The organism is Arcobacter sp., from assembly GCF_050300555.1.
GTDB lineage: Bacteria > Campylobacterota > Campylobacteria > Campylobacterales > Arcobacteraceae > Arcobacter.
Map to the genome: position 1 here is coordinate 1 of NZ_JBNKXY010000010.1, position 115,343 is coordinate 115,343.

The 115,343-nt window shown below is 28.5% G+C and carries 113 protein-coding genes and 2 pseudogenes (1 of these 115 running past the window's edge); 77 read left to right on the forward strand and 38 right to left on the reverse strand.

The annotated features are described in order from the left end of the window. The 4 genes from ACQY5W_RS08615 to ACQY5W_RS08630 form a co-directional block, all read left to right on the forward strand. A partial coding sequence (locus tag ACQY5W_RS08615) for a hypothetical protein (protein WP_428024553.1) occupies nt 1–835 on the forward strand: 835 nt, incomplete at its 5' end. Next, complete coding sequence (locus tag ACQY5W_RS08620) at nt 832–1,272, forward strand: hypothetical protein (RefSeq protein ID WP_428024554.1); 441 nt, start codon at nt 832–834, stop codon at nt 1,270–1,272. The genes ACQY5W_RS08615 and ACQY5W_RS08620, both read left to right, overlap by 4 nt. Before the next feature lie 130 nt (nt 1,273–1,402). Continuing rightward, nucleotides 1,403–2,230, forward strand: coding sequence for a transposase (locus ACQY5W_RS08625; protein WP_428024555.1), 828 nt, complete (start codon nt 1,403–1,405; stop codon nt 2,228–2,230). Nucleotides 2,231–2,461: 231 nt separating this feature from the next. Beyond that, the gene (locus ACQY5W_RS08630; protein WP_428024556.1) at nt 2,462–2,755 is read left to right on the forward strand and encodes a hypothetical protein; all 294 of its coding nucleotides are present in this window, start codon (nt 2,462–2,464) and stop codon (nt 2,753–2,755) included. Between the two features lie 76 nt (nt 2,756–2,831). Here the strand turns inward: ACQY5W_RS08630 and ACQY5W_RS08635 are convergent, their stop codons facing one another. Beyond that, nucleotides 2,832–4,169: an IS4 family transposase gene (locus ACQY5W_RS08635; RefSeq protein WP_428024557.1), complete on the reverse strand. Its 1,338-nt coding sequence runs from the start codon at nt 4,167–4,169 to the stop codon at nt 2,832–2,834. Between the two features lie 487 nt (nt 4,170–4,656). Between ACQY5W_RS08635 and ispG the strand changes: the two genes are divergently transcribed. The 14 genes from ispG (at nt 4,657) to ACQY5W_RS08705 (ending at nt 17,654) form a co-directional block, all read left to right on the forward strand. Further along, nucleotides 4,657–5,721: a flavodoxin-dependent (E)-4-hydroxy-3-methylbut-2-enyl-diphosphate synthase gene (gene ispG / locus ACQY5W_RS08640; protein ID WP_428024558.1), complete on the forward strand. Its 1,065-nt coding sequence runs from the start codon at nt 4,657–4,659 to the stop codon at nt 5,719–5,721. Nucleotides 5,722–5,778: 57 nt separating this feature from the next. Continuing rightward, nucleotides 5,779–7,218 (forward strand): replicative DNA helicase, encoded by a 1,440-nt coding sequence (locus tag ACQY5W_RS08645; RefSeq protein ID WP_428024559.1) that lies wholly within the window; start codon nt 5,779–5,781, stop codon nt 7,216–7,218. A 9-nt stretch (nt 7,219–7,227) separates the two neighbouring features. Beyond that, entirely contained in the window at nt 7,228–7,977 is a 750-nt protein-coding gene (gene cysQ, locus ACQY5W_RS08650) for a 3'(2'),5'-bisphosphate nucleotidase CysQ (RefSeq protein WP_428024560.1), read from the forward strand. Nucleotides 7,978–8,012: 35 nt separating this feature from the next. Further along, the gene (locus tag ACQY5W_RS08655; protein ID WP_428024561.1) at nt 8,013–8,735 is read left to right on the forward strand and encodes a hypothetical protein; all 723 of its coding nucleotides are present in this window, start codon (nt 8,013–8,015) and stop codon (nt 8,733–8,735) included. A gap of 53 nt (nt 8,736–8,788) precedes the next feature. Continuing rightward, nucleotides 8,789–9,184: a prepilin-type N-terminal cleavage/methylation domain-containing protein gene (locus tag ACQY5W_RS08660; RefSeq protein WP_428024562.1), complete on the forward strand. Its 396-nt coding sequence runs from the start codon at nt 8,789–8,791 to the stop codon at nt 9,182–9,184. Nucleotides 9,185–9,193: 9 nt separating this feature from the next. Continuing rightward, a complete protein-coding gene (gene gmhB / locus ACQY5W_RS08665; protein ID WP_428024563.1) occupies nt 9,194–9,724 on the forward strand; it encodes a D-glycero-beta-D-manno-heptose 1,7-bisphosphate 7-phosphatase in 531 nt (176 codons plus the stop codon). Nucleotides 9,725–9,790: 66 nt separating this feature from the next. Continuing rightward, nucleotides 9,791–10,801: an ADP-glyceromanno-heptose 6-epimerase gene (gene rfaD, locus ACQY5W_RS08670; RefSeq protein WP_428024564.1), complete on the forward strand. Its 1,011-nt coding sequence runs from the start codon at nt 9,791–9,793 to the stop codon at nt 10,799–10,801. After that, on the forward strand, nt 10,801–12,231 hold the full coding sequence (gene rfaE1, locus ACQY5W_RS08675) for a D-glycero-beta-D-manno-heptose-7-phosphate kinase (protein WP_428024565.1): 1,431 nt from the start codon (nt 10,801–10,803) through the stop codon (nt 12,229–12,231). Before rfaD ends, rfaE1 begins: the two co-directional genes overlap by 1 nt. A 1-nt stretch (nt 12,232) precedes the next feature. Then, nucleotides 12,233–12,802, forward strand: a complete 570-nt coding sequence (gene gmhA, locus ACQY5W_RS08680; RefSeq protein WP_428024566.1) for a D-sedoheptulose 7-phosphate isomerase — start codon at nt 12,233–12,235, stop codon at nt 12,800–12,802. 2 nt (nt 12,803–12,804) lie between these two features. After that, entirely contained in the window at nt 12,805–13,347 is a 543-nt protein-coding gene (locus ACQY5W_RS08685) for an adenine phosphoribosyltransferase (protein ID WP_428024567.1), read from the forward strand. Continuing rightward, nucleotides 13,347–14,558 carry a tryptophan synthase subunit beta gene (gene trpB, locus ACQY5W_RS08690; RefSeq protein WP_428024568.1) on the forward strand — a complete coding sequence of 404 codons (1,212 nt, stop codon included), beginning with the start codon at nt 13,347–13,349 and terminating at the stop codon, nt 14,556–14,558. Before ACQY5W_RS08685 ends, trpB begins: the two co-directional genes overlap by 1 nt. Before the next feature lie 8 nt (nt 14,559–14,566). Continuing rightward, nucleotides 14,567–15,262: a DedA family protein gene (locus tag ACQY5W_RS08695; protein WP_428024569.1), complete on the forward strand. Its 696-nt coding sequence runs from the start codon at nt 14,567–14,569 to the stop codon at nt 15,260–15,262. Then, nucleotides 15,243–16,661 (forward strand): leucyl aminopeptidase, encoded by a 1,419-nt coding sequence (locus ACQY5W_RS08700; protein ID WP_428024570.1) that lies wholly within the window; start codon nt 15,243–15,245, stop codon nt 16,659–16,661. Before ACQY5W_RS08695 ends, ACQY5W_RS08700 begins: the two co-directional genes overlap by 20 nt. A 24-nt stretch (nt 16,662–16,685) precedes the next feature. Continuing rightward, nucleotides 16,686–17,654 carry an aldolase catalytic domain-containing protein gene (locus ACQY5W_RS08705; protein WP_428024571.1) on the forward strand — a complete coding sequence of 323 codons (969 nt, stop codon included), beginning with the start codon at nt 16,686–16,688 and terminating at the stop codon, nt 17,652–17,654. Between the two features lie 23 nt (nt 17,655–17,677). On the opposite strand, the gene alr is transcribed toward ACQY5W_RS08705, so the two are convergent. From alr to ACQY5W_RS08720, 3 genes are all read right to left on the reverse strand, one after another. Further along, entirely contained in the window at nt 17,678–18,847 is a 1,170-nt protein-coding gene (gene alr, locus ACQY5W_RS08710) for an alanine racemase (RefSeq protein ID WP_428024572.1), read from the reverse strand. Between the two features lie 143 nt (nt 18,848–18,990). After that, nucleotides 18,991–20,229: an NAD(P)/FAD-dependent oxidoreductase gene (locus tag ACQY5W_RS08715; RefSeq protein ID WP_428024573.1), complete on the reverse strand. Its 1,239-nt coding sequence runs from the start codon at nt 20,227–20,229 to the stop codon at nt 18,991–18,993. Between the two features lie 18 nt (nt 20,230–20,247). Then, nucleotides 20,248–20,622 (reverse strand): RidA family protein, encoded by a 375-nt coding sequence (locus tag ACQY5W_RS08720; protein ID WP_428024574.1) that lies wholly within the window; start codon nt 20,620–20,622, stop codon nt 20,248–20,250. Between the two features lie 180 nt (nt 20,623–20,802). Here ACQY5W_RS08720 and ACQY5W_RS08725 point away from each other — a divergent pair, with 180 nt between their 5' ends. Both ACQY5W_RS08725 and ACQY5W_RS08730 read left to right on the forward strand, forming a co-directional pair. Then, nucleotides 20,803–21,447, forward strand: a complete 645-nt coding sequence (locus tag ACQY5W_RS08725) for a helix-turn-helix transcriptional regulator (protein ID WP_428024575.1) — start codon at nt 20,803–20,805, stop codon at nt 21,445–21,447. A gap of 21 nt (nt 21,448–21,468) precedes the next feature. Continuing rightward, a complete protein-coding gene (locus ACQY5W_RS08730) occupies nt 21,469–22,017 on the forward strand; it encodes a pyridoxamine 5'-phosphate oxidase family protein (RefSeq protein WP_428024576.1) in 549 nt (182 codons plus the stop codon). 54 nt (nt 22,018–22,071) lie between these two features. Here the strand turns inward: ACQY5W_RS08730 and ACQY5W_RS08735 are convergent, their stop codons facing one another. From ACQY5W_RS08735 to ACQY5W_RS08820, 18 genes are all read right to left on the reverse strand, one after another. Then, nucleotides 22,072–24,066 (reverse strand): EAL domain-containing protein, encoded by a 1,995-nt coding sequence (locus ACQY5W_RS08735; protein ID WP_428024577.1) that lies wholly within the window; start codon nt 24,064–24,066, stop codon nt 22,072–22,074. Nucleotides 24,067–24,197: 131 nt separating this feature from the next. Then, the gene (locus tag ACQY5W_RS08740; RefSeq protein WP_428024578.1) at nt 24,198–24,641 is read right to left on the reverse strand and encodes a cache domain-containing protein; all 444 of its coding nucleotides are present in this window, start codon (nt 24,639–24,641) and stop codon (nt 24,198–24,200) included. 48 nt (nt 24,642–24,689) lie between these two features. Then, a complete protein-coding gene (locus tag ACQY5W_RS08745) occupies nt 24,690–25,133 on the reverse strand; it encodes a cache domain-containing protein (protein ID WP_428024579.1) in 444 nt (147 codons plus the stop codon). A gap of 63 nt (nt 25,134–25,196) precedes the next feature. After that, a complete protein-coding gene (locus ACQY5W_RS08750) occupies nt 25,197–25,388 on the reverse strand; it encodes a sodium-dependent tyrosine transporter (RefSeq protein ID WP_428024580.1) in 192 nt (63 codons plus the stop codon). 46 nt (nt 25,389–25,434) lie between these two features. After that, nucleotides 25,435–26,205: an ABC transporter permease gene (locus ACQY5W_RS08755; RefSeq protein WP_428024581.1), complete on the reverse strand. Its 771-nt coding sequence runs from the start codon at nt 26,203–26,205 to the stop codon at nt 25,435–25,437. Beyond that, the gene (locus ACQY5W_RS08760; RefSeq protein ID WP_428024582.1) at nt 26,202–27,188 is read right to left on the reverse strand and encodes an ABC transporter ATP-binding protein; all 987 of its coding nucleotides are present in this window, start codon (nt 27,186–27,188) and stop codon (nt 26,202–26,204) included. The genes ACQY5W_RS08755 and ACQY5W_RS08760 overlap by 4 nt, the downstream gene beginning before the upstream one ends. Beyond that, the gene (gene wtpA, locus ACQY5W_RS08765; RefSeq protein ID WP_428024583.1) at nt 27,188–28,147 is read right to left on the reverse strand and encodes a tungstate ABC transporter substrate-binding protein WtpA; all 960 of its coding nucleotides are present in this window, start codon (nt 28,145–28,147) and stop codon (nt 27,188–27,190) included. The genes ACQY5W_RS08760 and wtpA overlap by 1 nt, the downstream gene beginning before the upstream one ends. Before the next feature lie 9 nt (nt 28,148–28,156). Further along, on the reverse strand, nt 28,157–29,404 hold the full coding sequence (locus tag ACQY5W_RS08770; protein ID WP_428024584.1) for a molybdopterin molybdotransferase MoeA: 1,248 nt from the start codon (nt 29,402–29,404) through the stop codon (nt 28,157–28,159). Beyond that, nucleotides 29,405–30,394: a cysteine desulfurase gene (locus ACQY5W_RS08775; RefSeq protein WP_428024585.1), complete on the reverse strand. Its 990-nt coding sequence runs from the start codon at nt 30,392–30,394 to the stop codon at nt 29,405–29,407. Beyond that, nucleotides 30,387–30,761, reverse strand: a complete 375-nt coding sequence (locus ACQY5W_RS08780) for a winged helix-turn-helix domain-containing protein (RefSeq protein ID WP_428024586.1) — start codon at nt 30,759–30,761, stop codon at nt 30,387–30,389. Before ACQY5W_RS08780 ends, ACQY5W_RS08775 begins: the two co-directional genes overlap by 8 nt. Next, entirely contained in the window at nt 30,745–31,173 is a 429-nt protein-coding gene (locus ACQY5W_RS08785; protein WP_428024587.1) for a ModE family transcriptional regulator, read from the reverse strand. The genes ACQY5W_RS08780 and ACQY5W_RS08785 overlap by 17 nt, the downstream gene beginning before the upstream one ends. Further along, nucleotides 31,166–31,954 carry a formate dehydrogenase accessory sulfurtransferase FdhD gene (gene fdhD, locus ACQY5W_RS08790; protein ID WP_428024588.1) on the reverse strand — a complete coding sequence of 263 codons (789 nt, stop codon included), beginning with the start codon at nt 31,952–31,954 and terminating at the stop codon, nt 31,166–31,168. The genes ACQY5W_RS08785 and fdhD overlap by 8 nt, the downstream gene beginning before the upstream one ends. Before the next feature lie 80 nt (nt 31,955–32,034). Next, a complete protein-coding gene (locus tag ACQY5W_RS08795) occupies nt 32,035–32,997 on the reverse strand; it encodes a cytochrome b/b6 domain-containing protein (RefSeq protein WP_428024589.1) in 963 nt (320 codons plus the stop codon). Then, entirely contained in the window at nt 32,987–33,595 is a 609-nt protein-coding gene (fdh3B, locus tag ACQY5W_RS08800; protein WP_428024590.1) for a formate dehydrogenase FDH3 subunit beta, read from the reverse strand. The genes ACQY5W_RS08795 and fdh3B overlap by 11 nt, the downstream gene beginning before the upstream one ends. Before the next feature lie 9 nt (nt 33,596–33,604). Beyond that, entirely contained in the window at nt 33,605–36,427 is a 2,823-nt protein-coding gene (locus ACQY5W_RS08805) for a formate dehydrogenase subunit alpha (RefSeq protein ID WP_428024591.1), read from the reverse strand. Nucleotides 36,428–36,442: 15 nt separating this feature from the next. Then, nucleotides 36,443–36,655: a Tat pathway signal protein gene (locus ACQY5W_RS08810; protein ID WP_428024592.1), complete on the reverse strand. Its 213-nt coding sequence runs from the start codon at nt 36,653–36,655 to the stop codon at nt 36,443–36,445. A gap of 98 nt (nt 36,656–36,753) precedes the next feature. After that, complete coding sequence (locus ACQY5W_RS08815; protein ID WP_428024593.1) at nt 36,754–37,527, reverse strand: TorD/DmsD family molecular chaperone; 774 nt, start codon at nt 37,525–37,527, stop codon at nt 36,754–36,756. Next, a complete protein-coding gene (locus ACQY5W_RS08820) occupies nt 37,517–39,214 on the reverse strand; it encodes a 4Fe-4S binding protein (RefSeq protein WP_428024594.1) in 1,698 nt (565 codons plus the stop codon). Before ACQY5W_RS08820 ends, ACQY5W_RS08815 begins: the two co-directional genes overlap by 11 nt. Nucleotides 39,215–39,366: 152 nt before the next feature. Between ACQY5W_RS08820 and ACQY5W_RS08825 the strand changes: the two genes are divergently transcribed. The 3 genes from ACQY5W_RS08825 to ACQY5W_RS08835 are packed head-to-tail and all read left to right on the forward strand — an operon-like array spanning nt 39,367 to nt 42,741. Beyond that, nucleotides 39,367–40,512, forward strand: a complete 1,146-nt coding sequence (locus ACQY5W_RS08825; protein WP_428024595.1) for an ABC transporter substrate-binding protein — start codon at nt 39,367–39,369, stop codon at nt 40,510–40,512. Further along, nucleotides 40,512–42,095 (forward strand): sensor histidine kinase, encoded by a 1,584-nt coding sequence (locus tag ACQY5W_RS08830; RefSeq protein ID WP_428024596.1) that lies wholly within the window; start codon nt 40,512–40,514, stop codon nt 42,093–42,095. The genes ACQY5W_RS08825 and ACQY5W_RS08830 overlap by 1 nt, the downstream gene beginning before the upstream one ends. Next, the gene (locus ACQY5W_RS08835; protein ID WP_428024597.1) at nt 42,085–42,741 is read left to right on the forward strand and encodes a response regulator; all 657 of its coding nucleotides are present in this window, start codon (nt 42,085–42,087) and stop codon (nt 42,739–42,741) included. The genes ACQY5W_RS08830 and ACQY5W_RS08835 overlap by 11 nt, the downstream gene beginning before the upstream one ends. Nucleotides 42,742–42,756: 15 nt before the next feature. Here ACQY5W_RS08835 and ACQY5W_RS08840 read toward each other — a convergent pair. Together ACQY5W_RS08840 and ACQY5W_RS08845 are read right to left on the reverse strand one after the other, a co-directional pair. Beyond that, nucleotides 42,757–43,689, reverse strand: a pseudogene (locus tag ACQY5W_RS08840) (methyl-accepting chemotaxis protein); the annotation flags it as partial. Nucleotides 43,690–44,163: 474 nt separating this feature from the next. Next, nucleotides 44,164–44,811 (reverse strand): annotated as a pseudogene (locus ACQY5W_RS08845) (cache domain-containing protein); the annotation flags it as partial. Nucleotides 44,812–45,150: 339 nt separating this feature from the next. Between ACQY5W_RS08845 and ACQY5W_RS08850 the strand changes: the two are divergent. From ACQY5W_RS08850 to ACQY5W_RS08860, 3 genes are all read left to right on the forward strand, one after another. Next, the gene (locus ACQY5W_RS08850) at nt 45,151–45,771 is read left to right on the forward strand and encodes a class I SAM-dependent methyltransferase (protein ID WP_428024598.1); all 621 of its coding nucleotides are present in this window, start codon (nt 45,151–45,153) and stop codon (nt 45,769–45,771) included. Between the two features lie 953 nt (nt 45,772–46,724). Further along, a complete protein-coding gene (locus tag ACQY5W_RS08855; RefSeq protein WP_428024599.1) occupies nt 46,725–46,910 on the forward strand; it encodes a helix-turn-helix domain-containing protein in 186 nt (61 codons plus the stop codon). Continuing rightward, complete coding sequence (locus tag ACQY5W_RS08860; protein WP_428024600.1) at nt 46,903–47,445, forward strand: hypothetical protein; 543 nt, start codon at nt 46,903–46,905, stop codon at nt 47,443–47,445. Before ACQY5W_RS08855 ends, ACQY5W_RS08860 begins: the two co-directional genes overlap by 8 nt. On the opposite strand, the gene ACQY5W_RS08865 is transcribed toward ACQY5W_RS08860, so the two are convergent. After that, nucleotides 47,446–48,348, reverse strand: coding sequence for a DNA-methyltransferase (locus tag ACQY5W_RS08865; protein ID WP_428024601.1), 903 nt, complete (start codon nt 48,346–48,348; stop codon nt 47,446–47,448). A gap of 115 nt (nt 48,349–48,463) precedes the next feature. Here ACQY5W_RS08865 and ACQY5W_RS08870 point away from each other — a divergent pair, with 115 nt between their 5' ends. Beyond that, a complete protein-coding gene (locus ACQY5W_RS08870; protein WP_428024602.1) occupies nt 48,464–48,679 on the forward strand; it encodes a hypothetical protein in 216 nt (71 codons plus the stop codon). A gap of 274 nt (nt 48,680–48,953) precedes the next feature. On the opposite strand, the gene ACQY5W_RS08875 is transcribed toward ACQY5W_RS08870, so the two are convergent. After that, nucleotides 48,954–49,820 (reverse strand): AraC family transcriptional regulator, encoded by an 867-nt coding sequence (locus tag ACQY5W_RS08875; protein ID WP_428024603.1) that lies wholly within the window; start codon nt 49,818–49,820, stop codon nt 48,954–48,956. 133 nt (nt 49,821–49,953) lie between these two features. On the opposite strand from ACQY5W_RS08875, the gene ACQY5W_RS08880 reads away from it, so the two are divergent. Continuing rightward, a complete protein-coding gene (locus tag ACQY5W_RS08880; RefSeq protein ID WP_428024604.1) occupies nt 49,954–50,142 on the forward strand; it encodes a hypothetical protein in 189 nt (62 codons plus the stop codon). 3 nt (nt 50,143–50,145) lie between these two features. Here the strand turns inward: ACQY5W_RS08880 and ACQY5W_RS08885 are convergent, their stop codons facing one another. Both ACQY5W_RS08885 and ACQY5W_RS08890 read right to left on the reverse strand, forming a co-directional pair. Further along, complete coding sequence (locus ACQY5W_RS08885; RefSeq protein WP_428024605.1) at nt 50,146–50,544, reverse strand: DUF2721 domain-containing protein; 399 nt, start codon at nt 50,542–50,544, stop codon at nt 50,146–50,148. Between the two features lie 225 nt (nt 50,545–50,769). Next, complete coding sequence (locus ACQY5W_RS08890) at nt 50,770–52,716, reverse strand: sensor histidine kinase (protein ID WP_428024606.1); 1,947 nt, start codon at nt 52,714–52,716, stop codon at nt 50,770–50,772. 351 nt (nt 52,717–53,067) lie between these two features. On the opposite strand from ACQY5W_RS08890, the gene ACQY5W_RS08895 reads away from it, so the two are divergent. From ACQY5W_RS08895 to ACQY5W_RS08905, 3 genes are all read left to right on the forward strand, one after another. Further along, nucleotides 53,068–57,870: a RecQ family ATP-dependent DNA helicase gene (locus ACQY5W_RS08895; RefSeq protein ID WP_428024607.1), complete on the forward strand. Its 4,803-nt coding sequence runs from the start codon at nt 53,068–53,070 to the stop codon at nt 57,868–57,870. A gap of 124 nt (nt 57,871–57,994) precedes the next feature. Next, on the forward strand, nt 57,995–59,098 hold the full coding sequence (gene ychF, locus ACQY5W_RS08900; RefSeq protein WP_428024608.1) for a redox-regulated ATPase YchF: 1,104 nt from the start codon (nt 57,995–57,997) through the stop codon (nt 59,096–59,098). Nucleotides 59,099–59,296: 198 nt separating this feature from the next. Then, nucleotides 59,297–61,225, forward strand: a complete 1,929-nt coding sequence (locus ACQY5W_RS08905; RefSeq protein ID WP_428024609.1) for a sensor histidine kinase — start codon at nt 59,297–59,299, stop codon at nt 61,223–61,225. On the opposite strand, the gene recO is transcribed toward ACQY5W_RS08905, so the two are convergent. Continuing rightward, a complete protein-coding gene (gene recO / locus ACQY5W_RS08910) occupies nt 61,222–61,839 on the reverse strand; it encodes a recombination protein RecO (RefSeq protein ID WP_428024610.1) in 618 nt (205 codons plus the stop codon). The genes ACQY5W_RS08905 and recO overlap by 4 nt on opposite strands. Next, a complete protein-coding gene (locus ACQY5W_RS08915; protein ID WP_428024611.1) occupies nt 61,840–62,097 on the reverse strand; it encodes a hypothetical protein in 258 nt (85 codons plus the stop codon). It lies immediately after the preceding gene. Between the two features lie 112 nt (nt 62,098–62,209). Here ACQY5W_RS08915 and ACQY5W_RS08920 point away from each other — a divergent pair, with 112 nt between their 5' ends. Further along, the gene (locus ACQY5W_RS08920; protein WP_428024612.1) at nt 62,210–62,524 is read left to right on the forward strand and encodes a pyrimidine/purine nucleoside phosphorylase; all 315 of its coding nucleotides are present in this window, start codon (nt 62,210–62,212) and stop codon (nt 62,522–62,524) included. Nucleotides 62,525–62,635: 111 nt separating this feature from the next. On the opposite strand, the gene ACQY5W_RS08925 is transcribed toward ACQY5W_RS08920, so the two are convergent. Continuing rightward, on the reverse strand, nt 62,636–64,231 hold the full coding sequence (locus ACQY5W_RS08925) for an ATP-binding protein (RefSeq protein WP_428024613.1): 1,596 nt from the start codon (nt 64,229–64,231) through the stop codon (nt 62,636–62,638). Nucleotides 64,232–64,264: 33 nt separating this feature from the next. Beyond that, nucleotides 64,265–64,957, reverse strand: coding sequence for a response regulator transcription factor (locus ACQY5W_RS08930; protein WP_428024614.1), 693 nt, complete (start codon nt 64,955–64,957; stop codon nt 64,265–64,267). A gap of 170 nt (nt 64,958–65,127) precedes the next feature. Here ACQY5W_RS08930 and ACQY5W_RS08935 point away from each other — a divergent pair, with 170 nt between their 5' ends. Then, a complete protein-coding gene (locus ACQY5W_RS08935) occupies nt 65,128–68,616 on the forward strand; it encodes a filamentous hemagglutinin N-terminal domain-containing protein (RefSeq protein WP_428024615.1) in 3,489 nt (1,162 codons plus the stop codon). Between the two features lie 19 nt (nt 68,617–68,635). Further along, nucleotides 68,636–70,312, forward strand: a complete 1,677-nt coding sequence (locus ACQY5W_RS08940) for a ShlB/FhaC/HecB family hemolysin secretion/activation protein (RefSeq protein WP_428024616.1) — start codon at nt 68,636–68,638, stop codon at nt 70,310–70,312. A gap of 34 nt (nt 70,313–70,346) precedes the next feature. Here the strand turns inward: ACQY5W_RS08940 and ACQY5W_RS08945 are convergent, their stop codons facing one another. Both ACQY5W_RS08945 and ACQY5W_RS08950 read right to left on the reverse strand, forming a co-directional pair. After that, nucleotides 70,347–71,015, reverse strand: coding sequence for a response regulator transcription factor (locus ACQY5W_RS08945; RefSeq protein WP_428024617.1), 669 nt, complete (start codon nt 71,013–71,015; stop codon nt 70,347–70,349). Continuing rightward, nucleotides 71,016–72,059, reverse strand: a complete 1,044-nt coding sequence (locus tag ACQY5W_RS08950) for a hybrid sensor histidine kinase/response regulator (RefSeq protein WP_428024618.1) — start codon at nt 72,057–72,059, stop codon at nt 71,016–71,018. A 75-nt stretch (nt 72,060–72,134) separates the two neighbouring features. Between ACQY5W_RS08950 and ACQY5W_RS08955 the strand changes: the two genes are divergently transcribed. From ACQY5W_RS08955 to ACQY5W_RS09035, 17 genes are all read left to right on the forward strand, one after another. Then, nucleotides 72,135–74,432: a response regulator gene (locus tag ACQY5W_RS08955; RefSeq protein WP_428024619.1), complete on the forward strand. Its 2,298-nt coding sequence runs from the start codon at nt 72,135–72,137 to the stop codon at nt 74,430–74,432. A gap of 88 nt (nt 74,433–74,520) precedes the next feature. Continuing rightward, nucleotides 74,521–75,798, forward strand: coding sequence for an urea ABC transporter substrate-binding protein (gene urtA / locus ACQY5W_RS08960; RefSeq protein ID WP_428024620.1), 1,278 nt, complete (start codon nt 74,521–74,523; stop codon nt 75,796–75,798). 45 nt (nt 75,799–75,843) lie between these two features. Beyond that, nucleotides 75,844–77,439 carry an urea ABC transporter permease subunit UrtB gene (urtB, locus tag ACQY5W_RS08965; RefSeq protein WP_428024621.1) on the forward strand — a complete coding sequence of 532 codons (1,596 nt, stop codon included), beginning with the start codon at nt 75,844–75,846 and terminating at the stop codon, nt 77,437–77,439. 3 nt (nt 77,440–77,442) lie between these two features. Further along, the gene (urtC, locus tag ACQY5W_RS08970; protein ID WP_428024622.1) at nt 77,443–78,555 is read left to right on the forward strand and encodes an urea ABC transporter permease subunit UrtC; all 1,113 of its coding nucleotides are present in this window, start codon (nt 77,443–77,445) and stop codon (nt 78,553–78,555) included. Then, nucleotides 78,555–79,343 (forward strand): urea ABC transporter ATP-binding protein UrtD, encoded by a 789-nt coding sequence (gene urtD, locus ACQY5W_RS08975; protein WP_428024623.1) that lies wholly within the window; start codon nt 78,555–78,557, stop codon nt 79,341–79,343. Before urtC ends, urtD begins: the two co-directional genes overlap by 1 nt. Before the next feature lie 121 nt (nt 79,344–79,464). Beyond that, nucleotides 79,465–80,160: an urea ABC transporter ATP-binding subunit UrtE gene (urtE, locus tag ACQY5W_RS08980; protein ID WP_428024624.1), complete on the forward strand. Its 696-nt coding sequence runs from the start codon at nt 79,465–79,467 to the stop codon at nt 80,158–80,160. A gap of 12 nt (nt 80,161–80,172) precedes the next feature. Further along, nucleotides 80,173–80,925, forward strand: a complete 753-nt coding sequence (locus tag ACQY5W_RS08985) for an urease accessory protein UreD (RefSeq protein ID WP_428024625.1) — start codon at nt 80,173–80,175, stop codon at nt 80,923–80,925. Nucleotides 80,926–81,010: 85 nt separating this feature from the next. Next, nucleotides 81,011–81,883, forward strand: coding sequence for a virulence RhuM family protein (locus ACQY5W_RS08990; protein WP_428024626.1), 873 nt, complete (start codon nt 81,011–81,013; stop codon nt 81,881–81,883). After that, nucleotides 81,883–83,622 (forward strand): hypothetical protein, encoded by a 1,740-nt coding sequence (locus ACQY5W_RS08995; protein WP_428024627.1) that lies wholly within the window; start codon nt 81,883–81,885, stop codon nt 83,620–83,622. The genes ACQY5W_RS08990 and ACQY5W_RS08995 overlap by 1 nt, the downstream gene beginning before the upstream one ends. A 159-nt stretch (nt 83,623–83,781) precedes the next feature. Next, nucleotides 83,782–84,462 (forward strand): urease subunit gamma, encoded by a 681-nt coding sequence (locus tag ACQY5W_RS09000; RefSeq protein ID WP_428024628.1) that lies wholly within the window; start codon nt 83,782–83,784, stop codon nt 84,460–84,462. 1 nt (nt 84,463) lies between these two features. Beyond that, nucleotides 84,464–86,164: an urease subunit alpha gene (gene ureC, locus ACQY5W_RS09005; protein WP_428024629.1), complete on the forward strand. Its 1,701-nt coding sequence runs from the start codon at nt 84,464–84,466 to the stop codon at nt 86,162–86,164. 47 nt (nt 86,165–86,211) lie between these two features. Then, nucleotides 86,212–86,463 (forward strand): hypothetical protein, encoded by a 252-nt coding sequence (locus tag ACQY5W_RS09010; protein ID WP_428024630.1) that lies wholly within the window; start codon nt 86,212–86,214, stop codon nt 86,461–86,463. Beyond that, nucleotides 86,450–86,794, forward strand: a complete 345-nt coding sequence (locus ACQY5W_RS09015; protein WP_428024631.1) for a type II toxin-antitoxin system PemK/MazF family toxin — start codon at nt 86,450–86,452, stop codon at nt 86,792–86,794. Before ACQY5W_RS09010 ends, ACQY5W_RS09015 begins: the two co-directional genes overlap by 14 nt. Nucleotides 86,795–86,971: 177 nt before the next feature. After that, nucleotides 86,972–87,406: an urease accessory protein UreE gene (locus ACQY5W_RS09020; RefSeq protein WP_428024632.1), complete on the forward strand. Its 435-nt coding sequence runs from the start codon at nt 86,972–86,974 to the stop codon at nt 87,404–87,406. Next, nucleotides 87,381–88,079: an urease accessory protein UreF gene (locus tag ACQY5W_RS09025; RefSeq protein WP_428024633.1), complete on the forward strand. Its 699-nt coding sequence runs from the start codon at nt 87,381–87,383 to the stop codon at nt 88,077–88,079. Before ACQY5W_RS09020 ends, ACQY5W_RS09025 begins: the two co-directional genes overlap by 26 nt. Before the next feature lie 10 nt (nt 88,080–88,089). Continuing rightward, complete coding sequence (ureG, locus tag ACQY5W_RS09030; RefSeq protein WP_428024634.1) at nt 88,090–88,677, forward strand: urease accessory protein UreG; 588 nt, start codon at nt 88,090–88,092, stop codon at nt 88,675–88,677. 92 nt (nt 88,678–88,769) lie between these two features. Continuing rightward, complete coding sequence (locus ACQY5W_RS09035; protein WP_428024635.1) at nt 88,770–91,976, forward strand: transporter substrate-binding domain-containing protein; 3,207 nt, start codon at nt 88,770–88,772, stop codon at nt 91,974–91,976. Nucleotides 91,977–91,984: 8 nt separating this feature from the next. Here ACQY5W_RS09035 and ACQY5W_RS09040 read toward each other — a convergent pair whose 3' ends face one another. Then, nucleotides 91,985–93,448: a sensor domain-containing diguanylate cyclase gene (locus tag ACQY5W_RS09040; RefSeq protein WP_428024636.1), complete on the reverse strand. Its 1,464-nt coding sequence runs from the start codon at nt 93,446–93,448 to the stop codon at nt 91,985–91,987. 143 nt (nt 93,449–93,591) lie between these two features. Here ACQY5W_RS09040 and ACQY5W_RS09045 point away from each other — a divergent pair, with 143 nt between their 5' ends. The 3 genes from ACQY5W_RS09045 (at nt 93,592) to ACQY5W_RS09055 (ending at nt 95,936) form a co-directional block, all read left to right on the forward strand. Then, nucleotides 93,592–94,422, forward strand: coding sequence for a thiamine-phosphate kinase (locus ACQY5W_RS09045; RefSeq protein WP_428024637.1), 831 nt, complete (start codon nt 93,592–93,594; stop codon nt 94,420–94,422). Between the two features lie 9 nt (nt 94,423–94,431). Next, the gene (gene truD, locus ACQY5W_RS09050) at nt 94,432–95,520 is read left to right on the forward strand and encodes a tRNA pseudouridine(13) synthase TruD (protein ID WP_428024638.1); all 1,089 of its coding nucleotides are present in this window, start codon (nt 94,432–94,434) and stop codon (nt 95,518–95,520) included. Nucleotides 95,521–95,600: 80 nt separating this feature from the next. Then, a complete protein-coding gene (locus ACQY5W_RS09055) occupies nt 95,601–95,936 on the forward strand; it encodes a hypothetical protein (RefSeq protein ID WP_428024639.1) in 336 nt (111 codons plus the stop codon). A 14-nt stretch (nt 95,937–95,950) separates the two neighbouring features. Here the strand turns inward: ACQY5W_RS09055 and ACQY5W_RS09060 are convergent, their stop codons facing one another. Continuing rightward, nucleotides 95,951–98,137 (reverse strand): methyl-accepting chemotaxis protein, encoded by a 2,187-nt coding sequence (locus ACQY5W_RS09060; protein ID WP_428024640.1) that lies wholly within the window; start codon nt 98,135–98,137, stop codon nt 95,951–95,953. An 86-nt stretch (nt 98,138–98,223) separates the two neighbouring features. Between ACQY5W_RS09060 and ruvA the strand changes: the two genes are divergently transcribed. The 11 genes from ruvA to ACQY5W_RS09115 all read left to right on the forward strand — a co-directional run bounded on the left by ruvA (nt 98,224) and on the right by ACQY5W_RS09115 (nt 109,240). Further along, nucleotides 98,224–98,784, forward strand: a complete 561-nt coding sequence (gene ruvA / locus ACQY5W_RS09065) for a Holliday junction branch migration protein RuvA (protein ID WP_428024641.1) — start codon at nt 98,224–98,226, stop codon at nt 98,782–98,784. Nucleotides 98,785–98,803: 19 nt separating this feature from the next. Further along, on the forward strand, nt 98,804–99,838 hold the full coding sequence (locus tag ACQY5W_RS09070) for a D-alanine--D-alanine ligase (RefSeq protein ID WP_428024642.1): 1,035 nt from the start codon (nt 98,804–98,806) through the stop codon (nt 99,836–99,838). Nucleotides 99,839–99,841: 3 nt separating this feature from the next. Next, nucleotides 99,842–100,561 (forward strand): alpha/beta fold hydrolase, encoded by a 720-nt coding sequence (locus ACQY5W_RS09075; RefSeq protein ID WP_428024643.1) that lies wholly within the window; start codon nt 99,842–99,844, stop codon nt 100,559–100,561. After that, nucleotides 100,548–101,984 carry a Mur ligase family protein gene (locus ACQY5W_RS09080; RefSeq protein WP_428024644.1) on the forward strand — a complete coding sequence of 479 codons (1,437 nt, stop codon included), beginning with the start codon at nt 100,548–100,550 and terminating at the stop codon, nt 101,982–101,984. Before ACQY5W_RS09075 ends, ACQY5W_RS09080 begins: the two co-directional genes overlap by 14 nt. 44 nt (nt 101,985–102,028) lie before the next feature. After that, entirely contained in the window at nt 102,029–102,382 is a 354-nt protein-coding gene (locus ACQY5W_RS09085; protein WP_428024645.1) for a four helix bundle protein, read from the forward strand. A gap of 54 nt (nt 102,383–102,436) precedes the next feature. Continuing rightward, complete coding sequence (locus tag ACQY5W_RS09090) at nt 102,437–102,928, forward strand: HIT family protein (protein ID WP_428024646.1); 492 nt, start codon at nt 102,437–102,439, stop codon at nt 102,926–102,928. A gap of 35 nt (nt 102,929–102,963) precedes the next feature. Further along, nucleotides 102,964–103,275, forward strand: a complete 312-nt coding sequence (locus ACQY5W_RS09095) for an HNH endonuclease (RefSeq protein WP_428024647.1) — start codon at nt 102,964–102,966, stop codon at nt 103,273–103,275. A gap of 501 nt (nt 103,276–103,776) precedes the next feature. Then, nucleotides 103,777–104,127, forward strand: a complete 351-nt coding sequence (locus ACQY5W_RS09100; RefSeq protein ID WP_428024648.1) for a RidA family protein — start codon at nt 103,777–103,779, stop codon at nt 104,125–104,127. 81 nt (nt 104,128–104,208) lie between these two features. Continuing rightward, complete coding sequence (locus ACQY5W_RS09105) at nt 104,209–105,450, forward strand: NAD(P)/FAD-dependent oxidoreductase (RefSeq protein ID WP_428024649.1); 1,242 nt, start codon at nt 104,209–104,211, stop codon at nt 105,448–105,450. Nucleotides 105,451–105,466: 16 nt separating this feature from the next. Continuing rightward, complete coding sequence (locus ACQY5W_RS09110) at nt 105,467–106,798, forward strand: deoxyguanosinetriphosphate triphosphohydrolase (protein WP_428024650.1); 1,332 nt, start codon at nt 105,467–105,469, stop codon at nt 106,796–106,798. A gap of 231 nt (nt 106,799–107,029) precedes the next feature. Continuing rightward, nucleotides 107,030–109,240, forward strand: coding sequence for a methyl-accepting chemotaxis protein (locus ACQY5W_RS09115; protein WP_428024651.1), 2,211 nt, complete (start codon nt 107,030–107,032; stop codon nt 109,238–109,240). Between the two features lie 85 nt (nt 109,241–109,325). Here the strand turns inward: ACQY5W_RS09115 and ACQY5W_RS09120 are convergent, their stop codons facing one another. Continuing rightward, complete coding sequence (locus tag ACQY5W_RS09120; protein WP_428024652.1) at nt 109,326–109,589, reverse strand: hypothetical protein; 264 nt, start codon at nt 109,587–109,589, stop codon at nt 109,326–109,328. Nucleotides 109,590–109,620: 31 nt separating this feature from the next. After that, the gene (locus tag ACQY5W_RS09125; protein WP_428024653.1) at nt 109,621–110,037 is read right to left on the reverse strand and encodes a hypothetical protein; all 417 of its coding nucleotides are present in this window, start codon (nt 110,035–110,037) and stop codon (nt 109,621–109,623) included. A gap of 263 nt (nt 110,038–110,300) precedes the next feature. Between ACQY5W_RS09125 and rpsJ the strand changes: the two genes are divergently transcribed. The 12 genes in view from rpsJ to rplN are tightly spaced (at most 13 nt apart) and all read left to right on the forward strand, a layout consistent with a single transcriptional unit that may run on beyond the window. Further along, entirely contained in the window at nt 110,301–110,615 is a 315-nt protein-coding gene (gene rpsJ, locus ACQY5W_RS09130) for a 30S ribosomal protein S10 (RefSeq protein WP_013134908.1), read from the forward strand. A gap of 13 nt (nt 110,616–110,628) precedes the next feature. Then, nucleotides 110,629–111,204, forward strand: a complete 576-nt coding sequence (gene rplC, locus ACQY5W_RS09135; RefSeq protein ID WP_428024654.1) for a 50S ribosomal protein L3 — start codon at nt 110,629–110,631, stop codon at nt 111,202–111,204. After that, a complete protein-coding gene (gene rplD / locus ACQY5W_RS09140) occupies nt 111,201–111,788 on the forward strand; it encodes a 50S ribosomal protein L4 (RefSeq protein WP_428024655.1) in 588 nt (195 codons plus the stop codon). Before rplC ends, rplD begins: the two co-directional genes overlap by 4 nt. A 1-nt stretch (nt 111,789) precedes the next feature. Beyond that, the gene (locus ACQY5W_RS09145) at nt 111,790–112,071 is read left to right on the forward strand and encodes a 50S ribosomal protein L23 (RefSeq protein WP_428024656.1); all 282 of its coding nucleotides are present in this window, start codon (nt 111,790–111,792) and stop codon (nt 112,069–112,071) included. Between the two features lie 11 nt (nt 112,072–112,082). Next, nucleotides 112,083–112,910 (forward strand): 50S ribosomal protein L2, encoded by an 828-nt coding sequence (gene rplB, locus ACQY5W_RS09150; RefSeq protein WP_428024657.1) that lies wholly within the window; start codon nt 112,083–112,085, stop codon nt 112,908–112,910. A 9-nt stretch (nt 112,911–112,919) separates the two neighbouring features. Then, nucleotides 112,920–113,198 carry a 30S ribosomal protein S19 gene (gene rpsS / locus ACQY5W_RS09155; protein ID WP_428024658.1) on the forward strand — a complete coding sequence of 93 codons (279 nt, stop codon included), beginning with the start codon at nt 112,920–112,922 and terminating at the stop codon, nt 113,196–113,198. Nucleotide 113,199: 1 nt separating this feature from the next. Next, nucleotides 113,200–113,532 (forward strand): 50S ribosomal protein L22, encoded by a 333-nt coding sequence (gene rplV, locus ACQY5W_RS09160; RefSeq protein WP_428024659.1) that lies wholly within the window; start codon nt 113,200–113,202, stop codon nt 113,530–113,532. Further along, nucleotides 113,532–114,230 (forward strand): 30S ribosomal protein S3, encoded by a 699-nt coding sequence (gene rpsC, locus ACQY5W_RS09165; RefSeq protein WP_428024660.1) that lies wholly within the window; start codon nt 113,532–113,534, stop codon nt 114,228–114,230. The genes rplV and rpsC overlap by 1 nt, the downstream gene beginning before the upstream one ends. Before the next feature lie 2 nt (nt 114,231–114,232). Then, nucleotides 114,233–114,658, forward strand: coding sequence for a 50S ribosomal protein L16 (gene rplP, locus ACQY5W_RS09170; RefSeq protein WP_428024661.1), 426 nt, complete (start codon nt 114,233–114,235; stop codon nt 114,656–114,658). Then, the gene (gene rpmC, locus ACQY5W_RS09175) at nt 114,645–114,836 is read left to right on the forward strand and encodes a 50S ribosomal protein L29 (protein WP_428024662.1); all 192 of its coding nucleotides are present in this window, start codon (nt 114,645–114,647) and stop codon (nt 114,834–114,836) included. Before rplP ends, rpmC begins: the two co-directional genes overlap by 14 nt. Before the next feature lie 11 nt (nt 114,837–114,847). Continuing rightward, the gene (gene rpsQ, locus ACQY5W_RS09180) at nt 114,848–115,102 is read left to right on the forward strand and encodes a 30S ribosomal protein S17 (protein WP_428024663.1); all 255 of its coding nucleotides are present in this window, start codon (nt 114,848–114,850) and stop codon (nt 115,100–115,102) included. After that, nucleotides 115,102–115,343, forward strand: partial view of a 50S ribosomal protein L14 gene (gene rplN, locus ACQY5W_RS09185; RefSeq protein WP_428024664.1) — the 5' portion only. The gene runs 127 nt beyond the window's last position; only the first 242 of its 369 coding nucleotides appear in the window; its start codon is at nt 115,102–115,104; its stop codon lies off the right edge, out of view. The genes rpsQ and rplN overlap by 1 nt, the downstream gene beginning before the upstream one ends.

Consider the following 115,343-nt stretch of genomic DNA (forward strand, 5'->3'; position numbering starts at 1 on the left):
AGTAACATCTGTAAATTCAGTATTTAATGACCCTTTGATTACTGCTAATAATACTGAGTTTAGTGGGATTGATAAGAATAAAGGCGATAATAGAGCTTTAGGAAAAGAAGAGATAGCTTTAAATTATATGCAAGATGCAAAAGATTTAAAAGAAGCCTTAGCTGAAACATCTAATATGTCAAAAGAAAGTATTGATAATATATTTTTAACAACGCAAAAAGGAATGGTAAATTTCTTTGATAAATCTTTAATTGATTTACAATTAAATACAGTATATAAAGATAAAAAAGATGACATTCAGTTTGTAATAGATGAAGCTAAACAATATTTTACAGAAGCCTCAAAAGGACAAGTATATCTTGATAGAAATACAATGCAATTAGTTCCAATGATGGATATAAATAATTATAGAAATTCATTATATACTCCATCAAGTAATTCTAAAATAGTAAAAGATACTTTAGTATCACTTGGATTAACAGGAGCAGGATTAGTAAGTGCTCCAGAAGTATCTATACCTGCTTGGGTTATTGATACATATAGGAACTATAATAGTAATGGATTAGACCCTCAAAATACAATTGTACCTGCAGGGTTAGGAAATCCCTTATCACCTAGAATATTGCAACAAGCAGGAGCAGGATTAAGTATAATTAATACTGTGCAATCAATAGATAATTATGAAGATAAAATTAAACAATTAGAACAACAACGAGATAGTCAAAATAATCAAGAGTTACAAAATATATATAATAATAAAAATAATGTTAAAATCATAGATATACAATCAACTAATAATGTAACCAAAATGAAGTTTATAAAGGTAAATCCATGATAGTAAAAATTTGGAATTATTATATTAAGTGGTTGTTAAAATATTTAGATACAGATAGTGGATTGAATAAATATAAATTTACTTTAATGGAAATTTTGCATATTGGAATAGCATTTTGTATATGTTTTATAATTTTTTATTTTATAGTTGGTAGTAATTGGATATTAATGATTTTTGGAGTTTCAATAGGATATGGAAGAATATTTCTTGACCAAGTTTTAAAAAAATATGATAAAAATCATCCTTATGACAAACGATATACTCCATTTTTAAGATTTATTGCATATTCATCTATTTTATTTGTAACAATTGGAGGTACATATATACTTATAAAAGATGCATATGAAAATAATACAAACGTTCAAAAGTTTATTCAAAATGAAGTTTTACCTGAAGTACAAAAAGATATAGAAAGAGAAAAAAATGCCAATAATTAAAGTTTTATTACTGAGTTTTTTGATTTTTATGGTTATTAAAATAGGGGTCAGTAAAACAGTAAAATTAAAATAGGGGTCAGGTGATAACGATAACCTAAGTTACATAAATAATATTGCAAAATGTAATTAATTGAATTATAAAAAAATATCTGAGTTAAAATACTTTTATCTTATTGCAAAAGGTGTAAGTATGGCAAGAAGACCAAGAATAGAAATAGCAGGATATTACCATATTGTAAATAGAGGAGTAGAAAGAAGAGTTGTTTTTTATGATAAAGATGACTTTGAATATTTTCTAACCTTATTATCTGATGGCTGTGTAAAGTTTAATATAACTTTGCATAACTATTGCCTAATGAATAATCATTACCACCTTCTAATTGAACTAAAAGAAGAAAATCTTTCAAAATTTATGAGATATTTAAATTCTACATACGCAATATATTTTAATAAAAAGTATAAAAGAAGTGGACATTTGTGGCAAGGAAGATTTAAATCATGGTATGTGGCAAATGAAGCTTACCTTTATATTTTAATGAGATATATTGAACAAAATCCATTAAAAGCAAAAATAGTTGAAAGAATAGAATATTATCCTTATAGTTCTAGTTATCATTTTTTTAAAGAAGAAAAAGTTCCTACATATTTACAAAATTCTTGGATAGTAAAAATATATGGGCAAAATATTAATGAGATAGAAAACTTTTTTACTTTAGAGATAGATAGTGCAGACTTGAAAGAATTACTAAAAGCTTCAAGTTTAGTAGATGCACCAGATATTGAGAAAAAAGTAGATAAAGAAAAACTAAAAAAACTCTTTCATGAAGTTACGGATAATCAAACAAGAAATAAACATATATTAGAGGCATATAAACAAGGATATTCACAGTATGTAATTGCTAAAATTATTGGAATATCCCAGCCTGCAGTTAATAAGATAATTAGGAGAAGTACTTGATAAAGTTATCGTTATCACCTGACCCCCAATGGTCTGAATCTTGGTAAGGTTGCAGAACAACCTGTTGGTGTTGATAATCCAAAATATAGAGGTAATGCTGACCAAGTTTTATTACCTAGAGATTATTCACTAAACTGGGTAAAAAGTGTTAGAGATGGAAAAACAGGAAAAGTTTATACGATTGAAGAATTTAAGACACTGTTCCCTGAACAATTTAGAAAGTGATATAAAATGGCATATACTGAGAAAGAAAAAGAATTAATTACTACATTATTAGGGAAAATAGAGTTGATTGAAGAGATATTAACATCAAAAGGCATTAATGTTTCTGATAGTTATAAATATATAATTAAAGTGAAAAATATACTAAAAAATAAAGATGAGAAAGGTATGAAAAATGTTAAACAACATTTATTTATGGATTTTAGGCAAATGTTTGAATCATCAACATCTTTTGAAGAGTTGAATATATTAGTAGAAGAATCTTTTAGAATAGCAATTTTAAATTCAATTTTTAATAAATAAAAATCCAATAAAGGGGGTCAGGTGCAATGGCGTTAAGTTAAGCAATAAATCCTCTAAATAAGGTGTTTAACGACTACTAAAAAACACTTTTTTTCTTCCTTTTCTGATGATTAGCACTTTTAATACCTTTAGTATTTTTACCTATTTCTTTAGTAGGTCTTTCATATTTTCTATTTGGTCTTATAGCTATAGTATTTGTTAAAAATAGTTTACTCATCTCTTCAAATATTATCTCTATATCTTTGTTACTATAAAAGAGTTCAAAGCAGTAGTTTTTAACTGTATTAAAAGAGATAGATTTATTAATCTTTTGTTTAAATTTAATATTTGTTTTACTAGATAGCTTTTCATTACTATTGAAAGTAACTAAGGTTTCTAAATTACTTATAAATATTGTTGCATAAAAATCTTGTTTTATTGCAAGTGCTGATAATCCTGTAAAATTCTCTAAAGATAATCTATTTTTAATAATCTCATAAAAACTCTCTATTCCCCATCTTTTAAAGTATAACTCTTTAAAATCATCTGTTTTTAGTACCTTACTATTTAATACAGAAGTTCCTAGTACTTCAACCTCTCCATCATCTAAGATAACTTGTACAAATCTAACTTTTATATTTAAGGGTAAGTTTTGTTCTATTATCTCTTTATTGAGTTTTTTAGTTGTTGGTTTTAATGTTACGACAGTATCTTTTACTAAGCTGTTTTTATCAAATAAAAACTGAATATCTTTATACCAACTTTTCTTCATTCTAATTAAAAAGTCTGCATTATACTTTGTTGTTATAGTTGTAAATAATTCATAAGATGGATAAGCTCTATCTGCAATAACTAAATCATTCTTTTGAAGTTTTTTAAAATGATTATCTTTTGCAATTTTAATTTCACTTGTTTTAGAATCTATGATTATTGAATCAAGAGTTATATTATTTAAAACATCATATAAAACAGAAACTCTAGCTTGTACTATTATTTTAGATTTATCTTCATATTGATTAACAACATTAGTAGTACAAAACTCTTTTTTAACATCATCATTAAAAGGTAAAGTTACCATACTTCCATCTATTGCTAATAATTTAAATCCTTTATATGTTTTATAATCATAATCTCTATACATCATATCACTAGCATCATTTGCTAGTTCTTTAAAAGCTGTATAATTTAATTTATCTCTAGCTTGGGAATAAGCACTTTTAGAAACAGTTTCCAAATCTTCATCTAATAAGATACTTAAATGTTTTTGTGTTTCATTTAAGACATTTTGTATAGATTTAACACCTTTTCTGACAACTGTTAATAATACTTTTGAAAAGGGTAATTTTCTATTTCTTGTAAAATCTTCTTTATTCATCTTATTTTCACTTTTAAAACTATCAGATAGTATTTTATCTTTAAAAAACTCTAAATTCAATATTGTTTTTTTTTAGTTCAATTGACATAATTTACCTTTTAATAATATTTATTATTATATTGTAAAAGTGCTTATAAAGCCCATAAAAACAGGACTTTATATAGATTATTTTTGTAATACATTACTTGTTTTATGGTGAGTTTTTTATTTGTAAATCGTTATAGTTTATTTATAATTATTTGATGAATAAAAGAAGTTGAAATTTATATTTTAAGATAATTTGTTTTTAGTACTTTTTTAATGTTTTTGCTTAACTTAACGCCATTGGGGGTCAGGTGCAATGGCGTTAAGTTAAGCAATAAATCCTCTAAAAATAAAAATAGAAAAGGAATAGGGTCAGTTGCCACCTTCAAAGCCAATAAAAATTAACATATTTTAGACTCTTTTTGTTTAAAGCATTTATATTCATCAAATTTCTAATTTCTTATACAAAATATTAAAAAAAATATTTATTCAAAAATTTATTTTTTTTTGCTACAATCCCAGCATGATAAAAAGATACCCTACAAAAAAGATTTATGTTGGCAATGTTGCAATTGGTGGTGATGCTCCAATATCTGTACAGTCTATGACTTATAGTAAAACTTCCGATATCCAAGCTACGGTTGAGCAAATAAGACAGTTACATTTTGCTGGTGCAGATATTGTAAGAGTTGCAGTTCCTGATATGGAAGCAGCACTTGCTTTAAAAAGTATAAAAGAACAGACTTCCTTGCCACTTGTTGCTGATATTCATTTTAACCATAAATTAGCACTTATTGCTGCTGAAAGTGTGGATTGTATTAGATTAAATCCTGGAAATATTGGAAGTAAAGATAGAGTAAGAGAAGTTGTGAAAGCTTGTCAAAATAGAAATCTACCAATAAGAATCGGAGTTAATTGTGGCTCACTAGAAAAAGAGTTTGAAGATAAGTATGGACAAACAGCCGCTGGAATGGTTGCAAGTGCTGATTATAATATTAAATTTTTAGAAGATTTAGGTTTTACAGATATAAAAGTATCTTTAAAAGCTAGTGATGTTCAAAGAACAGTACAAGCTTATAGGGATTTGAGACCTATGAACAATTATCCATTTCACCTTGGAGTTACTGAAGCTGGAACTTTGTTTCACTCAACAATTAAATCATCTATTGCTTTAGGGAGTTTATTACTTGATGGTATTGGTGATACTATGCGTATTTCAATTACTGGTGAGTTAGAAAAAGAGATTGAAGTTGGACGTGCTATACTAAAAGATGCAGGACTAACAAAAGAGGGATTAAATATTATCTCTTGTCCAACTTGTGGAAGAATTGAAGCAGATTTAGTAACAGCCGTTGCTGAAGTTGAAGAGAGAACAAAACATATAAGAACACCACTAAATGTCTCTGTTATGGGTTGTGTTGTAAATGCTTTAGGTGAAGCAAAAAGTGCAGATGTTGCAATTGCCTATGGAAAAGGTAGTGGTTTGATTATAAAAAAAGGTGAAACTATTGCAAAACTGCCAACAGAAGAACTTCTTGAGAGATTTTTAGAAGAAGTGGAAAAAGAAGTAGAAAATCAAAAAGAGTAGATTAACAAAAGAATAATCTATTCTTGGCTAGAATAATATCCTTTAATTGGAGAAATAATGGATAGTATTTATAGTATAAACATAGAAAGGGCAGTTCTAAGCTCAATTTTATTTAATCCTGATGAGATAGAGGATGTTTTAGGTATCTTAAAACCTAAAGATTTTTATCTGCCAGCCCATCAAAAAATCTTTGCAGTTATGGAAAAACTTCATAATGATGATTTACCAATCGATGAAGAGTTTATTAGAAAAAGAGTAAATTCTAAAGATGTCGATGATGATATTCTTATTGAAATTCTATCAGCAAATCCAATTACAAATACATTAGCTTATACAAAAGAGATAAAAGATGGAAGCGTAAAAAGAGAGCTTTCAACACTTGCAACAACCATAAAAAAAGTAGCAATTGAAGACGATATTCCTGCTACACAAGCTGTGGATACTGTACAAAATGAACTTTATAAAATCACTACTGATTCAGCTTCTAGTGAATTAAAAGATATCCATACAATTACTGATGATACCTTAAGTTATATAAAAAGAATGAAAGAACTAGGTGGGAAACACCTTATTGGTGAAACAACTGGGTTTTATGATTTGGATAAAAGAACAACTGGATTTAATGAAGGGGATTTGATTATCATAGCAGCTCGTCCTGCTATGGGAAAAACGGCACTTGTTTTAAATATGGCACTTAAAAATGTTGAAGCAAATAAAGGGGTGATTTTCTTCTCACTAGAAATGCCAGCAGAACAGTTGATGCTTAGAATGTTAGCGGCTAAAACTTCAATTCCATTACAAAATCTTAGAAAAGGGGATTTAAATGATGAACAATGGTCAAATTTAAGTGCAGCCTTTGAAGATTTAAATAAAAAAAGACTTTTTGTTGATGATGGTGGAAGTGTAAATATTAACCAACTTCGAGCGAGAGTACGAAAACTAGCACAAAATAAAGATAATAATATTTCTATGGTAATTATCGATTATTTACAACTTATGCAAGGAACGGGAAATAAAGATAGACACCAAGAGGTTTCTGATATAAGTAGGGGACTTAAAATGCTTGCAAGGGAGATGAAAATCCCTATTATTGCACTTTCTCAGTTAAATAGGGGACTTGAAAATAGACCAGATAAAAGACCTATGCTTAGTGACTTAAGGGAGTCTGGAGCTATTGAGCAAGATGCTGATATTATCATGTTTGTATATAGGGATGATGTTTATAAAGAAAGAGAAGAAGCAAGAAAAGAGAAAGAGGCAAAAGATAAAGGTGAAGAGTATAAATCTAGTTTTATAAACAAACCTGTTGAAGAGGCTGAGGTAATTATTGGTAAACAAAGAAATGGACCAATAGGTACAGTTAAACTTGATTTTCATAAGGCATTAACAAAATTTGTAGATAAAGAACACAGAGGTGAAGCACCTATTGAAGTTGTTTTTGAAACAGTTGCAGATGTGCAAAAAGAGACAAATATTGATATCCCAAATATTTTATAAGGGCATTTATTGTTAGAAAAAATTGATTTAGAAGTTATAAAAAACATTGCTTTAGAAGCAAGTAAAGTAATAATTGAAATTTATAGAAAAGATTTCCAAGTTGAGTACAAAGATGATAAATCTCCTTTAACAGAGGCTGATTTAAAATCTAATGAAATTATTTGTAATAGTTTAAAAAAACTATATCCAAATATTCCTATTATGTCTGAAGAAAATAAACAAACAGATTATGAGGAAAGAAAAAACTGGGAGTATTATTGGTGTATTGATCCAATAGATGGAACAAAAGAGTTTATCAAAAAAAATGATGAATTTACAATCAATATTGCATTGATTCATAATCAAGAACCAGTGCTTGGTGTAGTTTATGCTCCAGCAATTGATATCATGTATAGTGCAAAAAAAGCTTTAGGTGCTTTTAAAAATAATGAAAAGTTACCTATCAAAAAAAATGATGATAAGTTTATTATTGTAGCAAGTAAATCTCATATGTCTAATGAAACTCAAGAGTATATAAATAATATAGAAACCACAAAAGAAAAAGAGTTGATTTCTATGGGAAGTTCTTTAAAACTATGTTTAGTAGCTGAGGGAAAGGCTAATTGTTATCCAAGAATTGCACCAACAATGGAGTGGGATACAGCTGCGGCTGATGCAATAGTAAGAATTGCAGGAAAAATGACATATAATTTTGAGACAAAAAAAGCATTAATTTATAATAAAAAAGATTTATTGAACCCTAATTTTGTGGTTGAATAATATATAATTAATAAAATCTATTTAAAAGAGTTTATATGGCATATGATTTTTGGAATAATTTTGATTTTGTTCCTTACGATTTGACATTGAAGTTTGATTACAGACTAGAAAAAGTTATTTATACCTTGGAAAATTTTTTTAAAAATGTAAAATTAGACTCATATGAAGATGAGCTTGTAGAGTTTTATTTAGCAGGTTCTTGTATAAAAGCTGACAGCTTTAGGGATATTGATATATTTTTAACTACTAAAGAGAGCTTAGAAAAAGTGTGTGCAAATTTAGATAGAAAGTATTTTTTATATGAAAATAATTCTAATACCTATCTTTATGATGAAGATTTAATCCAATTGGTTTATCGGGAAAGATTTTTAAATAAAGATTTAAAATTTATTGTAGATATATTTGATTTTTACTCTACAAAAATAGGTTTTAAATGTGTACTAAATACAAAAACTTTTAAAATAGAGGTAAATGAAGCTTATATAAGAGAAGAGTTTATTGAGTATGTACTTACTAAAAAAAATGGTTTAACAAGGGTAAATATTAATCCTTTTGTTACCCTTCAAAGGGCAATTCACTTTTTAAAAAGGGGAGATGATGTGCCTTTTTATGTATTTCTACAAATTTTTTCTAAAATTTCAGAGATTGATAAGGCTGAACCAATTGAAAAATATTTTGATAGATTGCAAGGTGATGAAGATAAGGTTAATGAAGTAAAAGAAGCTATTGCTAAATATTTGTCATTTAGTTCTAATTAAAAAGTAATTTAAAAATTTAATGATATAATTTTTTTATTATTAAAAGGTATAGCATGGGATCTAAAAAAGCTTTTTCATTACTAGAATTAATTTTTGCAATAGTTATAATAGGTATAATCTCTACAGTGGCAGTTCCTAAGTTATTAGATACAAAGGCAAATGCAGAAGCTGTTACTATCAAAAAAGATATAGTTACTATTGTCTCATCAGTTAGAGCATATTATTTAATAAATGACAATTTGGATGAATTTAGTAGTGCTTTAACTCTTAATCAAAATATATGGGATGTGGATGGTACAACTGCAACTTTTAAAGATAATCAATCAGATTGTATCTCAATTTCTATTGAAAATAGAAAACTAAATGTTACTGTAATAGATGAAAATAATGGAAAAATCTGTGAGAAGATAAAAGCTTCTGGAGTTTCATCTACAACATACGACTTATAATGGATAATCATGGAAAAAGCAATTTTTTTAGATAGGGATGGAGTTATAAATGTTGAAAAAAACTATTTATTCAAAGTTGAAGACTTTGAGTTTATAGATGGGGTTTTTGATACATTAAATTATCTTCAGAAACTTGGATTTAAACTTTTTATAATAACCAATCAATCAGGCATTGGTAGAGGTTATTATACACAAGATGATTTTAATAAACTAACTTCATGGATGGTAAAAGAGTTTGAAAAAAAAGATATTATTATATCTCAAGTTGAAGTTTGTCCTCATGCACCAAATGAAGAGTGTAATTGCAGAAAACCAAATACAGGTATGATAGATAATATTTTAAAAAATCATAAAATAAATTTAGAAAAATCATGGCTTATTGGAGATAAAGAATCTGATATCTTATGTGCAAAAAATAGTGGAATAAAAAATACTATTCAAGTAAAATCAGGACATGATTTTGATGAAAAAAGTAGCTTGGCAAATTTTGTATGTAATTCTATTAAAGAAGTAAAAAATATAATTATCCCTCTTTCTTAACTTTTATTATAAAACCGTAACTTAATTTTCGATAGAATAAAGCCCATTTATGTAAAGTAGGAAAATATGAAATATACAGAATATGATTTTAATGAAAAAACTATATTAATTACTGGTGCTGCTGGATTTATTGGTTCAAATTTATGCTTTTATTTTCAAAATAATTATCCAAAATCAAAGGTTATTGCATTAGATTTATTTAGAAGTGGTGAGACTTTAAGCAATGGTAATTTAAAGTCTTTTGGTCACTATAAAAATTTATTAGGTTTTAAAGGTATTGTTATAAGTGGCGATATCAATGATAAAAAGCTATTAAAACAAATTGATGAAGATTATGATTTTGATTTTATTTTCCATGAGGCTGCTATTTCAGATACGACCGCTAGTGAGCAAGACTTGATGATAAAAACAAATGTAAATGCCTATGAAGACTTATTAAAAATTGCAATTAAACACAATGCAAATATGATTTATGCAAGTAGTGCTGCAACTTATGGTGATGCTGCTTCTCCTCAAACAGTAGGAAATGAAAACCCTGGAAATGTTTATGGTTTTTCAAAACTTATGATGGATAATATTACTTATGATTATTTAAAACAAGATTTAGATATCTCTATTGTAGGGCTTAGATATTTCAATGTGTATGGTCCAAGGGAGTATTACAAAAATAAAACAGCTTCAACTATGATACAATTTGGTCACCAAATATTAGCTGGTAATACACCAAAATTATTTGAAGGAAGTGATAAAATTCTAAGGGATTTTATCTATATTGAAGATGTAATTCAAGCAAATATAAAAGCAGCAACTCCTAAAAAAAGTGGAGTTTACAATGTGGGAACTGGGAAAGCTAGATCTTTCCAAGATATTGCAGATATCTTACAAAAAGAGTTAGGGACTAATTTAGGGACAAATTATATTCCAAATCCATATATTGGTCAGTATCAATTTCATACTGAAGCAAATATAGAAGATACAAAAATTTATTTAAATTATATGCCAAGATATGAGATGGAAGATGGAATAAAAGATTATATTAGTGAGATTAAAAGAATATATGAAGTGGAGGTTAAATAATGGAAAGAATTTTACAAAATGAAAAAAAACCAAATATTTTAGTTATTGGTGATTTAATGGTTGACCACTACTTATGGGGAACTTGTGATAGAATTTCACCAGAAGCTCCTGTACAAATTGTAGATATTCAAAAAGAGACTTCAGTATTAGGAGGAGCAGGTAACGTAATAAGTAACCTTTTAAGTCTTGGTGCTGATGTTGGTGTTTTATCAGTTGTTGGGGATGATGGTGTTGCTGAAGAGGTAAAATATTTGATTGATGCAACTGATGCAAAAAGTTATTTAATACTTCAAAAGGGTCGTAAAACTTCTAAAAAATCAAGAATCATGGCATCAAAATCTCAAGTTGTAAGATATGACCACGAGAGCAAAAATAATATCTCTTTTGATTCTACTGATAAGCTTTATGCTAAATTACAACAAATAATCAATGGATATGATTTGGTGCTATTATCAGATTATGGTAAAGGTGTTTTAACAAATGATTTAACTCAAAGAATAATTAAAATAGCAAATTCATATAATAAAAAAGTAATAGTAGATCCAAAGGGTAAAAGTTACAAAAAATATGAGGGTGCATATTTTTTAACTCCAAATAAAAAAGAAGCAGAAATTGCAACTGGTATAAAAATTGATTCACCTGATAGTTTAAGGGATGCCCTAAAAGAGCTACAAAAAATAGCAAACTTAGAGATGTCAGTAATTACTTTAAGTGAAGATGGAATAGCAGTATTAAAAGATAAAGAAGTTACTATAAAACCTACAGTAGCAAGAGAAGTTTATGATGTAACAGGTGCTGGTGATACTGTTTTGGCATCACTTGGATATGCCTTATCTTTAACTGAAGATATATACGCATCTTTAGAGTTTGCAAATTTAGCTGCTGGTGTAGTTGTAGGGAAACTTGGAAGTGCAACAGTTACACTTGATGAGATAGAAGATTATAAAGCAACATTGCATAAAAGCTCTATTGAATTACACATAAAAACAGTAAAAGAGATAAAAAAAGTAGCAAAAAGACTTAGAAAACAAAATAAAAAAATCATCTTTACAAATGGATGTTTTGATATTTTACACAAAGGTCATGTATCTTATTTAAACAATGCAAAAGCTTTGGGTGATATCTTAATCGTTGGTGTAAATTCAGATGATAGTGTTAGAAGATTAAAAGGGGAAAATAGACCAATAAACAACCATGATGATAGAGCTTATATTTTATCTGCTTTAGAGTGTGTGGATTATGTGGTTATTTTTGATGAAGATACTCCTTATGAACTAATTGAGCGAGTTAAGCCAGATGTTTTAGTAAAAGGTGCTGATTACAAAGGTAAAGAAGTAGTTGGTTCAGATATTGCTAAAGAGACGGTTTTAATTGATTTTGTTGAGGGTAAAAGTACAACTTCAACTATTGAGAGAATTTTAGGTAAATAATATGAAAAAAACAATAGAAAATGAATTTTTATCACATTTAGAGACAATTCAAAAAGTAATAGAAACTATGGGAGAACCACTTGAAAAAGCTTCAAAATTAGCTGTTGAAACTTTAAAAGCTGGTAATAAAATTTTACTTTTTGGAAATGGTGGAAGTGCAGCAGATGCACAACATATAGCAGCTGAACTAACAGGAAGATACAAAACTGAAAGAAGAGGTCTTCCAGGAATTGCACTTACAACTGATACAAGTGCACTTACAGCTATTGGCAATGATTATGGTTATGATAGGGTTTTTGATAGACAAGTTGAGAGCTTAGCAAATAAAGGTGATTTGCTTATTGGTATATCAACTTCTGGAAACTCTAAAAATGTAATCAATGCTTTTCAAGTAGGGAAAGACTTAGGTTGTAAAATTATTGGATTTACTGGTCGTGATGGTGGAGAGATGGATAAATATTGTGATGTAAATTTAATCGTTCCATCAAATAATACTCCAAGAATACAAGAGATGCACATACTTTTTGGACATACAATTTGTCAACTAATTGATGAAGCATACGAAGGATAAAGATGAGTTTAACACAAGAACAAAAAGATTTGATTTTTAATTCAATAAGAGATGTAAAAGATTTTCCAAAAGAGGGAATTGTATTTAAAGATATTACAACACTTTTAAATAATAAAGAGGCTTTTCAAACATTGATGAATCACCTTGAAGAGAGATATAAATCTTATGATTTAGATTATATTGCCGGTATTGACTCAAGAGGGTTTATTTTTGGTGCAGCATTGGCTGATAGACTAGGTATTGGTTTTGTTCCTGTTAGAAAAAAAGGAAAGTTACCAAGTACAACAGTGTGCGAAAAATATGAATTAGAGTATGGTTTTGATGAGGTAGAGATTCATTTGGATGCTTTCCCTAAAAAAAATCCAAGAGTTTTATTAATTGATGATTTAATTGCTACGGGTGGAACTGCAAATGCAGCTGCCAAACTAATAAAACATGTTAATGCAAATTTGGTTGAAGTATGTTTTTTACTTAATCTTACTTTCCTTTCAGGTGATAAAAAAGTTAGTGAACATGCACCTGTTTATTCTGTATTGGATATTTAATGAGTGAAATTTATATACCTAAAAAAAGTAAATTTGATCCAGATGAAAATGGACATTTTGGAGAATTTGGTGGAAGATATGTTCCTGAAACTTTGATGCCTATTTTACTTGAATTGGAAGAAGAGTATAAAAAATATAGATTTAATCAAGAGTTTTGGGAAGAGGTAAATGAGTTATTAAGGGAGTATGTAGGTAGAGAAAATCCTTTATACCATGCTAAAAATATTTCAGAAGAGATTGGTGCAAAAGTATATTTAAAAAGAGAAGATTTAAATCATACAGGAGCTCATAAAGTAAATAATGTAATTGCACAAGGACTTTTAGCAAAAAAACTTGGCAAAACTAAAGTTATTGCTGAAACTGGTGCGGGACAACATGGTGTTGCAACAGCAACTATTGCTGCACTTTTAGGTTTAGAATGTACAGTATTTATGGGTGCAAAAGATGTGGCACGTCAAGAACTTAATGTATTTAGAATGAAACTTTTAGGTGCAAAAGTTGTAGCAGTTCAATCAGGAAGTAAAACTTTAAAAGATGCGATGAATGATGCCATTAGATATTGGGTTACAAATGCTAGAGATACTTTTTATATAATTGGAACTGTTGCAGGTCCTCATCCATATCCTATGATGGTAAGGGATTTCCAAGCAGTAATTGGTTGGGAAGCAAGACGTCAGATTTTACAAAAAGAGGGAAGATTACCTGATTATGTGGTAGCTTGTATTGGTGGAGGATCAAATGCCATTGGTATTTTTTCACACTTTTTAGAAGATAAAGAGGTAACTTGTATTGGTATTGAAGCTGGTGGATTAGGACTTGATACAAATAAACACGGATGTTCTTTAGAAAAAGGAAGTCCAGGTATTTTACACGGACAATGTTCTTATTTACTTCAAGATGAAGATGGGCAAGTTTTAGAAGCTCATTCTTTTTCAGCTGGACTTGATTATCCTGGAATTGGACCAGAACATGCTTTCCACAAAGATAATAAAATTGTTGATTATGATTCTGTAACAGATGAAGAAGCTTTGGATGCTTTTGTTTGGCTAAGTAGAAAAGAGGGGATTATTCCTGCTTTTGAAAGCTCTCATGCAATAGCATATTTGAAAAAAGCAAAAGATAAATTTCAAGGTAAAATGGTAATTGTAAACTTATCTGGTCGAGGTGACAAAGATATGGTTCAAGCAAAAGATTTATTAAATTTTGAATAGGAATATTTTTGAGAACTAAACTAAAAAATAACTCAGGTAAGATACTTTTCGTAGTTGTAGCAATCTTTTTTTCATTTATTGCTTACGAGTTATATCAAGCACCAGTTAGTGGTTTAGAAGATAAATTTTTATATTTATTAAAATCATATGGATATATTATACTTTTTGCATGGTCTATTTTAGAAGGTGAATTAGGTTTAATTATGGCTGGTCTTATGTCACATGATGGCTCTATGAATCTATATTTAGCTATTTTTGTAGCTGGAATTGGTGGTTTTGTTGGTGACCAAATCTATTTTTATATAGGAAGATTTAACAAAGCCTATGTTCATAGAAAATTTTCAGGACAGAGAAGAAAGTTCGCTTTAGCCCATCTTTTATTACAAAAGTATGGGTGGCCAATAATCTTTGCTCAAAGATACATGTATGGAATGAGAACCATTATTCCAATTTCAATTGGACTTACAAGATATAGTGCAAAAATGTTTGCATTTATAAATCTTCTAAGTGCATGGTGTTGGGCAGCACTTACAATTGTTCCTGTATGGTATTTTGGAGAAGAGATTTTAAAAGTGATTCATTGGGCAAAAGAGCACTGGTATTTTGCTGCTCCATTTGCAATAATTATTGGTGGAAGTATGATTTATTATTTCAGCCAAGCATCAAAAAGGAAGGAAAGAATCCATGAAGATAACATTAAGTAGTGAAAATATTAAAAAAATTGATACTGCTGTTGAGATTAAAATAGTTTTAGATTTAGAAGATGTATGTAAGTATGACAAAGATATATTAGATGATTTAAATTTTAAAGTAAAAGATGAAGAAGTAGTTTTTTTAGTTGAATCAAAGAAGATTTATGTTGGTTGTGAAGAAGAGTCTTATGATGCAATAGCAATTGCAATCTCTACAGCAATAAAAAAGTTTAATTCTACAAAATATAAAGATGCTAAAATAGAGATTTTTGGAGATGAAAGTTCAACTTTAAAAGCTTTAGTTGAAGGTGCGATTTTAGGTTCATATACTTTTGATAAATATAAAAGTAAAAAAGAAAAAGAGATTAAAAAAGAGTTAATAATTATTTGTAAAGCTACAAAAGAACTACAAAAAATAGTTGATGAGTCAACTCATATAGCAGATTCTGTAAATAAAGTTAGAAATTTTGTAAATACAACACCTCAAGATTTCTATCCAGAAATTATGGCAAAAGAAGCGAGAAAAGTTGCAAAAGATAATGGAATAATTTGTAAAATTCATGGTGAAGAGTTTTTAGAAAAAAACCAGATGAATGCAATGTTAAGTGTTGCAAGAGCAAGTATCCATGAACCAAAACTTATACATTTAGCATATAAACCAAAAAATGCAACTAAAAAAATTGTACTTGTAGGAAAAGGTTTAACTTATGATTCAGGTGGATTATCTTTAAAACCTGCTGATTTTATGGTTACTATGAAATCAGATAAAAGTGGTGGTTGTGCTGTAATTGGGATTCTAAATGCTGTTTCAAAATTAAATTTACCAATTGAAGTTCATGGAATCATTGGTGCAGTTGAAAATATGATTGGTGGAGATGCTTATAAACCTGATGATGTTTTAACAGCAAAAAATGGTAAAACTATTGAAGTGCGAAATACAGATGCAGAAGGAAGACTTGTACTTGCTGATTGTTTATGTTATGCACAAGATAAAATTAAAGACTTTGATTATATTTTTGATTTTGCAACATTAACTGGTGCTTGTGTGGTTGGTGTTGGAGAATATACAACAGGTATTATGGGAAATAATACAATACTAAAAAGAGATGCAGTTAGCTCTGCTTTAAACTCTGGAGAGTATGCTACGAGTTTACCATTTAACAGATTTTTGAAAAAAACTATCAAATCAGAAATTGCTGATATTTGTAATATTGCTAATACAAGATATGGTGGAGCAATTACAGCTGGACTGTTTTTAGATAATTTTATTTATGATGAAAACAAAGATAAATGGCTACATTTTGATATAGCAGGTCCTGCATTTGTTGAAAAAGCTTGGGGATATAATCCTCATGGTGCAAGTGGAGCAGGGGTTAGAATGACAGTTGAGTTTTTAAAAAACTTACTATAATAAATATGAAGGGATTATATAAGCATGATTGAAAAAAAAGGTTCGATATTATCTGTTAGAGAAGATGTAAAAGTTTTTGACTGTACTATTAGAGATGGTGGTTTAGTAAATAACTATCACTTCACAGATGAGTTTGTAAAAGCACACTATGAAACTTGTGTTGCTGCAGGTGTTGATTATATGGAAATAGGGAAAAATAACTCTCCTTCAATTATGAGTGAAGAAGAGTTTGGAGCTTGGAATTTCTGTAAAGAAGAGGATATTAGAAGAATTGTTGGTGAAAATAATACAAACATGAAAATAGCTGTTATGTCAGATATTGGTAGAACAGTTCCATCTGAATTATTACCGAAAAGTGAAAGCGTTGTTGATATGATAAGAATTGCAACATATATTCATCAACTTCCCGCAGCCATTGAGTTAATAGAAGAAGCTCATGCAAAAGGTTATGAAACAACTGTAAATATTATGGCTATATCAAAATCTTTTGATGATGAGTTAAATGAAGTATTAGAGCAATTAAGTAAAACAAATGTTGATATTATTTATATAGCTGATAGTTTTGGGTCTTTTTATCCAGAACAAATCAATAAACTTACAGAAAAGTATTTATCTTATGCTGAAAAAACTGGTAAAAAAATTGGTATCCATGCTCACAATAATTTACAACTTGCATATGCAAATACTATTGAAGCTATGATTTATGGAGCAAGTTTTCTTGATGTTACTATCTCTGGTCTAGGACGTGGAGCTGGAAACTGTCCACTTGAATTATTAATTGGTTTCCTAAAAAATCCAAAATATAAACTTATGCCAGTGCTAAAATTTATTGAAGAGTATATAGTTCCTTTAGAAAAAGAGCTTGATTGGGGATACTCTATTCCGTATATGCTAACTGGTCAATTAAATGAACACCCAAGAGCTGCAATGAAAGCAAGAGATGAGGGTGATACAAAGTATAGAGAGTTTTATAGAAATTTACTTGCAGAATAAGCTAGCTTTTAAAAGCTAGCTTTTTATTTATAAGTTAAAACATAATCTTTATAATTAACTTGTTTTCCATCTTTTATATAAACTCTTGGAACTCTTTTATCAACCATACAAACAATCTCATAATTTATAGTATTTAGTAAGTTCGCAACTTCATCTATATAAACACCATCATTCATATTTCCACCATATAAAATAACTTCATCACCCATATTAACATCTAAGTTTGTTACATCAATAATACATTGATCCATGCAAATAGTGCCGATAACTGGTACTTTTGTTTTGTTAACTAAAACTTTTGCTTTACCACTTAACATTCGTGTATAACCATCAGCATAACCTATAGGCAAAGTAGCGATTTTAGATTTTTTATCACTTTTATATTTTAAACCATAACTAACTCCACAGTTAGCTTCTAAATCTTTTACTTGTGAAATCTTAGCTTTTAAGCACATAACCTCTTTTAAATCAACTATGTCATGATTTACATTTTTTGATGGATATAAACCATATAACATAATACCAGCACGAACCATATCAAAATTAAACTCTGGCAAATCAATAATTGCTGCACTATTTGATACATGTTTAATAGGAATATGTAAACCTTTTGTTTCTAAGCTATTTATTATATGTGTAAACTTTTCAACTTGTTGTCTTGTGTACTGTTTATCTATTTCATCTGCAACAGCAAAGTGAGTAAAAATACCTTCAATAATCAAACCATTCAATTTACTAATATTTAATATTGATTCGATTGTTTCTTCTGAAAAAGACATACCTAGGCGATTCATTCCTGTATCAAGTTTGATATGTATTTTCATATTTTCATTCAAAGAAATAGCTATTTTAGAAAATTCATCTGCTTGTTTTGTTGTATATATTGTTTGAATAATATTATTTTCAATAATCTCTTTTGCAAGATGTTCAGGAGTATATCCCAAAACCAGAATTTCTACATTTGGGAAAGATGCTCTTAATTGTATAGCTTCAGATAATGTAGCAACAGCAAATCTATCAGCACCATTGTCTAATAAGGTTTTTCCAATTGCAACAGCGCCATGTCCATAACCATCTGCTTTAATTACTGCTGTTATCTTGGAGTTTTTATTGGTAATTCTTCTTGTTTCTCTCATATTATGAGCCAAATTATCCAAATTTATCTCTGCCCAAACTGGTCTTGACAATTCCACTTATATATCTCCTGTTAATGTATTATAATTATAGTCATTTATTCTTAGGAAGATAATAAGGAATAAGCTCAAAACCCTTATTACCTTCATAAAAATAAAAAAATCATAAGGAGAAATAACTCCTTATGATTTGTATTTAGATATTATCCTTGATAAAAAGCCGAAAATAATAAAATATCAACATTTGTAGTATTCTTTTTATCTATAGTTATAACATCATTTATAACTTTTCCGATTGCTGGTGCAAAAGTAATACCTAACCAACCTAAACCTGTAGCATGAACTAGATTGTCATAATTTTCATCAAATCCAATAATTGGAATATCATTTGGAGTTAATGGTCTAAATCCAGCCCATTCAACCATATCTCTTTTTTCAAAACTATTTGTATATAAAGAAAGATTTTTATGGATACTATCAATTTGTTTTCTTACAACATTAGGATCATTTGTTCCTAGTTCTAGTTTTGAAGTCATTCTAACTGTATTTCTTCTAGGTGTCATGGCAATAAATAAATCAGCAAATAGTGACGAAGTTTTTGGTTTCAATGAGTCATCCATTTTAAAAGTTATACTATAACCTTTTGCGGGTGTCATCATAAATTTATTTTTTGCTTGTTTAGCTAAAGTATCATCAGCTCCTGTTGATAAAACAAAAGTTTCAGCTTCATATGAACCTTTATTTGTATGGATTTTACTTACTTTTGAACCACTAAACTCTAATTTAGTTACTTCTTCATTTAGTAAAAATTCAACACCATTTTTTTCCAAAAATTTTTTAAGTTCAAGCATGAATTCACCTGGATCAACATGCCCATTTTCTTTTAATAAAATTGAACCAATAACTTTTTCATTTAATATTGGCATATACTCTTTTGTTCTCTCTTTTGAAAGAATCTCATAGGCATCTGGATTATTACAATGAGCTGCTTTTTCATCAAAAGTTTTTTGTTCTGTATATATCATCAAAAGACCATCTTTACAAAAATGGAAATCCATTTCATCTTCTTTTACCATACTTTCATACATGTCTAGACTAATTCGACCATATCTTTCAAATAGCGCAAGAGTTCTTTTTAATCTAGCTTCCGTTGTACTTGCTGCAAATTTTAAAAGCCATTTATATAAATGCAAATCAAAAGTAGGGTGTACACTTGCAGGTGATTCTCCTTTTAGCATCAACTTTAGTGTATCTTGTATAGCTCCTGGTGCACTTAATGGTGCTTTTTTAAATGCAGATAATAATCCTGCATTACCAAAAGATGTACCATTTGTTATGTCACCTTTTTCAATAACCGTTACACTTCTACCACTTTTCATCAAACAATAAGCAGACATAAGTCCGATACAACCACCACCAACGATTACGATGTCTTTTTTCATGATATTCTCCAGTTTATATTATTTTTTAGCTATTGATTCTATTTCAATCAACGCATCTTTTGGTAATCTTGCTACCTCATAAGTTGCACGTGCTGGATAAGGTGCAGTAAAAAATTGTCCATAAATTTCATTTACAACTGCAAAGTCTTCTATATTTTTTAAAAGAATTGTAGTTTTAATTATGTCTTTCATCTCTAATCCAGCTTCTTCTAAGATATATTTTGTATTTTCTAAAGATTGTTTTGCTTGAGCTTTAATATCTGCTCCTGCAAACTCTCCAGTTGTTTGGTCAATAGGTAATTGTCCTGATACATATACAAAGCCATCTTTTTCTACAGCTTGTGAGTATGGTCCTATTGCACTTGGTGCTTTTGTTGAATTAATCGCTTTCATTTAAATCCTTTTGTGATAATTTTTTATTTATTTTGGAAGTATATAATAAAATTTTATTATTGTAAATAGTTTTTATCATATTTTAATAAAAAATTATTACTATTTAAAAAAATTATTATTAATTGACAATTTTTTATTATTTAATTATAATAATTTGTATCTAGTCATATGAGGAAAGTTATGAATCCAAATGTTAAAAACTTTATTCCTATAGCAAACTTTTTAGGTGAAATATTAGGGGCAAATACTGAAATTATATTACATGATTTAACTAACTATAAACAATCTACTGTACATATTATAAATGGTCATATTAGCGGTAGAAAGATTGGTGACCCAACTACTGATTTGATGTTAGATTTTATATCAACAGAATCAAAAGGTGATAAACAGTATATTTGTAATTATAATTCAAAAACTGCAGATGGTAAACTTCTATATTCATCAACATTTTTTATTAGAAATGAAAAAAACAAAATTGTAGGAGCTTTAGGGTTAAATTCTGATTACCATGAATTTAAAAAATCTTTATCTTTTATTACTTCTTTACTGCCAAATTATATTGATGATAAAGTTAATACTTTAAATCATATAAAAGAGAATTTAAGTTCTGATCCTCAAGAGTTAACATTAAATAAAATAGATGCTATTATAAGTCAATTTGATGTTATTCCAAGCAGAATGACTGTTGATGAAAAAACAGAAGTAATGGCTGCTTTAAATGACTGTGGTGTATTTAATATAAGAGGTTCAGTTCAAGAGGTTGCAAAAAAATTAGAGATGTCAGAACCCTCTATTTATAGATATATTAAAAAAATAAAATAGATATTATATAAGGGATATTTTTTGGCAAATATAACAGATAAACTTAGTCCTATAGATATAGAATTTATAGAAAATCAAAAAATATTTTTTGTAACAACAGCACCAAAAAATGGGAAAATAAACCTTTCACCAAAGGGTTTAGACGATACTTTTAAAATAATAGATGAAAATAAAATCCTATGGCTAAATTATTTTGGAAGTGGTAATGAAACAGCAGCTCATTTATTGGAAGATAACAGAATGACCATAATGTTTTGTGCCTTTGAGGGAGAACCAAATATTTTAAGACTTTATTGTAAAGCAAAAGCAATACATGTAAGAGATGCTTTATGGGAAGAGTATATTTCATACTTTGAAGTTAAAAGAGCAGCAAGACAAGTTTTTGAAGTAACTATTGAGAATGTAAACAATTCATGTGGTATGGGAGTTCCTTTATATGACTTCATAGGTCAGCGAGATGATTTAACTAACTATTATGATAGAACGACTAAAGAGGAACATATTGCTTATATGAAGAAAAAAAATCAAATAAGTTTTGATGGGAAGGATACAAAACTTTTTGAGGATTAAAATTTAATCTTTTTTTAGACTTTTCAAGAGAAGAAATATTTATATCATTAATCTTTAATTCAAACTAAAATTTTTAGAAAATGATTCAACTTCATTAAAAGGAATTGCTTTAGAAAAATACCAACCTTGGATAAAATTAATATCCTTATTCATCAATCTTTCATATTCTTCTTTTGTCTCAACACCTTCTAAAACAATTTGTAAGTTTAAACTTATGCACAAGTGACAGATATTGTTGTACAAAACAAGTCCTTTAGTCGTATTTGTAAACTCTATAATTTTTTTATCAATTTTAACTATATCAAGAGGCATTTCATATAACATAGAGAAATTAGTAAAACCTATACCCAAATCATCTAATGAAATTTTAAAATTATTTTCTTTTAATAATTTAAGATTTTCAACTATTTTTTTATTTAATGATGAACGCCTTTCAATTATTTCAAAATGTACATTATATTTTTTTAACATTTTTATAATTTGATTAATATAATTTTTATCTTCAAGGGTATGAGGAAATAGATTTATAGAAACATCTGGATAAAAATTTCTTTCTGCCCAGAAATCCAAGTCTTTTTTAACTTCTTGACATACCCAAATATCAAGAATAGATGACATACCAGAGTTTTCAATATCTAGAATAAAATCAGGACCTTTTATATTTCCATATTTATCTCTTATTCGTAGTAGTGCTTCAAATTCATTACAATTATTTTTTTGTACATTTATTTTAGGTTGGTAATAAACAATTAAATTATTTTGATTGATTTTTTCTATAATTTTATTAATTTTATAATGGGACTTTACTAAAAAAGATTGAGCTTCATAGAATTTTATATTTTGTTTTGCTTCTATAGAAGTTGTAATATCAAATTTTCTAGCCAAATTTTCTAAAGAAAGTGTTGAACTTTGGCTTTTTGTATATTTTTTTACAAAAGGAATATAAATCAATGTTCCTAGTATGATAAGAAAAACTTGAAATAAAACAGCTAGAAGATTTCCATTGGTAGCTAAATAAATATTTAAAATAGCAGGAGTTGTCCAAGGAACAAATGTATCACTAAAAGTAATAAAATGTGTATATGATAATAAAAAATATGAAAGTATGAAGTTAATTACTGGAACAAAAATAAATGGAATCATTAAAGAAAAATTCATAAAAATAGGAATACCAAAGATTAATATCTCATTGATATTAAATATAACAAAAGGTAAAGACATCTTCCCTATAAAAGAAGTATGTTTGTCTTTAGATGCGATAAAAATAGCTATTACTAAAGAAAGACCTGAACCTATACCCCCAAAAATAACAAATAGATTAAAAAAATCATAGTAGTTAAAATTAGGGTACATAAAATTATTTAGACTTTTTACATTTACTATTGAATCAAAGAAATTAATACCATGTATTCCAAAAAACCACAAAAAACTTGAAACGATTGTTCTTATAAACAAAAGTAAACTCTCTTGAATCTCAAAAACAATACTACTTCCCATATTTAAATATATACCTAAGCCACTAAAGATAAAAGTTACAACAAAAAATATAAATGTAAATGGAATTATATACACAATCATGGTAGTGATATTTCGAGAGAGTACATTGTTTAATTTGTTCTGATATTCGTGCAGTATTTCAATAATTTTTGCAAGTAAATATGCTGATAATAAAGGTATTAGGATTGCTAAAATAATGGAATGTGGTGCATTATAACTATTGATATTTGTTTGATGAACAATTACTTCAACACTTAGGTAAATACTTAATGATAAGATAATTGTTAAAAATCTGCTAAGTGTCATATAGTAAATACTTGCCAAGTGATATGAAATACTAATATTAATCAATATAGGGATTAAAAAGGTAATAAGATCAACAATATTTTGTGCATCTTTTAATGTAAAAACAGAATTAAATGAATTAGTATTTTTTAATATTTCAATAGCTAATAGTAAAAATGAATATAAAATATAATAAGGTACTAAGGATATAAATGAAGCTCTTATTACATCAACTATTTGTAAAAATATAATTTTTATATTATTCATTTTTATCCTAAGGTTTTCAGAATTATAACTAATTTTTTAAATAAAGTAAAAAGAAAACCGTAATTTTCAGGGGAATTTTTATAGTTAGATTGAAGTATTGTAAAAAAGACCTTCTTATTGAAGGTCTTTTTTTATTTGTAATATCCAGTACCAATAAATAAGTTATCATTTATTTTTTTAACAAAAGATGTCTTATCCGCTATTTTTTTAGTTACAGGATGAGACCATTTATAATCAACCCAACCTTCACCACTTTTTGCAGTTTTTATTAATTCTTGGATAAGCATTTTTCCACCAGCACCTTTTAAATTAAAAAGGTTTTTTCCTACCATTTTTGGATTTGAACCAAGAGCTTTATTTGTACCTTTAAAGTCATATGCAAACATATAAAGTTCACCTTTAATGAATTCACCTTCTGTTTTATTGAATTCTGCTAAACATGCCTCAACACCTTTATCTGTACAAAGCTTTGCCCCTTTATCAACAAATGCTTTTACTTCTTCTTGTGAAGTAGCGAACCCAAGAGTAGTACAAAGTGCTAGCCCTAAACCTATTTTTACAATTTTTGAAATCATATTTTTATCCTTTTAAAATAATTTTAATGTATGAAATTAATATAAAGATTATTTGTAATATCCTGTACCAATAAGTAAGTCATCATTTATTTTTTTTACAAAAGATGTCTTATCCGCTATTTTTTTAGTTACAGGATGAGACCATTTATAATCAACCCAACCTTCACCACTTTTTGCAGTTTTTATTAATTCTTGGATAAGCATTTTACCACTACCATCCTTAAGATTGAAAAGGTTTTTCCCTACAAGTTTTGGATTTGCACCATGTGCCTTATTTACTCCTGCAAAATCATAAGCAAATATATAAAGTTCACCTTGAACAAATTCACCTTCTGTTTTACTAAATTCAGCTAAACATGTCTCAATACCTTTATCTGCACAAAGTTTTGCACCTTTATCAATAAATGCTTTTACTTCTTCTTGTGATGTAGCGAATCCAAGAGTAGTACAAAGTGCTAGCCCTAAACCTATTTTTACAATTTTTGAAATCATATTTTTATCCTTTTAATAAAATAAAAATAATTCTAATCTTATGATATGAAATTTGTATGATATTTATTTAACTATTTTTAATAAATCCTCAAGCCATTTACTTGCATCTTCTACAGTCTCAAATCTTTTTGATTTAGCAACTTGGTCTTTACCTTCATAAAATCTTACTCTAATACCATCTTCCACATGGTCAATTTTTGTTCTGGTGATTCTATCAAGATTTAAATGTACTCTTTCATTTAGTTTTATAAACATGTGTTTTCTCCTTATATTTACATCATTATAGCAATTTTTTACTTTTTTATTTTAATCGACCAGTTATAAATCTAACAACTAAAAATACTACAACAGAAAAGCCTATGATAACAGCTGCAACAGGTGCTGAAAAACTTAGTCCATAGGAGTTAAATCTATCGAAAATAAGAACAGGAGTTGTCATAGGATGATATACAAGTATAACAACAGCACCAAACTCACCCAAACCTCTACTCCACATCATAAGTGCACCATTTATGATATCTTTTTTTGCATTTGGGATGGTGATTCTAAAAAATACTGATACTGGATTTGCCCCAAGTGTTCTTGCAACTTTTTCTAGCTTTACATCTACTTTTCTAAAGCCATCTTTTGCAGAGTTTATCAAAAAAGGAGCCGATAAAAACATCATTGCAATCATGATTCCATACTCTGTCCCCACAAACTCTATTCCAAAAAATTTAAAAAAATCTCCTAAAATGGTATCTCCAAAGGTTGTCAAAAGTGCAATACCAGCTGCTGTATGAGGAATCATAATTGGAATATCAACAATTGATTCTAAAAGACTTCTTCCATAGAAGTTATATCTTGCAATTATATATGCCAAGGGAAGACCTGTAAAAAGTACAAAGGCCATAGCCCATGCTGATACTTTCATAGTAAGTAAAATAGAGTCAATAACTTCACCATCTTGAATAGTCTCTATTAACTTAGCACTTCCCACACCAACAAACATCTTAAGTATAGGAATTGATAGAAAAAAGATAATAATAAATCCCAAAGCAACTAAGGTAATAATAAATGATTTACTTTTCATATGAAACTTATATCCTTTTTATCAAATCCAATATTTATAATACTTCCACTATGGGCATAACATCCCTCATAATCTCTTTTTAAAATTTTTATAAAAAATTGATGTTTATTTACATTTACAAATATTTTATAATGGTCAACTATTCCCATACACTCTTCCAGTCTTCCTTTGAAAATATAATCACAAAAAAGTTCATCTTCCACTGATACTTTTATAGCATTTGGATCAACAGAAAAAAACTCATGTTCGGAATCACTATCAATAAAAGTTGCGGGGAAGATATTTTTAAAGCCTAAAAATTTAGCCACTTCAATATTTGCAGGATGATTTAAAACCTTTTCTGCAATTCCCACTTGTTCTATTTTACCATCCATGATAATTGCAATTTTATCTGCTAAATAAGAGGCTTCTCTAAAGTTATGTGTTACATGAATTGTTGTTAAGTCGTATCTTTTATGGATATCCTTAAGACTTTTCATAATAGAGTTTCTAAAAGTTGGGTCAATGGCACTTAAAGGTTCATCAAGAAGCAAAATTTTTGGTCTAGAAAACAAAGCTCTTGCTATGGCAACTCGCTGTTTTTCTCCACCACTTAACTTTTCAATCTCTCTTTTTAGTAATTTTTCAAGCTTTAAAAAACCTACTATATCATCAAATAACTCTTTTGCTTTTTCTATTTTTTTATATCTTGATGAAAATCTTATATTCTCTTCCACATTTAGATTAGGAAATAGGGCAAACTCTTGATATACAAAACCAACATCTCTTTTTTCTGGGGTGAAATTTACTATATTTATATTATGATGAAATATATTTCCAGAACTTTCATTTAACCCAGCAATAGTCTCTAGTAATCTAGTCTTTCCACTACCACTTTGTCCTAAAAGTACAAAATATTCATTTTTGTCTATGGTTAAATTAATATTATCAAGCAAGAAGTTCTCACACTTGCTTGATAAGTTTTCTATTTTTAAATAACTCATTATCTTCCTATAATTGAAGCATCACCAGTGATAATTGGTGGGTTGATTACACCTTGACCATTTTTAGTCATTATTGCTTGTCCTTCTGGCGATAAAACGAAGTTTACAAATTTGATTGCTCCCTCTTTATTTTGAGGAGATTTTCCATTTTGTGCAACGGTGATACCATATACCATAGCTCCACCTTTTTTAGTGATAAGTTCACCTGGTTTTTTACCATCAATCATAAATGATGCAGTTTTATAGAACTCTGCATTTTCATTATCTTTTAATGAAACTTCTTTAGGTAAAGTAATATATTTTAAACCATGTTGCTCTGCAACTGATTTATAAATATATAAATAATCATAAGCATTAGCTTCAATAAGTCCAAGTAAATCAGTCTCTTTTGGTCTTACAATTACTTTATCTTTATTCTCTTCACCAACTTTATATGACTTTCCATATCCAAATAATTTGTCATAAAATCCTGGCATCTTATAGTATGATTCAGCTAATTTTGTTACAAGCATTGATCTATATCCACAAGGATCCATATTAGGATTTGAATGACCAACTTTTACACCATCTCTTAGGAAAATTTCTGGCCAGTTTTGAGCATTGATTTCATTTGCATATTTAGCTTTAGGTGTATATGCTATTGCCATTTCATTTGTAGCAAATTGAGCGTTAAATTTTGCATCTTTTGGAACTAATAAGTTATCAATTACTTTATAATCAGCACTTGCCATAACATCAGCTGCTTTTCCTATTTCTGATATTTTTCTAGCAGCTGCTCTACTTCCTGATGCTTCTCTTTGTACATCAAATTGTGGATACTTAGCTTCAAAAGCTGCTTCAATTTGTGAAAAAGGAACCGCTAAACTTCCAGCGTGAAATACTACAACTTTCTCTTTTGCCATAAGGCTACTTACAACAACGGCACTTAATGTAAGTGTTACTAATGTTTTTTTAATCATGTTTTTCCTTTAGTTAAATATATTAATTTGATTGTTTTGTAGTTTTTTATTAAATTCTATTACGATTACATCTTGATTTTCATCTATTTGAGAAGTTGCATTTTTAGTAACTAAAATTGAGTTACTTTCGTAAAGAGCTGTAATCATTCCTGAACCATATTTGTTATTTCTTGTCACCTCAAACTTTGCATTTTTGATGGTTCCTAATACTATATTAACCCTCCCGTTTTTGGTTTTAAACTCTTGTATATTTGTAGCTTTTGAAATATCATGGTAATACTCATTTGCACCTTGAAGTTTTTTAAGCATGGGAATTACAAACAAATAGATATTTACCATGGCTGTTAATGGATTTCCAGGAAGACATATGACTACACTTTTGTCCATTTTTCCCATCATAATAGGTCGTCCTGGCTTTATATTTACCCCATGAAAAGAGGTTTCTAATCCATTTTGTAAAAATGCTTCCCCCACAAAATCAGCATCTCCCATAGAAATACCACCTGTGGTGATTATCACATCGTAGCTTTTTAAATTTGAGATATAATCTTTTGATTCTTCCAAACTATCTGGAACTACCCCACAATATGTAGCCTCAAAGCCTTTCTCTTTTAATTGGGAAATTAAAGCATAAGAGTTACAGTTATATATCTCTTCTTCATCTGCATTTTCCCATGGCTCTTTTATTTCATTTCCTGTTGAAAGAATAGCTATGGAGATTTTTTTATATACTTCTAACATCACTATTCCCTGTGAAGCTAGAAGAGTAATGTGTGAAGAAGTTATCTCTTCTGCTTTACTAAAAAGTCTATTTCCCTCTTTTTGTTCTTCCCCTTTTAGTCTTAAGTTTGCACCTTTTTTTATATCTTTTGGGATAGTTACACTCTCATTTGTAACATCAAGACAATTTTCTATGGGAATAATAGTATCTGCATCACTTGGAACTTTTGCTCCTGTCATGATTTTATAACACTCATTTTCTCCTAGTGATTCTTTTACTTTATCACCTTTGTCTCCTGCAAAAATCACTTTGTTTATTTTAAGTGTTTTTCCTGCATCACTAAACTTTATGGCAAAACCATCCATTGCTGAATTATCAAAAGAGGGAAGATTCTTTTTGCAAATAATATCTTTAGAGATAACTCTTCCCAAAGCTTCTGATATAGGGATTATTTCTACTGTAGAGTTTTTATTTGCAAGTTCTAAACTTTTGTTAAAAGCTTCATCAAAATCTAAAAAGTTTAATTTTTGATTCATCTAATTTCCTTCATTTAAGACTTTTATTTGTCTATATTTTTTTGCTAATTTTTTAACTATTTTTTCAATTTCATCCATTGAGTATTTTTTATCAAAACTAAAAGAGATAGAGTTTCTACTTGTAGTTTCATCATAATCCATAGCTTGTATGATTCTTGAAGGTTTGGATAGACCTAAAGAACAGCCTTCTCCATTTGTGATATGAATATCATCTAAAGCCAATGTTCTTATGAGTTCCCTTGCTTTGATGCCTTTTAGTGCAAAGTGTAAAGAGTAGGGAAGGGTTTGATTATTGTCCACAAAAAAGTAAATATCATCTTTTAAAACTTCTTTTAGACTCTTTTCAAATAGTTCTTTGGAACTTGTGTCAAAACTTTGATTTTCTAAGGCTTCATATACAAAATCCACAGCAATTGGATTTGTAAAACCAATAGTTTTTTCTTCAAATAAATCATCATCAAAAAGTATTACCCCATCTATAAAAAAGCCAGTTAACTTATAAGAGTCAAAATATATAGCATCACTTGAGTTATCAAAATGGGCACTTGCATTTGAGATGATTTTTGCATTTGTAAGTTTTTTTATCTCTTTTAAATCAGTTTTTACAAAGGTATCCATAATATATGAAGATATAAAGATAAAATCAAACTCTTTTGAGATATCAGATTTGTTTATATTTCCATCTTTTTGTAAAGTTATCCATGATAAATTTAATCCAAGAGATTCAAACTCAATTGCTGCTTCAATAAGACTTTCTGTTTCTCCTACACAAATAGCTATTTTGCCTTTTTTATTTAGTTGAAGCAGTAGTTCTAAAAAGCCAGCTTTATCAAATGAAAAAGTGTTTAAAGAGTTGAAATTGTACTTCGATAAAAACTTTTTTTCCAAATCAAGATAGCTTTGATTGTTTTCTAAGATACTTAATTTTAACTCTGGTTTAATATGTAAATTTTGCATATTACTATATTGCAAAATATTTAGCTTAGTCATTACTATCCTTTGTATTTATTACTTCACAATTTTTTGAAATAAATAGTTCTTCAAATCTTTTTGTAGCATAGTTTTTTATATCATCATCTAATGTTTTATAAAGTGATATTAGCTCTTTAGCTTTTGGAGTAAGTTTTGTGCCACTATCTTCTCCTCTACCTTTTTTAGTAATTACTAAATCCTCTTCAATATAGTTTTCAAGTATTTTTATGTGACTCCATGCTTTTTTATAGTTCATACCTACTTTTTGGGCAGTTTTAGAAATGGAACCAGTCAAATCAATATACTCTAAAATCTCAGTTTTACCACTTCCAAAGACAAGATTTTTATTCTCATCTTCAATCCAAACTTTAACTTTTATGTTCATTTTTTAAACCTTTCTTTTCTCTAAAACATCCAAGTTGACAATGTGTAACTTCAATGTCAGAATTTTTTACAGTTGACCCTACAATATTAAGAGTTGATCTCTGTGCTTCATCCCATAAAACTTTGCACTCTAAGTTCTTATGTCCCATATAGTTTTGTTTGATTCTATTATAGACATTTATATCTGATTCTTTAAATTTTAACTTTCCAAAAACCCCAAGTTCACAATTTGTGATTTTTATACCTAAGCTTTTTGTAATAGCAGACATTTCTATTGGTTTTCTTCCTATTTTTCTTGCTACTTTAAAAGCTTTTAGACAAGAGAGTTTCCCCTCTTCATCTAAGTTTGTATATAGAAACTCTTTTTGAGTATCATCAAGTTGTATATTTATTTTATCATCTATACTAGACATCTATTCTCCCACTATGAGTATATAAATTCATTTTTTTACCTCTTGCAAAACCAATTAGTGTAAGTCCATGTTTATGAGCAGTTTGAACTCCAAGATATGTTGGAGCTGTTCTTGAAACTACAATTGGTATTTTGTGCATAACTGCTTTTGTTACCATTTCTGAACTAAGACGACCTGATACAAAAAGTATTGATTTTGATGTATCAAGTTTTTGAAGTTTACATTTTCCCATAACTTTATCAATAGCATTGTGTCTTCCTATATCTTCAGCAGTAACTGTTGTTCCATCAAGCAAATAAATCATTGCTTTATGAACACAACCAGTTAGATTATAAAGTTCACTCTCTTGATAAAACTTTTTTACTTCTGTATAAATAGTTTCAGGTTTTATTTTAAAAGCAGTTTGATTAAAGGGTATTTCTAAACTGCCTTCAATATTGCCAGTGACTCCACCACCACAGCCACTAACCAATGTTTTTTCTTTGTATAAGTTTTGTAAAGAGTTTTCGTCAATTTTGGCTTCTATGTCAACTCTTAAGCCATCTTTACTTACTTTTAAAACCTTGATATCATCTATACTTGATATAACATTTTCACTCATCAAAAAACCAACTGCATGTGCATCTTGGTCTTTTGGTATGGTCATCATCGATATGGCTTTTTCTCCATTTAAAAATAGATTGAGACGTGCTTCTTCTATGGTCACATCTTCAAATTCATGAGCTTCATTTTCTATAAGTTTGTCAATTATTACTGTTTTTAAATATTTTGTGTTGTCCATATCTTTCCTTAATATGCAAATTTTGCATATTTAAATATTTAAAGATAAGCATAAAGCTCAACAGAGCTTTATTGCTAATCTTATTTTCTTAAACTTTCGTCTTCTTCTAGAACATCAGGTCTAAATTGTTCTAGATATTCAACTGGTAATTTTCCAGTAATTACACCTGGAATATATCCTTTTACAGATACAAAATAAGAGTAAACTGTTTCAAATGTAAAAAATGAAATAATCGCACTTCCCATAAAATGGAAAAAAAGAATAAATCTTTTTATTTGGATTGTTTGTGCATGTGTTGCTGCATCTGGAAATAAATACCAAATAATAAAACCACTTGCAACTAACGTAAAACCAAATGCTACATACATGTAGTAGTTGATTCTATCCATGTGTTTATATTTTCCTCTTAGGAAAATTTTATTCCAAATTTTTACACTTGGTCTAGCAAAATATTTGTGGTCTTTAAATGCTATTATAGTCATAATAAACCAAATAGGCATCCACCCAAGTCCTACAACTTCATGTGTTGCTCTCATCATTCTTGCAAGATATCCTCCACCAGTCCAGTTTCCAAAAGTAATTGAAAACCCAGTGATAAAAAGATAAATCATAACTGCAATATTTAATAAAATCACAACTCTTTGAAAAAGTGAATAAACTTGAACTTTGTCGTTTTCTCTTGTAATTTTTGCTTGTTTTCTTCCTTTTGCTACAATAAACATTGCAAGAAAGATAAAAAACTCTACTAAAAATACTATCGGTAGTAGAAGTTGTCTCTCTTCAAATGCTCTTATAACTTCTGGTGCAATTGCATCATATCTTGGACCAAATAATGATACTTTCATTTGTTGATAATGAGTTAAACTCTCATATGGTACAACTTGACCAGTAAAATTACCTTGTGCCATTTGCAATAAGAACTGATATACATAATTTATATCTGCAATCGTTGCTAACCAAAAATACCAATATGTTAAAAGGATGAATAAGAAGCCTATAATAAAATAGGCTTTATACTCACTTAGAAAACTTTTATTTTCCATACGCTTTGTCCCAACCATAAGGCATAGACTGTACTCCGTGACCGAATGATATTACTCTTTCTCTGTAAATGTTTGCTATTGACTCAGCATCACCAACTAATAATGCTTTTGTTGAACACATAGCTGCACAAGCAGGAACTTTACCTTCAGCAATTCTATTTTGTCCATAAAGTTTTCTTTCATGTTCACTATTTGTCTCTTCTGGTCCACCAGCACACATAGTACATTTATCCATAACACCTTTTGTTCCAAATGCACCATCTTTAGGGAACTGTGGAGCTCCAAAAGGACAAGCATATAGACAATATGAACAACCGATACATTTATCTTTATCATGTAAAACAATTCCATCTTCTCTGATATAGAAACAATCAACAGGACATACTTGCTCACAAGGTGCGTCAGTACAGTGCATACACGCAACTGATAATGAAAACTCTTTACCTTGAATTCCTTCATTTACAGTTACAACTTTTCTTCTACTAATAGTTACTGGTAACTCATGAGCTTCCGCACAAGCAACTGAACAACCATCACAATGAATACATCTGTGTTCATCGCAGTAGAACTTCATTCTTGAAAAATCTATTTTACTCATGTTTTACTCCTAAGTTCTCTCTATTTGACACAATCCAACCTTTGTTTCAGGCATTTGAGTAACTATGTCATAACCATAATTTGTAACAGTATTAGCACTCTCTCCAATTGCATAAGGTTTTGTTCCAACAGGATATTTATGAGATAAATCAACACCTTCTAACATTCCTGCAAAGTGGAAAGGTAAAAATATTCTATCTCTATCAACAGAGTGTGTATATCTAGCTTTAACTTTTATCTTAGTACCTTGAGGTGAATGTATCCACATCATTGAACCATCTCTAATTCCATGTTTTCCAGCAAGATCAGGGTTGATATCACAAAACATTTCAGGAGTTAATCTAGCAAGATATTTTGATGCTCTATTTTCTATACCTGCACCATTCATATTTACAAGTCTTCCAGTTACAAGAATTACAGGGAAATCTTTTGCCCAATCTTGTTTATTTTGCTCACTAATATATCTTGTATCAACTCTATAATGATCTTTTTTATCCGCAAAAGTTGGATACTCTTTAGTTAAATCTGTTCTTGGAGAGTGTAAAGGTTCTCTGTGTTTTGGAATTTCATCAGCCCATCCCCACACTTTTGCTCTAGCTCTTGCGTTTCCATAAGGAGCAATACCTGCTTCCATACATTTTTCAGCAATAATATTTGAAGTATCTACTTTCCAGTTTTTACCGATTTTTGCTTTTTCATCATCAGTAAGTTTGATTTTTAATACTTCTTCAATATTATCTTTAGTGATTTCTGGATATCCATCAGGATTTGCCGAACCTTTTGGTGCACTTCCTTTTGCTGCTAATTGAGAAACACCATCATGTTCTAATCCAAATCTATTTCTGAATCCCATACCACCTTCTTTAACAGCTCTATTGATGTTATATAAAACAGGGCTTCCTGAATGTGAAGTTGTCCAACAAGGCCAAGGTAAACCATAGTACTCGCCAGCCATTTCACCATAACCTCTACCACTTACTTCATCAAACATATGCCAATTATCAGTATGTTTTTTAATTCTATCAGCTGTCCAACCAGTTAAACCAATTGTTTTAATTATTCTAGCTATCTCATTTGTTGCATCTTCTGGCCAAGTAAAATTTTTACCCTTACCCATACCAGCTATAAATTCATCATAAAAACCAAGTCGTTTTGCTATTTCAAACATAATATCATGGTCTGTTTTTGATTCATACATAGGTTCAACAACTTTATATCTCCATTGTGCAGATCTATTTGAAGCAGTTACTGAACCGCTTGTTTCAAATTGAGTAGCAGAGGGTAAAATATATACATCATCTTTTTTATCAGTGATAATTGCACCTTCATTTACAAAAGGGTCACAAAAAACAGCAAGTTCAAGGTTATCTAATCCCTCTTTTACTTTTGTTGTTTGTGCTGTTGATGTAATACCATTTCCCATAACAATCAAGGCTTTTAGGTTTGTTCCTGCATTATGAATTGCATCTTCTCCAGGCTTTCCTCCTAAAGAACCTGCCCACCATCTAGCAAGTGTGAAACCTTTTTTCCCCATCCATGATGGATCTTTAAATCTACCTTGAAGCCATTCAAAATCTACACCCCAAGATTTTGCAAAATATTTCCATGAACCTTCTGCTAAACCATAGTATCCTGGTAAAGTATGCGATAAACAACACATATCTGTTGCACCTTGAACATTATCATGACCTCTTAAGATATTACATCCACCACCTTCAACACCCATGTTTCCAAGTGCTAATTGTAAGATTGGACCAATTCTTGTATTAGATGAACCAATAGTATGTTGAGTAAGTCCCATTGCCCATACAAAAGTTCCTGGATTTGTATTAGCATAAACTTTTGTTATTTGAACAAGTAAATCTGCACTTACACCAGTAACATCTGCTGTTCTTTCTGGAGTCCATTTTTTGGCTTCTTGCATAACTTCATCCATACCATAAACTCTATCATTAATAAAGTTTTTGTCATGCCAACCATTTTTAAATATTAGATGTAGCATTCCATAAATAAAAGCAATATCAGTACCTGGTCTAATTTTTGCGTAATAATCTGCTTTTGCAGCAGTTTTTGTAAATCTTGGGTCAACAACAATTATTTTTGCATTATTTCTTTCTTTTGCCTTTAAAAAGTGTTGAAATCCAACAGGATGTGCAACTGCTGGATTTGAACCCATAATAAATATTGCTTTAGAATTTTGAATATCTCCAAAAGAGTTTGTCATAGCTCCATAACCCCAAGTATTTGCTACTCCTGCAACAGTTGTACTATGACAAATTCTAGCTTGGTGGTCTATATTATTTGTTCCAAACATTGCGGCAAATTTTCTAAAATAATATGCTTGTTCAGTACTAAATTTAGCTGAACCTAAAAATTGAACAGAATCTGGACCATTTTTTTCTCTTAAACTCTTAAGTTTTGAAGCAATACCATCTAAAGCTTCATCCCAAGAAATTCTTTGCCATTGACCATTTCGTTTAACCATTGGGTGTTTAAGTCTAACTTCTGATTTAACCATATCAATCATATCAGCACCTTTACAACAGTGCCCTCCTAGACTTACTGGATGATCTTGAGCAACTTCTTGACGTACCCAAACGCCATTTTGTACTTCTGCTATAACACCACAACCAACTGAACACGCAGTACAAATAGTTTTAACTAATTTTGAACCAGGGAATGGATTTTTTATCTCTTCCTCTGTTGCTTTTCTAGTTGCAGTGGTACTAGCAAAAGATGATGTTACACCAAATGCAGTTGCAACAGCTGCCATTTTCATAAATGACCGTCTTCCAACTTTTGCATTTAGAGTTTCATATGTATTTGCTGACATACATTTCTCCTCTAACTATTTTGCGTTCTTGTAAAATTCTTCCCAAGCCGCAGTTTTTTTGTAAAGAATCTCTTTTTTTCTAGAACTTCCTTTTACAACACCATTATTACTATCATCTTGATATGATGATTCACCAGTAGCAGCCAATACACTTGTACCAGCAATTGCTGCTGCACCTGCAGTAATCATTGCTGTTTTTTTGGCAAATTCTCTTCTGCTTTGTTGCACGACTGACCTCCTTATAGAAATTAAGCCCCTAAATTATAGAGACTTTATAAAAAGAATTAAACTCTCTTTATAAAATCTCTAATATAGGAAAACCTATATTAGATTTCTGTTTCTACATCATATGTTGTATCAACACTACAAACCTCATTTTGAATATTCTTTGGTCCTAAAGCTTTCATTGCTTTATTTCTTGCTCTTCTTTCCATCTCTTCTTTTGAAATAGTTTCGCAATTTTCTTTTTCAATTTTTTCTTTTGGAGTAGGTTTTGAAACTTCTAAATATAATCTTTCAAATTCTATAAATGAGTGAAGAACAATCATAAGTTCTTTAAATATAGTTGCTTTTTCATGTTCATAAATATCTTTTGCAAATTCATCAATAAATTCATTTAATATTTGAGCAAAGATACAGTGAACTGTATTTTCATACTCTTTTTCTCCATTTGCAATATCATTACAAAGTGAAGCCATAAGTGAAAAAATAAATCCAACAGAATCCTCATATTCAAAAAAGTTTTTTTCATCACGTCTAAGTTTTGTTTTTGCAACAAATTGAATCATCTCAACTCTTTTTTTACCTGATTCAACTCCCTCATCATAATATGAAGCAGTTGTTCTTATCTTTTGGGTAAGGGGATTGTGAAATAAGTTATCAAATTCTTGTACTAATTGTACATTTGAAAGGGGGTCTAACATTTCAGTTATTTTGTTTAAAGCCATACCAGAAATTTCATCCAATGGATTTTCTTTTAAAATATTTATTAATCTAAGAAGCTCAAAATAATTTTCATTTTTTGAACTAAGAATAAAAAAGTTTTCAAATAAGTTATAGTAAAGAGCTCTCGCTTTATTTATTGCATTATTATCTTGCATTGTTTAATCCTTGATTTTTTTGGTCAAAATAGTTTTGCATCATTATTTTTGGTTTGCAATCTGCACAACAATATAAACTTCTCTCTTTTACTGGGTCAGATGAAAAAATAGGTGCCATCTGTGATGCTATTTTTTGAATTGATTTAGTAGTAGCAAACTCTTTTCCACATTCTACACAAGCAAAAAGAGTATCATGAGCTAGAATATTTTCTTTGAACCATGTTGGTTCTAATTGAATTACATCTCTTTCTATTGTTAAACAATCAGCTTCAGGGCATGAAACTTCACAATATCCGCAAGCAGTACATAAACTTGGATTTATTCTTAAAGTGTTATCTGTAGCATCTGCACTTAAAGCATCTACATTACAAGAACCAACACAAACTAGGCATAAGGTACATTTATCTTGATTTACTTTCACTCGTCCATAATGGATATGTTCACCAGTTGTAACTATACCTAAATCATCTTCTCCAACAATTTTTTGAAGTCTATGAGAAAATACTTCTCTTTTTTTCAAGCTTTCTTGATTGAAATTGAAATATGAGTTTTCTATAAATGAGATTTTTTCTAAAGCTTCTTTTAGTTCTTCTTCATTTGAAGCCAGTAAAATAGCATCTTTAGAATATTTTTTTTGATAAATATCATTTAAAATTCTAATTGCATCTCCTGTACCTTTTGAAATAAAATCACTGTAGAAAATAACTTGAGAGCCAGACATTTGAAGAAGTGTTAAAAGTGTTCCTTCATGTAAAAACTTTTCACCATCAATAGCAAAAGGTAAAACATCTTCTTTTAATTCAACATTTAAATTTTCAAGTTCCATTTTTGATGGAATTATTAGAGGATGTTTATTTTTGTAAAATTTACTTAATTCAAAAAGTGATTCTCTACTTGATGGTGCATAATCTAGTGCACCACTAGGACAAACTGAAATACAACCTCCACAACCATGACAATCTATTTGTGAAAACTCTAAGGTTTTTGTTTCATCATGTTTTACAATTGCAACGCTAGGGCATACTTCTTCACATTTGCTACATATCTCTTCTCTTCTTTCATTGTATTGACAAATAGTTTTGTCATAAGTAGTATATTTTTTGTATGAGTATGAGTTAATGTTTTCTTTTAAAGTTTTAATTACTTCATCTAAAGATGATTTACCAGGGTCAAAAGTTCCACTTTGTTTGATTCCTTCTTCTTTTGCATCAAACCATACGATTTGAGATACATTTAATGTTACATCTTTCCCTTCATCATCTACAACAATACTAAGATTTCCAATATGACCCGAGATAGATTTTAAAATATCTTCTTTAATATAAAATAGGTTAAAGTCATCATTTAAAGTAGAAGCAATAAAGTTATCATAGTCTTCTTTATTGTTAGCTATTAGTAGGATATCTTTTGATATTTCTTGAGTAAAAGATATATCTTGTGCATAATCATATTTTGTTGCTGCTATTTCATAAAGTGCTGATACATTATTGATTTTTTGGGATAGAGAATCTTTAGTATTTTTTATATAAAAATCAATTTCTCTTGCAGTTAATTCACTTGGGATTAAATTTGTATTTGATATTAAAAATGATTTATTTTGTATTTCATTAAGATTATTAGTAACTAAAATAGTATCACTAATCGGGAAATCAAGTCCCTTGGGATGGTAGTAAATAAATTCTTGCATAAAGAATACCCTTTGGTAAAATATATTTTACTATATTCTATTTGTTTAAAATTAAATAAAACTTAAAAGTTAAAAAATATTTTACCTTTTTTTGAAGATTTGTTACTTAATGCTAAAGCAAATTTTTTTATTTATTTTAGTAAACTGCATATATGTTAAAAAGAACTCCAATAATATTATTTATATTCATTATTTTTTATTTTTATTTTAAAAGTGAAGTATATACACAAAACACTATTGTAGTAGGCTCTTCACTTCCAAAAACTGGGATAATAAAGTCATGGGGTGAATCAGTTATTTTTGGTGCAAATTCATATTTTAAATATGTTAATGATGTAAAATTATTAGGAAATAAAAAAATAGAGTTTTTAACATATGATGATAAGTATGAACCTGAACTTACAATAGACAATACCAATAAACTTCTTTTTAGTGACAAAGTGTTTGCTCTTTTTGGTTTTGTAGGAACTCCAACAGTTAAATCAATTTTACCAATTGTTCGTGATGCAGAAGTACCATTTTTTGCTCCATTTACAGGAGCTTCTTTTTTAAGAGATAATCAAAATAAAAATTTTATTAATTTTAGAAGTTCATATGATGAAGAAATAGAGAGTTTAATATATTATTTACATAATAAAAAAAGTTTAAATAAGTTTGCAGTTTTTTATCAAAATGATGATTATGGTGAAGAAGGGTATGTATCTTTATTAAAAAGTTTAAAAAGTAGAAAATTACCCCTAGTTGCTGAAGGTTCTTATAAAAGAAATACTTTATCAATTACTCATGCCTTTAATGAAATAAAAGATGCTAAACCAGAAGTTATAATTATGATTGGTGCATATAAGCCAAACTCATTATTTATAAAAAAAGCTAAAGAGAATAAAAATTTTAAAAATACTATTTTTTGTAATATCTCTTTTGGTGATGCAAATGCTATGGTTAAAGAGCTTAAATTTTATAATGTAAACACAAGTAATTTAATTTTTTCTCAAGTTGTTCCAAGTTATACACAAGATTCAATTCCTGTAATAAAAGAGTATCAAACATTGATGAAAAAATATTATCCAGATGTTGAGTTAGGGTTTATTTCTCTTGAATCTTTTTTATCTGCAAAAGTTTTAGTAAATGCAATTTCAAGAATAGAAGATGATAGAACTAGAGAAAAATTGATTTTTACATTAAGAACATCTCCTTCTGATGTTTTAGATGGAATCAATATAAGATTTAATCATTCTCAACTTTTAAATAAAACATATCTTTTTAAATATGTTGATAATCAATTTATAGAGATAAAATAATGAGAGAAAAGTTTAATAAAATCCTATATTATTTTGACAAATTAAGTTTTTCATATAAAACATATTTTTTAATTTTTATTATTGCAGGTGGAATGATTTGTATAGTTTTATTATCTCAAATCTCTATTTTTACGATAAAAGAGGATTTTGATAAATTTTTTAATAAAAGAACAAAATCATTAATAAAATTAGAAAATATTAAAGATACATATAAAGTAAATATTCAAGATACATTAAAAGATTTTGAGAACAAGAATCTTACTTTTGAGCAAGGGGAAGAGGTATTAATTTTAGGTGAACAATTAATAAGAAAAAATTGGACTTTATATAAAAAAGAGATGGCTTTATATAATGATGAGATAATTACAAATTTTATTAAAAAGTTTATAATAACAAAAAGTAAAAATAGTGATAATGAGATTTTAAAAGAGAATATTATCAAAAACATTGATTCTAAAATGACAAATATTCAAAAAATATTAGGAAGTATTGATAAAAGTTTAAGTGCTGAACAAATTGATAATTTGAATTTGCAGATAAATGCCATATCTATTTATTTAACAAGTTTGATTAACTATGATTTATCAATAGCTATAAATGAAAAAAGTGATACTCAAAAAGTATTTAATACAATTATTATATTTTCTGTTATTTCTATATTTTTAGTTTTTCTATTTTCAATTGTTTTATCAGTTTTTATTACAAATAATTTTAAACAACTTCATGATTCTTTAGAAAAAAAAGTAGAAGATAAAACAAAAGAATTAACGCAACTTAATGATTCCTTGGAAAAAAAGATTTCAAAAGAAGTTCAACAAAATAGAAAAAAAGATATTATTATGTTTCAACAAGCACGACTTGCAAGTTTGGGAGAGATGCTTAATAATATTGCCCATCAATGGCGACAACCTTTAGGCTCAATTAGTATGATAGTACAAAGTTTTCAAACAAAAATGCAATTGGGAAAATTAACAAATGAATTTGTTGATGAAAAAGTAAATGATGCTTTGTTACTTGCTAGTAATATGTCAAATACTTTGGATGATTTTAAAAATTTCTTTTCTCCTGATAAAGCAAAAATAACCTTTGATATAGAAAATTGTATAGAGCATTCAATTGAGTTATCAAAATATCTTTTATCAAAGGAAAATATAAAAATAGAACTTGTAATAAAAGATAAAATTACAATAAATAGTTACTACAATGAACTATCTCATGTTTTTTTAAATATTATTTCAAATTCAAAAGATGCTTTATGTTCTAATGTTGATAAAAATGATAGAATAATTAAAATTATGGTTAGTAAATACAAAAATCATATTATGATAAATATGATGGATAATGGTGGAGGAATTCCCAAAGAGATTGTTCCAAAAATTTTTGAACCTTACTATACCACAAAATATAAAAGTGCAGGAACAGGGATAGGATTATATATGTCTAAACAAATAATTGAAAAACATATAAACGGTTCTATTTCATATAAAAATATTATTCATAAAATAAAAGATAATAAAAATTATAGTTGTTCACTTTTTACAATTAAAATACCAATTAATGATGAGGCAATAGATGGAAAATAGAAATTTAAATATTTTACATGATTTTAATGTTTTATATTTAGAAGATGATGAAGATCTGTTAAAACATACTTCAGATGTTTTAGAAGATTTTGTAAATAATATTTTTGCTGTTAAAACTTCAAAAGAGGCTATGGATATACTGTTAAATAAAAAAGTAGATGCAATAATTTCAGATATATTATTAAAAGATGAAAATGGAATTGATTTTTTAAAGCATTTGAAAAATAAAAACATAAATATTCCTACAATTCTTACAACTGCTCATACTGATACAAACTATTTACTTGATGCAATAAAGTTAAAAGTTGAAAACTATATAATTAAACCAATAAACATAAAAGAACTACTTAATACTTTACATGATGTTTTACTTCCAATTGTACAAAAAAAAGAGATACAAAAAAATAGTAATGTAATAAGAATGATTGCTGCAATTACAGATAGTAAACAAGTTGCCATTGTAAAATATATTATAAATAAACTTGATAATGAAAATTTATTTACAGCATCTTATACTGATATTATGGAAGAGTTTTCTATTTCAAAACCAACACTTATAAAACTTTTTAAAGAGTTGGCAGAAAAAAATATTTTAGTAAAAGTTCAACATAAAACATATAGATTTAATCAAGATGCCCTTGATTAAATCTGATATTATGTTTTAGAAATTTTCCCATTCTTCATTGCTTTTTTGACTATTAAACTCCTTAGAAACAATAGGTTCCTTTAACATTTTAATATTTTGTGAATTATTAGTATTTAAAAACTTCCCTTTAACACTATCTTTACCCTCGAACTCTTTTTCATTAGCATTTTTAACAACTAAATTTGCAATTGAATCAGTAGAAATTGCAATATTATGTGTTTTTGAAGCTACTTCAGCATTTTGTTGCGTTTGTTGATCAAGTTGTGCTATAGCATTATTTATTTGTTCTATACCGGATAATTGTTCTTTACTTGCCCCTTCCACTTCTGAAATAAGTTCTATTGTTCGTGTAATATCATTATTTAATGTTTTATATCCAGTAATCATATTAGTAGCAATAGACTTTCCTTCATTTGCTTTTTTTGTAGCATTTTCAACCATATCTTTTATTTCTTTGGCAGCTTCTGAACTTCTTGTAGCTAAGTTTCTAACCTCTTGGGCTACAACTGTAAAACCTTTTCCAGCTTCACCTGCTGTTGCTGCTTCAACTGCAGCATTAAGTGATAAAATATTTGTTTGAAAGGCTATTTGGTCAATAATGCTAATTGATTCATTTATTGCCCTAACTTGAGTATCAATATCCTCCATTGCTATTACTGTATCATTTGCAAGTTTTTCTCCATTTGAAGAAGAAATAGTTACATTATGAGAAATTTCTGCCATTTTTGTAATATTTTCAGTATTATTTTTAATATTTCCAGTTATTTGTTCTAAAGCTGCTGCAGTTTCTTCAAGAGAAGATGCTGCTTCTATTGCATTTTTGTTTAATTTTTCTACATTTTCTAAAAGAATAGCTGAGCTATTATGCAAAGTAATACCATTTGATTTATTCTCAACTAGCATTGAAGTAATTGATTCACCTAATGTGTTTACTCCTGTGGCAAGTTCTAATAAATCTGCTTTTATTCCATTTGTGTCAACTTTTTCTAGATAATTAAATTTAGAATATTTTTCTAAAATATTTAGGATGTTGTCAACATTATTTTCAAAGTTTTCTGCCATTTTATTTAATACATTTTTTAATTGCATCATTACTGGATTTGAAACATCTAATTGAAGTCTTTGAGATAAATTCCCTTGTTCAAACTCCTCTAACATATTAATTGTATCATCAATCAATGTTCTATCTTCATTTATACCTTTTTGTGCTTTTTCAATATTAGTATTGATTAACTTTGACATATTTCCAAATTCATCTTTTGAGTCAATTCGTTGGATTATTATTTCATTTGTTTCTCTATTTAAATATGAAAAAAAGTTTTCTAATCCTTTATCAATGAATGAAACTTTAAAAACTATCTCTTTTGTAATTATATAAAATAAAACAAATAAAATTAATACAATTACTATAATCGCTTCCAGAGCCTTTGTAGCTGAATTATAAAATTCTTCTTTTACATCATCCATATAAATTCCAGTCCCCAATACCCAATTCCAAGGTTCATATTTTTTTACAAATGATAGTTTTTCATGAAGTTTATTATCCGATTTTTCCCATGAATATTCAACAAATCCAAAATTACTTTTTTTAGTTATTTCAACTGAGGCTTGAAATAAGTTCTTTTTTGATACAGTCTCTACATCTTTTAAACCTAAGCCAAACTCTAATTGTGTAGCAACATTAAATTTTTCAAGATTTAATATTTCTCCATTTAAAGAAGGAGAGGTAGGATGCATTATCATTTTAGGATAAGGAAGCTGTGCATCATTTATCCAAATATAATTATTCTCTTCATACCTTAAATTTTTTATATTACTCAGTGCTATTTCTTTAGCTTCATTTTCACTTATTTTTCCATTTTTAAAATTTTTATATTCTTTATCAATTAAACTATAAGATAGTTCAATAATATTTACTAATTGAGCCTTTTTTTCATTTACCATAACTTTTTTTTGTTCATATATCAGAATAAACGTTAATATAATCATAGAAACCAATGTAACAATTGCCACAACTAACATCTTTTTAAAAACTTTAAGATTTCCTAAAAAACTACTTACTAAATTCATTTCTCTCCTTTAATTTAGTTAAAAATTTAAAGGTATTATATAAATAAAATAATTAATTAAACTTTAATAAGTAAAATATTTTTTACTAAAATAATTCAATGTATATAAAAAGAAATACAATTATTTTTTTAAAAATTATACTTTATAATCAATATTTACATATTATTTAAATAAGTAGTCTAAAATCTATGGATAAAAAATAACCATATTAGTAAAATAAATTTTACCCATATAAATAGCTATTCTCTATATAGTATTTTTTCTAACTGCAAGATTTTTATATATAAAATAAAAAAAGCTATAATAATTTTAATAATATATTAAAAAAAAGGCTTTATTTTGATAACTTGTCCACTATGTAGCTCTTTTTCAAAACTTTTTTATAAAAATACCCACTATAAATGTGAGTGTTGTACAGGAGTATTCAAGGCAAAAGAGTTTCACCTAATAGGTGAGGATGAAAAAAATATCTATGAAAAACATAAAAATAATTCAAGTGATATAAGATACCAAAACTTTCTTTCCCCTATCACAAACTCAGTTTTAAATGATAAGCCAAAAAGTAGTATTGGTTTAGATTTTGGTTGTGGAAAAGATTCTGCCATAATAAAAGTGCTTAGTGACAATGGATATAAAATATATGGTTATGATTTGTTTTATTTAGATGATAAATCGTTATTAGAAAAAAAATATGACTACATCACAAGTAGTGAGGTTATTGAGCATTTTCAAGAGCCAAATAAGGAGTTTACTCTTTTTAAATCACTTTTAAAAGATAATGGAAGTTTGTATCTTATGACGGATATTTATGATGAGAGTATAGATTTTGATAAGTGGTACTACAAAAATGACCCCACACATATTTTTATGTATCAAAGAAAAACCTTTGAGTGGATAAAAGAGGAGTTTGGCTTTTCTAGGGTTGAGATAGAGGGTAGGTTGATTCGGTTTTATTTGTAGTTTTATAATGGTTATACTCTCTTGAAAACCTAAAGGTTTCCGCTCTTCTTACTTTTTGGTCTCGAAAAAGTAAGCAAAAAAGACTGCCGAGTTGATGAAGGCAAAGCTACCTAAGATTTTAGACTTTTTTTTCTGCGTTGCGGAACTCGTCGAAAAAGTGCATTTAGGACTTTTGTCTCCTCAAACAGTCCTCACTGTTCCCCGAAAAAAAAGCCTAAAATCTTAGCTTCATCAAAGGCAGAGAGAAATCCCTAAAGTTCAAACTATCATATATAAATTTACTAAAGTGAAGTTAGGTACATAACAAATCAAAAATGCAAATGTCCTTATCCCACCTTTGATTCCAACATTTGCAAAAGCCGAATGTTTATTTTTCTCTTTTCTAAACAAGATTGGCAACTGTTTGAGTGTTTAAAAGTTGCTAAATGCAAGTTTTAATAAACGAGTTTTGCCAAGCAGAAAAGATAAAAATAATAAATGAGGGAACCCAAAGGGCTTTGAAACTCTGTTGGTGGTTTTGCTTACTTTGTCCATACAAAGTAAGAAGTGCGAAGACCGTCAGGTGTTCATGAGAATAAAAACAACAAAATGTAGTTTTATCAATATTTTTGACAAATAGATATACATTATGTTGTTTTATTGGCTAAATACAGGGCTAAATCATACATTATAATTTCAAAATATACTTTAAAAATGTAACAATACAGACAAATTAAAATCAATAATTAAAAGAAAAGCCTAAATAAAGGCTCTTCTTTTATACAATAAACTAACATTATTTATATAATAAATATCACTAATTTAAGGCTATTATATATAAAATGTATTATTAATAAAAATAGGTACTTTTTATAAATGAGACTTATAATCAGTTGCTTTATAGTCTTCAATATAGTATTATTATCATTATGGAAAATTCAGAACAAATATTATTAAATAAATTAGCTAATGTAGTGAAAATTCGTAGAAATGAACTAAATATATCTCAAGAGAAGTTAGCCGAAATATGTAATTTTGATAGGACTTACATTAGTTTAATTGAAAGAGCTAAACGAAATCCTACTTACTTAAATTTAGAAAAACTTTGTATTGGACTTGACATAAAATTATATAAATTATTGGAGAATATGGATGAATAGGAATATTAATCTTGATAATGTTTTAAGAAAATATCAAACAGCATTTAAGGCAAAAACACATATTGCAACCGCATCATCTAGCGATATATTAATGGAAACATTTGGAATTACAGATAAAATGAAAGATGAAAACAAACAATATTGGGGGAGAGAACTTGGGAAATGTTGGGAAGGATTGGTGATTGAGGCATGTCGAAGCTTACCAAACTTTCAACCTGCGTTAAGAATAGGGTCTGATGAACCATGTGATTTAAGAATAGGGAAATATGCCATTGACACTAAATATAGAGTTGGTTCTGGTGATTCAGGAACACTAAAGAAATTTAAAGAATATGGTGCATTATTAAAAGACAATGGCTATATTCCAGTATTCTTATTTTTAAGAGAAGATAATTTACAAGCAGCAATGACAGCATGTCAAACTGGTGGGTGGGAAATTTATACAGGATACAACTCCTTTGAATTTATAAAAAATTTATCAGGGTTTGATATTAAAAATTATCTAATATCAAATGCTAATAATTTTAAAATTTAATTAAATTTCATTTAATCTTTTGTTAATTATGTCTATATATTGTGGCTCTATTTCTATACCTAAATAGTCTACTCCTGCTTCTTTAGCAGCAACCAAAGTCGTTCCAGATCCTGCAAATGGATCAAGAACTATAGAACCTTTTGTTTTAGGAGCGAAAATTTTTATTAATTTTTGCATTAAATCTAAAGGTTTTACAGTGCAATGAATATTATAGTCTGCAACTTTATCTCTTTTAATATTTTCAAGGATATTTGATTGAAATCCACCATCATCCATAGTTGTATAGAATAATCCTGTTCCATAAGTCATTAAAGTTTCTGTATAATTATTTACTAAAGGTTTTTGAAGAACACAAATTGCTTCCCATTCACTTCTTAAACAACTTTGCCATCCCGCAAATTCTTCAGAGTTATCATATCCTTGTTGTGCCATTTTTTTTTGCATATTAATACCTTTAGGTATCCCACTTGTTCTACGATACACAACAATATCTCTAGCATAAAATCCTGCCTTTTCAAGTGCAATTTGAACATGTGCAATTGTTCTTGTACTATTAAAAACCAAAACTGTAGCACCTGGCTTACATACTCTAAATAATTCTTTACCCCATTCATAACACCAATTTTCATAATCTATAATATTATTTCTATTTTTTTGATACCATCTTTTATTTCTAACACCACCTGCTAAGCCACTCCCATAAGGAATGTTTTTAACTAATGTTTTACTATTGTCTTTTGCTTTACTCATTCTTCTCTGAATTTCTTTTTCATCCCATTTATGACCTATAAATTCATAATTATAAGGAGGGTCTGTAATACATGCTGATATATAATTATCAGGCAATTCTTTCATGACAGTTTGGCAATCACCATTAATTATACTATTTTTAATCTCTTTCAATTTTATCCTTATGATGTAATTTAGTACAATTATACATCAATTAAATGTAATTGTCAAGTATTATATCTAATTGATGTATATTTTGATATAATTCTATCAAACAAATGGATAAACTATGGTAAAAGAAGAATTTGATAAAACATTAAAAAATATTGGTTTAGATAGAAAAGCATTTGCTGAATTAACAAATATATCTTATAATACTGTTAATAATTGGAATGATAATAAAAAACCTATTCCTAATTGGGTTGAGTCTTGGTTAAGCAATTACAAAAAAAGTACTATATTAGATAACATAATAAATGATTTAACGCCTTATTTAAAAGAATAATCAATTTTTACCTAGTAAAGCTTATAAGAAATCGTAGAAAGAGAACAAGTCTATACTGCAAAAATACCAAGCTTTTATCTCTTAAATTTATTTAGATAAAAGACCAAAATTTTACTAAATTATATTGCCTTGTCGCTTAATTCAAGCGTTAAAGTTCTGAAAAGCAACTAACAACCCTTATTCACACTACACAATAAAACAATACAATCATTCCAAAGTATGAAAATACAAAGGAAAACTTATGAAAGTAGATAAAAGTCAAGATATATAACTGTTATTTATATTTAACAGGCACTCTAAATTCTATATCAAACTCATCATTTGGATCTAGGTAATTATTTTTGTAGTATAAAACACTAGCAGAACCCTCTAAAGCTTCAAATTCACTACTTGGAATCCATTGATAATACATCTTTTGATATAAAGTTAGAACATCTTCACAAACACCTTGGAATCTAATAGTTGCATATAATCCACCCTTGATAGAACACAATCCTATGTCTCCTTTTGGTTCTATTTTTTTGCCTTCTAAATCAACACATGCAATATATCTATAATCCTCAAGTGCAGTAATATTTGGATTACTATGATGAACTGCCAGCATAGTTGGATTTTTTATATCAAACTCTTCTTCTAAAAGATATAAAAATTTTTGCCACCCTTTTTTTATGGTTTTATCAAATCCCATATGTCTCATATATGCTATAGATGTTTCTGGTATCTTTTTTATCTCAATTTTTGAAAAGTCTATTTTTCTTTCTTTTAATTCATACTCTTTTGGTGTATGATTTTTATGTTTCTCTTTTCTCCATTCATTTGGTGAGTAGTTGTAGGCTTTTTTAAATTCATTGCTAAAGGTTGCAGATGATTTAAATCCACAATTGTAAGCAATATTTGTAATTGATGATGTTGGATTAAAAATAAGAAGATTTGCTGCACAATATAGTCTTAAATCTTTTATATAGTTTGTAACACTTTTCCCTGTTATTTCTTTAAATATTCTTTGAAAATGGTATGGAGAATATGAAGATATTTTTGCTAAGTCTTCAATTGTAAGTTTCATAGATAGATATTTATATATATGGTATTGAACTTCATTGATTCTTTGTCTATGTTCGTTATTTGTATCAGGTTTTTTCATGGGTATGATAATAGCATATTTTATGTGCAATACTTTGAAATTATAAAAATAATAGCACGATTTGATAAGAATATTTAAACATAATGAAAAGACAAATTCCCTTTTTAATTTTATACTTTAAAAAAGGAATAAAATGAAAACTATATTTGTATTAATGATTTTTATAGGGGCAGTATTTGCATTAAAAGTAAATGTTAATAGTGATGAAAAAGTCTTAAAATCAAAAGATGAAGTAAATCTTATCTTCTCATCTGTTTATAAATCTAATCAAGAAACATTAAAAAAGAAAAACCTTAGCTTTTTTAATGTAAAGAGCTATTAACCTTTATTTAAATTTCTCATCTAAATCTTTTAATTCTAGATTTAAAGCATTTGATGAGATATATACTTCCCATAGGGAAATACATAATGATAGACACATAGTAAGCAAACTTAGTCCAAATATTTTCTTACCCACATCATAAAATCCTAAAAAAAGTGAAAACATAGATACTGTACACAAAAGCATAGATACCACTCCAAAAAATTGCATCCACTTTGTAAGTTCAAGTCTTCTTTTTAGATTATCAATTTGTCCAGTAAGCTCTTGCCCTCCATGTTCTCTTGCTTGTCTGCTAAGTGAACGTATAAGTTGACCTGTTGTAAGAAACCGATTTGTATAGGCTAAAAGTAATAATGATATTGCTGGAAAAAGCAAAGCGGGTGTTGATATTTCTATTTCCATAAAGTGCCTTTTATATTTTTTTGTATTGTAACTAAAACAATAAAAAATAATAGTTAAAATATATACAGTGGCAAATAGTGTAAAATAGAAAAAGTGTGAACTTTAGTAAGGCAAATTAAAATTTGCCCTATTTATTAAGATTTTGAAAATATAGCAAAAAAAACTTTACTTTTTATAATGAAGAAAACAAGTGTGAAAACATAATAAATTTTAAAAAATTTTATATTAGATATCTGTATTTTTTGGTAGAGTTATTGTGAATTCCGCACCTTTATATGCGATGCCTCTATAGTTAAAGTTGACATTTGATACTTTTAGTTCGCCATTCATATTTTCTATGATTTGCTTACTCATATATAGACCTATTCCTGTTCCACCTTTGTCTTTTTTTGTAGTAAAGTATGGTTTAAAAATATCATTTATAAGTGACTCTTTTATACCACCAATATTATCTTTTATTTTTATTATTACTTTATCTTCCTCTTCTCTTGTATCAATAAATAAGTAGTGTTTTTGTAAGTTATTTTCTATTTTAGTGAATTCATCTTTTGCATTTTTGATTATGTTAATAAAGACTTGTAAAAGTTCATTTTGATAACCACTAATACAAGTATTACTTATATTTTTTACTATTTCTATATTGCTATTTTTAAATTCTGAACTTACCAGTTTAAATGTTTTTTCTAAAGTGGCTTCTATACTAAAATACGTCATTTGTTTATTTGGATTAAAGAAGTTTCTAAAGTCATCAATTGTTGTTGTTAGATGGATAACTGAATTATCTATATTATTTATAGCTTCACTTATCTCTTCTTCTGTATTTAATCCTTCATTTTCTTTATTTAATTTTATTAGGGTATTTGACATACTAATTAAACTTAAAGGTTGTTTCCATTGGTGAGCAATATTTCCTATCATCTCACCCATTACTGCCATTTTAGATTGTTGTACAAGTAGTTTTTCTTTTTCGATAGTTTTAGCTGTTTCATTTTCAATATTGATTTTATATTGATTAAATTTATTAGCTATAATATTTGAAATATAAAAAGATATGGCAATTAATAAAAAAGTTATGATAATACTTATCGTTAGTATTTTATTAATTACCAACTCATTATTTTTTGTTAACTCTTTTTCTCTTTGTTTAATTTCATTATTTAATTTATCTAAATAAAATCCTGTACCTACTGTCCAGTTCCATTTTTCAAAAAGTTTTAAATATGAAATCTTTTCAGATGAATCATTATTATTATAATAAGAAGAGAAATAGTGCAAATATCCCTCTTTATTATTTTTAGTGAAGGATAATAAATCTTTTATTAAATACTTTCCTTCTTTATTTTGTAAATTAATTTTATTTACACCAATGTATTCTTTGTTTATATGAGAAAGACATACACCATTTTCGTCATATATGAAAATATAACCATTCTCACCATATTTGATTTTTCTTATCCACTCTAAGATTTTCTTTTTTAAATATTCTTCAAAATCAACTAAATATTCACCTGTACCAATTGCTGCATTCATTGGTTCAAAGTATTTATAAAAACTTATTTTTTCAAATGCTTTCTCTTTGCTATTTGGTTTATACCAATAATATTTGTCATATGTTTCAGTTTTATTTTTAATTGTTTCAGCAATTCTTTTTACAAATTTATAGCCATTGACATCTTCATACTCAAGTAGATTTTTACCTTCAAACTCTTTATTAAATGGTTGTAAAATTTTTACGCCATTTATATCGTCAATAAAAAAATAACCTCTCCCATTGTTGTATGTCATACCCGTTAGTGCATGTTTAATAGTCTCAAAAATATGTTTTTTTGTACGAAGAGGTATGTTGTTTTTATCATTTAATTCTTCATTGTAAAGTGTTGTTGCAACTTTATGTGCTTCATAAACTTTATCTTTTATAAGCTCTTTTAATATATCTTCTGATTTTTTTATTTCATCATTGATTAGATTAAAAACATTTGATATTTCATTTTTGATGATTTTCTTATTTTGGTTTAAATAATTTGTTTTTTGTGTTTGAAGTTCTTTTTCTAAGTCTTGTTTTTTTTGTTCAATAAAAATATTTGTAATAATAAAAGAGAATAGTAATACAGGGATAATAGCCCCATATTTGATAACATATAAGATGTTTTTTTCACTATCCAAATATTTCATTATTTTCCTAGAACAAATAAATTATTTTATTATATCAGAACGAAATTAAAAAGCAACTTTGAATTATTATATGATTTTATCTAGTTCTTTGGCTAGTTCAACAAAATTTATTTAAAAACTTTTTGTGTATAAAATATCAGTCAATATAGTAATAAAAGTTAATTCTATCAAATATAATATATAAAAATTATTCTCTGTATGTGATTTTGGATAGTTTATCGATAATAAATAAATGAAAATATTTATATTTTTATTTTTGTGACGCAATATGTGACGTATTTTTGATATATTTGTTAGTTATATAAAAATATCTAAGTTGTGGAATAAAATTCCAAAATTAATAGGAAAATTTTGAAAGATATAATTTTTTGTGATATTGAAGCAAGTATAAAGACTAAGAAAATCAATGAATTAGGAGTAGTATATCAAGATAAGGAATTAAAAACTACTTCGATAAATGAGTGTAAGGAATTTATTGATTCCTTTGATTCACAATTTATAGCAGGGCATAACTTTATTGACTTTGATATGAGATTTATAAAAGAGACAAGTTTGTATCAAAGTATTAAATATTATAAAATAATAGATACCTTACCTTTATCTCTTCTTCTTTTTAATGAAAAAACAATTCATAGTCTTCCTAAAAACTATAAAAATGAAGATGATTTTCAAAATAATCCAGTAGAAGATTCTAAAATTACCGCATTGTTGTTTGACAAGTTAGAAGCAAGATTTATATCTTTACCTAATTCAACGCAAAATATTTTTTATTCTCTTCTTAAAGATGATAAATATTTTAGTGGTTTCTTTGATTATATTAGTGAAAAAATAGAGCTTATATTTTTAAATGATGATACTTTGTATGATTTAATTGTTAGTTTACATAATAGAGTAATTGTAAGTTTTGATTATTTAAAATATGAAGTTTTGATTAATAAAAAGACAACATTAGCTTATATTTTAGCTCTTTTAACTCCATATATTGAGATAAAATCACATCCACCTAAGATACTTTATTCATATCCTGAAATTATTGAAATTCAAAAAAAATTGTGTTTTGATATAGAAAAGGCTAAAGATGAACTTGCAGATTTTTCTAAAGAGGTTTTTGGTTTTGGTACCTTTAGACCATTCCCTAAATTAAACCCAGATGTATTAGATGTAAATCCTTCAATTTCTCAACGTGATATGGTTGAAGCATCATTAAGAGATGAATCATTTTTGACAGTTTTACCAACAGGTGGTGGAAAAACATTTACTTTTTGGTTACCTGCTATATATAAAGCAAAAGCTTACAAAAGTTTAACTGTTGTCATATCTCCACTTCAAGCTTTAATTGAAGATCATATTAAAAGTTTTAATTCAAAAGTTGCAAATTTTAAAGCAGTTGCAATAAGTGGATTTATGAGTCCATTAGAAAGAAGTGAAGCAATAGAATATGTTATAAATGGTGAAGCAGATATTTTATATATCGCTCCAGAGTCTTTACGTTCAAATATAATTTTTAATATATTAAAAAATAGGTTGATAGAAAGATTTGTTATTGATGAAGCCCATTGCTTATCAACATGGGGGAATGATTTTAGGCAAGATTATTACTATATTTGTGAATATATAAAAGAATTACTTGAAAAAAAGAATTTTCAAGATTATATCCCCGTATCATGTTTTACAGCAACTGCAAAACCAAGTGTAATACAAGATATTGAAAAGTACTTTTTGGAAGGTTTAAATATAAAACTTGATAAATATTTGGCTGTTCCTGAAAGGAAAAATCTAAAATATAAATCAATTCCTTCAAAAAGTAAGGATAAATATGTAGAATTATTAAAACTTATAAATGAACACAATGGTTCTACTTTAATTTATATACCATCTTCAACAAAAGATTGTGATGATGTTGCAAAACGTTTGGCTTTAGATACTCAAAAAGTTGTTAAATCTTTTCATTCTAAAATTGACTCCCAAGAGAAAATGAGTATTTTAAAGGATTATATTGAAAATAATATAGATATTATAGTGGCAACTACCGCTTTTGGTATGGGAGTTGATAAATCCAACATTACAAATGTTATACACTATGAAATTTCTGATTCTTTGGAGAACTATGCACAAGAAGCAGGGAGAGGTGCAAGAGATGAAAACCTTGAAGCATTTTGTCCTATACTTTTTGATGAAGATGATTTAGATAAACATTTTAATTCTTTAAATAGAAGTAAGTTGACTGCCAGTGAGGTAAATTCAATTTTTTTAGTAATAAAAAAATCTAAAGGTCAAGTTTTAAATAAAACTGCTTTTGAAATAGCAAAAGAAGCAGGGTGGGATGTTGAAGATAGTTCTTTAGAGTATAAAACAAAGGTTAAAACTGCATTACTTGAACTAGAAAGAGAGGGATATATTAGTCGAAAAAGAAATAAGACAAGTTTTTTTGCAGATTCTATTGCCTCAAAAAGTATGGAAAAACTTACTCTTAAATTGAAAGAATCTAATCTTAATGATGAAGAAAAAGATAGATTGAAATTTATACTTCAAAATATTATTGGAAGAGGAAAACCTGAATCGATTCAAGTTGATGAATTAGCACATACATTAGGATATCCCAAGCATATAATTTCTTTGGTTATTAATCAACTAAAACAAATGGAAATACTAGGTGATAGTAAAGATTTAAGTTTGGAAATTAGTATATTTAGTATTAATCAATTTAAAAAAATCAAAGATATTGAAAATTTACTTTTTGATTATTTATTGTCCTTGAATGTAACAAAAATAAAAATAAGAGAGCTCAATGAAGAGTTATATACAAATGAACTTATAACAAAAAATGAAACAGAACTAATAAAATCTATAATAAAAAACTGGAGAAGTAAATCTAATTTTATATTTAATAGAAGAAATAGAGAACATGATTTATGGTCTTTTAAATTTGAGAATTCAGAAAATATCAAAAATACAATTGCCAAAAGGCATAAAATAGCAGAGAAAGTTTTATTTTTATTAACAAAAGATTTAAATTCTAAAAAGAAAGAAGAAGTTATATTTTCACTTAAAGAATTACATGAAAATTTAGATGAAAAATACCTTATAGAAGATATAGACAAAACATTACTTTATCTACATCATTTAAATATTTTAGAATTATTAACAGGTAGATTTATTAACTATAGTCCAATGAATATTTATAAAGAAGATAAGATTGAAACAAAAAGAAAATATACCCAAAATGAGTACAAACAAAGATTGGAAAATCATTATTCAACAAAAATTGAATCTATCCATATTATGGGAGAGTATGCAAAAAGACTTAAATATGATGACCATAAAGCGATACTATTTCTAAAAGATTATTTTACATTATCATATGAAAAGTTTAAAGATAAATATAAATTATTAAAAGAAAAAATTTCTAAACCTATAACCCAAAATCGTTACAATAAGATATTTGAAAAAATGTCTGATGAACAAAAAGCAATAATTAATGATACAAAAACAAATGCTATGATGATTTTAGCAGGTCCAGGAAGTGGAAAAACAAAAGTATTAGTTCATAAAATTGCTTCAATGATTTTAACAGAAGATATAAAATCTGAACAATTTATGATGCTAACTTTTTCAAAAACTGCAAAATTAGAATTTAAAAGTAGATTGAATAGTTTAATAGGTGCTTTATCATATGATGTTGAAATTCAAACATTTCACTCTTATGCCTTAAAATTAATCGCAAGAGTTATCAAAAAAGAAAATAAAGATATACTCGAAAATGCTATTGAAGAAGCTACAAGGCAGATAAATGAAAATGAAATATCATTACCACATATTACTGTTTTGGTACTTGATGAGTTTCAGGATATAAATGAAAAAAGTTTTGAGTTTGTTAAAGCTATATACAAAGCACAAAATAATGATATACGAATAATTGCAGTGGGAGATGATGACCAGTGTATTATGGAACACATTGGTGCTAAAGTAGATTTTGTAGATAGATTTAGAAGTGAATTTGGAAAAGATGATAATGGAAAAAACTTATTTCAACAATATGAGTTAAGTACCAATTTTAGAAGTAAAAATAATATTGTAAAATACTCTAATACATTTATTGCAAAGGTTAATAAAAGATATAAAACAAAACTATTACACTCTAATAGTTCTGAAGATGGCTTTGTAAAAATATATTCTTGTTTATCTTCTGATTTAGTTTTACCATTAGTAGAATATATAAAAGAAGAAGAGTTAACCAAAGGGATTGCTATTTTAGCCTATACAAATGAAATGGTAATGGATATTTATTCACTTTTACAAGAAAATAATTTAAATGTAAAATATTTAATAGATAGGGACAAGTTTGAATTAAAAAATATAATAGAGTTAGTTGATTTTGATAATATATTAAATAGTTATTTAGTTGAAGATGAAATATCCTATAAGGATAGTTATTTTGAAAATGCGTTAAAAGTTATAGAAATAAAATATAAACAATCAAATAATTTGAATTTGGTTTATAAAGTAGTGGATAAATTTTTAACAGAAAGTGATAACTACTATATTTCACAATGGTTATCATTTCTTGAAGAGATAAAATTAGAAGATTTTGAGAGTACTAAAAATAAGATTATTGTATCTACCATACATAAATCAAAAGGAATGGAATTTGATAAAGTATATTTATTGGTCAATAAAAATCCTTCAAAAGACATTGATAAAAGACTTTTTTATGTGGGTATGACAAGAGCAAAAGAAGAATTAAATATAATAAGACATGGTAATAATATTGAAAATAAAAAAGACTATGTTAATTATTTATTTGATGAAAAAGAGTATTTTAAAGAGAATAAAACATTTACTTATATTATGTCACTTAGTGATATTAAATTAGGATTTGATTGTGAAAAATATAGTAACTACAATAATTTATATGCTGGAAATAATTTAAAGATTGATAAAAAGTTAAATTTTGACAATTTATGTTTGTTAGATAATAATAAAGTTGTAGGGATACTTTCTAACAATTTTCAATCTTTTATTGAAAACAAAATACAAGAAGGTTTTGTATTTGATAAATGTGTAATAGAATATATAGTTTTATGGGAAGATAAAAATTTAAAAAAGAATATAAAACATTCTCTATGTAAAATTGTAATGAAGAAATATATATGAGTTATAATTTTTTGTGATATGGAATTAAATTATCAATAGTTTTTATATGATTACATTTTATCTACTTCTTTGGGATTATAGATTATAATATGCACCAAAATATAATAAAACTAGAAGGTAAAAAATGGGATTAGGTGTAGGAATAGTAGGACTTCCAAACGTAGGTAAATCAACAACTTTTAATGCTTTGACAAAAGCACAAAATGCAGAGGCACAAAATTATCCATTTTGTACAATTGAGCCAAACAAAGCGATTGTACCAGTACCAGATAAAAGACTTGACGCATTAGCAAAAATAGTAAATCCTGATAAAATTCAGCATTCGACAATTGATTTTGTAGATATCGCAGGACTTGTAAGAGGAGCTAGTAAAGGTGAGGGATTAGGAAATCAATTCTTATCAAATATTAGAGAAGTAGAAGTTATCTTACATATGGTTAGATGTTTTGAAGATGGAAATATTACTCACGTTGAAGGTGATGTAAATCCATTAAGAGATATAGAGATTATTGAAACAGAGCTTATTTATGCTGATATTACTCAAGTTGAAAAGAAGATTGAAAGACTTAAAAAACAAGCAAAAGCTAGTAAAGAAGCTGCAGCTCAATTAGTGGTTGCTGAAGAACTTATGAAACATCTTGAAGATTTACAGCCTGTAAAAACTTTTGAAAAAGTTGATGATGAGATATTTAAAACACTTGATAAAGAACTTAGATTTTTATCAAACAAAGATGTTATTTACGGTGCAAATGTTGATGAAGATTCATTAGCAGATGGTGGAAATAAATATGTTGATATTTTAAAAGAACATGCAAGTAGTGTAAATGCAGATGTTATTATGTTATGTGCAAAGATTGAAGAAGAACTTGTAGGACTTGAAGATGAAGAAGCGCAAGAGTTTTTAACTGATTTAGGTGTTGAAGAGTCTGGATTAGAGCAAATTATACATAAAGCCTTTGATAAACTTGGACTTCAATCATACTTTACTGCTGGAAAAGTAGAAGTTAGAGCTTGGACAATTAGAAAAAATACTAAAGCTCCACAAGCAGCAGCTGTGATTCACAATGACTTTGAAAAAGGATTTATCAAAGCAGAAGTAATCTCTTATGAAGACTTTGTAGCACTTGGTGGTGAAGCAAAATGTAAAGAAGCAGGTAAGTTAAGACTTGAAGGAAAAGATTATGTGGTGCAAGATGGAGATATTATGCACTTCAGATTTAATGTATAATTTTATAAAATAACTCAATAAATAACTTATTCTTTTTGTATTTTTTTATATAAAAAGAGTATCTTTTCATCCTTTTTAATTTTGTATAACTACGAAATATAAAAAGGATGTAATCTGATTACATAGTAAAATAAGTATAAGTATCATATAATGGGAAATTATAAATTAATCTTAGTATGATAAACTTTTGGTGAAACTATGAATTATAAAAAAGAACAAACAATTTTAAAAATTATTAAATTTACTCCCCCAATATTTATTATCACAATGTCAATTTTTTTAATTATTTTTTTATATTTTGAATATAAAACAACATATTTACAAGAAAAACAATTGATGGAAAAAGAGTTTATAGAATATAATAAAAAAATTATAAAAAGTAATGTAGATACTGTTTATAACACTATTTTAGAGATGCAAAAAAATACTGAGTTAGAATTGAAAAAATCAATTAAAGAAAGAGTATATGAAGCAAAAAAAATAGCTACAAAAATCTATAATGAAAATAAACATAAAGATAAAAATATCATAAAAAAGATGATAAAAGATGCTTTAGTTGATATTAGATTCAATGATGGTAGAGGTTATTATTATATTTATTCTATGGATTATGAGTGTATTTTATTTCCTTTAAATAGAAGTATAGAGGGAAAAAATTTTTATAATTTTAAAGATGGAAAAGGTAAATATTTAACTAGAGATATTATTGCTCAATTAAAACAAAACAATGAAGGTTTTATGAGTTGGGATTTTTATAAACCAAGTGATATGACTAAAAGTTATAGAAAAATAGGTTTTAATGTTTACTTTGAGCCATTAGATTGGTTTATTGGTACAGGTGAATATTTGGATGAATTTGAAAATGGAATTAAATTACGAGCTCTTACTTATATTAAAACATTGAAATATATAAATGATAACTACATTTTTGTTCTTGATTATGATGGTACTTATTTGTATCATAAAAGAAAAGAGATAATAGGTACAAATGGCATAAAATCAGATAGTTCAAAATATGATGTAAAAGATAGTGTCAACGTTGTTTCACAGGCTATAAATATTGCAAAAAATGAGGGTGAAGGGTATTTGTCTTATACTCAATACAATAAGCCAAATACAGAAAAATCTACCAAAAAAATCAGTTTTGTAAAAGGAATACAAAATTGGAATTGGTTTATTGGACAAGGTTTTTATGAAGACGATTTTGAAGTTGCTTTAGAAGAAAAAAGAGTTTTATTGGAACAAAAATTTAAATCATATATAACTAATGTTTTTATGATAAGTATTTTATTGATGATAATACTATTATTTGCTTCAAAATATGTATCGATTATTTTAGAAAAAAAATTTGGTGAGTATAAAAAAGAGATAGAAGATTTTGTAAAAGAAAATAATCACCAAAGAGATATCTTAGCTCATCAAAGTAAGATGAGTGCGATGGGTGAAATGATTGGAAATATTGCTCACCAATGGAGACAACCATTATCTGTAATAACAACTGCAGCAAGTGGTGTTAAACTAAATAAAGAGTTGGGTGTATTAGATGATAAAAATCTTGAAGAATCAATGGATATTGTGGTAGAACAGTCTTTATACTTATCTCACATAATAGAGGATTTTAAAGATTTTTTAAAAGAGAAAAAAGAAAAAACTTGTTTTAAAGTTGAGCGAGTTGTTGATAAAGCTATTAATTTAGCCTATGGTAAATTTGAAAATAGTGGAATAACTATAATTAAAAATATTGATGATATAGAGTTTCACAGTGCAGAAAATCAGTTTGTACAAGTATTGATTAATATTTTAAAGAATTCAAGTGATGAATTTGAAAAAATTAATGACAAAGAAAAAATTATAATAATAAATTCTACTATAAAAGATAATTTTATTTCTTTAAGCATACAAGATAATGCTGGTGGAATTCCAAATGACATAATATCAAGAATATTTGAACCATATTTTACTACGAAACACCAATATCAAGGTACTGGTATGGGCTTATATATGACTGAAGAGATTATCTCAAAAGGTATGAATGGAGAGATTTCTGTATCAAATGAAGAGTTTGAAAATGAAGGTAAAAAATATTTTGGTGCTAAATTTGAAATAATTTTGCCAATAGATAGTTAAATTCCTTGAAGTAGTATTTGCCAAATATATTCTACCTCTTCATCATCTAAAAAAATAAGTGATTTTGCTTGAAATAGTTCGTCTATTTTATGAAACTCAAACTTTTTTGAGTATGTACAGTTTGGATGAACAGGATGGAAACTACGTACTAATGAGATTTCATCTTCTATTTCTTGTTCACACAATAAACAAATATATTCAGTGTGTAGTCTTCCCTCATATTCTAGTAGTTTTATATAAATTTCACAAATAGCTCTTTTTGCATTTTGTTTTATAAGTTTATGTGCTAACTCTTCTAAAAGATTGAAATAAAACTCATCGATAGTTTCAACATCTTTTAAGTGGGGATAAAAAAGTTTTAAAAATCTTTGCCAACAGTAAAGTTTCTCCTTTTCAAAAATCCAATTAAAACTTATTTGGATAACATCTTTAAGTCTTGGCATTGTGCTTTTATGATTTGATTCTAGTTCAAAATCAATCTTATATCCAACATTTATATTTGAGTGTCTGCCCCCATAAAATCTGTATGTGGTATAGATACTTTCATCTGTTAAAATAGTAACAATTAAGTCATCATCCCTAACAGATTTTACATCTATTATATAACCTTGCATTTACTCTTTTATACTCTTCATATCAATTATTTCATCGATGATTTCTTGGGCTTCTTCATCATCAATTTCACCAGCTTCAATATCATCAATTAAATCTTGAAACTCTTTTCTCATCTCTTGCATATATTTTATTTCTTCTTTAGTTTCATCATCACCTTTTTTTGCTGCTACTAATTCAAATAATTCATCTAAATAATCTTCAACATCAGGTATAACTTCATTGTGTACTAAATTTAAAAGTTTTTCTTGGATAGTCATATTTTTTCCTATTAAAATTTGAAAAAAATTATAACAAAAATATACTACTTGTTTGCTTCATAATTATTCTTATGGTATGATTCTTGACAGATTATAATAAAGGAAAATTTAGATGGCTGTGTTTGAAAATGTAAAAATAGCTAAAAAAGCAAATATTTTATATGAAGGTCACGTTACAAGTAGAGCAATAGAGTTTGAAGATGGAACAAAAAAGACTTTAGGTGTTATGTTACCAGGAGAGTATGAGTTTACAACTATTCATGAGGAAGTTTTAGATATTCAATCAGGTGAATTAGAGGTTTTATTACCAGCACAAGATTGGAAAAAAATTGTTTCTCCACAAAGTTTTGTAGTACCTGCAAACTCTAAATTTAAATTAAAAGTTGTTTCATTAGTTGACTATTGCTGTTCATTTATAAAACACTAAAGATAGAAGTTAACTTCTATCTTAATTCTGTCCAATTTTTATTTTAAAACTCAATCCATCATTTTTATTTTTTACAGTTATTTGACCTTTTAGTAGATAGATATTTTTTAACTAAACTTTCTTTTTCATCGGTAGTTCAATTACAAACTCTGCGCCGCCATCTATATTATGTGCCCATATTTTCCCATGAAAACTATTTTCTATAATAGTTTTAGAGATATAAAGACCTATCCCCGTCCCTTTATCTGCTTTTGTACTTACATACGATTGAAACAATTTATCGGGAAGTAGATTTTCACTAATCCCACCTGCATTATCACAAATGCGTAAGATAATTTTTGTTCTTACCTCTTCAATATACACATCAATACTTTTTATCTGTTCTTTAGATTCTTCAAAGGCATCACAGGTATTTGAGTAGATATTGAGTAAAGCCTGTTTTAGTTCATTTGGGTTGCCATATATTATGACCTCTTTATTCCCATATACTTGAAACTTAATATTCAGAAAATGAAACTTGGCTTCATTTAGATGATATACTTCGTTTACTACTTCATTTAATTTAAAATCTGCCTTTTTTGTTGTGGGTTTTAAAAAATCTCTAAAATCGGTAATAGTAGTATCCATCTGTTTAACTTGTACTATAATTTTTTCTATTAGTTTATTGATATCATCATCTTTTTGATTTTTAGAATCAAGTTTCTCTTGTATAAGTTCAACAAAGAAGTATGTCGCCGACAAGGGCTGTTTCCATTGATGGGAAATCGCATTGATCATCTCTCCCATAGTTGCCAGCTTTGACTGCTGCATTAAAAGCTTTGCTTTTTCTTCAGTCTGTGTAAATAAAATACTCATCAAATAAAACACAACCCCTGTACTAAAAACAAAAGAGATTGTATGAACATAAGTTTGTATAGAATCTTTGCCCCCTCCAAATGTCAAATACCCAGAAGCAACGAGCAATATAGTTGCCGCATTGAGTACAAAAACACCAAGAGCAACACCTTGTTGATGGTATAAATAGGTTAATAACAGCAGCACAACAAATGAAAGATACATAAAATCCTGATGTAATATTGCAAGAAAAGGAATCAAAGCAAGGCTAAAGAGCAAAATCAAGCCTTTTTCTTTTGTAAAGATTTGAAAATCTCTCCATTGAGGGAAAGCCACAAAAAGAGAGAGAACTAGAAATATACCTGTAGTATCCGCGATAAAAATCAGTAAGTAGTTTTTTAGCAGGGAATAAATACTCCCATCCAAAAAACCGAAAAAATGGTTCCATATTATCAACAATATCCAAGATGTAAACAGCGTGGGTAATAAAAAGATGCTTGATACGGCACGGATGAGGTGGATGTTCAGCTCAGGAAACAACAGATTTTTTTGGTACTTTTTATAAAAATACATAACCAAAAATGACTGAAGTGCATCCATTGAACAAGCCATCAGTATTCCAGGTAGCCAATTGTTGTGGTTAGCCCCGGAATACAAAGATGCGTTGACGATAAAACTAGATAGTAAAACGGCTAAAATACCGCTGCGTCCAAAACGAATCACCATGACTGCCCCAAAACCGGCAGGCAGCCATACTATCGTAAGTGAAGTCCCTTCGATACTTACAAGGGAAACCCCGAAAAGACCGATTGTGATGTATAAGGCACTAAAAGCTATCAACTCTATAGGATTATGTTTTTTATAAGCAGTCACAGTTTTTCCATCTAGTGAACATATCGGTTATCATCAAATGTTATGCACATTTAAAAGATACCCACTTCCTCTAAGTGTGAGTATAAGTTCATTTCCTATCTTGTTTCGTAACTTTAAAATCAAGTTTTTTACCCCGCCTACACTCATCTCTTCACCGTCATAAACACTATCGGCTATCATCTCTTTTGTGACAACTTTTCCGCTATATTTCAAAAAAAGCTCTAAGAGTAGTGCTTCTTTTGAGGGCAAAATATACTCAATACCATCCACTTTTAGAACTTTTCTCAATGGTGAGTAACTTATGGTATCTGTTATATAAAAATCAAGTACTTTACTTTTTTGTATCTCTTGTACCAATCTTTCTAAAGTTGTTTTAAGATTACTATACCCGATAGGTTTGATCAGATAATCGGTCAGTTTCAATCTTGTAGCTTTTAACAGCTCATCTTTTTCTGAAAAAGAGGTCATAATACAAATAGGGAGATTGTCATCTTTTTTTCTGATCTCCTCTATAAGCTCCAAACCATCCATTATAGGCATTCTATTATCTGTTATTATCAAATGAATATCTTTTTTTTCATAAAGGTCTAATGCTTCCATACCGTTTTGTGCCTCATAAACGGTAGAGAAAAATCCTGCAAGAATTTTTGTATACTCTTCACGCAAGGTATTATCATCCTCTACATAAAGAAGATTGAGAGTTTTTAGCAGTTTTATACTTTCCATTTTAGCCTTAATAACTTCTATTATATAAATATTTTACCATAAGTTAGGTCACATATTGGTCACTTTGCAATATCTATTCATCTATTTTTTCCACAAAATCCTCTAGGAGACTTTGAGGTGACCTTGTTTTGTTATGCTCTGTACAATGAAATTTTTACAAAGGAAAAAATATGAATCGACTTATAGACTTTAGTTCGCGCTTTCGTATATTAAAAGGCGGGAAAATAAGCTTAGTAGTATCTGCTCTTATTGGAAGTGCTACCATTCTTTCAGCTTCTCCGACAGGCGGAACTGTTACAAGCGGAAGTGCTGCCATCTCTCAAAGTGGCAGTGTTACCAACATAACCCAAAGCACGCAAAAAGCCAGTATCAACTGGCAAAGCTTTTCTATTGCACAAAATGAAACGGTAAACTTCAACCAGCCAAACTCATCTTCTATCACTTTAAATAGAGTCGTAGGAAACGAAAGCTCGGTTATAAACGGAGCACTCAATGCCAACGGTCAGGTTTGGATTTTAAACTCAAACGGTGTTTTATTTGGTAAAAATGCCAGTATCAACACGGCTGGTCTTTTAGCAACCACTGCAAAACTGAGTGATGTAGATTTTCAAAATGGTAACTACAATTTTAAAGACTCCACTTCAAACAGTGTGGTAAATGAAGGGACTATAACTATCTCTGATGGTGGTTCAGTTGTACTTGCTTCAAATGAGGTAAGAAACTCGGGAACCATCAAAGCAGTAAAAGGAAAAGTGCATTTAGTAGGTGCTAGTGAATACAGCATCAACCTAAACGGAAACTCGCTTGTAAACCTAAGTGTAGATAAAGGTGTCCTAGATGCTATGGTAGAAAACTCGGGAACTGTTTTAGCCGACGGCGGAGAGATATACCTTACTACAAATGCAGTAGATGAACTCTTAAAAGGTGTAGTGAACAACACAGGCATCATTGAAGCTAATTCACTTGATGGACTTACTGGAAAAGTCGAACTCTTTGCCCATGGCGGTGAAGTTCAAGTTGCCGGGACTATTACAGCTAAAGATGGATTTATCGAGACTTCAGGGAAAGATTTTACTATAGATAAAGATACTCTTATCAAAGCAAAAACCTGGCTGATCGATCCTACAGATCTCATCGTATCTGATGCCACGGCTTATGAAACGGCATTGGGAGGTGGTACGGATACTCTTATCCAAACAAATGAAGGGAATATCTATATCAATGATACTATAGATTGGCAAAGCATAGCAAAACTTACACTTGATGCTTATTATGACATCTATATCAATCAAGCCATCACTGCTCCTAATGGAAAGTTGGCACTTTATTACGGGCAATTTACGAAAAATGCCACAAATCCTTCTGATTACCATATAAACGCAAAAGTCAATTTAGGTGCAGGGGAAAATTTTATTACAAAGCTTGGATACGATGGAATTGAAACTGTTTGGCAAGTTATTACCCAACTGGGTAATGATAACTCCTCAAGCGACGGTACGCTGCAAGGTATGAAGGGGAGCCTCAACGCTCACTTTGTACTCGGAGCCGATATCGATGCTTTAGCGACTGCCTATTGGAATGGTGGTGCTGGATGGACTGCGATAGGGGTTTTGGACTTTGGATTTACCGGCAGTTTTGACGGGCTGGGGCATACGGTGGATAGGCTAAATATCATTCAATCTAGTGAATTTCAAGGATTCTTCGGTCTTGTAGACGGGGGAGTGATAAGAAACATCGGTCTGACCAATGTAAGTATTAGAGGTACTAATCATACTGCTGGTCTAGTCGGACACCTCTATGGAGGAACCATCTCCAACGCTTATGTGACGGGAAGCGTGTCTGCTCCCAACTGCAACTATATTGGAGGGCTAGTTGGATTGAATGAAAATGGCATTATCACAGATGCCTATACAACGGCAGTGGTAAATGGAGGAGATTATGTCGGTGGTCTGGTCGGGTGGAATCTCGGAACCATCACCGACTCCTATGCTTCTAATCTTGTTACCGCAGGTAATAATGCCTATATAGGTGGATTAGTAGGAAAAAAGGGTGACGGGAGCAGCATCACAAAATCCTACTACGACACTGATACCAATTCCGATACTATGTCTGACTCCGTTTACGGTAAAACTAAGGCAGATATTTTAGCCTTGGCTAAAGCTAACTGGGACAACGATATTTGGGCAGTAGATGGAAGCTCTTTTAACGGCTATGCTACGGACACTTTAACACTGCCGCAATTGGTCGTTTTCTATACTCCTTCGAGTACATTATTTAATAGCGGATATGGAACAGAGGCTTCTCCATACACTATTATCAACTGGACACAGCTTCAAAATATCAATTTTAGCAGCAATACTTTAAGCGGTGGATATTATTTTGCCTTGTCTAATAATCTGGACTCTTCAACTAATGGATACACTACACAAGTAAAAGACGGAGATACCTTGGCAAACGCTGATGAGGGATGGAATCCGATAGGGAATGATAATTATCAATTTACAGGAAACTTTGATGGACTCGGTCATACTATCGATCAATTAACAATTAATAGAGCTAGTTCACTTCAAGGATTATTTGGAAATGCCGGCAGTAATTCAATCATACAAAATATAGGAGTTACCAATGTTGATATTCAAGGAAGAGATTATGTAGGAGGATTGGCTGCATTTTCAACTGCTAATATCTCAAACTCTTACTCCACTGGAAATATCTCTGGATTTGAAAGTGTAGGGGGATTGGTGGGTGTAAATCAAGATTATATAACAAACTCATATTCTACTGCAACTGTTTCTGGAACTGATTTTGTAGGTGGATTGGTGGGTGTAAATAAAACTCATATCATAAACTCATATTCTACTGCAAATGTTTCTGGGTCTGATGCTGTAGGGGGATTAGTGGGATTACATAATCTAAGAATGGGTGCAACTATTAATAACTCTTATGCTGCAGGGACTATTACAACTAGCTCTCTTAGAGGGGGATTAGTCGGGCTTCTTACTTATGAGGGTGAAATGTCGGAGATTTTCAATAGGACATATGATGATTATCAAAATGTTGTGGGGTATGGTGCAGGTATATCAAATTCATATCACGATAAAGGTACAAATACGGAAACTCTTGGAGATAGTACATTAGGAAAAACCCAAGCACAGATGGAAAGTATAACAACTTTTAGTAATTGGGATATAACAGAAGATAGCACTTTGGATGATAGTTATAAATACCCAGTACTTGTTACCCAAAATGGAGAAACTTCATGGAAAATATATAAAGCACCTGCTGTTGCTCCTGTTGCCGCTGTTGCCGCTGAAGCAGAAATAGCAGATATCATCACTCCTATTTTAAATGGAACGAGAATTGTAATAAAAGCACCGCAACCAAGCTCATCAACTCCAAGAGTGCAAACTCAAACAGCAGCATCTAATATGGGACTTGGAAATAACGCAAGGATAGTCTCAACAGCTGACATTGGTGAAACTCCAAATAGAGTAGTATCTTTAGGGGAATTACAGCAAGCCAATGTAGGAGCAGGTGAAGTGAGAGTTCCTCTTTCAGATAACTCTATAGTTGATTTAGTAAATGGTGGAGTAAATCTACCAAATGGAGTAGAACAACAATTTTTTATAGTAGCAGATAATACTGTGACTGAAAACTAAAAGCTAAGGAAAAATATAAATGAGAAATACTATTCTAAAAACTATCACACTATCAACTTTTGCTTCAACTGTTTTATTTGCAGCCACACCAAATATAGGAGATATAGAAAAACAAATAAAAACTCCTAAGATACAAAAAGAAGCTCCATCTCTTCCAAGTATTGGAAGTGGTGAGTATAAAACTCCTATGGTAGATAGTGGAAAAACTATTTTTGTAAAAGGTTTTACTTTTACTGGAAATACTTATATAAGTAATGAAGAACTGCAAACTTTAACTAAAGAGTATGAAAATAAAGAATTAACATTTACTAAAATAAATGAACTTACTTCAAAGATTACAAAACTATATAGGTCAAAAGGCTACTTTGTTGCAAGAGCTTACTTACCACAACAAAATATTTTGGATAATGACAATATACTCGAAATTGCTATCATTGAGGGAAATTATGGAGAGTTTCATCTAAAGAATAATTCTCTTGTAAAAAATAATATTGTACAAGGGATGTTAGACTATGCAAAAAGAGAAAATGTAGTCTCTACTAGAACATTAGAACAATCTATGCTTATTATCAATGATACTCCAGGAGTAGTGGTAACAACTGCAGATGTAATGCCAGGTAAAATGGTAGGAACATCTGATTTTAGTATCACAACAGAAGCTTCAAAAGCCTATAATGGATATATTATCATAGATAATCAAGGAAGTAGATATACAGGAAAAAATAGAATAATGGCAGGGGCTAATTTTAATTCTCCATTTAAAATAGGAGATAAAATATCATTAAATGGATTAGTATCTAATGGAGCTAACCTTACTAATGGAAGAGTTGCATATTCTGCTCCACTTATGTCAAATGGTTTAAGAGGAGAACTTTCTTATACTCAAACTAACTATTCGTTAGTTAAAGAGTATAAAGCATTAGATGCAAAAGGAGATTCTAAAACTATTGAAGCAAAGTTTACTTACCCAATTATACGAACAAGAGTTGAAAATCTTTATACAAACTTCTCTTTACTATCTAAAGATATGAAAGATGAAGTTTCTTCAACTAGTGATATTACTAAAAAAGATACTAAATCTTTAAAAATTGGGTTTGATTATGAAAAAAATTATTTAGCTTTTAATAAAAACACTAACTCTAAAATATCGTTTAATTATACCTATGGAAGATTGAACTTTGATGATAGTGCAAAAGAAGTTTCAGATAAAAATGGTGCTAATACACAAGGTAACTATTCAAAAATCAATCTTGATTTAGAACATAACACAGCTTTAACGAAAGAGTTTACTTTGGAATCATCACTTAAAATGCAGTATGTACTAGCTAATAAAAACCTAGATGGAAGTGAAGATTTTTCAATAGGTGGAGCATATGGAGTAAAAGTGTATCCAGATGGAGAGTTAAGTGCAGAAAATGGCTATTTATTTTCTACAGAGCTTAAATATAAACTTCCAACATGGAATGCTTTAAATTCATCTTTGGGAGTTTTTTATGATAGAGGAAAAGCTTTTATGGCAAATAATACGGTAGGATTTGAATCAAAATCTTTACAAGATATTGGAATAGGATACTACGGCAGCTACAAAGACTTCTTTGGACAAGTACAAGTCGCATGGACAGCTAATAGTGATGCTGTATCAAGTGAACCTACTTCAAATAGTAGAATATTATTTCAAGGTGGTTGGAGTTTTTAGGCTTTGAGTTGATAAAAGGCTATTTTGCCTTTTATTAACTTATCTGTAAAAGTTTATATCCCACTCCTCTTAGGTTTAAAACCATTCCATTTTTTAGTTTACTTCTTAGTTTATGTATGATTGTTCTCATGCTAACAGATTCCATCTCTTTACTATCCCAAACATATTCATGAATCATATCTAAGGTTACTGTTTTATTTATATTTTTAACTAAAAGTGATAATAATAGTTTTTCTTTTATGGTTAGTTCTATTTCATGTCCATGTTTATACAAAGTTTGGTTTATCATATCAAAAGTATATTCATAGCCTAAATCAATGATTTTATCCACATCATCATTTTTTGGAATATGGTTAAGATGATATTTTATTCTTAAAAAAAGTTCTTCAAAGTCAAAGGGCTTTTTGATGTAATCATTACATCCAAACTCAAAGGAGTTTTTAATATTATCTATAGCAATCTCAGCACTTATCATAATAACTGGGGTATTGAGATTATCTTTTCGTATGGTTTTTAGTATCTCATGTCCATTAAATCCTGGAACATTTAAGTCTAAAATATATAGGTCATATTTGTTATTTATAATTTTTGTAGCAGCTTCATATCCATCACTACAATTCTCCACAAAAAAACCTCGATTTTCCAATGATTGCCTTATGATTTTATTTAGTGAAAAATCATCTTCTAGTAAAAATATTTTCATCTAGGACTCTTTACTTATGATATTTTGTGGGAATATATATTTAAAAGTTGTAAACTCATTTGATGTTATTTCTACTTTAATATCATAATTATCACAGATAGATTTAACAATATTTAATCCAAGCCCAAGTCCTATATTTTTGACTTTTTCTTGATAGTATTTTTCAAAGATAAGTGAAGTGTCTTTAATCATTACTCCTTCATTGATTATTTCTAAAGAGAAATCTTTTAATAATATTGTTACAGTTGTGTTTTCATATGAGTATTTTATGGCATTTGAGATTGTATTATCAATGATTCTCTCTAGTTCATATTCATCTATTAAAATGTCAAACTCTGTATCAATTTCTAAATCAATTATGATATTTTTTGTTTTTGCTATTTCATCAAAAAATAGTATTCTTGATGATAAAAAATTTACAAGGTTTATGACTTTTATATGTTTTTTGATATTTTCTTTTTTAGTTAAATAGTACAAGTCATTGTAAATGGATGAAAGGGATTTTGAAGAGGCTTTTATGGCTTCAAATTGCTCTTTGGGTCCTAATTCTCTCTCTAGATTATCAACATTTAGTGAGATGACACTAAGTGGAGTGTTCATTTCGTGGATTATTTTTTTTAAAAAAAAGTCTTGTTGTTCTACTAGGCTCAAAATCATTTGATTGTTTTCAAATATTTTTAGCTGGGTTTTTATTCTAGCTAATACCTCTTCTTTTTTAAATGGTTTTGTAATATAGTCAACTCCACCTTGTTCGAAGGCTTTTACTTTTATCTCAATATCATCAATGGCACTAATAAAAATAATAGGAATATCTTTTAGGTTTTTATCATTTTTAAAGTGATTACAAACTTCAAAGCCATCAATATTTGGCATCTTAATATCAAGTAAGATTAAATCAGGAGGATAACTTTGTGAAGATGTTAAGGCAAAATTAGGATCTGTTGTAGCTCTTATATTATAATCATAATCTTTAAGTATGTTATTTAGATAATGTAGATTTTCACTTTTATCATCAATGATTAATATTGTATATTTTTTATTCATTCTTTAGCTCATTTTATATCACTTTGTTGCTAAGATTATAGGATAAAAGATATAAAATCAAAATGAGGGCATATATTGAATCTAAAAAAACTCTTTATGTTACTTTTTATTTTAAATACCATTTCCTTTATAAGTGTTGCTGTTGTTATTAACAAATACCAAAACTCAACTATTAAACTTGAAGATGCTTATCAAATGCAGTACAAGTCACTTATCCTTGCCCATGAATTAAGACAAAGTAGTGATGACCTTACGCGGATGGCACGAACTTATGTAATAACTGGAAATCCAAGATTTGAAGAACAATACAAAACAGTTCTTGATATTAGAAATGGAACAAAAAATAGACCTAAAAGATATAATGGAATATTTTGGGATTTTTATACTTTAGATAATACAACCCCTATTTTAGAAGGAGAGAAAGTACCCTTAAGAGAGCTTATGAAAAGGGCAAACTTCCCCGAGTCAGAGTTGAATTTGCTTTTTGCTTCCCAAAATGAGTCTGATGATTTAACAAAACTTGAACACAAAGCAATGAATGCAGTAAAAGGTATATTTCAAGATGAAAAGGGAGAGTTTACCATAAAAGGAAAACCTGATTTTAAACTTGCAAGGGAACTTATGCACTCAAGTGATTATCACAAAGCAAAAATAAGAATCATGCAACCCCTTGATAACTTTTATAAGGCCTTTGAAAGTAGAACTCAAGAGAGGGTAAATGAAGCTAGAAAGATGGTAAAAGAGCAAGAGTTTTATGTAAATGTAATAGTTCTTTTTTCTGTTATATTTTTCTTGATGTCATTTTTTATCATTTTATTTAGAATCGTATATCCAATAGATTTATTAAGAGTTGCCATGCTTAGACTCTCATCAAATGACATGAGTGTTGATTTAGAAAAAAATAAATATGAAGATGAAGTCGGCGATATGACAGGTGCTGTTTTGATTTTTAAAGAAAATACAGAAAAACTAATCAAAAGTGAACAACAGCTAAAAATTGCTATGGAAGATGCAAAAAGTGCTAATAGAGCAAAATCAATATTTTTGGCTCGTATGAGCCATGAACTAAGAACTCCATTAAATGCAATACTTGGCTTTTCAAATATTTTAAAAAAATCAATGAATGCAACACAAGAAGAAAAAAACAATCTAAATATCATAAAAAGAAGTGGAGAACATCTTTTAAATATTATAAATGAGATTTTAGAATTATCTAAAATAGAAGCAGGGAAAATAGAGATTATACCAAAGGTTTTTAATCTAAAAGAGTTAATAGAAGATATCAACTCTATCTTTGCTTTTAGATGTAAAGAAAAGGGCTTAGATTTTAAAATTATTATGGATGAAAATTTACCACAAATAGTAAAAATGGATGATTTAAGATTAAGACAAATATTAATTAATCTTTTAAGTAATAGTTTGAAATTTACAAACAAAGGAGAAATCTCTTTATATCTATATGAAAAAAGTAATAAACTATTTTTTGAGATAAAAGATAGCGGAATAGGTATAGATAATAAAGATTTAAAAAGAATATTTAAACCCTTTGAGCAAATAAAACATGATGATTATAATAAAAATGGAACAGGTTTAGGACTTTCTATTACAAAAGAGTTAATTACATTAATGAATGGCTCAATTTACGTAAAAAGTAAAATAGGTGAAGGTACACAATTTTATTTTAGTGTGGAGTATAAAAATGCCAAAGAAAGCGATGTTTTAGCACACACAAAAGTTAAAGATATTGTAGGCATAGAAAAAATAAAAGAGGATAAATCTATACTTGTGGTGGATGATATTGAAATAAATAGAAATCTTTTAACCCAAATGTTAAATTCATACGGTTTTAAAGTTTTTCAAGCAAGTAGTGGTTATGAAGCCATAGAAATATTTGAAAAAGAGGATTTAAATCTTATTTTTATGGATATAAAAATGAGTGGTCTTGATGGTTTACAAACCATGAAAATCATTAGAGAAAAAAACAACACAATTCCTATGGTAGCAGTTTCAGCAAATGTATTTAATGAAGATAAACAAACAGCACTTAAAAGTGGTGCAGATAACTTTTTATCAAAACCTATTGATGAAAAAGAGTTATTGATAGTTCTTTCACAGTATTTTAATTTGAAGCTAAAATATTTGGAAAATAGTGAAGAAAAAGTAGATATTTTAGATAGATTGCCAGAACTTGACAATGAGTTTTATAAAAGCTTAAATGAGTTTGCTTTACTTATGGATTCTAAAAGTATTGAAGAACTTTTATCAAACAGCAAGATAGATGTAGATTTAAAAATCTATTTTAAAAAGCTAATTGAAAACTTCAAATATAAAGAGATAAGTGAAATCTGTATAAAAAATATACAGCAATCTTGAAAAGTTTATTTAAAAACAACACTTAAACAACACTTCTATTTTATACTTCTTTTTAGTAGTCATAAAGACTAAAATTAAAGGAGAATTAATGAAAAGTAGATTCACAAAAGTTTTAGCTGCATCAGCAATTGTAACTATGAGTATGATGGCTCAAGCTGCTGATACAATCAAAGTTGGTGTTTTACACTCACTATCAGGAACAATGGCAATTAGTGAAACAACACTAAAAGATACAGTTTTAATGCTGATTGATGAGCAAAATAAAAAAGGTGGTATTTTAGGTAAAAAATTAGAGCCTGTTGTGGTTGACCCTGCATCAAACTGGCCACTTTTTGCAGAAAAAATGAGAGGTCTTTTAACAAAAGATAAAGTTGATGTTACATTTGGTTGTTGGACATCAGTTTCTAGAAAATCGGTTCTTCCTGTTGTAGAAGAGTTAAATGGTTTACTTTTTTATCCTGTTCAATATGAGGGTGAAGAGTCTAGTAAAAATGTATTTTATACAGGTGCTGCACCAAACCAACAAGCAATCCCTGCAGTTGATTATCTGATGAACGATATGGGTGTTAAAAGATGGGTTTTAGCTGGTACTGATTATGTATATCCAAGAACTACAAACAAAATCTTAGAAGCATATTTAAAATCAAAAGGTGTAAAAGCATCTGATATTATGATTAACTATACTCCATTTGGGCATTCAGATTGGCAATCAATCGTATCTGATATCAAAAAATTTGGAAGTGCTGGTAAAAAAACAGCAGTGGTTTCAACTATCAATGGTGATGCAAACGTTCCTTTTTATAAAGAGTTAGGTAACCAAGGTATCTCATCTTCATCTATTCCAGTTATTGCGTTTTCTGTTGGAGAAGAGGAACTTTCAGGACTTGATACTAAACCTTTAGTTGGGCATTTAGCTGCATGGAACTACTTCCAAAGTGCACAATCTGAATTGAATGATAAGTTTATTTCAACTTGGAAAAAATATATTAAAAATGATAAAAGAGTTACAAATGACCCAATGGAAGCTACATATATTGGATTTAACTTATGGGTAAAAGCTGTTGAAAAAGCTGGTACAACAAATGTTGATAAAGTAAGAGATGCGATTATTGGTCTATCTGTTCCAAATCTTACAGGTGGAACTGCAACTATGCTTAAAAATCACCATATTACAAAACCAGTTCTTATTGGAGAGATTCAAGAAGATGGTCAATTTGAAACTGTATGGTCAACGCAAAAAGAAGTTCCAGGTGATGCTTGGTCTAACTATTTACCAGGAAGTAAAGATTTAATCTCTGATTGGACAAAACCAGTTAATTGTGGAAACTATAACACTAAAACTAAAATGTGTGTAGGTGCTAAATAATTAAAATATGAGAGGTAACTCTCATATTTTAAATGAAAGGTAATCATGAAAATATTAAAAATAATATTGCTTAATTTATTAATTCTAACATCATTAGTCGCTTCAAATCTTCAAACAGACTCACAAGAACTTTTATCAAATAGCTTTTCTACAAAAGAGAAAGCAATTTTGGATTTAACAAAAAAGTATAAAGATGATGAGAAGTTGGAAGTATTGTTACAAAAGCTTTTAATAGGCGACTTATATTTTACAAAAGAGCATAAAAGAATTGTTTTTTTGAAAGAAAAAAATAACAATAACTACCTAACAGCTGATATCTTTTCCAATGAAGAGTTAAGAGAAGCTTCAAAATACGATTTTGTTAAGGTAAAAATAAATAATAAATTAAGAAATGTTATCAATGCTTCACTTTCAAAAATAAATCTATTTTCTAAAAATGAAGACAAAAGATTAAGTTCTGCAAAAAACTTATTAAAGTACTTAAAAGTAGAGGATAATGAGCTTATTGTTGAGGCTTTAGAGAGTGAAAAGTCATCTAGTGTTAGAGATATATTAGATGAAGCCAATACTATTTTGATTGCACAATATGGAACAAATCAAGAGAAATATGAGGCAGTTGACAAACTGGGTAGTTTTATCTCTACTAAATCACTTTCAACATTAAAAGATGTTCTTAAAAATAGTGATGATGAAAAGCTAAAAGATATAGCGTCGCGTTCAGTTGATATAGTTGAATTAAAAAAGAGTTTTTATTCTTTAGTTGAAACTGCTTTTTTTGGTCTTAGTTTAGGTTCAGTTTTACTATTAGCTGCCATTGGTCTTGCTATTACTTTTGGAGTTATGAAAGTGATTAATATGGCTCATGGTGAGTTGATTATGATAGGAGCTTATACTACATATACTATTCAACAACTACTTCCTAATTTAATAGAGTATTCTGTAATTATTGCAATACCTGCTGCTTTTATAGTGAGTGGATTGGTGGGAATTTTAATAGAAAGATTAGTTATACGTTATCTTTATGGAAGACCACTTGAAACACTACTTGCAACTTTTGGGGTAAGTTTGATTTTACAACAATTAGTTCGAACTATCTATTCACCACTTAACCAAGAGGTTAAAACCCCTTCATGGATGAGTGGAGCTTTTGAAGTAAATAGTGCTTTATCACTTACATACAATAGATTATATATTGTTGTATTTGCATTGATGGTATTTTTAGCAATTCTTTATGTGATGAAAAAGACTTCTTTAGGACTAAAAGTTCGAGCAGTATCTCAAAATAGACCAATTGCAAGGGCTATGGGTATAAAGTCAAGTTTTATAGATGCAGCTACTTTTGGTATTGGTTCAGGAATAGCAGGAGTTGCAGGAGTTGCTTTATCACAACTTACAAATGTAGGACCAAATCTAGGACAAGCTTATATAGTAGATAGTTTTATGGTAGTTGTATTTGGTGGAGTTGGTAACTTATGGGGTACTTTAATAGCAGCTCTTACTTTAGGGGAGATAAATAAATTCATTGAACCAATTTCAGGTGCCGTGTTAGCAAAAGTTATTATCTTAGTATTTATCATTTTATTTATACAAAAAAGACCTAGAGGACTATTTCCTCAAAAAGGTCGAGATGCACAGGATTAGAAGATGAAGAATAAATCAATAATTTTTAAAATTTTGGAAAATGACAAAGGTGGGAAGATAGTTTTATCAACACTTGCACTTGTGGTTTTTGTAGTATCATTTTGTAACCTATTTGTCCCTAGTGATTCAGCATTTTATATCTCAACTTTTACAGTTACAATTTTAGGTAAGTATTTAGCTTTTGCACTTTTAGCACTTGCCCTTGATTTAGTTTGGGGATATTTAGGAGTGTTAAGTCTTGGTCATGGAGCATTTTTTGCCCTTGGTGGATATGGACTTGCCATGTATCTTATGCGACAAATTGGTGATAGAGGAGTTTATGGAAATCCTGAATTACCTGATTTTATGGTATTTATGAATCTTAAAGAGTTGCCTTGGTTTTGGTATGGGTTTGATAATCCTTTGTTTACTTTTATTATGATTATGTTAGTACCTGCAATCTTAGCTTTTGTATTTGGTTGGTTTGCTTTCAAATCAAGGGTTACAGGAGTTTATCTTTCAATCATAACACAAGCTATGACCTATGCACTTATGTTAGCATTTTTTAGAAATGACATGGGCTTTGGTGGAAACAATGGTTTGACTGATTTTAAAGATATTTTAGGATTTGACTTGTCAGCTGATTCTACAAGAGTTGGTTTATTAATAATTACATTTTTAGCATTGACTTTGGGATATTTGATATGTAGGTTTATTATCAATTCAAGACTAGGACGTGTAGTTATATCTATACGAGATGCAGAGAGTAGAGTAAGATTTTTAGGATATAAAGTTGAACAGTACAAATTATTTATTTTTGTTGTTTCTGCCATACTTGCAGGAATCGCAGGAGCACTTTATGTTCCACAAGTGGGAATCATAAACCCTGGTGTATTTTCACCACTATTTTCTATTGAACTTGTTATTTGGGTAGCAATAGGTGGAAGAGGAACTTTATATGGAGCTATTATTGGAGCTATTATTGTAAATTTTGCAAGTACCTATTTTACCTCTGCACTTCCTGAAGTTTGGTTATATGCTTTAGGTGGATTGTTTGTACTTGTAACTTTATATCTTCCACAAGGTGTAGTTGGACTTATAAGTAAAATTAGTGCAAAACTTGGAAAGGCTAAATAATGAAACTATTAAGACATGAAAATGAACAAAATATTGGTAATCTTAAAATAGGAGATAGAATATTATTAGTTGATGGTGTTAGTGTTAGTTTTGATGGATTTAAAGCCCTAAATAACTTGAGTTTTTCGATTAATTATGGGGAATTAAGATGTATCATTGGAGCAAATGGTGCAGGAAAATCAACTATGATGGATGTAGTTACTGGAAAAACAAGACCAGATGAGGGAGAGGTTATTTTTGGAGAAGCGGTTAATTTACTTGACCTAGATGAGCCATCAATTTCTGAAATAGGTATTGGAAGAAAATTCCAAAAGCCAACAGTTTTTCAAAATCATACAGTTTTTGAAAACCTTGAACTTGCTATGAAAGATGATAAACGATTTTTCAAAACTCTTTTTTCAAAACTAAGAACTGAACAAAAAGACAAAATCGAAGAGACCATGAAACTAATCGGTCTAAAAGAACTTTACAATATGGACGCAGGTATTTTATCCCATGGTCAAAAACAGTGGCTAGAAATTGGTATGCTTATCATGCAAGAGCCAAAATTACTTTTGGTGGATGAGCCAGTTGCAGGTATGACACCACAAGAGGTGGAAAAAACAGCAGAAATTTTAACTAGTCTATCAAAAGAGAATGCGGTAGTTGTCGTAGAACATGATATGGAGTTTATACGAAGTATTGCAAGTAAAGTAACAGTATTGCATGAGGGTTCTGTTTTAGCTGAAGGTAATATGGATGCTATACAAAACAATGAGAAAGTAAGACGTGTGTATTTGGGAGAATAAAAAATCCAAATAATGCACCTATTACTTCGTTAAAGATTTTTCATTTACTAATAGTAAACTTCAAAATCTTTGCTTTGTACTAGCCACATTCTTTGGATTTTTTTGAATTGAAGGAAAATTAATGTTAAAAATAGAAAAAATAAATCAATATTACGGTCAAAGTCACACCCTTTGGGATTTGGATTTAGAAGTTAAAAAGGGTCGGTGTACTTGTCTTATGGGAAGAAATGGAGTTGGTAAAACAACACTTAGTAAAGTTATTATGGGATTACTTCCTATTAAAGATGGAAAAATCATCTATGATGGGCAAGACATATCAAAACTTGCTGACCACAAAAGAGCAAGTATAGCTATAGGTTATGTTCCTCAAGGAAGAGAGATATTTTCTCAACTAAGTGTCCTAGAAAACTTACAAATTGGAGTATTGGCAAATAGAAATAAAATCTCAAAAGTTCCAGAAAAAATATATGAACTTTTCCCTGTATTAAAAGATATGCAAAAAAGAAAAGGTGGGGATTTATCTGGTGGTCAGCAACAACAACTTGCAATCGCAAGAGCACTTTGTATTGATCCAAAGTTTTTAATTCTTGATGAGCCAAGTGAAGGAATACAACCAAATATCGTAGCCCAAATTGGAGAAGTGATTGACTACCTTACAAAAGAAGAAGATATGACCGTTTTACTTGTGGAACAAAAACTTCCTTTTGCAAGACGACATGGGGATGATTTTTATGTAATAGATAGAGGAAGTGTAGTGGCACAAGGAGAGATTTCACAGTTAAGCGATGATATAATAAAACAACATCTATCGGTATAAACTAGGAATAAAATGAGTATAAAATTTAATTTTAAAGATGATAAATTTTCTTTAGATAAATTGGAACTTCCTTCAAGACACTATTACTTTAGTGAGGAAGAAAATTATATAAAACTTCTAAATATAGGTGAGGGTATTTTCCCAAAAGACAAAATTAGAACCTCTTTCAAACTTGATAATTCAAATTTAATACTTACGACTGAATCAGCAACTAAAATTTATCCATCAAAAAAAGAGTATGGAATAAATAAAATAGATATAACAATTCAAAATGGCTCAAACCTAGAGTTTCTAAATGACGAACTTATTTTATATAAAGACTCAAAATATATTCAGTTTTTTAATCTAGACTATGATGATAGCTCAACTTTTTTTTACTCAGATATTTTGAGTCGTGGAAGAAGTTTTGAGGAGTTTGATTTTTCAAAAATGTTGATTAAAAATGTTTTTATTTGCAATAAGAAAAAAGAGTACATTGAAAAATTTGATGTATGTGGAGATGAATTAAAAAATTATATTCAAAGAAAAAATAGTGAAAACTTTATTTTTGCAAAAGTATATATGAAAACAAAAGAAAATGAAAACTTTATAAAAAATATACAGCAAAATGGTTTTGAATCTTTTTCTTTTAGTCATAATAAAAAAATCATAATTGGAGTAATTAGTTCTAATAATATGTCAAATCTAAAATTAAAGATTATGAAAATATGGGAATTTTATAGAAAAGATTTAAATAAAGAGATATTTAATTTAGGGAAACAGTGAGTTGATATTGCAAAATGACATATTTTTTAATCTGAATAAATTATTTGAGTATTATTTATAAAATGAATATTTGGGACTTAAAACGATGAATGAACAAAATAAATCAGATATGGTTATTTATAATGATGGTGAACTAGAACTGAATGTTTCAGTTACAAAAGATACCCTTTGGCTAACTCAAAAACAAATAGCAGAGCTTTTTGAAGTTACAATTCCAAATATAAATATGCACATTAAAGCTATTTACAAAGAGGAAGAACTTTTTGAAAATCGAACTATTCAGAAATACTTAATAGTTCAACAAGAGGGAAAAAGAAAAGTTAAAAGAGAAGTTGAACACTATAATCTTGATGTTGTTATATCCGTAGGATACCGAGTTAATTCCAAAAAAGCTACAACCTTTAGACAATGGGCAACATCTGTACTTAAAAACTACATTACTGATGGGTATGTCATAAACTCTGAAAAAATCACAAATGATAGATTTGTATCTTTGGAAAATGAGGTAGTATTTTTAAAATCACAAATGCAAGAAATGAAAGCACTTATTAATGGTGATAGCTTTAAGCCAAGTAAGGGAATCTTTTTTGATGGTCAAATCTACGATGCCTATGTTTTTATCAATGATTTGCTAAAAAGTGCAACAAATGAAGTAATACTGATAGATAACTATGTCGATGATACAGTTTTCACACTCTTTAGTAAATACCAAAATCTAAAATTCAAAATTTATACTCAAAAGATCTCTAAATACCTTAATCTTGATTATCAAAAATATAAAGCTCAATATCAAAATATAGAGCTTCAAGAGTTCAAAAAAGCCCATGACAGATTTTTAATCATAGATAATAAAGAGATTTATCACATTGGTGCAAGTCTCAAAGACTTAGGTAAAAAGTGGTTTGCATTTTCTAAATTTGAGATAGAGGCTTTGGATATTTTAGGAAGATTGAAATAATGGAAACAAATAAAGAACTTATTAAAGAGTCTTTAAAAGAACTCTTTACATCTAAAGAAGCATTTATTACTATTTTGTCTGGTGAATGGGGCGTGGGCAAAACTTATTTTTGGAAAGAAGAAGTTTCTGATTATATTACTCAAACTGACAAGCAGGTATATATTTCTTTATTTGGATTAAATTCAATTGATGAGATAAAAACAAATATTTTATTTAATATATCAAAATTCAAAAAATCTACAAACTGGCTAAATAAAAATATTGTATCAAGGTTTAAAAGTTTAAAAACGGTATTAAAATTAGATGATAATGTAACTATACCATTAAATATGGAAATAATTAGTAGTCTCTTTTCTTTATTAACAGAAGGTGATTTTAAAGAAATAGTTATTTGTTTTGATGACATAGAAAGGATTTCAAGTAAAATTGATTTTAAAGACTTTATGGGCTTTTTATCTGAGTTAAAAGAAAAAAAGAAATGCCAAGTTGTGATTATTCTAAATGAGAATGAGCTTGACAATTTGTCAAACATAGACAAAAAGCCATATAGTGAAATATTTTCATTATATAAAGAAAAAATTGTAGATTATGAATTTCATTATAAGCCTAGTGTAAAAGAATGTTTTGATGCAGTAACAAAAGAGTTACATTTTGATAAGGATATTATATTTGATTTTTTTAATAAAAAAGAGATTAAAAATATAAGAGTTATAAATCAATGTTTATATCATTTGCATAAATTTTTATTTATTATAGAATTGAATTTAGATAGTAGAATAATTGAAAAATTCTTACAAACAGCATTAGCAACTTTTTCTTTTAAAATGATTCATAATTTGTCAGAAAAGGAATTTGAGGAATTTAAAAGTTATAAAGAAGCAAAAGATAAATATTCAACATTAAAATCTATATCACGACAATCTAATATAAAAAAAGCTGAAATTGAAGATTTTGATAAAATTGAAAAATTTGAGAAGTGCTTGAAAGATTATGAATCAAAAATATATTGGCATAAGTTAGAAAAAATATTATACAACTATCTCTATAGTGCCTTGATAAATGAAAATGAAATCAAAGAATTTTTGCAAAATGAAAATGAAAATACTTTTATATTAGATGTTCAAGAAGCATTTAAGCAGTTAGATGATAACTATTTATATCAGTTAAATTTATCAAAAGAAAACTATGATAGTCAATTAATAAAAATATTAGAAAAAAATAAGACTAAACTTTCTAATATTTTATCTTTAGATAAACTGAATCAATATATAAAAAAGTTAGAAAATACTAATGATAAAAATAAAATTATATTAAAAAAAGAAATTTTAGAGAATTATATTAAAAATGTTATGGATACTCAAGATAATGAAAAAGAGGGAATATTTCAACGTAATGATGTTGAAAACATGTTAAATACATATCCAGAATTAAAAGAATTTGTAAACAAACATAGGGAAGTATATGATATATATGATTTAAATAATTTTTTTAATAATTTAGTTGTAGAAAATAATGCTTATTTGAGTAGGAAAGATGAAATAATTATTAAGAAATATAAAGATGAGATTAAAGATGAGATGATAAGTTCAAAAGAGTTTTTTAGATTGATTATTTTAATAGTTAATAATCATAGTAGAGATTCCGATATAAGTATATTAAAAGAGATTTTAGATGAATTGAAAAATGATGAAAAATATCGGGATAAAATCATTTTTTTAGAAGAAGAAAAATTGATATAGATGCATATAGATTATTAAATTAATAGTAATAAAAATATTTTAGAACAACTCGTTGAAGCCACTGAGGTGGACAAAGTTGGAAAATGTTTTTAGAAGGATTGGCAATATGAACAAACTAAATCAACCAAATAAACTTATCTGTAGAAAGGAGATAACAAGATGTTTTTAACCAATAGAGAACAAGAAAAACTGATGCTTTATACCGCTTCAAAACTCGCCCATGAGCGAAAAAATAGGGGCTTAAAGCTTAACTTTCCAGAAGCAACAGCGATTATTAGCGCATACATCATTGAAGGTGCGAGAGATGGTAAAAGTGTAGCTGAGCTTATGGTTGATGCCACAAAAATTTTAACTGAAGATGATGTTATGGATGGAATTGCTTCTATGATGCACATGGTACAAGTGGAAGCTACATTTGATGATGGTACTAAACTTGTAACTGTTCACAATCCTATTACTACAAGTAAAAAAGTAGATATTGAACCGGGTGAATATTTTATATCAAGTGGTGAAATTACTTTAAATGAAAACAAACAAATTACAACTTTACAAGTTGAAAACAGAGGCGACAGACCAGTTCAAATTGGATCACACTATCACTTTTTTGAAGTGAATAAAGAACTTGATTTTGATAGAAAAGAGGCTTATGGGAAAAGACTTGATATACCAGCAGGAACGTCTGTACGATTTGAGCCAGGTTCTGTAAAAGAGATAAATCTAATAGAGTTTAGTGGTAAAAGATATATGAGTGGATTTAATGGTTTAGTTGAAGGCTTTTTAGATGATGTTTCAACAAAACAAAATGCCATGAAAAATTTAGAAAAGTTTTTAGGAGTATAAGATGAAAATATCAAAAGAAAAATATGCTTCAATGTATGGACCAACGACTGGTGATAGATTTAGACTAGCTGATACTTCTTTAATAGCTAAGATAGAAAAAGATTATACAATTTACGGAGAAGAGAGTAAGTTTGGTGGTGGTAAAACTGTACGTGATGGTATGTCACAAAGTCCAACGGCTGTTGATGTTGCTGATTTGATTATCACAAATGCCATTATTATAGATTATACAGGTATTTATAAAGCTGATATTGGAATCAAAGATGGAGTAATATCTGCCATTGGAAAATCTGGTAATCCAAATCTTTGTGATGGTATCACAGAAGGGCTTGAAATAGGTGCAAATACAGAAATACTATCAGCTGAAGGCAAAATCATAACTGCTGGTGGGATAGATTCACATATTCATTTTATAAGTCCGGGTCAAATTGATGTTGCCTTAGCAAGTGGAGTTACCACTATGATAGGTGGAGGAACGGGACCAAATACTGGAACAAATGCCACAACATGTACACCAGGAGAGTGGAATATTGGTAAGATGATACAAAGCGTGGATAACTTACCACTTAACTTTGGTTTTATGGGAAAAGGAAACAGCTCTTGTAAAGAGGCACTAGAAGTTCAAATAAAAGCTGGTGCTATGGGATTAAAACTGCATGAAGATTGGGGAAGTACACCAAAGGCTATTGATACTTGTTTAAGTGTTGCAGATGAGTATGATGTACAAGTTGCAATTCATACAGATACTTTAAATGAATCAGGATTTGTGGATAATACAGTTGATTCTTTTAATAATAGAACAATACATACCTTTCATAGTGAGGGAGCAGGGGGTGGACATGCTCCTGATATTATGAAAGTAGCAGGATTAGCAAATGTATTGCCATCAAGTACAAATCCAACATTGCCATATACAAAAAATACTATAGAAGAACACCTTGATATGCTTATGGTATGTCATCATTTGAGTCCAAAGATTCCTGAAGATGTAAGTTTTGCAGAAAGTAGAATTAGAGGTAAAACAATTGCAGCTGAAGATGTGTTGCATGACTTGGGAGCTATTAGTATCACAAGTAGCGATTCACAAGCTATGGGAAGAGTAGGGGAAGTACTTATTAGAACATGGCAAGTAGCAGATTCTATGAAAAAACAACGTGGTGTTTTACTTGGAGATGATGAATTAAGTGATAATAACCGTATCAAAAGATACATCGCAAAATATACTATAAATCCAGCCATAGCTTGTGGAATAGATGAGTATGTGGGAAGTGTAGAAGTTGGTAAGATGGCTGACTTAGTTTTATGGAATAGAGCTTTCTTTGGAGTAAAACCAGAGATTATCATTAAAGGTGGATTTATAGCACTTAGTATGATGGGTGATTCAAATGCTTCAATTCCAACACCAGAACCAAATATGTATAGACCTATGTTTGGAAGTTTAGGAAAAGCAAGTGCTAAAACAAGTGCAATTTTTACTTCAAAAGTAGCATGTGAAAATTTAGCTAATAAACTTGATATTTCAAAAAAAGTATTGCCAGTTAAGAATACTAGAAATATAGGTAAAAAAGATATGAAGTTGAATGACTTTATTGGAGATATTGAAGTAAATCCTGAAACTTATGATGTAACTGTAAATGGGGAATTAATTGATTCAAACTATGTATCTGTAGTACCGATGGCAAAAAAATATTTTATGTTTTAAGAAAAATATTGCTATAATTGACATATATTTGACAATAAGGAAATATCATGACACAAAAATATGGTTCTAGGGATATTATACGAAATCCCTCATTATTAAGAATAGATGAAAATGACAGTTTTGTCGTAGAAGATAAAAAAGCTCATAAAACATTGGGTGTATATCTTGGAACAAAACTAGCAGAAGAGTTTTTTAATTATACTCAAAAACGAGAGTTACTTAAATCGGCTCTAAAAATAAAAAATAGTGCAAATAAAGAGTTTGAAGAACTTGAAGGAACATTAAATGATGGAATATAAAAGAGGAGATATCGTTTTAGTAAATTTCAATCCACAAAAGAAATCTGAAGAAATAGCTAAAATACGACCAGCAATTATTGTTTCAGATACCCAACTCAATGAAATCCTAGATTTAGTGAGTGTCATTGCTTTAACAACAAATCTAATAGATGATGCTTTACCTTTGAGAGTAAGAATTGAAAAAAAAGAGAATTTAAAAAAAGATAGTGATGCAATGATAGAACAATTAAGAAGTGTATCAAAAAGTAGAATTAGTGAAAAGATTAGCTCATTGGATGAAAAACAGTTAAGTCAAATAGAGTATGGAATAAAAGCGATGTTAGCTTTGTAGATTATATAAAGTTCAAATACAAATTCATAAAAAACTCATATTATTCCATCTAATTATGGACTTCTCAAAAAATGTTTAGTTTTATATCTTAATGCAAATGTCTATATTTTAAACAATATTTTTATATCAAAAGTATTTTATTTAAATATAATATTTTATATTTATTAAGGTAGTGTGATGATAAAAAAAGTTATAGAAATCAAAAAAGATATTGAAGCAAATGATGAGGTTGAGCTATCTTGGTTTGATATGCAAAAACCTAACTTAACTGGTGTTAGTAAAAGTGGTGTAAACTTTGTAGTAAAAGCAAAATTTACCCATCTTCATGAAAACGATATTTTAGTTTGTGAAGATAACTATTCTATAAAAGTAAAACGCTGTGCTGATGAGGTTTTTGTTTTGGAGTTTTCAGATGCTTTAGTTTTTGCAAAAACTGCATATGAAATAGGAAACCGACATCAGCCAGTACACATAGAAGAGTTTAAGATAACTGTTTTAGATGATATATCTTTAGGAGATATTATAAAAGAGTGTTATGCAAATGAAGAGATAAATGTAGAAAAAACAAAAGGGTATTTTAAGCCAAATGGCAAAGCACACCACTCACACTAATCTTAAATCTATAAGTAGATTTTTACAAATACTTGATGGAACTTTTCCATCAGGTATGTTTGTTCATTCTTTTGGGCTTGAACCACACATTGTAAAAGAGGTAGTTTATGATGAAAAAAGTTTAAAAATCTACTTAGAAAATCTAATTATAGACCAATATTCAAAGATGGAGTTTGTGTATATTAAAAAAGTATATGAAGCTTTGGAAAATAACAAATTAAATCTTATAAAAAAACTTGATAATGAGTATAGTGCATATTTAACTTATGAATACGCAAAAGCCTCAAAAGATATAGGTCAAAACTATTTTGCTCAAATAAAAAATTTAGCTACAAAAGATGTAGTAATAAAATATTTTGATGAGATAGAGAATAAAACTTGCGAAGCAAATGAAATCGTAGTTTTAAGTGCTTTGTCATATGACTTAGATATTAGCATGGAAGATTTTATTGTTATGTGGACGAAAAAAAACCTTATAAATATAGCTGCAACAACACTTAAAATATCAAGAATAAAACCCTCTCAAATACAGAAGATGCTATTTGAGTTTGATGAGATTTTAGAAGGTATTATTTTTGAAAATATTGATAAAAAGATTACAAATTTTAATCCCCTTTTTGAAGAGATTATATTTTGCCATAAAAATTTAGAACCTAAGTTATTTGTAACATAAAAGGAAATTGATGAGTTTAAAAATAGGAATCGCAGGACCAGTAGGAAGTGGAAAGACTTCATTAATAGAGAGTCTTACAAATTTGCTAAAAGATAAGTATTCACTTGCAATTGTCACAAATGATATATATACAACAGAAGATGCAAACTATCTTAAAAGAACACTTGATTTAGATGAAAATAGAATTACAGGTGTTGAAACAGGAGGTTGCCCTCATACAGCAATAAGGGATGATATCTCTATGAATCAAAAAGCAGTAGTAGAACTTGAAAAGAAGTTTAATCCTGATATTACATTTGTAGAAAGTGGAGGAGATAATCTAAGTGCTACTTTTTCTTATGAGTTGATTGATTATTATATGTATGTAATAGATGTGGCACAAGGTGCAGATATACCGCGTAAAAAAGGTGCAGGACTTCTTTTTTCTGATTTACTTGTGGTAAATAAAACTGACCTTTCCCCATATGTTGGAGTTGATTTAGTATCTATGAAAAGCGATGTGGAAACTAATAGAAAAAACAAACCTTCTGTTTTTATTTCAAATAAAGATGAAGAAAGTTTAAGGCAAGTTATTTCTTGGATAGAGGCTTTATTATAAAAAAATTATAAAATATAAAAATATTTTTCATTTTACTAATCTTAAAATGAGTATTCATTCGATAGAATAACATTCTAAAAGGATTTATATACTTGAAAAGAATACTTAGAATAATATTATTATTAGTTTTTTCATTTAATTTGTTTGCTTCTGAAGCTGTTTTAACACAAAAAGAAAAAGATTGGATTAAAAAACATCCTCTAATTACTTTAGGAACTGATTCAAATTGGGCACCATTTGTATTTAATAGTAATGGTAATCTTTCTGGATTTGATGTTGATATTTTAAATCTTATTAATAAAAATACAGGTGCAAACTTTCAACTACAAACTGGTATTTGGAAAGAGATGGTTGAAAAAGCTAGCAAAAGAAAAATTGATGGTCTTAGTACAAGTGCTATACATGCTGAAAGAGCGCAGCTTTTTAATTTCTCAAATGTTTATACATCTACTAAAAAATACCTAATTATTTTAGATAATAACTCTCAACATCTCGCTTCAAGTAGTGATTTAGTTGGTAAAAAAATAGGTTATCAAGAAAATAATCTATTTGATAAAAAACTTGTATCCCAATATACAGAATCAATTTTAGTGCCATTTCAAACCGTAGATGAAATTCTTAAAAATCTTGTAACGGGAAAAATTGATGTAATAATTGGTAATCATGAAATCTTTTATTTAGCACAAAAGGAAAGATTACCTTATTTGAAAATATTAGATGAAGTACCAAATAGTAAGTTAAATTTAGTATTTTCAGTAAGAAAAGATTATCCAGAAGCAATTTCTATTTTAAATAAAGGTTTAAATTGCATATCAGATGATTTAAAAACTACAATAAGTAAAAAGTGGTTTTCCTTTAGCCTTAATAGTTTAGATAATAAAAATAATATAAACTTAACAGCTGAAGAAAAAGAGTATTTAAAAAATAAAAAGTTTTTGAATGTGGGAGCATTAAATACTTTTCCACCTTTTAGTTTTTATGAGAATGAAAAATTAAGGGGCTATAGTGTAGATTATATGAACTTAGTGGGTAAATATTTAGATATTGATATTGAATTTACTAATAATAAGCCTTGGGATGAACTTTTGTTGATGTTAAAAAATAGACAAATAGATTTGATTCCACATATTGCAGTAAATAATGACAGAAAAAAATATTTAGAATTTACAAATTTTAATCATATTGAATACACAACAGGTGTAGCTGTTGAAAAAACTAGTGCTATAAACTCCATGAATGATTTAAAAGATGGAACTATTGCAGTTGCAAAAAAAACTTTTATTCATACTTTTTTAAAAAATAATTATCCAAACCAACGATTATTTTTTTCAAAATCAACTGCTGATGCTGTAGAAGATGTTGCAATGGGAAAAGCACAAGCAGCAATTGGAAGTTTGCCTGCACTAAATTATTATATTCAAAAAAATTGGTTAACAAATATAAAAATAATTACATTAAATGATCTTCAAATTGGGAATAAAACAGCGCTTCCTATGGCAGTTTCAAAAGATAATTTTGTATTAAAATCCATATTAGAAAAAGTTAATGATGCAATACCACATAATAAAATTGTAGAGCTGAAGCAAAAATGGATGAATGATACTATTCATAATAATACAAATCGTAATTTAAATGCCAATGAATTTAAATATCTAAAAAATAAAAAAATAATAAAAATGTGTGTTCTTCCCAATTGGCTTCCCTTTGAACAAATTGACAAAAATGGTAAACATAAAGGAATTGGTGCTGATTTTATGAATTTAATATCTGAGTATATTGATACTCCAATAGAGTTAGTTCCAACTACTGATTGGGCTCAATCTTTACAAAATATAAGAAATAAAAGATGTGACATACTTCCTGTTGCAATGGATGTACCAAGTAGAAGAGATGTAATGAATTTTACTAAGCCATACGTTTCTGAACCATTTGTTATCGCAACTAAGATGGATAAACTTTTTATTAAAGATTCTACTTCTTTGAGTAATAAAAAAGTTGGTATAGTAAAAAATTATGCTTTTATAGAAGTATTAAAACAAAGAAATCCATCTGTAAAAATAGTTGATGTAGCTAACACAAAAGATGGATTAGAAAGAGTAAGTAATGGGGAGTTGTTTGGTTATATTGATACTATGCCAACAATTGGTTATGGAATACAAAAATATTCAATGTATGATTTGAAAATTGCAGGTAAATTGGAATTTGATATTGAGCTTAGTATAGCATCAAGAAATGATGAGCCAATATTAAATACTATTATGCAAAAAGCCTTAGATGATATAAGTGAAGAGAAAAAAAGAACTATCGTAAATAAATGGATTGAGATAAAAGTTTCACAAGAAGTTAATTATACTTTATTGTGGCAATTAAGTTTAATCTTTTTGTTTATTGTTTTAGCAATTTTATATAAAAATCGTGCAGTTATTCTTGTAAATAAAGAGTTAACAAAAGCCAAAAATGAGATTGAAGAACAACAAAGAATGGTTGATAAATATGTTTTAATACTTACAACTGATACTGAAGGAATAATTACCTATGCAAATGAAGCATATTGTAATGCCACTGGTTATTTAGAAGATGAATTAATAGGTAAAAAGCATACTTTTATGAAACATCCTGATAATAGTAATGAGCTCTTTAGTGAATTGTGGAATACAATTATAAATAATAAAATTTGGTGTGGAGAGATAAAAAATTTTAAAAAAGATGGAAAATCTATTTGGTTAAATGTGTATATTGAACCTATTATAAAAAATGATATTAAAATAGGTTATAGATCGATTTCAGAAAATATAACTGATAAAAAAAGAATTGAAGAGTTATCAATTATGGATAAGTTAACAGAACTTTACAACAGAATGAAACTTGATGAAATCATGCTAATAAAAATTGAAGAATTTAAAAGATTTGATATAAATTTCTCTTTAATATTAATAGACATAGACAATTTTAAAAACGTAAATGACACTTATGGACATGATGTAGGGGATTATGTATTAAAAACTATTGCGAATATTTTAAAGAAAAATCTTAGAAAAATAGATGTTATTGGTAGATGGGGAGGAGAAGAGTTTCTTATAATTTGTGAAAATACAAATATATATCAAGCTCAAATAGTTGCTGAAAATCTTAGAAAAACTGTTGAAAATAAATATTTTGATGTTGTTGGAAATAAAACAATAAGCCTAGGAGTTGTTGAATTTAAAGTTTCTGATGATATTAAAACTATATTTAAAAGAGTTGATACAGCTTTATACTCAGCTAAAAATTCAGGGAAAAATAAAACAGTATTATTATAAAAATATGTTTATCGATTTGTTCTAATAAGTTTATTTCTTCCTGATTTTTTTGCTTGATATAATAAATTGTCTGAATTATGCAAAATCTTATCTATATTATCAAAATCTTCCCTTGAAGTTAATCCCATAGATACAGTAAATTTTACTACTTTGTTATCTATTTTTATTTCAGCATTTGAACATGTATCTCGAATCTCTTCTGATATTTTAGTTACTTCTTCATCAGTTTTATTGTAAAAAGTTAGGGAAAATTCTTCCCCTCCAATTCTACCAAAGACTATTTTTTTATCAATTATTGAAGATACTATATTACAAAAAGAAATTAAGACTTTATCTCCAACATTGTGACCATAAGTGTCATTTATAGTTTTAAAATGGTCTAAATCGATTAATAATACATGCAAATTATGATTAAATTTAATTGCTTTACTTAGTAACTCTTCACTTTTTATAAAATAACTTCTTCTATTTCTTATTTTTGTAAGTGAGTCAATATTTGCTAAAGTAAACAACTCATTATTTTTAGATTTTAATTTATCATAAGCCATATTTAAAAGTTTTGTTCTATTTGCAACTTCTTCATTTAATAAAGAGTTTTGATTTTCTATTAAATATTGACTTTTATAAATATAAAAAAACACCAAAAATAAAATAAGTGATATCAGTAGATTAAACAATAAAATTGTTTTTTTACCTTTTAATACAATATTACTGTTATTTTTAGAAATCAATGAGATTAAATATTCTCCATCAAAGTTATAAAAATTGATATGATTTATTATCATGTCATTTTCATAATAAGTTTGTATTTTTACATTTTTTAAAAAAGCTAGGTTAATTTCTAGATTATTTTGTATTGAATCATGTGTTGAAATTTTTATTTCATCAAAAAGAGAATAATTTATTAAAAAATCTTTATTTTCTGAAAGTTTTACACTTATTAGATAGCCCTTTGGTTTACCAGTAAAATCACTTTTTAGAATTTCACTTTTTGATAAATATAAAAATTTTGATTTATAATTTATTATTGTATCAACAACATTTTTATTTTTTAAATTGCTACTAATATATTTTTCAAAGTCTTTTTTATTTGATTCTAGGAAGCTGTTTCTATATTTTGAAAAGAAAACTCTATTTTCTATATCTAAATAGAGCATAGCATCTATATTTATTCCTTCAAGGGTTGCTGTGCCATCTCTAAAGTTTTCATATATGTAATTTTTATTTTTATCTTGAGCAAAAGTGTACGTATCATCCCATTGACTATAATCATGAGTAGTACCTGATATATTTTTTAAGTTTCCATCTATATCATGTAGTAGTGAATTTACATTATTTAGATTTTGCATTTTTTCTAAATAGATAAAATCATCAAGAAAAAATTTGTAACTAATAAATATAAAGGATATTATTAAAATAAAGTATGAAAGTATAAATTTAACAATGTTTGTTCTAATATATTTAAATCTCATCTTAGCCTATTTTTTACTTTTAAAAATCAAATTCTTTTATTATACAAATTAATTATTAAATAATAAACAATAATTTATTTTTTACAAAATAATTTTAAGAAATAAATCAGTAAATCAAGTCTATTTATGATAAAATCCGCCTTATGAACAAAGAAGATTATTTTATAAAACAATTTAAAAACAGACATAAAAATATTATAGGTGATGATGGAGCTGTTGTAGGTTCACATGTTTATAGTATGGATGCTTTTTTTGAAGATGTTCATTTTAAACGTGAATGGATGAGTTTAAAACAAATTGCTAGAAAAGCAATGATTGTAAACATATCTGATGCAATAGTTATGAATGCTATTCCTAAATATGCCCTTTTAAGTGTTGCTATTCCCAAAAATTTTTCAATAGATGATTTAAAAGAATTAGCAAAAGGGTTTAAAAGTATTGCCAAAAAATTTGGAATTAAAATAATCGGTGGAGATACTATTTCAAATACTAAACTTGATATCTCTATTACTATTATCTCAAAAACAAAAAAACCTGTTTTTAGAAAAGGTTTAAAAAAAGATGATTTACTTTGTTATACAGGAGATTTAGGAACGTGTAAAAGTGATTTGGAACTTCTTTTAAAAGGAAAAAAAGTCTCTAAAAAATCAAAGTTTTTAAAACCTAGATTAAATCCTGAATTTTTTTATGAAATAGCACCATATATAAACTGTGCACTTGATATTTCAGATGGATTATTTTTTGAGTTAGAAAGGCTTTCTTCTATAAATAATTTGGGATTTGAATTTTTTGATAAAATAAGTAAAGAAGTGGGGTGTTCAGGTGAAGAGTATGAAATATTATTCTCCTTTTCACAAAAAAATGCTCAGATTATCTCAGAAATTGCACAAAAATATGAAGTTAAGTTAAACATCTTTGCAAAAGCAGTTGATGGAACATATAAATGTGATTGCCAAAATCATCATTTTAAATAAGGGAAAACATTGGAAGAAAACACACAACTAAACAGACATAATTTACAATACTATTTAAATCATTCAAAAATAGATGTACTTTTTAAACAAAATAAAGATGACTTCGTAGTTACTGAAATCCCATTGTATGATTTTACAGGTGAGGGTGAACATATTGTTGTAAAACTAAGAAAAAAAGACTTAGCAACGTGGGATGCCTTACAAATTATTGCTGATACTATTGGTTGTAAAATAAGAGATATTGGATATGCTGGATTAAAAGATAAAAATGCAATGACCATACAACATATCTCTATTCCTAAACAGTTTGAAGAAAAAATAAATAGTTTTACCCATGAAAATATAAAGTTCTTAGAAACTATCAACCATAACAATAAAATAAGAGTTGGACATCTAAAAGGTAATAAGTTTTTTATTAGACTTAAAAGAGTTACTCTTATGGATGCCAAAAAGATAGAACAAGTTTTAGGAAAAATTGCAACATATGGTATTCCAAATTATTTTGGATTTCAAAGATTTGGTGCTTTTGGAGATAACCATGAAAAAGGTCAACAAATAGTTGAAGGAACATTAAAAGAGAAAAGAAGAAACCTAAAACAGATGTATTTAAATGCTTATCAAAGTTATCTTTTTAATTTATGGCTTTCAAAAAGAGTTGAAATTTCTAAGTTAATTGATGCCTTTGAACCAAAAGAGATTTGTGAAAAGATTGGTATTCCACAAGATATTGTAAAACAAATGAAAGCACAAGAACATCCTTTTAAAATGCTTCCTGGTGAACTTATGAGTCATTATCCTTTTGGGAAAATTTTTATAGCAGAAGAACTTGATGTAGAAAGTGACAAATTCTATAAAAAAGATAGAGTTCCAACTGGACTGTTACCAGGCAAAAGAGTAAAACAAAGTGAAGGTTTAGCCTTAGAGTTTGAAAAAGAGTTTGATAAAAAAACATTTGAAGATGGAAGTAGAAGATTTGCTTGGGTTTTCCCAGATGAAATTGAATCAAATTATAAAGAAGATAAAAATTGGTTTGAGATTTCATTTACCTTGCCAAAAGGTTCATATGCCACGCAAGTTATCTCAGAAATAATACACTAATAATATATTTTATTTTTAAGCTTAGCTTTGATAAACTTTAAACCATAAGAAATGTGTCCATTTAAAATAAAAGGTTTATTATGAATTATGAAGATGTAGTTGTCGAATTAGACCATGTAATAAAAAGCTCTGAAAAGGTAGCTGTATCTATTTTTGATAAACTTGAATTAGCTCTATCACTTACAAAAGAAAAAGAGTCAAGTGATTTGATTATGGAAGTAATAAATACAATACAAGAAGAAGATATCTTTAGACAAAAACTTGAAAGAGTTGTAAATTGTATTTGTGAAGCACAAGGTTTAGATTGTACAAGATTTAACATTGCACCTACTGCAAAACATATTTCAGGTGACAGTTATGAGGATGAGATATCTCAAGAAGATATCGATAAAATGTTCGCAGAAATAAATAAATAGAAAGTTTGAACTTTCTATTTATCACAAATATCTTTTTTAAGTCTATTTAATATATCAAATATTTTTGCTGACTCAGCATCTACTTCTTTTGCCTTCTCATTTAAAACATTATTTGATTCATTATTTGCATTTGCATCAATCAAAGCTTGAAGTTTTGTAGTTAAAGCTATATTTGACTTCTTAAGATTTGTTACGTTTTCAGTTGCTTTTCCTTGATAATTATTTTCAAAATTGTTTATAAAAGTTGTTAACTCTTTTGAGTCATTTATTTTAAATTTCTCTTTAGTACCAAGTTTTGCGAATATTCTATCTTTAAGCTCAAGAATTTTTACTTTTACATTTGCTGTATCATAAACCAAATCAATATCACATACTTGCTCTCTTGACTCTTCTATGAAACTTGCTCTTGAAGCAGCTGTTACAAGTGAATTTGACATGTTAGCAATTAGACTTGACATATGTGAAATCTCTTCTGCAACACTTGCATTTTCTTGTGTAGCTTGATCTAAAGTAGTGATTGCATCATTTATTTGTACTATCCCAGCTTCTTGCTCTTTTGAAGCAGTAGAAACATTTTCAATCATTTCAATAGTAGCTGAAATATTTTGGTTAAGTTCCGTATAACCTTCAATCATCCTAGTAGAAATCATTTTACCATCATTTGCTTTTGATGTGGCAGCTTCTACTATTCCTTTAATTTCCCGTGCAGCTTCAGCACTTCTTGAAGCTAGATTTCTAACTTCTGCAGCAACAACAGCAAAACCTTTTCCAGCTTCACCAGCAGTTGCTGCTTCAACTGCTGCATTTAGTGAAAGAATATTTGTTTGGAAAGCTATTTGATCTATTACTTCAATTGCTTCATTTATTGAACTAACTTGTTTGTTAATCTCTTCCATAGAATTAGCAGTTTGGCTTGCAAGTTCTTGACCATTTTTGGCTGAAGCTGTAACATTACCTGCAAGTTGACTCATTTTTATTGCAGCTTCATTTGTCCCTTTAATATTTCCTGTTATTTGTTCCAATGCAGCAGCTGTTTCTTCCAATGAAGCAGCTTGTTTATTAGAAGATATGGATAAATTATTTGCAGCTGATGAAAGTGTTTGTGTATTTTCTTTTAATGAATCACCTGCATTCATAATCATAGCTAACATTTCAGATGTATTGTTTCCAACTAATTTAATACTAGCACTTAAAGAACCCATATCCCCATAAATACCTTCATCTTTCATTTCAAAATCAAATTTTGACTCTGAATATTTTTCTAGTGTTTGATTTATTTTTTCTAAGCTATCTCTAGTTCCAGAAATCATAGTATTAAGTTTATTTTTTAAGTCTTCTACATGTGGATTAGAAGCTTGTGCTTTAACTCCATACACAAAGAAACCATTACCAGTTTTCTCTAATACATCATTTGCTTCATCTATAACTTTTGCATCTTGTGCCAATCCAGCTTTTACCTTATCCATATAAGCGTTAAATAGTTCAGCAACTTCTGATATTTCATCTTTAGATTGTACTGTTAATCTTATATTTGTATCATTTGATTCAATTAAGTTAGTAAATCCACTTTTTAATGATTCAATAGGTTTTGTAGCACCTCTTACAATTAAAAAGATTATTGCTAATGTTAAAATACCTAAGATAAGTGAAGTTGTAGAGATACTTAAAACTAAGTCAACTAATCTTTGGTCTGATTCTTGTAATGAAAATGTTAAATCCATTACACCAATTACATCACCAACTTGTTGATTTGCATGACACATCAAACACTCTTGCGCTGCTATCATTGGTTTTATCATTCGTATTTCGTGAGTATCATTTTCTATTGTTTCTAAAAGTTGTGGTTTTTTAGATTCAAAAGATTTTAAAATATCAGTATCTTCAGTAAATTTTGATTCAGGAGAATACATCTCAATTAATGGTTTACTTTTTGCAACAATTAAATTCTTAACACCTTTAATACTTGCAGCATCTTTTTCTGCTTTTTGGATAGTAGCTACATCTCCTGTTGCCATTGCATTTCTAAGACTTTGAAACATAGCTGTATTTAGCATCTCTAAATTTTCTTTTGTAATTGCTATAGAGTCACTTTTTACCTTTGCTGTACTAAAATAAACAACTGCTGTACTACTTATTGTCATTAAAACAACAAGTGCAAACATAATTTTGTTGTTAATTTTTCTACTTATAAATTCAAACATATATAAACCTTAATATTTAAGTTAGGATATTATATAATTAAAACTATTTATAAACGATAAAAAAACAGAAAGATTTAAAAAAAATAATGATTGTTGGAATAAATGGAAAAATTATAAAAAAAGAGCCAACTGTATTACATATTGACGTTAATGGGTTGGTTTATGAGGTATCTGTATCGGTTAATTGTAGTGCAAAAATAACTGAAAATAATATTTCGTTGTTTACAACATATATAATAAGAGAAGATTCACAAGCACTATATGGTTTTCTTGATATAAATGAAAAAAAATTGTTTGATACTGTAATAAAAATAAACGGGGTAGGACCTAAAGTAGCACTTGCTATTTGTTCAACTTTTACTCCAAGCTCATTTTCTCAAATTGTAAGTTCAAATGATATCTCTATGTTAAAAAGAGTACCTGGTATTGGTCCAAAGGGTGCTAGTAGAATATTAGTTGAATTGTCTGGTTTTGTTATTGATGGAAATAGTGATGAGGGTTCATCTGGTAAAAATACAATAGAAGCTTCTATGGCACTTGAATCTTTAGGATTTAAAAAAGATGTTATAGGTAAAGTTTTAAGCAGTTGTACTGCTACAAATACAAGTGACTTGGTAAAAGAAGCACTTAAAAGATTACAAAAATAAATTTAAAGGTTAATATATAATGAAGATTGCTATAGTTTTTGGTGGAAGTAGTTATGAACATGAGATTTCAATAGTATCAGCTATTGCTATGAAAGATGTTATTAAAAGTGAATTAGAGTATATATTTTTAGATCAAAATAGAGATTTTTATCATATTCCTACAAAAACAATAAAATCAAAACTTTTTAGCTCAGGGGAGTACAAAAAGTGTGATAAGTTAACTATTAAAAAAGGTACATTTTCAAAAAAAGCTATGTTTGGTGAAAAAAATGTAGAGTTTGATGTTGTATTAAATTTAATACATGGTGGAGATGGTGAAGATGGAACTCTTGCTTCTCTTTTTGAGTTTTTTGATATAAAATACATTGGACCTAGAGTTGGAGCTTGTAGTGTAAGTTTTAATAAGTTTTTAACAAAAGGTTATGCTTCATCTTTAGGAATTAAAACTATTGACTATAAGTATTTTACAAAGTATGATGAAGTAGTAATTACACAGTTTCCAGTTATAGTAAAACCTGTTACTTTAGGAAGTTCAATTGGTGTTAGTATTGTAAAATCACAAGAAGAATTAAGTTATGCCCTTGATGTTGCTTTTGAGTTTGATAATGCAGTATTAATTGAAACATTTATACCAAATATAAAAGAGTACAATCTAGCAGGTTATAAAGTAGGAAATGAGATAAGATACTCAATAGTTGAAGAACCTCAAAAAGCTGACTTTTTAGATTTTGATAAAAAATATTTAGACTTTGCAAGAACTGAAAGAGTAAGTGTTGCTAATATTAGTGATGAGTTAAAAGAAAAATTAAAAAATAGTTTTGAAACTATTTACAATACAACTTTTGATGGTGCTATGATTAGATGTGATTTTTTTGTAATTGATGATGCAGTATATCTAAATGAAATCAACCCAATACCTGGTTCTATGGCAAATTACTTATTTGAAAATTTTGATTCAAGTATTAAAGAGCTAGCTAAGTCTTTAAGACTAAGAGATAAAATTAAAATCTCATATGACTATGTAAATAAAATTCAAGCGGCTAAAGGTAAATAAACCTTGGCTTTAAAAACAATCCAATATGACAATAAAAGTTTTGATATCTCATATGAAATAATAAACCAATCTTTAAAAAAAGATATTATCATACTTCATGGTTGGGGTTCTAACAAAGATATCATGAATAAAAACTTTAAAAATCATTTGAAAAGTTTTAGACATATATATATTGATTTGCCAGGTTTTGGTAAAAGTCCTACAGAGTATGTACTTACTACAAATGATTATACAAATATTATGGAACTATTTTTAAGTGCGATTTCTGCTTCAAAAGATACAATTATGGGGCACTCATACGGTGGAAAAATTGCCACAAAATTAAACCCAAAAAATCTTATACTTCTAAGTAGTGCAGGAATAGTTGAAGAAAAATCAGCAAAAGTAAAAACTAAAATCAAAATGGCTAAGTTTTTTAAAGCCTTAGGCTTAGGTGGTATTACTAAGATTTTTAGAAGTAAAGACGTGGATAATATGAGTCAAAATATGTATGAAACATTTAAAAATGTTTTAAATGAAGATTTTACAGAGGAGTTTAAAAATTTTTCTGGCAAAGCATATATATTTTGGGGAGAAAGTGATACTGCTACTTCTTTAGAATCTGGTAAAAAGATAGCCTCACTTATAAAAAATAGTCAATTTAAATCATACGAAGGGACTCACTTTTTCTTTGTAGAAAATGCAAAAGATATAAGTGAAACAATAGAAAATGGAATACTTTAATATATTTACACATATAGTTTTAGTGATGGCACTTGGTTGGTATTTGATTACTAACTTACAGTGGTATAGCTATAAAATCGAAAGAGTTATTTTTAAACATCATAAATTAAATTGGCATATCATATATTTTGTGATGCCTTTTGTTATGTATTATTTACTACCTTCATTATACTTTTTGATATATTTTTATGCTTTATATTTACCATTACTTATTTTATGGAATATGAAACTTGATAAACCTTTAGTTTTAACTTCAAGAGTTCAGAGGTTTTTAGCCATACTTTTATTTGTAACATTTAGTATAAGTCTTTTATGTTTTGTAAGTGAAAATTGTAGATCTGCAGGATTATTTATACCTTTATTTATAGCTTATTTAGTCTCTTTTTCTTTGGAGCGAATCTTTTTTATATCTTTTAAACATAAAGCTAAAAAAAGACTTCAAGGAATAGCTGACTTGAAAATTATAGCCATAACTGCATCTTATGGAAAAACATCCATTAAAAACTATTTGTACCAAATATTAAAAACAAAGTTTCATGCCTATAAAACTCCAAGAAGTGTAAATACCTTAGCTGGTCTTGTACTTGACGTAAATAGGGACTTACCGGACAATGCTGATATATATATTGCAGAAGCAGGTGCAAGGATGCAAGGAGATATTGAAGAGATATCAAATTTTTTACAACAAGATTATGCTATCTTAGGGCAAGTTGGTGAACAGCATATGGAGTATTTTAAAACTATAGATAACATAATACATACTAAAATGGAAATTCTAAAGTCACCTAAAATGATAAAGGCTTTTGTTCATGAAAGCGTGCCAATTTTAGATTATGAAAAAATAGTAAAATTCCCAAATAATTTAAATATTACTATGAGTAACTTAGATGGTATTTGGTTTGATATAGAAATAGATGGTAAACAAGAACATTTTCACGCTCCCATACTTGGAAGTTTCAACGCAGTAAATCTAACAGCTTGTATTCTTATGGCAAAAGAGTTAGGTATGAGTATAGATCAAATCAAAATTGCCCTAGATAAGATCAAACCAGTAGAACACAGACTTCAAAAAATAGAAGCTGGTGGAAAAGTTATCATTGATGATAGTTTCAATGGAAACTTTGAGGGTATGTTAGAAGCTGTAAATCTTTGTAGTGAATATAAAGGTAGAAAAGTAATCATAACTCCAGGACTTGTAGAGTCAAATGATGAAACAAATATCCTTTTAGCAAAAGAGATAAATAAACACTTTGACTATGTAATTTTAACTGGTTCATTAAATACTCACCTTTTTAGTGATAATATAGATAAAAATAAACAGTTTATCCTAAAAGATAAATCAAAAATGGAAGAAATCTTAGCAGAAAAAACTAGAGCAGGGGATTTAATCCTTTTTGCAAATGACGCACCAAATTTTATTTAAGCCTTTGGCTTTAATAAAATTAAATGAATAAGGAATAGTGAATAATGAATAATGTTTTGAAAGATAAAGCTTATCAGTTTGCTATTAGAATTGTGAAACTAACTAAGTATTTACAAGAAGAAAAAAAAGAGTTTATTCTTTCTAAACAAATTTTACGAAGTGGTACAGCAATAGGTGCTTTAATTGCTGAGTCCGAATATGCTCAATCAAAACCTGATTTTATATCTAAATTACACATATCTATTAAAGAAGCTAATGAAACAAATTATTGGTTAAATTTATTAAAAGATTCAAATTATTTAAATGATAAAATGTTTAATAGTATTAATCCAGATTTAATTGAATTATTAAAAATATTAACAACAAGTATAAAAACAGCTAAGGAAAACAATGCCTAAAATTATTTATTATTCATTATTCACTATTCATTTCTTTTCATGGAGCAAAGCGTAATGGAAAGAATTTATGCACCTTGGCGATTTGAGTATATAACAGAAGATAAGATTGAGGGGTGTGTATTTTGTCACATATTTGAAAATTCAAATGATGATGAAAAACTAGGCGTTGTTTTTAGGGATAAAAACTGCTATGTGGTCATGAACAAATATCCATATACTCCTGGTCACATGATGGTAATACCAAACTTCCACACAGAAAATATAGAAGATTTAGATGATGAAATCTGGATAGATATGTCATTACGTGTAAAACAAGCTACAAAAATGTTGAAAGAAGTTTTAAATGCTGAAGGTGTAAACATAGGTATGAATCTTAGCAAAGCAGCAGGTGCAGGTATTGCAGAACATGTTCACTATCATCTTGTGCCAAGATGGGGTGGGGATACAAACTTTATCACTACTATTGGAAATACTAGAGTTTATCCTGTTGATTTTCATAAGTTATACAAGAAGCTTTGTGAGAATTCAGGTAAGTATTTTGTTTAAGAAATTTACTTTTAACTTAAGTAATAGAATAAAATATGGCAAATAATTGGAATATTCCTTTATGGTTAGAATTAGAAGTCAGACAAAGAGATAAAAGATGTGTTTATTGTGGTGTAGAATTTACCTCTTCAAAAATTTCTAAAAAAACTGCTCCAAGTTGGGAACATATTATTAATGATGCAAAAATAATCACAAGAGAGAACATTACTTTATGTTGTTGTAGTTGTAATGCAAGTAAAGGACAAAAAAAACTTTCTATTTGGCTTGAATCAAAATATTGTAAGGAAAAGAATATTAATAAAGATACCGTTGCTTTGATCATCAAACAAGTACTTGAAAATATGTAAGAGTCTTTTATATTTTTTTCTCATAAACACCTAAAGGTCTTCGCTCCTCTTACTTTGTGTGGACAAAGTAAGCAAAACCACCAACAGAGTTTCAAAGCCCTTTGGGTTCCCTCACTTATTATTTTTATCTTTTCTGCTTGTCAAAACTCGTTTATTAAAACTTGCGTTTAGCAACTTTTAAACACTCAAACAGTTGCCAATCTTGTTTAGAAAAGAGAAAAATAAACATTCGGCTTTTGCAAATGTTGGAATCAAAGGTGGGATAAGGACATTTGCATTTTTGATTTTCTAAGGTTAAAAATTTCTCTTAATAAATTATTTAAAATATGGAAGGTAGTCGAAGACCTTCGAAGCCGTGGAGAGTTTTCTTTGTTACTTTCTTTATGGTTAAAGAAAGTAAAAGCGGAAACCTTTAGGTTTTCAAGAGAGATACTCCTAATTTCATATAAATATAACTTTACAATGTTATACTAAATTTTTAAAACTCAAAAGGATGTTAACATGATAATTAGAAAAGAAGTAAATTCAAGAATGAGTAAGATAGTTGAACATAATGGAATTATCTATTTTGCTGGAATTGTACCTGACAATACAGATATGGATGTTCAAGAACAAGCTAAAAGAGTACTTGAAATTGCAGAAGAAAAATTTGTTGCTGCAGGGACAAATAAAGAGATGTTATTAAGAGCGGAAATATATTTAAAAGATATTGATAGAGATTTTGCAAACTTTAATAAAATCTGGGATGAATGGGTATCAAATGAAAATCCACCAGCTCGTGCTTGTGTTCAAGCTTCTATGTCAAGTACTTCAACACTGGTTGAGATTATCTTTACAGCGGTAAAAATTTAAACAATTATATTACATATTTTTTTTTCTCGGAGTATAATATTTGCATAGTATTATTCGGAAAATAGATTTGGAGAACTTATTATGAAACGAGACACTATTATTATTGGTGCTGGTGTTGTAGGACTTATGTGTGCTTACTCTTTACATAAAGCAGGGAGAAAAGTAACTATTATAGATGAGGGTGATATTACAAATAGTACATCATTTGGAAATGCTGGATTATTATCTGCTTTTGATAAAGGTTCTCTTAGCTATCCAGGTGTTATAACAAACACTATGAAACAGATGCTAAAGGGAGAATCCCCAGTTAAAATTCATCCAACTTTAGATTTCAAACTTTTAAAGTGGCTTTTTAAATTTGCCGCAAGTGCAAATGAGACCAGATTTAAAAGAACTATTATGCTCTTTGAAAAGTATGGAGAAGAGACTTTACATTTATATGAAAAAATGCAAAAAAAAGAAGGGCTTGATTTTGATTATCACAGAACAGGTATGCTTTCTGTATTTACAGAAGATGCGACATATGAAAAAAAGTTAAAAGAGTGTGAATCTAAAGACCCAAAAAATTATAAAATCCTTTCAAAACAAGAAACAAAAGAGTATTTGCCTTGTGGAAATGAGATGATAAAAGGTTCTATATTATTTAATAGAAATGCCCACTTTGACCCTAAAAGAGTTATGTTAGAAACAAAAGAGTTTTTACAAAAAGAGGGTGTAGAATTTATATTAAATGAAAAAATCATAGATATAAAATTTGAGAATAAAAAAGTAAAATCTATAAGTTCACTTAACAATACCTATGAAGCTGAGAACTTTGTACTTTCTACTGGTTATCAAACACTTTTAGCAGATATTAGAAAAAAAAGTTTTATGATGACACCAGCAAAGGGATATAGTATCACTTTTACTATGCCTGAAGTTCTTAAACCTAAAACATCAACTTTGTTTAGTGATTTGTTTATAGTTATGACTCCTAGGCGTGACAGTGTAAGACTTACTTCAAAATTAGAATTAGGTTCAACAGATACAAAAGTGGTGAAAGAACAAATTGATAGCATAAAAGCAAACTTTGAAAAATATACTGTTCCTTTTGAGATGCAAGATATAAAAGAGTGGTCAGGATTTAGACCTCTTACTCCAAATGATATGCCACTACTTGGGCGTGATGAAAAATACAAAAATCTAGTATATGCTATGGGTTTAGGATGGTTAGGTATGACCTTTGCTCCTAGTGTTGGAAAGATTGTTAAAAAAATGATTACAAAAGATTTAGATAATAAAGATAGTGATGATATTTTATTATTTTCTGGTTTGTATCAATAAATATAAAAGGTAATAGATGTATTCAGAGCTACTTTCAAAGAAGAGATATTATGGTGATGGTGAGATTGCAGTAGATAAACATGAAGAGTTTTATAGAAGTAGTTTTCACAAGGATTATGACAGGTTAATATTCTCAAATTCATTTAGAAGATTATCTAAAAAAACACAAGTTCATCCCCTATCAAAAAATGACCATGTTCATAATAGATTAACTCATAGTTTAGAAGTAGCAAGTGTGGGAAGAAGTTTAGGTTTAAAAGCTGGTGAAATATTTAAAAAAAGCAATGATAGTATAAATCCTTATGATGTAGGGTATATAGTTCAAACAGCTTGTTTAGCACACGATATTGGAAATCCACCCTTTGGACATGCTGGAGAAGAAGTAATCAAAGAGTGGTTTGAAAAAAATAAAAACGAAAGCTTTTTAAAAAAACTTTCAAGTGATGAACTTGATGACTTTTTAAACTTAGATGGCAATGCCCAAAGTTTTAGAATAGTGAGTAAACTTGAAAATAATAGTTTCAAAGGTGGCATGAATCTTACTTTTTCTACCCTTGCTACCTTGATAAAATATCCTTACTCTTCAAATAATTGCAAAAATATAGGTAAATCAAAATTCAACTTTTTTCAAAGTGAAAAGCAGTTTTTTGATTTACTTTTTAGTGAGTTAAAATTAGTAAGAAAAGATGGAACATATATGCGACATCCTCTTTCATACCTTATGGAAGTAGCTGATGATATTTGTTATGGTTTATTGGATTTACAAGATGCCCATGAGCTTAAAATAATCAGTTTAAATGATACAACAAAAATCTTTGAGTATTTTTTAGGAGAAGAAGAGGTTGAAAAATCACTTGCAAATGAAAAATATAATGACTATCAAAGATTATCAAGATTTGTTGCTTTATCAATAAATAAACTTACAACTCATGCCATGGAAAAGTTTGAAGAAAATTTGGATCATCTTTGTAGTGAAAATCAAAAAAAAGATTTACTCTCTTATTTCTCTGATGATAAATTAAAAGAGGGCTTATTGGTTGCTAAAAAATTGGGTCATGATAAAATCTTCAATGAATCAAGAAAAGTAGAGTTAGAACTAGGTGCTTATAATATAATTGAAACATTATTAGATAATCTAATTCGTGCCACATACAAATTATATGAATGTCAAAATGAAAAAGAGCTTTCATTTAGAGATGAAAGAGCTTTACAACTTATGGAAAAAGACAAACCAATCAAATCAGACTCTCTTTATGAGATGTATCAAAGAGTAGTTGATTATATAGTTGGAATGACGGATAATCATGCAAAACATATAGCACATCAATTTATTGGGATGAGTTATTAAATATTATAAATTTGTCCTATGATCTTAAGACAAAAATATCAAAGATTTCTTCATCTTTTATAAATAAAATTTATTTTCATTAGTTTTATTTAATAAAAAAACATGAAAATCTTAAAAATATAAGTAAAACTAATGTAATATGACCAAAATGTGACCATTATTCTGATACAATTTTAAAGATTTATTATAATTAATTATTATAATATGTTTTTAAATATATCAGGAGAAAAAATGAAAAAAACTGAGCTAAATAGTATCAATAAAAAAATTGCAGTTTCTGTAATTGCTATTTCACTTATAGCTTTAATTACTGGATTTATTGTATTAAGTTGGTATTCAGACAAATCAGAAAAGAATGTTTATAAAAATACAGTCATATCACTTAAAGAAATTGTAGAAGAAAAACTAGATGAAAAAAAAGCTGTTGGAATATCAAATGCAGTAAGTATTGCAAATGATGGAAGAATCAAAAAATCACTTAGAACACAAGATAGAGAAATAGCAATATTATCATTAGGTTTTATTAGCAAAAAAATGAAAAAATCTACTCCTTTTAAAAATATAAAAGTACATGTACATACAAAAGATAATAAATCTTTTGTGCGAAGTTGGGAAGCAAGTAAATATGGTGATGATTTAAGTTCTTTTAGAGATAGTGTAGTAAAAGTAAATCAAACAAGTACAGCTGTAAATACATTTGAAGTTGGAAATGCTGGATTGTCATTGCGTTCTGTTGTATGTGTTACTGATGATGATGGTACGCATTTAGGTTCTTTAGAATTTATGCAAGGACTTAATTCTGTTGCAAAAAGTTTTGATAAATCAAAAGATGCTTTTTTACTTTTAATGGATGATAAATTTTTAAAAGGGGAATTATCAACTAATAAATTTAAGAACTATGTAATCTCTCAAAAATTTATAAACAAAGATTTTTTTAGGGATATAAATAGTATAGCTTTTAATGAACTTTTGAAAAATAAAATCTATAAATCTGATAAGTATTTATATACATATATAGATATAAAAGATTTTAATGAACAAAAGCTTGGCATTGCTATTGTTGCATCTCCTATGTCCAAAGTTATACAAGCTATTGAAGATTCAAAAAAAATGATTAATATATGTATGATTATTATTGTGTCACTTATTGTATTTATACTTATTTCTCTAATGGTATCATTAAAAAAAGTTGTTATTTCACCATTAAATAGTTTTCAAAATGGATTACTAAGTTTTTTTAAATATCTAAATAAAGAAACAACTACAGTAGAAGAGCTTAAAATATATTCTGATGATGAAATTGGTAAAATGTCAAAGGCTATTAATGAAAATATTATAAAAACAAAAAATATTATTGATTCTGATAATAAATTTTTAGCAGAAGTAAAAGATATTATTCTCACAGTTAAGGATGGTTATCTTAATAAAAGATTAGAAAATAAAGTAACATCAGAAAGTTTGGAAGAGTTAAGAGGGCATATAAACGATATGCTTACGAATCTTCATATAAAAGTTTCTACTAACATAAATGATTTAACTATTGCACTTGATAAATATGCAAAACTTGATTTTACACATAGAATTGAAGGATGCGATAGTGAAGTAACTTTAGGATTGAATAATCTAGCAGATACTATTAATAAAATGTTATTAGAAAATAAAATAAATGGATTAACTTTAGATGAAAGCTCAAACATATTACTTAAAAATGTAGATAAATTAAATCAAAGTTCAAATGAAGCAGCAGCAAGTTTAGAAGAAACAGCAGCAGCCTTAGAAGAAATTACTTCTAATATAAGACATAATACAGAAAATATTGCAAAAATGTCAGACTTCTCAAATAATGTTACTGACTCTGCAAATGAGGGAGAGAAGTTAGCATGTCAAACAACAATAGCAATGGAAGATATAGATGCACAAGTAAATGCAATAAATGAAGCAATAACAGTAATAGATCAAATAGCTTTCCAAACAAATATTCTTTCTCTAAATGCAGCTGTAGAAGCAGCAACTGCAGGAGAAACTGGAAAAGGATTTGCAGTTGTTGCCCAAGAAGTTAGAAATCTAGCAAATAGAAGTGCTGAAGCAGCAAAAGAGATAAAAAATTTAGTAGAGAGTGCAACAAAAAAAGCAAATGAGGGGAAAAATATATCTGGAGATATGATAAATGGATATAAAAAATTAAGTGAAAATATAACAAAAACAATAAACTTAATTGATGATATAAGAAGTGCAAGTAAAGAACAACTAATGGGAATAGAACAAATAAATATAGCAGTTACACAACTCGATCAACAAACTCAACAAAATGCAGTAATAGCAGCTCAAACTCATGATGTAGCAGTTATTACGGACCAAATAGCAAAACTTGTAGTGAATGATGCTGATAGTAAAGAATTTAGAGGTAAAGCAGAAGCTAGAGCTAAGTCTTTGGTTGCGTAAAATTAGTAAAAAAGAGATTAAATTCTCTTTTTTATAAGCTATTTAGGGCTATTGTAAAATATAAAATCTGAATTTTATCATAGAATTATTCTTGTGTTTCATCTAATAAATCCATAATTTTTTCATATACTTTGGCTGCTTGTTCTTCACTCATTTGATTGGTATTAATTGCTTCAACAATATTTTGAAGTTCTACCATAAATGATTCCATTTCTTTGATTGCATCCATATCATCATCTGTTGCTTCATTATTTTCTAGAAGTTTAAGTAAATCTTCTAAATATAATTCAACTTCTGGTAACATTGTTACTTCAACAATCTCTTTTAATTCATCTTTTACACTTGGCATATTAAACCTCTAGAATAGATTATAGTATTCTTTAAAATACAAAAGCAATATCTGCTATTGAGATATTATACATTAATACCTTTGTATTTTCAGAATCAATAACACCATATTTTATAGTGAAATTTCCTGGATTTTCAATTTCATCATTTTTATTTACAAATTTTTTATATTTTTCTTCATCAATAATAGAATATATAAATAAAACTTTTTCTTTAAATTTTTCATTATCAATATACAAAGAAAATATTTCAGCTTGCTTTTTTCTATCATATTTATTTACAAAATTATTATTATACATATTTTCTACAATCTGTTTTTTTGAATATTCTTTTGAGTTAAATTTATAGTAATCATCGGCTAAAATCTCTTCAATTTCATCAGAAACTTCAAATAGATTAAATTTTAAATAGTTATTTTCTTCTTCAATTAGATATTTTTTTTCAATCATAAATCTCCTTTTGTATTTAATACTTTATATAAATAGCACTTTAAGATGAATAAAATCTTTTTTTTGACTAAAACTTCCATTTAACTTAAGAGATAGTCAAAAAAAGAGTAGTTATCCTTTTAAAAAGGAAATAAAAATAGTAATTAATGGAGTGAATACCCACAACTGTTGACATTTTATAAAAAAAAAGTTATAATCCGCGTCCATGAAAAATGGTTAGAGTGTGTTTACCACACATTTAACGAGTTCTTTAAAGGAAAAAAATGGAAAAAATTAGATTAAAGCTTAAAGCTTACGATCACAGAGTTTTAGACAGAAGTGTTGCTTCAATTGTTGAAGCTGTTAAGAGAACTGGTGCTGAGTTGAGAGGTCCAATACCTTTACCAACTAAAATCAGAAGATATACAGTAATCAAAGGTCCTCACGTAAATAAAGATTCAAGAGAACAATTCGAGATCAGAGTTCATTCAAGAATGATTGATATCGTATCTGCAACTCCTGATACAGTAGATTCATTAATGAAACTTGACTTAGCTCCTGAAGTTGACGTTGAAGTTAGATCTATGGGTCAAGAATAAGAAAGGGTAATAAATGGAATTTATCGTAGAAAAAATTGGTATGAGTAGAACTATTTCTGTTCCTTCAGTTCCTGTTACACTTTTAAAAGTTCTTGATACTAAAGTATGTGAAGTGACTGATGGTGTAGCAATTGTATCATATAGCAATGGTAAAAAATTTAACAAAGCTATAGAAGGACAACAAAAAAAATACAACTTATCTAAAGAGTTCAATAGATTTGCAACTATGGAAGTAGCAAACTCTGAAGCTGGAGATTTAGATGTATCTGTTTTAGCAGACGCTAAAGTTTTAAAATCAACTTTTAAAACTAAAGGTAGAGGTTTCTCTGGTGCTGTTAAAAGATGGAACTTTGCTGGTGGTAGAGCATCACACGGACATAGAATGGGTAAAAGAACAGGTTCTATTGGTAACTGTGAGTGGCCAGGTAGAGTTCAACCAGGTAAAAAAATGCCAGGTCAATACGGAAATACAAATGTATCTGTAAAAAATGAGGTTTTCTCTTTCGATGCAGAAACTGGTATATTAGCTGTTAAAGGTTCTGTTTCTGGACCAAACGGTGGATTAGGAAAAGTAAGGATTGCTAAATGAGTAATGCAGTATTAGTAAAAACAAGTGAATTACCAGAATCGTTTCAAAATGTTAATTCTCACAACTTATACTTATATGTTAAATCATATCTAGCAGCTCAAAGAGCAAACACAGCTAGAGTAAAAAACAGATCAGAAGTAAGCGGTGGTGGTAAAAAACCAAAAGCTCAAAAAGGTTCTGGTGCAGCAAGATGGGGTTCTAAAAGATCACCATTATTTGTTGGAGGTGGACAAGTATTTGGACCATCTGCTAGAAATTACAATCAAAAAATTAATAAAAAGCAAAAAGGGCTTGCATTAAAATATGCTATTAATGCTCATGCTGAAAAAGAGTCTTTATTCGTAGTTGATTCTGTTAAATTAGAATCAGGTAAAACTAAAGATGCTGTTGCAGTTTTAAAAGGTTTAAACCAAAGAGATACTTTAATCATTGTTGATACAATTGATGAAAAAACATACTTAGCGTTTAGAAACATTAAAAACTGTTATATGATTGAAAAACAAGAAGTAAATGCTTATGTTGCAGCTGCTTATCACTCAATCTTAGTTGAGAAGTCAGTTCTTGAAGCATTAAAAGAGGCATAAGATGGCAGATATTACAGATATAAAAGCAATATTATACACAGAAAAAACTATCGAATTACAAGAGAGTGGTGTAATTGTTGTTCAAACTAGTCCTAGAATGACTAAAAACGGATTAAAAGATGTTTTTAAAGAGTACTTTGGAGTAACACCTTCAAAAGTTAATTCATTAAGACAAAGTGGTAAAGTAAAAAGATTTAGAGGGAAAATCGGTAAACGAGCTGACTTCAAAAAATTCTATGTAACATTACCAGAGGGCGCTGAAATAGCGAACCTTTCAGCATAAGGAGATAAAGTATGGCAATTAAAAAATTTAGACCAATAACTCCTGCTAGAAGATTTATGTCAGTAATGGATACTTCTGATATTACTTCAAAACCAACGGTAAGATCTTTACTTGTAAGAGTAAAAGCAACAGCTGGTAGAAATAGTAATGGTAGAATCACTTCAAGACACAAAGAAGCAGGTGCTAAAAAACTTTACAGAATTATCGATTTCAAAAGAGATAAATTTGGTGTTGAAGGTACTGTTTCAACAATTGAGTATGACCCATATAGAAACTGTAGAATTTGTTTAGTAACTTATACAGATGGTGATAAAAGATATATTTTACAACCAAGTGGTTTACAAGTTGGATCAAAAATTAGTGCTGCAGAATCAGGTTTAGATATTCTTCCTGGAAATGCAATGAAACTTATCAACATCCCAGTTGGTACAATGGTTCATAATATTGAAATGAAACCAGGAAAAGGTGGACAAATTGCAAGATCTGCTGGTGGATATGCTCAAATCATGGGTAGAGAAGACAAATATGTAATTATGAGACTTCCTTCAGGTGAAATGAGAAAAATTCTTGGTGTTTGTATGGCTACAATTGGTATTGTTGGAAATGAAGATTTCTCTAACATGGTAATTGGTAAAGCTGGTAGAAGTAGACATCTTGGTATTAGACCTCAAACTAGAGGATCTGCGATGAACCCAATCGATCACCCACACGGTGGAGGAGAAGGTAAAACTAACTCAGGAAGACATCCAGTTACTCCATGGGGTATGCCAACTAAAGGTTATAAAACTAGAAAGAAAAAAGCTAGTGACAAATTAATCATTTCAAGAAAAAAGAAGTAAGGGTTTAAGATGGCAAGATCAGTAAAAAAAGGTCCATTCGTAGACGCACACTTAATGAAAAAAGTTATCAAAGCTAATGAAACTAATGACAAAAAACCAATTAAAACTTGGTCAAGAAGATCAACAGTTTTACCAGATATGATTGGTTTATCATTTAATGTGCATAATGGAAGAAACTTCGTACCTGTAAATATTACAGAAAATCACGTAGGTTATAAATTAGGTGAATTCGCACCAACTAGAACTTTTAAGGGACACAAAGGTTCAGTTCAGAAGAAGGTAGGATAAGATGGGTAGAGCTATATTAAGATTTATTAGAGTTTCTCCAATTAAAGCAAGACTTATTGCTAGAGAAGTTCAAGGTATGAATGCAGAGTATGCTATTGCATCTTTAGAATTTACACCTAACAAAGCTGCTGGATTAATTTCAAAAGTTATTGCTTCTGCAGTTGCAAATTCTGGTTTAGAAGCAGAAGACGCAATTATTACATCTGCAAGAGTTGACAAAGGTCCAGTACTTAAAAGATTTACTCCAAGAGCAAGAGGTTCTGCTTCTCCAAAGCACAAACCAACAGCACATATTATGATTGAAGTAGAAGCTGCACCTAAAGGAGATAAGTAATGGGTCAAAAAGTTAATCCAATTGGTTTAAGATTAGGTATTAATAGAAACTGGGAATCAAGATGGTTTCCAAAATTCTCTAACATGCCTGCTAATGTTGCTGAAGATAGCAAAATTAGAAAATTCGTTAAAAAAGAGCTTTACTATGCTGGAATTGCTCAAACTTTAATCGAAAGAACAGCTAAAAAAGTTAGAGTAACTATTGTTGCTGCAAGACCTGGTATCATTATTGGTAAAAAAGGTGCAGATGTTGAGAAATTAAAAGATTCTTTAACAAACTTAGTTGGTAAAGAAATTGCTGTTAACATTAAAGAAGAAAGAAAGCCTCAACTTTCTGGACAGTTAGCTGCTGAAAATGTTGCTCAACAATTAGAAAGAAGAGTTGCATTTAGAAGAGCTATGAAAAGAGTTATGCAAAATGCAATCAAAGGTGGAGCAAAAGGAATTAAAGTTTCTGTTTCTGGTAGACTTGGTGGAGCTGAAATGGCTAGAACTGAGTGGTACTTAGAAGGTAGAGTTCCTTTACATACTTTAAGAGCTAGAATCGATTACGGTTTTGCTGAAGCTCACACAACTTATGGTTGTATTGGTGTAAAAGTTTGGATTTTCAAAGGTGAAGTACTTGCTAAAGGTATTCCAGTTGAAAAAGAAGAAGCGGCTAAACCAAAAAGAAGACCAACAAAGAAAAGAGGTAAGTAATTATGTTAATGCCTAAAAGAACAAAATATAGAAAAGTAATGAAAGGTCGAAATAGAGGTAAATCTATGAGAGCTAATACTTTGGCTTATGGTCAATTTGGTATCAAAGCTTTAGAGCATGGTAGAATTGATTCAAGACAAATTGAAGCTGCCAGAATTGCTATGACAAGAGCTATCAAAAGACAAGGTAAAGTTTGGATTTGTGTATTTCCAGCTAAACCACTTACTGCTAAACCATTAGAAACAAGAATGGGTAAAGGTAAAGGTCCAGTTGATAAATGGGTAATGAACATTAAGCCAGGTAGAGTATGTTTCGAGATGGCGGGTGTAAGTGAAGAATTAGCAAGAGCAGCATTGACTTTAGCAGTTCACAAATTACCTTTTAAATGTAAAATTGTAAGTAAAGAGAGTGAAAATGACTTATTCTGATATTAAAGATAAAAGCTTACAAGAGCTAAACGAGTTATTAAAAGAGAAAAAGGTGCTTCTTTTTGAATTAAAAGCTAAGCTAAAAACTATGCAGTTGACTAATACATCTGAATTAAATGTTGCGAAAAAAGATATCGCAAGAATTCAAACAGCTATTACTGCAGTAAAAGCTAAGTAAGGATCTATAATATGAGTACACATAAAAGAGAGATTCAAGGTGTAGTGGTAAAAAAATCTGGAGATAAAACTGCTTCTGTTTTAGTAACAAGATCAGTATTACACCCAAAATACCACAAAACTGTAAAGAGATTTAAAAAATATTTAGTTCATGATGAAAAAAATGAGTTAAATGAAGGTGACACTGTAATTGCTATTGAGTGTAGACCTTTATCTAAAACTAAATCTTTTAGATTAAAGACAATTGTAGCTACAGGAGTTAAATAATGATTCAAAGTTTTACTAGATTAAATGTAGCAGACAACACAGGTGCAAAAGAGATCATGTGTATCAAAGTTTTAGGTGGTTCTAAAAGAAGATACGCAACAGTTGGTGACGTAATCGTTGCTTCTGTTAAAAAAGCTATTCCTACTGGAAAGATTAAAAAAGGTCAAGTTGTAAAAGCGGTTGTTGTTAGAACTCATAAAGAAGTTCAAAGAGAAAATGGTTCATTAATCAGATTTGATGA

Bases quoted from the DNA above. Each gene is read 5' to 3' on its own strand.
- ACQY5W_RS09060 (WP_428024640.1), bottom strand. From the start codon at position 98,137: ATGTTTGAATTTATAAGTAGAAAAATTAACAACAAAATTATGTTTGCA.
- ACQY5W_RS08930 (WP_428024614.1), bottom strand. From the start codon at position 64,957: ATGGAAAGTATAAAACTGCTAAAAACTCTCAATCTTCTTTATGTAGAG.
- ACQY5W_RS08950 (WP_428024618.1), bottom strand. From the start codon at position 72,059: ATGAATAAAAAATATACAATATTAATCATTGATGATAAAAGTGAAAAT.
- ACQY5W_RS08720 (WP_428024574.1), bottom strand. From the start codon at position 20,622: ATGAAAGCGATTAATTCAACAAAAGCACCAAGTGCAATAGGACCATAC.
- ACQY5W_RS09100 (WP_428024648.1), top strand. From the start codon at position 103,777: ATGATAATTAGAAAAGAAGTAAATTCAAGAATGAGTAAGATAGTTGAA.
- ACQY5W_RS08905 (WP_428024609.1), top strand. From the start codon at position 59,297: ATGAATTATAAAAAAGAACAAACAATTTTAAAAATTATTAAATTTACT.
- gmhB (WP_428024563.1), top strand. From the start codon at position 9,194: ATGGAAAAAGCAATTTTTTTAGATAGGGATGGAGTTATAAATGTTGAA.
- ACQY5W_RS09010 (WP_428024630.1), top strand. From the start codon at position 86,212: ATGACACAAAAATATGGTTCTAGGGATATTATACGAAATCCCTCATTA.
- ACQY5W_RS08875 (WP_428024603.1), bottom strand. From the start codon at position 49,820: ATGAAAAAACCTGATACAAATAACGAACATAGACAAAGAATCAATGAA.
- ACQY5W_RS08860 (WP_428024600.1), top strand. From the start codon at position 46,903: ATGAATAGGAATATTAATCTTGATAATGTTTTAAGAAAATATCAAACA.
- ychF (WP_428024608.1), top strand. From the start codon at position 57,995: ATGGGATTAGGTGTAGGAATAGTAGGACTTCCAAACGTAGGTAAATCA.
- ACQY5W_RS08755 (WP_428024581.1), bottom strand. From the start codon at position 26,205: ATGAAAAGTAAATCATTTATTATTACCTTAGTTGCTTTGGGATTTATT.
- rplC (WP_428024654.1), top strand. From the start codon at position 110,629: ATGGAATTTATCGTAGAAAAAATTGGTATGAGTAGAACTATTTCTGTT.
- urtC (WP_428024622.1), top strand. From the start codon at position 77,443: ATGAAGAATAAATCAATAATTTTTAAAATTTTGGAAAATGACAAAGGT.
- rplB (WP_428024657.1), top strand. From the start codon at position 112,083: ATGGCAATTAAAAAATTTAGACCAATAACTCCTGCTAGAAGATTTATG.
- ACQY5W_RS08995 (WP_428024627.1), top strand. From the start codon at position 81,883: ATGGAAACAAATAAAGAACTTATTAAAGAGTCTTTAAAAGAACTCTTT.
- ACQY5W_RS09055 (WP_428024639.1), top strand. From the start codon at position 95,601: ATGAATTATGAAGATGTAGTTGTCGAATTAGACCATGTAATAAAAAGC.
- ureG (WP_428024634.1), top strand. From the start codon at position 88,090: ATGAGTTTAAAAATAGGAATCGCAGGACCAGTAGGAAGTGGAAAGACT.
- ACQY5W_RS08920 (WP_428024612.1), top strand. From the start codon at position 62,210: ATGGCTGTGTTTGAAAATGTAAAAATAGCTAAAAAAGCAAATATTTTA.
- ACQY5W_RS08795 (WP_428024589.1), bottom strand. From the start codon at position 32,997: ATGGAAAATAAAAGTTTTCTAAGTGAGTATAAAGCCTATTTTATTATA.
- ACQY5W_RS09125 (WP_428024653.1), bottom strand. From the start codon at position 110,037: ATGATTGAAAAAAAATATCTAATTGAAGAAGAAAATAACTATTTAAAA.
- ACQY5W_RS08700 (WP_428024570.1), top strand. From the start codon at position 15,243: ATGAAGATAACATTAAGTAGTGAAAATATTAAAAAAATTGATACTGCT.
- ispG (WP_428024558.1), top strand. From the start codon at position 4,657: ATGATAAAAAGATACCCTACAAAAAAGATTTATGTTGGCAATGTTGCA.
- ACQY5W_RS09080 (WP_428024644.1), top strand. From the start codon at position 100,548: ATGGAATACTTTAATATATTTACACATATAGTTTTAGTGATGGCACTT.
- ACQY5W_RS08890 (WP_428024606.1), bottom strand. From the start codon at position 52,716: ATGAAATATTTGGATAGTGAAAAAAACATCTTATATGTTATCAAATAT.
- ACQY5W_RS09105 (WP_428024649.1), top strand. From the start codon at position 104,209: ATGAAACGAGACACTATTATTATTGGTGCTGGTGTTGTAGGACTTATG.
- ACQY5W_RS08870 (WP_428024602.1), top strand. From the start codon at position 48,464: ATGGTAAAAGAAGAATTTGATAAAACATTAAAAAATATTGGTTTAGAT.
- ACQY5W_RS08750 (WP_428024580.1), bottom strand. From the start codon at position 25,388: ATGTTTATAAAACTAAATGAAAGAGTACATTTAAATCTTGATAGAATC.
- ACQY5W_RS09015 (WP_428024631.1), top strand. From the start codon at position 86,450: ATGATGGAATATAAAAGAGGAGATATCGTTTTAGTAAATTTCAATCCA.
- rpsC (WP_428024660.1), top strand. From the start codon at position 113,532: ATGGGTCAAAAAGTTAATCCAATTGGTTTAAGATTAGGTATTAATAGA.
- recO (WP_428024610.1), bottom strand. From the start codon at position 61,839: ATGCAAGGTTATATAATAGATGTAAAATCTGTTAGGGATGATGACTTA.
- ACQY5W_RS08705 (WP_428024571.1), top strand. From the start codon at position 16,686: ATGATTGAAAAAAAAGGTTCGATATTATCTGTTAGAGAAGATGTAAAA.
- rpmC (WP_428024662.1), top strand. From the start codon at position 114,645: ATGACTTATTCTGATATTAAAGATAAAAGCTTACAAGAGCTAAACGAG.
- fdh3B (WP_428024590.1), bottom strand. From the start codon at position 33,595: ATGAGTAAAATAGATTTTTCAAGAATGAAGTTCTACTGCGATGAACAC.
- ACQY5W_RS08915 (WP_428024611.1), bottom strand. From the start codon at position 62,097: ATGACTATCCAAGAAAAACTTTTAAATTTAGTACACAATGAAGTTATA.
- rplP (WP_428024661.1), top strand. From the start codon at position 114,233: ATGTTAATGCCTAAAAGAACAAAATATAGAAAAGTAATGAAAGGTCGA.
- ACQY5W_RS09020 (WP_428024632.1), top strand. From the start codon at position 86,972: ATGATAAAAAAAGTTATAGAAATCAAAAAAGATATTGAAGCAAATGAT.
- rplV (WP_428024659.1), top strand. From the start codon at position 113,200: ATGGGTAGAGCTATATTAAGATTTATTAGAGTTTCTCCAATTAAAGCA.
- ACQY5W_RS08735 (WP_428024577.1), bottom strand. From the start codon at position 24,066: ATGAATAATATAAAAATTATATTTTTACAAATAGTTGATGTAATAAGA.
- ACQY5W_RS08990 (WP_428024626.1), top strand. From the start codon at position 81,011: ATGAATGAACAAAATAAATCAGATATGGTTATTTATAATGATGGTGAA.
- ACQY5W_RS08630 (WP_428024556.1), top strand. From the start codon at position 2,462: ATGGCATATACTGAGAAAGAAAAAGAATTAATTACTACATTATTAGGG.
- ACQY5W_RS08685 (WP_428024567.1), top strand. From the start codon at position 12,805: ATGAGTTTAACACAAGAACAAAAAGATTTGATTTTTAATTCAATAAGA.
- urtA (WP_428024620.1), top strand. From the start codon at position 74,521: ATGAAAAGTAGATTCACAAAAGTTTTAGCTGCATCAGCAATTGTAACT.
- ACQY5W_RS08745 (WP_428024579.1), bottom strand. From the start codon at position 25,133: ATGATTTCAAAAATTGTAAAAATAGGTTTAGGGCTAGCACTTTGTACT.
- ACQY5W_RS08985 (WP_428024625.1), top strand. From the start codon at position 80,173: ATGAGTATAAAATTTAATTTTAAAGATGATAAATTTTCTTTAGATAAA.
- ACQY5W_RS08885 (WP_428024605.1), bottom strand. From the start codon at position 50,544: ATGGAAATAGAAATATCAACACCCGCTTTGCTTTTTCCAGCAATATCA.
- trpB (WP_428024568.1), top strand. From the start codon at position 13,347: ATGAGTGAAATTTATATACCTAAAAAAAGTAAATTTGATCCAGATGAA.
- ACQY5W_RS09085 (WP_428024645.1), top strand. From the start codon at position 102,029: ATGAATAATGTTTTGAAAGATAAAGCTTATCAGTTTGCTATTAGAATT.
- ACQY5W_RS08620 (WP_428024554.1), top strand. From the start codon at position 832: ATGATAGTAAAAATTTGGAATTATTATATTAAGTGGTTGTTAAAATAT.
- ACQY5W_RS09110 (WP_428024650.1), top strand. From the start codon at position 105,467: ATGTATTCAGAGCTACTTTCAAAGAAGAGATATTATGGTGATGGTGAG.
- urtB (WP_428024621.1), top strand. From the start codon at position 75,844: ATGAAAATATTAAAAATAATATTGCTTAATTTATTAATTCTAACATCA.
- ACQY5W_RS08805 (WP_428024591.1), bottom strand. From the start codon at position 36,427: ATGTCAGCAAATACATATGAAACTCTAAATGCAAAAGTTGGAAGACGG.
- ACQY5W_RS08715 (WP_428024573.1), bottom strand. From the start codon at position 20,229: ATGAAAAAAGACATCGTAATCGTTGGTGGTGGTTGTATCGGACTTATG.
- ACQY5W_RS08645 (WP_428024559.1), top strand. From the start codon at position 5,779: ATGGATAGTATTTATAGTATAAACATAGAAAGGGCAGTTCTAAGCTCA.
- ACQY5W_RS08785 (WP_428024587.1), bottom strand. From the start codon at position 31,173: ATGTCTAGTATAGATGATAAAATAAATATACAACTTGATGATACTCAA.
- rpsJ (WP_013134908.1), top strand. From the start codon at position 110,301: ATGGAAAAAATTAGATTAAAGCTTAAAGCTTACGATCACAGAGTTTTA.
- ACQY5W_RS08830 (WP_428024596.1), top strand. From the start codon at position 40,512: ATGAGAGAAAAGTTTAATAAAATCCTATATTATTTTGACAAATTAAGT.
- ACQY5W_RS09000 (WP_428024628.1), top strand. From the start codon at position 83,782: ATGTTTTTAACCAATAGAGAACAAGAAAAACTGATGCTTTATACCGCT.
- ACQY5W_RS09025 (WP_428024633.1), top strand. From the start codon at position 87,381: ATGGCAAAGCACACCACTCACACTAATCTTAAATCTATAAGTAGATTT.
- ACQY5W_RS09090 (WP_428024646.1), top strand. From the start codon at position 102,437: ATGGAAAGAATTTATGCACCTTGGCGATTTGAGTATATAACAGAAGAT.
- ACQY5W_RS09040 (WP_428024636.1), bottom strand. From the start codon at position 93,448: ATGAGATTTAAATATATTAGAACAAACATTGTTAAATTTATACTTTCA.
- ACQY5W_RS08880 (WP_428024604.1), top strand. From the start codon at position 49,954: ATGAAAACTATATTTGTATTAATGATTTTTATAGGGGCAGTATTTGCA.
- ACQY5W_RS08935 (WP_428024615.1), top strand. From the start codon at position 65,128: ATGAATCGACTTATAGACTTTAGTTCGCGCTTTCGTATATTAAAAGGC.
- ureC (WP_428024629.1), top strand. From the start codon at position 84,464: ATGAAAATATCAAAAGAAAAATATGCTTCAATGTATGGACCAACGACT.
- ruvA (WP_428024641.1), top strand. From the start codon at position 98,224: ATGATTGTTGGAATAAATGGAAAAATTATAAAAAAAGAGCCAACTGTA.
- ACQY5W_RS08940 (WP_428024616.1), top strand. From the start codon at position 68,636: ATGAGAAATACTATTCTAAAAACTATCACACTATCAACTTTTGCTTCA.
- rpsS (WP_428024658.1), top strand. From the start codon at position 112,920: ATGGCAAGATCAGTAAAAAAAGGTCCATTCGTAGACGCACACTTAATG.
- rfaD (WP_428024564.1), top strand. From the start codon at position 9,791: ATGAAATATACAGAATATGATTTTAATGAAAAAACTATATTAATTACT.
- ACQY5W_RS08660 (WP_428024562.1), top strand. From the start codon at position 8,789: ATGGGATCTAAAAAAGCTTTTTCATTACTAGAATTAATTTTTGCAATA.
- gmhA (WP_428024566.1), top strand. From the start codon at position 12,233: ATGAAAAAAACAATAGAAAATGAATTTTTATCACATTTAGAGACAATT.
- ACQY5W_RS09095 (WP_428024647.1), top strand. From the start codon at position 102,964: ATGGCAAATAATTGGAATATTCCTTTATGGTTAGAATTAGAAGTCAGA.
- fdhD (WP_428024588.1), bottom strand. From the start codon at position 31,954: ATGGACAACACAAAATATTTAAAAACAGTAATAATTGACAAACTTATA.
- rplD (WP_428024655.1), top strand. From the start codon at position 111,201: ATGAGTAATGCAGTATTAGTAAAAACAAGTGAATTACCAGAATCGTTT.
- ACQY5W_RS09045 (WP_428024637.1), top strand. From the start codon at position 93,592: ATGAACAAAGAAGATTATTTTATAAAACAATTTAAAAACAGACATAAA.
- ACQY5W_RS09115 (WP_428024651.1), top strand. From the start codon at position 107,030: ATGAAAAAAACTGAGCTAAATAGTATCAATAAAAAAATTGCAGTTTCT.
- urtD (WP_428024623.1), top strand. From the start codon at position 78,555: ATGAAACTATTAAGACATGAAAATGAACAAAATATTGGTAATCTTAAA.
- ACQY5W_RS09070 (WP_428024642.1), top strand. From the start codon at position 98,804: ATGAAGATTGCTATAGTTTTTGGTGGAAGTAGTTATGAACATGAGATT.
- ACQY5W_RS08945 (WP_428024617.1), bottom strand. From the start codon at position 71,015: ATGAAAATATTTTTACTAGAAGATGATTTTTCACTAAATAAAATCATA.
- ACQY5W_RS08825 (WP_428024595.1), top strand. From the start codon at position 39,367: ATGTTAAAAAGAACTCCAATAATATTATTTATATTCATTATTTTTTAT.
- ACQY5W_RS08820 (WP_428024594.1), bottom strand. From the start codon at position 39,214: ATGCAAGAATTTATTTACTACCATCCCAAGGGACTTGATTTCCCGATT.
- ACQY5W_RS08780 (WP_428024586.1), bottom strand. From the start codon at position 30,761: ATGAACATAAAAGTTAAAGTTTGGATTGAAGATGAGAATAAAAATCTT.
- ACQY5W_RS08815 (WP_428024593.1), bottom strand. From the start codon at position 37,527: ATGCAAGATAATAATGCAATAAATAAAGCGAGAGCTCTTTACTATAAC.
- wtpA (WP_428024583.1), bottom strand. From the start codon at position 28,147: ATGATTAAAAAAACATTAGTAACACTTACATTAAGTGCCGTTGTTGTA.
- rfaE1 (WP_428024565.1), top strand. From the start codon at position 10,801: ATGGAAAGAATTTTACAAAATGAAAAAAAACCAAATATTTTAGTTATT.
- ACQY5W_RS08740 (WP_428024578.1), bottom strand. From the start codon at position 24,641: ATGATTTCAAAAATTGTAAAAATAGGTTTAGGGCTAGCACTTTGTACT.
- ACQY5W_RS09145 (WP_428024656.1), top strand. From the start codon at position 111,790: ATGGCAGATATTACAGATATAAAAGCAATATTATACACAGAAAAAACT.
- ACQY5W_RS08835 (WP_428024597.1), top strand. From the start codon at position 42,085: ATGGAAAATAGAAATTTAAATATTTTACATGATTTTAATGTTTTATAT.
- ACQY5W_RS08655 (WP_428024561.1), top strand. From the start codon at position 8,013: ATGGCATATGATTTTTGGAATAATTTTGATTTTGTTCCTTACGATTTG.
- rpsQ (WP_428024663.1), top strand. From the start codon at position 114,848: ATGAGTACACATAAAAGAGAGATTCAAGGTGTAGTGGTAAAAAAATCT.
- ACQY5W_RS08760 (WP_428024582.1), bottom strand. From the start codon at position 27,188: ATGAGTTATTTAAAAATAGAAAACTTATCAAGCAAGTGTGAGAACTTC.
- ACQY5W_RS08775 (WP_428024585.1), bottom strand. From the start codon at position 30,394: ATGACTAAGCTAAATATTTTGCAATATAGTAATATGCAAAATTTACAT.
- urtE (WP_428024624.1), top strand. From the start codon at position 79,465: ATGTTAAAAATAGAAAAAATAAATCAATATTACGGTCAAAGTCACACC.
- ACQY5W_RS08770 (WP_428024584.1), bottom strand. From the start codon at position 29,404: ATGAATCAAAAATTAAACTTTTTAGATTTTGATGAAGCTTTTAACAAA.
- ACQY5W_RS08725 (WP_428024575.1), top strand. From the start codon at position 20,803: ATGAATCCAAATGTTAAAAACTTTATTCCTATAGCAAACTTTTTAGGT.
- ACQY5W_RS09120 (WP_428024652.1), bottom strand. From the start codon at position 109,589: ATGCCAAGTGTAAAAGATGAATTAAAAGAGATTGTTGAAGTAACAATG.